Annotated in this window: 84 protein-coding genes and 3 tRNA genes (1 of these 87 running past the window's edge); 41 read left to right on the forward strand and 46 right to left on the reverse strand. The window is 66.2% G+C overall.

What is annotated here, in order from left to right; genetic code table 11:
- The 4 genes from ACFQZZ_RS02525 to ACFQZZ_RS02540 all read right to left on the reverse strand — a co-directional run.
- The coding region (locus tag ACFQZZ_RS02525) for a type I polyketide synthase (RefSeq protein ID WP_378673283.1) at positions 1–2,453 on the reverse strand (2,453 nt) is incomplete at its 3' end.
- Between the two features lie 49 nt (positions 2,454–2,502).
- A complete protein-coding gene (locus ACFQZZ_RS02530) occupies positions 2,503–19,485 on the reverse strand; it encodes a type I polyketide synthase (RefSeq protein ID WP_378674009.1) in 16,983 nt (5,660 codons plus the stop codon).
- A 121-nt stretch (positions 19,486–19,606) separates the two neighbouring features.
- Positions 19,607–19,957, reverse strand: a complete 351-nt coding sequence (locus ACFQZZ_RS02535; RefSeq protein WP_378673285.1) for a hypothetical protein — start codon at positions 19,955–19,957, stop codon at positions 19,607–19,609.
- Between the two features lie 814 nt (positions 19,958–20,771).
- Positions 20,772–20,854: transfer RNA gene (locus ACFQZZ_RS02540), tRNA-Leu, on the reverse strand.
- A 225-nt stretch (positions 20,855–21,079) separates the two neighbouring features.
- Between ACFQZZ_RS02540 and ACFQZZ_RS02545 the strand changes: the two genes are divergently transcribed.
- From ACFQZZ_RS02545 to ACFQZZ_RS02580, 8 genes are all read left to right on the forward strand, one after another.
- Positions 21,080–22,504, forward strand: a complete 1,425-nt coding sequence (locus ACFQZZ_RS02545) for an FhaA domain-containing protein (protein WP_378673288.1) — start codon at positions 21,080–21,082, stop codon at positions 22,502–22,504.
- A gap of 201 nt (positions 22,505–22,705) precedes the next feature.
- Positions 22,706–23,173, forward strand: a complete 468-nt coding sequence (locus ACFQZZ_RS02550; RefSeq protein WP_364904974.1) for an FHA domain-containing protein — start codon at positions 22,706–22,708, stop codon at positions 23,171–23,173.
- Positions 23,170–24,672, forward strand: coding sequence for a PP2C family protein-serine/threonine phosphatase (locus tag ACFQZZ_RS02555; protein WP_378673293.1), 1,503 nt, complete (start codon positions 23,170–23,172; stop codon positions 24,670–24,672). The genes ACFQZZ_RS02550 and ACFQZZ_RS02555 overlap by 4 nt, the downstream gene beginning before the upstream one ends.
- On the forward strand, positions 24,672–26,162 hold the full coding sequence (locus ACFQZZ_RS02560; protein WP_378673296.1) for an FtsW/RodA/SpoVE family cell cycle protein: 1,491 nt from the start codon (positions 24,672–24,674) through the stop codon (positions 26,160–26,162). The genes ACFQZZ_RS02555 and ACFQZZ_RS02560 overlap by 1 nt, the downstream gene beginning before the upstream one ends.
- On the forward strand, positions 26,159–27,625 hold the full coding sequence (locus ACFQZZ_RS02565; protein ID WP_378673299.1) for a peptidoglycan D,D-transpeptidase FtsI family protein: 1,467 nt from the start codon (positions 26,159–26,161) through the stop codon (positions 27,623–27,625). Before ACFQZZ_RS02560 ends, ACFQZZ_RS02565 begins: the two co-directional genes overlap by 4 nt.
- Positions 27,626–27,662: 37 nt before the next feature.
- Positions 27,663–29,201, forward strand: coding sequence for a protein kinase (locus tag ACFQZZ_RS02570; protein WP_378673302.1), 1,539 nt, complete (start codon positions 27,663–27,665; stop codon positions 29,199–29,201).
- A complete protein-coding gene (gene pknB / locus ACFQZZ_RS02575; protein WP_378673305.1) occupies positions 29,198–31,105 on the forward strand; it encodes a Stk1 family PASTA domain-containing Ser/Thr kinase in 1,908 nt (635 codons plus the stop codon). The genes ACFQZZ_RS02570 and pknB overlap by 4 nt, the downstream gene beginning before the upstream one ends.
- Positions 31,106–31,229: 124 nt before the next feature.
- The gene (locus ACFQZZ_RS02580) at positions 31,230–31,649 is read left to right on the forward strand and encodes a CBS domain-containing protein (protein WP_378673308.1); all 420 of its coding nucleotides are present in this window, start codon (positions 31,230–31,232) and stop codon (positions 31,647–31,649) included.
- A 10-nt stretch (positions 31,650–31,659) separates the two neighbouring features.
- Here ACFQZZ_RS02580 and ACFQZZ_RS02585 read toward each other — a convergent pair whose 3' ends face one another.
- From ACFQZZ_RS02585 to ACFQZZ_RS02595, 3 genes are read right to left on the reverse strand one after another with little or no spacing between them, the layout of a single operon-like run.
- Positions 31,660–32,088 (reverse strand): deaminase, encoded by a 429-nt coding sequence (locus ACFQZZ_RS02585; RefSeq protein WP_378673311.1) that lies wholly within the window; start codon positions 32,086–32,088, stop codon positions 31,660–31,662.
- A 35-nt stretch (positions 32,089–32,123) separates the two neighbouring features.
- On the reverse strand, positions 32,124–32,822 hold the full coding sequence (locus ACFQZZ_RS02590; protein ID WP_378673314.1) for a RibD family protein: 699 nt from the start codon (positions 32,820–32,822) through the stop codon (positions 32,124–32,126).
- Positions 32,819–33,463, reverse strand: a complete 645-nt coding sequence (locus tag ACFQZZ_RS02595; protein WP_378673317.1) for an aminodeoxychorismate/anthranilate synthase component II — start codon at positions 33,461–33,463, stop codon at positions 32,819–32,821. Before ACFQZZ_RS02595 ends, ACFQZZ_RS02590 begins: the two co-directional genes overlap by 4 nt.
- A 203-nt stretch (positions 33,464–33,666) precedes the next feature.
- Between ACFQZZ_RS02595 and crgA the strand changes: the two genes are divergently transcribed.
- Both crgA and ACFQZZ_RS02605 read left to right on the forward strand, forming a co-directional pair.
- Positions 33,667–33,933, forward strand: a complete 267-nt coding sequence (gene crgA / locus ACFQZZ_RS02600) for a cell division protein CrgA (RefSeq protein ID WP_378673320.1) — start codon at positions 33,667–33,669, stop codon at positions 33,931–33,933.
- A 99-nt stretch (positions 33,934–34,032) separates the two neighbouring features.
- On the forward strand, positions 34,033–34,506 hold the full coding sequence (locus ACFQZZ_RS02605; RefSeq protein ID WP_378674012.1) for a PH domain-containing protein: 474 nt from the start codon (positions 34,033–34,035) through the stop codon (positions 34,504–34,506).
- 62 nt (positions 34,507–34,568) lie between these two features.
- Here the strand turns inward: ACFQZZ_RS02605 and ACFQZZ_RS02610 are convergent, their stop codons facing one another.
- Entirely contained in the window at positions 34,569–35,441 is an 873-nt protein-coding gene (locus tag ACFQZZ_RS02610; RefSeq protein ID WP_378673323.1) for a rhomboid family intramembrane serine protease, read from the reverse strand.
- A gap of 4 nt (positions 35,442–35,445) precedes the next feature.
- Positions 35,446–35,973 (reverse strand): peptidylprolyl isomerase, encoded by a 528-nt coding sequence (locus ACFQZZ_RS02615; RefSeq protein ID WP_378673326.1) that lies wholly within the window; start codon positions 35,971–35,973, stop codon positions 35,446–35,448.
- Positions 35,974–36,078: 105 nt separating this feature from the next.
- Here ACFQZZ_RS02615 and ACFQZZ_RS02620 point away from each other — a divergent pair, with 105 nt between their 5' ends.
- Positions 36,079–36,291 carry a hypothetical protein gene (locus ACFQZZ_RS02620; protein ID WP_378673329.1) on the forward strand — a complete coding sequence of 71 codons (213 nt, stop codon included), beginning with the start codon at positions 36,079–36,081 and terminating at the stop codon, positions 36,289–36,291.
- A 13-nt stretch (positions 36,292–36,304) separates the two neighbouring features.
- On the opposite strand, the gene ACFQZZ_RS02625 is transcribed toward ACFQZZ_RS02620, so the two are convergent.
- The 3 genes from ACFQZZ_RS02625 to ACFQZZ_RS02635 all read right to left on the reverse strand — a co-directional run bounded on the left by ACFQZZ_RS02625 (position 36,305) and on the right by ACFQZZ_RS02635 (position 39,992).
- Complete coding sequence (locus ACFQZZ_RS02625) at positions 36,305–37,123, reverse strand: ABC transporter permease (RefSeq protein WP_378674015.1); 819 nt, start codon at positions 37,121–37,123, stop codon at positions 36,305–36,307.
- A gap of 35 nt (positions 37,124–37,158) precedes the next feature.
- Positions 37,159–38,178: an ATP-binding cassette domain-containing protein gene (locus tag ACFQZZ_RS02630; protein WP_378673332.1), complete on the reverse strand. Its 1,020-nt coding sequence runs from the start codon at positions 38,176–38,178 to the stop codon at positions 37,159–37,161.
- Between the two features lie 881 nt (positions 38,179–39,059).
- Positions 39,060–39,992: an acyl-CoA dehydrogenase family protein gene (locus tag ACFQZZ_RS02635; RefSeq protein WP_378673335.1), complete on the reverse strand. Its 933-nt coding sequence runs from the start codon at positions 39,990–39,992 to the stop codon at positions 39,060–39,062.
- Positions 39,993–40,127: 135 nt separating this feature from the next.
- Between ACFQZZ_RS02635 and ACFQZZ_RS02640 the strand changes: the two genes are divergently transcribed.
- On the forward strand, positions 40,128–40,838 hold the full coding sequence (locus tag ACFQZZ_RS02640; RefSeq protein WP_378673338.1) for a YoaK family protein: 711 nt from the start codon (positions 40,128–40,130) through the stop codon (positions 40,836–40,838).
- Between the two features lie 65 nt (positions 40,839–40,903).
- Here the strand turns inward: ACFQZZ_RS02640 and ACFQZZ_RS02645 are convergent, their stop codons facing one another.
- The 3 genes from ACFQZZ_RS02645 to ACFQZZ_RS02655 form a co-directional block, all read right to left on the reverse strand.
- Complete coding sequence (locus tag ACFQZZ_RS02645) at positions 40,904–41,119, reverse strand: hypothetical protein (protein WP_378673340.1); 216 nt, start codon at positions 41,117–41,119, stop codon at positions 40,904–40,906.
- A 239-nt stretch (positions 41,120–41,358) separates the two neighbouring features.
- A complete protein-coding gene (locus ACFQZZ_RS02650) occupies positions 41,359–41,466 on the reverse strand; it encodes a DLW-39 family protein (protein ID WP_378673343.1) in 108 nt (35 codons plus the stop codon).
- A gap of 99 nt (positions 41,467–41,565) precedes the next feature.
- Positions 41,566–42,966: a S1 family peptidase gene (locus ACFQZZ_RS02655; RefSeq protein WP_378673346.1), complete on the reverse strand. Its 1,401-nt coding sequence runs from the start codon at positions 42,964–42,966 to the stop codon at positions 41,566–41,568.
- Between the two features lie 316 nt (positions 42,967–43,282).
- Between ACFQZZ_RS02655 and ACFQZZ_RS02660 the strand changes: the two genes are divergently transcribed.
- From ACFQZZ_RS02660 to ACFQZZ_RS02675, 4 genes are all read left to right on the forward strand, one after another.
- A tRNA-Ala gene (locus ACFQZZ_RS02660) sits at positions 43,283–43,355 on the forward strand.
- Positions 43,356–43,746: 391 nt separating this feature from the next.
- Entirely contained in the window at positions 43,747–44,574 is an 828-nt protein-coding gene (locus ACFQZZ_RS02665; RefSeq protein WP_378673349.1) for an FAD binding domain-containing protein, read from the forward strand.
- A complete protein-coding gene (locus ACFQZZ_RS02670) occupies positions 44,571–47,288 on the forward strand; it encodes a molybdopterin-dependent oxidoreductase (protein WP_378673352.1) in 2,718 nt (905 codons plus the stop codon). The genes ACFQZZ_RS02665 and ACFQZZ_RS02670 overlap by 4 nt, the downstream gene beginning before the upstream one ends.
- 17 nt (positions 47,289–47,305) lie before the next feature.
- A complete protein-coding gene (locus ACFQZZ_RS02675) occupies positions 47,306–48,277 on the forward strand; it encodes an antibiotic biosynthesis monooxygenase (protein WP_378673355.1) in 972 nt (323 codons plus the stop codon).
- Between the two features lie 15 nt (positions 48,278–48,292).
- Here the strand turns inward: ACFQZZ_RS02675 and ACFQZZ_RS02680 are convergent, their stop codons facing one another.
- The 9 genes from ACFQZZ_RS02680 to dnaA all read right to left on the reverse strand — a co-directional run bounded on the left by ACFQZZ_RS02680 (position 48,293) and on the right by dnaA (position 64,649).
- Complete coding sequence (locus tag ACFQZZ_RS02680; RefSeq protein WP_378673358.1) at positions 48,293–51,466, reverse strand: multicopper oxidase domain-containing protein; 3,174 nt, start codon at positions 51,464–51,466, stop codon at positions 48,293–48,295.
- Between the two features lie 223 nt (positions 51,467–51,689).
- A tRNA-Ile gene (locus tag ACFQZZ_RS02685) sits at positions 51,690–51,763 on the reverse strand.
- A 133-nt stretch (positions 51,764–51,896) separates the two neighbouring features.
- Positions 51,897–53,042 carry a DUF3566 domain-containing protein gene (locus tag ACFQZZ_RS02690; protein ID WP_378673362.1) on the reverse strand — a complete coding sequence of 382 codons (1,146 nt, stop codon included), beginning with the start codon at positions 53,040–53,042 and terminating at the stop codon, positions 51,897–51,899.
- A 39-nt stretch (positions 53,043–53,081) separates the two neighbouring features.
- The gene (gene gyrA / locus ACFQZZ_RS02695) at positions 53,082–55,598 is read right to left on the reverse strand and encodes a DNA gyrase subunit A (protein WP_378673365.1); all 2,517 of its coding nucleotides are present in this window, start codon (positions 55,596–55,598) and stop codon (positions 53,082–53,084) included.
- A gap of 47 nt (positions 55,599–55,645) precedes the next feature.
- Positions 55,646–57,700 carry a DNA topoisomerase (ATP-hydrolyzing) subunit B gene (gene gyrB / locus ACFQZZ_RS02700; RefSeq protein WP_378673368.1) on the reverse strand — a complete coding sequence of 685 codons (2,055 nt, stop codon included), beginning with the start codon at positions 57,698–57,700 and terminating at the stop codon, positions 55,646–55,648.
- Positions 57,701–58,292: 592 nt separating this feature from the next.
- The gene (locus ACFQZZ_RS02705; protein WP_378673371.1) at positions 58,293–58,862 is read right to left on the reverse strand and encodes a DUF721 family protein; all 570 of its coding nucleotides are present in this window, start codon (positions 58,860–58,862) and stop codon (positions 58,293–58,295) included.
- Between the two features lie 327 nt (positions 58,863–59,189).
- A complete protein-coding gene (gene recF / locus ACFQZZ_RS02710) occupies positions 59,190–60,461 on the reverse strand; it encodes a DNA replication/repair protein RecF (protein WP_378673374.1) in 1,272 nt (423 codons plus the stop codon).
- A 136-nt stretch (positions 60,462–60,597) separates the two neighbouring features.
- Entirely contained in the window at positions 60,598–61,779 is a 1,182-nt protein-coding gene (gene dnaN / locus ACFQZZ_RS02715) for a DNA polymerase III subunit beta (protein ID WP_378673377.1), read from the reverse strand.
- An 845-nt stretch (positions 61,780–62,624) separates the two neighbouring features.
- On the reverse strand, positions 62,625–64,649 hold the full coding sequence (dnaA, locus tag ACFQZZ_RS02720) for a chromosomal replication initiator protein DnaA (protein WP_378673379.1): 2,025 nt from the start codon (positions 64,647–64,649) through the stop codon (positions 62,625–62,627).
- A 588-nt stretch (positions 64,650–65,237) separates the two neighbouring features.
- On the opposite strand from dnaA, the gene rpmH reads away from it, so the two are divergent.
- From rpmH to ACFQZZ_RS02765, 9 genes are all read left to right on the forward strand, one after another.
- On the forward strand, positions 65,238–65,381 hold the full coding sequence (gene rpmH, locus ACFQZZ_RS02725; protein ID WP_209885332.1) for a 50S ribosomal protein L34: 144 nt from the start codon (positions 65,238–65,240) through the stop codon (positions 65,379–65,381).
- A gap of 21 nt (positions 65,382–65,402) precedes the next feature.
- Entirely contained in the window at positions 65,403–65,840 is a 438-nt protein-coding gene (gene rnpA, locus ACFQZZ_RS02730; RefSeq protein ID WP_378673382.1) for a ribonuclease P protein component, read from the forward strand.
- A 41-nt stretch (positions 65,841–65,881) separates the two neighbouring features.
- Positions 65,882–66,184, forward strand: a complete 303-nt coding sequence (yidD, locus tag ACFQZZ_RS02735; RefSeq protein WP_378674018.1) for a membrane protein insertion efficiency factor YidD — start codon at positions 65,882–65,884, stop codon at positions 66,182–66,184.
- Positions 66,185–66,188: 4 nt separating this feature from the next.
- Positions 66,189–67,280, forward strand: a complete 1,092-nt coding sequence (gene yidC / locus ACFQZZ_RS02740; protein ID WP_378673385.1) for a membrane protein insertase YidC — start codon at positions 66,189–66,191, stop codon at positions 67,278–67,280.
- A 128-nt stretch (positions 67,281–67,408) separates the two neighbouring features.
- Entirely contained in the window at positions 67,409–67,939 is a 531-nt protein-coding gene (locus ACFQZZ_RS02745; protein ID WP_378674021.1) for a protein jag, read from the forward strand.
- 132 nt (positions 67,940–68,071) lie between these two features.
- Positions 68,072–68,800, forward strand: coding sequence for a 16S rRNA (guanine(527)-N(7))-methyltransferase RsmG (gene rsmG / locus ACFQZZ_RS02750; protein ID WP_378674024.1), 729 nt, complete (start codon positions 68,072–68,074; stop codon positions 68,798–68,800).
- 643 nt (positions 68,801–69,443) lie between these two features.
- A complete protein-coding gene (locus ACFQZZ_RS02755; RefSeq protein WP_378674027.1) occupies positions 69,444–70,397 on the forward strand; it encodes a ParA family protein in 954 nt (317 codons plus the stop codon).
- Positions 70,398–70,454: 57 nt separating this feature from the next.
- The gene (locus ACFQZZ_RS02760; protein ID WP_378673388.1) at positions 70,455–71,468 is read left to right on the forward strand and encodes a ParB/RepB/Spo0J family partition protein; all 1,014 of its coding nucleotides are present in this window, start codon (positions 70,455–70,457) and stop codon (positions 71,466–71,468) included.
- A 252-nt stretch (positions 71,469–71,720) separates the two neighbouring features.
- Positions 71,721–72,452: a GNAT family N-acetyltransferase gene (locus ACFQZZ_RS02765; RefSeq protein ID WP_378674030.1), complete on the forward strand. Its 732-nt coding sequence runs from the start codon at positions 71,721–71,723 to the stop codon at positions 72,450–72,452.
- Positions 72,453–72,569: 117 nt separating this feature from the next.
- On the opposite strand, the gene ACFQZZ_RS02770 is transcribed toward ACFQZZ_RS02765, so the two are convergent.
- From ACFQZZ_RS02770 to ACFQZZ_RS02795, 6 genes are all read right to left on the reverse strand, one after another.
- Positions 72,570–73,766 (reverse strand): N-acetylmuramoyl-L-alanine amidase, encoded by a 1,197-nt coding sequence (locus ACFQZZ_RS02770; RefSeq protein ID WP_378673391.1) that lies wholly within the window; start codon positions 73,764–73,766, stop codon positions 72,570–72,572.
- Positions 73,767–73,944: 178 nt separating this feature from the next.
- A complete protein-coding gene (gene trxA / locus ACFQZZ_RS02775; RefSeq protein ID WP_378673394.1) occupies positions 73,945–74,277 on the reverse strand; it encodes a thioredoxin in 333 nt (110 codons plus the stop codon).
- Positions 74,278–74,311: 34 nt separating this feature from the next.
- Entirely contained in the window at positions 74,312–75,298 is a 987-nt protein-coding gene (gene trxB / locus ACFQZZ_RS02780; protein WP_378673397.1) for a thioredoxin-disulfide reductase, read from the reverse strand.
- A gap of 96 nt (positions 75,299–75,394) precedes the next feature.
- Entirely contained in the window at positions 75,395–76,204 is an 810-nt protein-coding gene (locus ACFQZZ_RS02785) for a hypothetical protein (protein ID WP_378673400.1), read from the reverse strand.
- A gap of 137 nt (positions 76,205–76,341) precedes the next feature.
- Positions 76,342–76,902 (reverse strand): RNA polymerase sigma factor SigM, encoded by a 561-nt coding sequence (gene sigM / locus ACFQZZ_RS02790; RefSeq protein ID WP_378673403.1) that lies wholly within the window; start codon positions 76,900–76,902, stop codon positions 76,342–76,344.
- 345 nt (positions 76,903–77,247) lie between these two features.
- Positions 77,248–80,988, reverse strand: coding sequence for a murein biosynthesis integral membrane protein MurJ (locus ACFQZZ_RS02795; RefSeq protein WP_378673406.1), 3,741 nt, complete (start codon positions 80,986–80,988; stop codon positions 77,248–77,250).
- Between the two features lie 23 nt (positions 80,989–81,011).
- On the opposite strand from ACFQZZ_RS02795, the gene ACFQZZ_RS02800 reads away from it, so the two are divergent.
- A complete protein-coding gene (locus tag ACFQZZ_RS02800; RefSeq protein ID WP_378673409.1) occupies positions 81,012–81,323 on the forward strand; it encodes a hypothetical protein in 312 nt (103 codons plus the stop codon).
- 386 nt (positions 81,324–81,709) lie between these two features.
- Here the strand turns inward: ACFQZZ_RS02800 and ACFQZZ_RS02805 are convergent, their stop codons facing one another.
- Both ACFQZZ_RS02805 and ACFQZZ_RS02810 read right to left on the reverse strand, forming a co-directional pair.
- The gene (locus ACFQZZ_RS02805) at positions 81,710–84,403 is read right to left on the reverse strand and encodes a hypothetical protein (RefSeq protein WP_378673412.1); all 2,694 of its coding nucleotides are present in this window, start codon (positions 84,401–84,403) and stop codon (positions 81,710–81,712) included.
- Positions 84,400–84,936, reverse strand: coding sequence for an NUDIX hydrolase (locus ACFQZZ_RS02810; protein ID WP_378673415.1), 537 nt, complete (start codon positions 84,934–84,936; stop codon positions 84,400–84,402). The genes ACFQZZ_RS02805 and ACFQZZ_RS02810 overlap by 4 nt, the downstream gene beginning before the upstream one ends.
- A 548-nt stretch (positions 84,937–85,484) precedes the next feature.
- Here ACFQZZ_RS02810 and ACFQZZ_RS02815 point away from each other — a divergent pair.
- Complete coding sequence (locus tag ACFQZZ_RS02815) at positions 85,485–86,897, forward strand: CCA tRNA nucleotidyltransferase (RefSeq protein WP_378674033.1); 1,413 nt, start codon at positions 85,485–85,487, stop codon at positions 86,895–86,897.
- A gap of 9 nt (positions 86,898–86,906) precedes the next feature.
- Here ACFQZZ_RS02815 and ACFQZZ_RS02820 read toward each other — a convergent pair whose 3' ends face one another.
- Positions 86,907–87,722: a hypothetical protein gene (locus ACFQZZ_RS02820; RefSeq protein ID WP_378673418.1), complete on the reverse strand. Its 816-nt coding sequence runs from the start codon at positions 87,720–87,722 to the stop codon at positions 86,907–86,909.
- A 196-nt stretch (positions 87,723–87,918) separates the two neighbouring features.
- Here ACFQZZ_RS02820 and ACFQZZ_RS02825 point away from each other — a divergent pair, with 196 nt between their 5' ends.
- Genes ACFQZZ_RS02825 through ACFQZZ_RS02835 form a run of 3 tightly spaced genes read left to right on the forward strand, consistent with a single transcriptional unit; the run spans position 87,919 to position 90,279 of the window.
- Positions 87,919–88,674 carry a LamB/YcsF family protein gene (locus ACFQZZ_RS02825; protein WP_378673420.1) on the forward strand — a complete coding sequence of 252 codons (756 nt, stop codon included), beginning with the start codon at positions 87,919–87,921 and terminating at the stop codon, positions 88,672–88,674.
- A gap of 13 nt (positions 88,675–88,687) precedes the next feature.
- The gene (locus ACFQZZ_RS02830) at positions 88,688–89,413 is read left to right on the forward strand and encodes an allophanate hydrolase subunit 1 (RefSeq protein ID WP_378673423.1); all 726 of its coding nucleotides are present in this window, start codon (positions 88,688–88,690) and stop codon (positions 89,411–89,413) included.
- Positions 89,414–89,421: 8 nt separating this feature from the next.
- Positions 89,422–90,279, forward strand: a complete 858-nt coding sequence (locus ACFQZZ_RS02835; protein ID WP_378673426.1) for a biotin-dependent carboxyltransferase family protein — start codon at positions 89,422–89,424, stop codon at positions 90,277–90,279.
- Between the two features lie 56 nt (positions 90,280–90,335).
- Here the strand turns inward: ACFQZZ_RS02835 and ACFQZZ_RS02840 are convergent, their stop codons facing one another.
- Positions 90,336–91,901: a DUF4185 domain-containing protein gene (locus tag ACFQZZ_RS02840; protein WP_378674036.1), complete on the reverse strand. Its 1,566-nt coding sequence runs from the start codon at positions 91,899–91,901 to the stop codon at positions 90,336–90,338.
- A gap of 249 nt (positions 91,902–92,150) precedes the next feature.
- On the opposite strand from ACFQZZ_RS02840, the gene ACFQZZ_RS02845 reads away from it, so the two are divergent.
- Positions 92,151–92,699, forward strand: coding sequence for a hypothetical protein (locus ACFQZZ_RS02845; RefSeq protein WP_378673428.1), 549 nt, complete (start codon positions 92,151–92,153; stop codon positions 92,697–92,699).
- Here the strand turns inward: ACFQZZ_RS02845 and ACFQZZ_RS02850 are convergent.
- On the reverse strand, positions 92,689–94,041 hold the full coding sequence (locus tag ACFQZZ_RS02850; RefSeq protein WP_378673430.1) for an MFS transporter: 1,353 nt from the start codon (positions 94,039–94,041) through the stop codon (positions 92,689–92,691). The genes ACFQZZ_RS02845 and ACFQZZ_RS02850 overlap by 11 nt on opposite strands.
- A 29-nt stretch (positions 94,042–94,070) precedes the next feature.
- Positions 94,071–94,532, reverse strand: a complete 462-nt coding sequence (locus tag ACFQZZ_RS02855; protein WP_378673433.1) for an NUDIX hydrolase — start codon at positions 94,530–94,532, stop codon at positions 94,071–94,073.
- Between the two features lie 260 nt (positions 94,533–94,792).
- Between ACFQZZ_RS02855 and ACFQZZ_RS02860 the strand changes: the two genes are divergently transcribed.
- Both ACFQZZ_RS02860 and ACFQZZ_RS02865 read left to right on the forward strand, forming a co-directional pair.
- On the forward strand, positions 94,793–95,584 hold the full coding sequence (locus ACFQZZ_RS02860; protein WP_378673436.1) for a pirin family protein: 792 nt from the start codon (positions 94,793–94,795) through the stop codon (positions 95,582–95,584).
- A 93-nt stretch (positions 95,585–95,677) separates the two neighbouring features.
- The gene (locus ACFQZZ_RS02865; RefSeq protein WP_378673439.1) at positions 95,678–96,184 is read left to right on the forward strand and encodes a DUF4190 domain-containing protein; all 507 of its coding nucleotides are present in this window, start codon (positions 95,678–95,680) and stop codon (positions 96,182–96,184) included.
- Positions 96,185–96,187: 3 nt separating this feature from the next.
- On the opposite strand, the gene ACFQZZ_RS02870 is transcribed toward ACFQZZ_RS02865, so the two are convergent.
- Positions 96,188–96,691 (reverse strand): hypothetical protein, encoded by a 504-nt coding sequence (locus ACFQZZ_RS02870; RefSeq protein WP_378673442.1) that lies wholly within the window; start codon positions 96,689–96,691, stop codon positions 96,188–96,190.
- A gap of 147 nt (positions 96,692–96,838) precedes the next feature.
- Between ACFQZZ_RS02870 and ACFQZZ_RS02875 the strand changes: the two genes are divergently transcribed.
- From ACFQZZ_RS02875 to ACFQZZ_RS02885, 3 genes are all read left to right on the forward strand, one after another.
- The gene (locus ACFQZZ_RS02875; protein ID WP_378673444.1) at positions 96,839–97,690 is read left to right on the forward strand and encodes a Scr1 family TA system antitoxin-like transcriptional regulator; all 852 of its coding nucleotides are present in this window, start codon (positions 96,839–96,841) and stop codon (positions 97,688–97,690) included.
- A 10-nt stretch (positions 97,691–97,700) separates the two neighbouring features.
- On the forward strand, positions 97,701–98,078 hold the full coding sequence (locus tag ACFQZZ_RS02880) for a DUF397 domain-containing protein (protein WP_378673447.1): 378 nt from the start codon (positions 97,701–97,703) through the stop codon (positions 98,076–98,078).
- Positions 98,079–98,151: 73 nt separating this feature from the next.
- Positions 98,152–100,185: a M13 family metallopeptidase gene (locus ACFQZZ_RS02885; protein ID WP_378673450.1), complete on the forward strand. Its 2,034-nt coding sequence runs from the start codon at positions 98,152–98,154 to the stop codon at positions 100,183–100,185.
- A gap of 66 nt (positions 100,186–100,251) precedes the next feature.
- Here ACFQZZ_RS02885 and ACFQZZ_RS02890 read toward each other — a convergent pair whose 3' ends face one another.
- From ACFQZZ_RS02890 to ACFQZZ_RS02925, 8 genes are all read right to left on the reverse strand, one after another.
- Complete coding sequence (locus ACFQZZ_RS02890) at positions 100,252–101,328, reverse strand: ABC transporter ATP-binding protein (RefSeq protein ID WP_378673453.1); 1,077 nt, start codon at positions 101,326–101,328, stop codon at positions 100,252–100,254.
- A 35-nt stretch (positions 101,329–101,363) separates the two neighbouring features.
- Complete coding sequence (locus tag ACFQZZ_RS02895) at positions 101,364–102,692, reverse strand: ABC transporter substrate-binding protein (RefSeq protein WP_378673456.1); 1,329 nt, start codon at positions 102,690–102,692, stop codon at positions 101,364–101,366.
- A 19-nt stretch (positions 102,693–102,711) separates the two neighbouring features.
- Complete coding sequence (locus ACFQZZ_RS02900; protein WP_378674039.1) at positions 102,712–103,503, reverse strand: carbohydrate ABC transporter permease; 792 nt, start codon at positions 103,501–103,503, stop codon at positions 102,712–102,714.
- A 71-nt stretch (positions 103,504–103,574) separates the two neighbouring features.
- Positions 103,575–104,504: a carbohydrate ABC transporter permease gene (locus ACFQZZ_RS02905; RefSeq protein ID WP_378673458.1), complete on the reverse strand. Its 930-nt coding sequence runs from the start codon at positions 104,502–104,504 to the stop codon at positions 103,575–103,577.
- 194 nt (positions 104,505–104,698) lie between these two features.
- Positions 104,699–105,601 (reverse strand): Ig-like domain-containing protein, encoded by a 903-nt coding sequence (locus ACFQZZ_RS02910; RefSeq protein WP_378674042.1) that lies wholly within the window; start codon positions 105,599–105,601, stop codon positions 104,699–104,701.
- A 381-nt stretch (positions 105,602–105,982) separates the two neighbouring features.
- Positions 105,983–107,380, reverse strand: coding sequence for a cytochrome P450 (locus tag ACFQZZ_RS02915; protein ID WP_378673461.1), 1,398 nt, complete (start codon positions 107,378–107,380; stop codon positions 105,983–105,985).
- Positions 107,381–107,425: 45 nt separating this feature from the next.
- Positions 107,426–108,655 (reverse strand): serine hydrolase domain-containing protein, encoded by a 1,230-nt coding sequence (locus ACFQZZ_RS02920; protein ID WP_378674045.1) that lies wholly within the window; start codon positions 108,653–108,655, stop codon positions 107,426–107,428.
- 112 nt (positions 108,656–108,767) lie between these two features.
- Entirely contained in the window at positions 108,768–109,304 is a 537-nt protein-coding gene (locus ACFQZZ_RS02925) for a DUF6764 family protein (RefSeq protein WP_378673463.1), read from the reverse strand.
- 362 nt (positions 109,305–109,666) lie between these two features.
- Between ACFQZZ_RS02925 and ACFQZZ_RS02930 the strand changes: the two genes are divergently transcribed.
- Positions 109,667–110,188, forward strand: coding sequence for a hypothetical protein (locus ACFQZZ_RS02930; RefSeq protein ID WP_378673466.1), 522 nt, complete (start codon positions 109,667–109,669; stop codon positions 110,186–110,188).
- 58 nt (positions 110,189–110,246) lie between these two features.
- Positions 110,247–111,704, forward strand: coding sequence for an MFS transporter (locus ACFQZZ_RS02935; RefSeq protein ID WP_378673469.1), 1,458 nt, complete (start codon positions 110,247–110,249; stop codon positions 111,702–111,704).
- Between the two features lie 41 nt (positions 111,705–111,745).
- On the opposite strand, the gene ACFQZZ_RS02940 is transcribed toward ACFQZZ_RS02935, so the two are convergent.
- Positions 111,746–112,420 carry a serine protease gene (locus ACFQZZ_RS02940; protein ID WP_378673472.1) on the reverse strand — a complete coding sequence of 225 codons (675 nt, stop codon included), beginning with the start codon at positions 112,418–112,420 and terminating at the stop codon, positions 111,746–111,748.
- Positions 112,421–112,979: 559 nt separating this feature from the next.
- Here ACFQZZ_RS02940 and ACFQZZ_RS02945 point away from each other — a divergent pair.
- The 3 genes in view from ACFQZZ_RS02945 to ACFQZZ_RS02955 are tightly spaced (at most 6 nt apart) and all read left to right on the forward strand, a layout consistent with a single transcriptional unit that may run on beyond the window.
- Positions 112,980–113,798, forward strand: a complete 819-nt coding sequence (locus ACFQZZ_RS02945; RefSeq protein ID WP_378673475.1) for an MlaE family ABC transporter permease — start codon at positions 112,980–112,982, stop codon at positions 113,796–113,798.
- A gap of 4 nt (positions 113,799–113,802) precedes the next feature.
- Positions 113,803–114,666: an MlaE family ABC transporter permease gene (locus tag ACFQZZ_RS02950; protein ID WP_378673477.1), complete on the forward strand. Its 864-nt coding sequence runs from the start codon at positions 113,803–113,805 to the stop codon at positions 114,664–114,666.
- A 6-nt stretch (positions 114,667–114,672) separates the two neighbouring features.
- On the forward strand, positions 114,673–115,343 hold the start of the coding sequence (locus tag ACFQZZ_RS02955) for an MlaD family protein (RefSeq protein ID WP_378673480.1). 844 nt of this gene lie beyond the right edge of the window; 671 of the gene's 1,515 nt are visible here — the first part of the coding sequence; its start codon is at positions 114,673–114,675; its stop codon lies beyond the right edge, outside the window.

The following is a 115,343-nucleotide window of genomic DNA, read 5'->3' on the forward strand; positions in this document are numbered from 1 at the left end:
CCGAGCACAGCCACCCGATCGGCCAGACCGATCGCCCCCGCCGTCAGCTCGACGCCCATCGTCAGCACCGGATGCGGGCTCACCTCGATAAACCCATTCACCCCCGCGCGCTGCAACACCTCGATCGAGTCCGCGAAGCGCACGGGCTCACGCAGCGACCGATACCAATACCCCGCATCCAGCGCCTCGGTGTCGATGTAATCGGCGAACACAGTCGAGAAGAACGGCACCGAACCCGACACCGGCACAACCGCATCCAACTCCGCCAAAACCCGATCCCGGATCGACTCCACCGCACGCGAATGCGACGCATAATCCACCGGAATCCGCTTCGCCCACACACCATCGGCGGCACACGCCGCCAAAAACTCCGCCACCGCCGACGACTCCCCCGACACCACCGTCTGACCCGGGCCATTCACCGCCGCCACCGACAACCGGTCCCCGAAACCCGTCAACCGCTCCGCGACCGCCTCAGCAGCCAAACCCACCGACACCATCCCACCAGCACCCGCGAGTTCCTCAGCCACAACCTGAGAACGAAGCGCCACCACCCGCGCACCATCCGACAACGACAGCCCACCCGCCACCACCGCAGCCGCAATCTCACCCTGCGAATGCCCAACCACCACAGCAGGTTCCACCCCACTCGCACGCCACACTCGCGCCAACGACACCATCACCGCGAACAACACCGGCTGAACCACATCGACCCGCTCCAGCGACGCCGCACCCGCCTCCCCACGAAGCACCGCAGTCAACGACCAGTCGACGAAAGGAGCAAGAGCCACCTCACACTCAGCGATCGCATCAGCGAAAACGCCGCCCGCAGCCAGCAACTCAGCAGCCATCCCAGGCCACTGACTCCCCTGACCCGGAAACACGAACGCCACCTTGCGTGGCGTCGCGCGACCCGAAACCACCGCGGACTCCGCGAGCTCAGCGGACTCGGATCCTGGCTCGGCCAACGCCGCAAGCCCGGCTTTCATGCCGACGAGATCATGTCCGACCACCGCACTGCGCCACTCCAGCTGCGCGCGCGATCGCAACAAGGAATACGCCACGTCGGCGGCATCCGCCTCCGGGTGCTCGTCCAACCAGTCCCGCAGCCGAGCAGCCTGCCCCCGCAACGCATCCCGGCTCCGGGCCGAGAGCACCCACGACAGGATGTCCGTGCCACGAGCAGCCGCGGCGTCGACCGTCGCAACCGCGGGGGCCTCCTCCAGGACCACATGCGCATTGGTGCCGCCCATGCCGAACGCGGACACCGCAGCTCTGCGGACCTCCGCCGACGGCCAGTCCTGCGCACCGGTCACGACCCGCAACCGCGCGGCGTCGAGCGAAATCCTCGGGTTCGGAGCGTGGAAGTTCAAACTCGGGACGAGTTCCCGATGCCGCAGGCACAGCACGGTTTTGATCAGGCCAGCGATCCCGGCGGCACCCTCGAGATGCCCGATATTCGTTTTGACCGAACCCACGGCAAGGGGCCCGTCCTCGGGCCGTGCCACGCCGTAGGTGTCGCCGAGCGCGGCGGCCTCCACCGGATCGCCTGCCGGAGTGCCGGTGCCGTGCAATTCGACATACTGCACCGACGAGCCGACTACGCCGGCCGCGGCGAGGGCCGCCCGGATGACCGATGCCTGCGACGCGGCGCTCGGCGCGCTCAACACCTGGCGCTCGTTGCCGTTGTTGACCGAACTGCCGCGGATCACGGCGTGGATCCGGTCGCCGTCGGCGACCGCTCGCCAGAGCGGCTTGAGCACGACGATGCCGCCGCCTTCACCGCGGACGATTCCGTCGGCACTCTCGTCGAAGGTGCGGCACTTGCCCGACGCCGAGCGGGCACCGAATTGATCGATGCGTTCGCCGCTCAATGGCGAGAGGATGAGGTTCAGCCCGCCGGCAAGCGCCACGTCGCATTCGCCGTTGCGCAGCGATTCGCATGCCAGATGCACCGCGACCAGTGACGACGACTGCCCGCTGTCGACGACCAGGCTCGGGCCGGTGAAACCGTACTGATTGGAGATTCGGTTGGCGACAACGCCACGGCCGACGGCCCACAGCGAATGCCTGCCGACGCCGGGCTTGCCTTGCGCGGCCGCCAATTCGGCGAAATCCGTTCCGGTGGAGCCGAGGAACACCCCGGCCCGCGCACCGGCCGAGTCGCGGTAGCCCGCGTCTTCCAACGCCTCCCAGCTGAGCTCGAGACCGAGCAGCTGCTGTGGGTCGATCGACCGCGCTTCGTTCGGCGGCACACCGAAGAAGTCGGCATCGTATTCCGATGCCGAATCGAGGAACCCGGCTGTCTCGTCGATTCCGGGACGGTCGGCGGGAGCGGATCCGACGGCATCGCGGCCCTCGCGCAGCAATCGCCAGAACTTCTCCAGGTCGGCAGCGCCCGGCAGCCTGCACGACATTCCGACGATAGCGATGTCATTCGCTCGTTCGACCATGGGAATTCCTCATCTTCACGCTTGGTACTTCAAACAGCCACGTCAGTGGTTATTGCGAATCGCGATTGCCCGTCGTCTCCGGCCGGATTCGCTTCGGCTCGGCCGCTCCGAGTTCCTCCAGCCAGCGCCGTATCTCGTCCGCGGCGGCGGACGAGGCCGCGCCGATGATCGAGAAGTGGTCCGCGTCGATCTCGGCCGTCTTGCCCGTGTGCATCCACGCGGGCACCGGTTCGGCGAGATCCAGCCCGGGCAGCGGCCGCGCGGCACGCAGGTCGAACGTCGGCGCCGCGATCGACACGGGTCGCCGTTTGTCGAACAGCTGCGCGTACTTCGCCATGGCGACGAGGCCGTGATCACCGATCTCGGTAACCTCGTCGCCGAGATCGAGCACAGAGCCGATCGCACTCACCAGTACCTGGTGATTCTGTTCCGCGGCGTCGGGCGAATAGGTGTCGAGCATGATCACCGCCGCCGGCCCGCGCCCGGTCCGCTCGAGGCGATGCGCCAGCGCATGGGCGATCGCGCCGCCTGCCGAGTACCCGACGAGGACGGTCGACTTCGGGCTGCCCGCACCCACAACGGCCGCCGCCAGGTAATCCAGCAGCACGTCCCACGATTCGGGCAGCGGTTCCCCTGGTTGGGTTCCGGGAAGGCGCAGCGCGCCGATGGTGTGCTCGGCGCCGAGTTCGCGCGCCAACCTGCCGAACTGCTGCGGTCCGGTGCCGACAATGAACGAAGGAACACAGATCAGCGAGAGCCGAGACGTGCCTCTGCTCAGCGGTATCGGCGTTGGCTGGACCAGCAACTCCGTGCCGCTCGGGAATGTGTCGACGAGCTTGGCGCCCTCCAACAGCATCGGTATCGCGGCATCGACCTTGCCGCGCCGATGTGCGGCAACAACCAGCTCGGTGAGCCCGCCGCGGGTCCCGGTTTCCCTCGACAGCACCGTGGGTGTGTCCACCCTCGAGGTGGCCGCTACGGGTGTGCCCACCCTCGGTGCGTTCATCGCGGGTGTGTCCACGGTGGCCGGCACGATCTCGGGGATCCGCACGCACAGATAGTCGGCAAGCGCCCGAGCGGTGGGATGGTCGAAGACAAGCGTGGAAGGCAAGGCCAAGCCGGTGGCCTTGGCGAGCCGATTGCGGAACTCGACGCCCGCCAGCGAGTCGAAACCCAGCTCCGTGAACGGAGCCCCCGGATCGATCGACTCGACGGAGGCGTGCCCCAACACCGCTGCCGCCTGCTCGCGCACCACCTCCAGTACCACCTCGTCGCGCTCGGCGGCCGACGCCGAGGCAAGCCGCCGCAGTGGCGACCCGCTGTCTCCGCGCGACCGCGCAGGCGCCGACACCAGCGAGCTCAGCACCTTCGGCAGCGACCCGGTCTCGGCCTGCTCGGCCAATACCGCCGTATCGAACTCGGTAGCCACCACCAGCGCCGCATTCGCGGCGATTGCGGCATCGAACAACGCAAGCCCCGCGGTATCGCCGAGCGCGCGAAGACCCAATCGCCGCAACCGCGCCAACCCGCCCGCACTCAGGTCGCCCGTCATTCCGGTACCCGCGTTCCACGGACCCCATGCCACCGATACGCCAGGCAGGTCCGCCGCCCGCCGCAACCGAACCACCGCATCCGCGACGGCGTTCGCCGCCGCGTAATTGCCTTGACCCGGCGAACCGGCCACACCGGCAATCGACGAAAACACCACGAACGCCGACAAATCCGAATCGCGCGTCAATTCGTGCAACAACCACGCACCGTCCACTTTCGGACGGAACACCCGATCCACCTGCTCAGCGGTCAAGGTCTCCACGGTGCCGTCGTCCACCACACCCGCCGCGTGGATGACGCCGCTCAACGGGAACTCCGACGGGATGTCCGCAAGCACCGCCTCGACCGCACCCCGATCCGCGACATCGCACGCCGCCACGTCCACCTCGGCACCCAGCGCGGACAACTCGGCTACCAGCTCCTGCACGCCCTCGGCATCGCGACCACGCCGCGATACCAGCAACAGCCTGCGCACCCCGTGCTCCGCTGCCACATGCCGCGCCACGAGCGCACCCAACCCGCTGGTACCCCCGGTCACCAACACCGTCCCCGCGCCGAACGACACATCTGCCGCACCCGTCGACGTCGATGCACGGCGCAACCGCGGCGCCAGCAATCGACCATCTCGCACCGCCACCTGCGGCTCACCCGAGGCGACGACTGCCGACACCACCCCGGCGTCGATCTCACCGTCGCGATCGAGCAGCACGATCCGATCCGGATGCTCCGCCTGCACGCTGCGCAACAAGCCCGCGACGGCCGCGGAGACCGGATCAGGTGACTCACCCGGCAGGACGAGCGCATTCCGGGTCACCAGGACCAGCCGCGTCCGGGCGAGCCGCGAGTCCGACAGCCATGACCCCAACAGACCAAGGACCTCCCCGACGGTCCGCCGGCTTGCCGCCGCCACATTCCCGAGGTCCGATTCGTCCGCGCCGACCACCCCGACGATCAATTCCGCGACCTGATCGGCGGCCGCCAGTTCGCGCAGTTGCGCGAACCGACGATCGATGCCTGCCACACTCGCGCCGCCGAGCACCGCCATCGACCCCACAGGCCCGGCAGACCCCGACGACATCGACACCAACTCCACGTCGTACAGCGACGGCAACACACCGCCGGATCGTGCGCGTTCCACCGTGCGCCGCTCGACGGGATGCACCACGATGGAGTCCGCGCTCAGCACCGGTTCGCCGGCCTCATCCACCACATCCATCCGAATCCGGTGACTGCCGATCAGCACCGCGCGCAGCCGGACCGGGCCAGAACCCGTCCTCGACATCCGCACGCCGCCGAACGACACCGGCAATGGAACCCGACCCGCGGGGATGTCCGCTATGACGAAGTCGACGCCGGGGTGCAGGCACGCGTCGAACAACGCCGGATGGATCCCGAACCCCGACGCCTGCCCGGCCGTGGCATCGTCCAACGACACCTCGGCGAACACCTCCTCCCCGCGCCGCCACACCGCGCGCACACCACGGAACACCGGGCCGTACTCCATTCCCAGACCCGCGATCCGCCGATACAGCGCGTGCTCATCGAGTCGCAACGCACCCACGGGCGGCCACACCGGCTCGTCCCATCGCGGCGCGGCGTCTCGAGCGGGATCAGTCGCTGTCGAGAGAGGACCAGCCAGCACACCGCGGGCATGCGGCACCCAAGCGTCGACGTCGTCGATCCGCTCGGCCCTGGAATAGATCGTGAAGCGTCGCCGCCCATCCGGTTCTGCCTCGCCGACACCGACCTGCAGATCGACAGCGTGATCCCCGAGAGCCAGCGGAATGTCCAGCAGTAGTTCTTCGACAACCCGCACGTCGAGCCGCGCACCGATCGCCGACACCAACTCCAGGTAGGTCGTCGCGGGCACCACCACCGCACCGAACACCACGTGATCGGCGACCCACGGATGACCGGCGGCCGATAGCCTGCCGGTGAACAACCACTCGTCCTTGCCTGCCACCGACACCGCATCCATCAGGATCGGATGCTCGACACTGCCTGCCACCACCGGACGGGCCGCATCCAGCCAATACCGCTGATGCTGAAACGCGTACGTCGGCAAGGAAACTCGACCCACCGAGCTCCCCGCGAACAGCAACCGCCAGTCCACCCCGAGCCCGGCGACGTGCACCTGCGCAAGGCACGTCACGAACCGAGCCGCCTCATCGACCCCGCGCCGACCCGCGGCGGACACCAGCCAGCCGGCCGCGGTATCGCCGTCGTCGCCGAGACATTGGCGGGTCATGGCGGTCAGCACGGCGTCAGGTCCGATTTCGAGGAATCGGCGCACGCCGGTCTCGACGAGCGATCCGACTCCTGGTGCGAAACGGACCGCCGCGCGTACCTGCCCGACCCAGTATTCGGGATCGGTGAAAGCGTCGCCCACCACACCGGTCACGTTCGACACGATCGGCAGCAGCGGCTGTCGGTACGTCACTCCCTCGGCGACGGCACGGAATTCGGCCAGCATGGGGTCCATCCGTGCCGAGTGGAATGCATGGCTCACGCGCAGTCGGGTCGTCTTGCGGCCCTGCTCCGACAACGTCCGCTCCACCTCGTCGACAGCATCGGCGTCGCCGGAGATCACCACCGAGTCCGGACCGTTCACCGCCGCGACCGAGGCCCGATCCCCATAGCCGGTCAGCACCGCCACCGCCTCGGCTTCCGACACGGCGACCGCCAGCATCGCGCCGCCCTCGGGCAACGCCCCCATCAACCGACCTCGCGCCGCGACCAACGCACACGCATCCGACAGCGACCACACCCCCGCCACATATGCGGCGACAAGCTCACCGATCGAGTGCCCGATCAACACATCCGGAGTAACACCGAACGACTCCACCAACCGGAACAACGCCACCTCGAACGCGAACAACGCAGGCTGCGTCCACTCCGTCCGATCCAGCAGATCCGCGCCCGCGTCACCGAAGACGATGTCCTTCAACGAGATACCCGGCAACGAGGACGCCAGCAACCTGTCGAACTCTGCACACAGCTCATCGAACGTCGAAGCGAACACCGGGAACGCCGCATACAACCCGGCGCCCATACCGACCCGCTGCGCCCCCTGCCCGGTGAACAGGAACGCCGTCCGACCACCGACCGGCACACCGGATTCCACCGACGACGAGACCGAGCCCGACGCCAAATCCGCCAACCCCGCCAGCAACTGCTCCCGATCGCGGCCGACAATCGCGCCGCGCCAGTCCAATTGCGCACGTGTATCGATCAAGGACTGCCCGACACTGCGCGCATCGGCATCAGGATGGTCGACCAGCCAGGCCCGCAGTCGGTCCGCTTGAGCCCGCAAGCCTGCCTCGGATTTCGCCGAAACCAGCCACGCCACCACGCCTTCCGCCGAAGACGCGGCATCACCGGTCGGCGCACCCGCGTCCCGCGTGAGCGCAGGTGCTTCCTCCACGATTACGTGGGCGTTGGTTCCACTGATCCCGAACGAGGACACCCCCGCCCGACGCACCCGTTCACCCGCGAGCCACGGCTCCGCCTCGGTCAGCACCCGCACCGACCCCGCCGACCAATCCACATGCGGCGACGGCGCATCCACATGCAACGTCTTCGGCAGCATCTCGTTGCGCAGCGCCTGCACGATCTTGATCACGCCGCCGACACCGGAAGCCGCGACCGCGTGCCCGATGTTCGACTTCAACGACCCGATCCGCAACGGCTCCGCACGATCCTGCCCGTACGCGGAAATCAGTGCTTGCGCCTCGATCGGATCGCCCAACGGCGTCCCCGTCCCATGGGCCTCCACCGCGTCCACATCAGAGGGCTCCAGCCCAGCCGCCGCCAACGCCGCTGCGATCACCCGCTCCTGCGACGGACCATTCGGCGCGGTCAAACCATTCGACGCACCGTCCTGATTCACCGCCGAACCCCGAACAACGGCAAGCACGTTGTGACCGAGCCGCCGCGCATCCGACAACCGCTCGATGACGAGCACACCGACGCCCTCGGACCACCCGACACCGTCCGCGCCCGCGGAGAACGACTTGCATCGCCCATCGGCGGCCAGGCCCCGCTGGCGCGCGAAGTCGACGAACAGTTCCGGGGTGCCCGAGATCGAGACACCGCCTGCCAGCATCAGCGACGACTCGCCCTGCCGCAGCGCCTGGCACGCCAGGTGCAGCGCTACCAGCGACGACGAGCACGCCGTGTCCACCGTCATGGCAGGGCCTTGCAAACCGAACGCGTAAGCAACCCGACCGGAGATCACGCTGTCCGAATTCCCGGTCATCCGGAAACCTTCGTATTCGCCGATCACCCGCTCGACATAGCCGGACGGGGTGGCACCGACGTACACGCCGGTATCGCTGCCGCGCAGCGACGCCGGATCGATACCCGCGTCTTCCAACGCCTCCCAGGCGGCCTCCAATATCAGCCGCTGCTGCGGATCCATTGCCCTCGCCTCGCGTGGACTGATACCGAAGAAGCCGGCGTCGAAAGCGCCTGCCTCGGTCAGGAATCCGCCCTCCCTGGCGTAAGTGGTTCCTGGCTTGTCCGGGTCCGAGTGGAACAGCCGGTCGAGGTCCCAGCCCCGGTCCGAGGGGAAAGACGTGATCGCGTCGGTACCGGACGCCACCAGATCCCACAGCTGGTAAGGAGATTCGACACCGCCGGGATAACGGCAACTCATACCGACGATGGCGATCGGCTCGTCGGTCCGCACTCGACGCACGGTTCTCGTCTTCCGTTGTGCGGCCACGGGCACGTCCCCGACCCGGGACACGATGAATGTCGCCACCGCCCGAGCGGTGGGATAGTCGAAGACGAGGGTGGAGGGCAGCGCCAACCCCGTGGCCTTGGCCAGCCGATTACGGAACTCCACACCGGCCAACGAGTCGAAACCCAGTTCCGTGAACGGAACATCCGCGTCGATCAGGTCCCCGGACTCGTGTCCGAGACTGGCGGCGACGTGGTCCCGGACGACGGCGAGCACGACGCCCGCGCGATCGGATTCGGGTGTGGAAGCCAGTCGCTGCGCCAACGACCCCGCGCTCACGACGCGCCGCGGCGAGACGGTGACCAGGGCACTGAGCATTCTGGGCAGCGACCCCGAGGCCGCGTGCGCGGTGAGCGCCGCCACGTCGAGACGCGCGCCGACGATCGTCGGAAGACCAGCTGCCACGGCGGCATCGAGCAGTGCCATCCCGTAGTCATCGTCGAGAGGGACCAGGCCCTCTCGCCGTACGCGCGCCAAGTCGGCTTCGGTGAGGGTGCTCGTCATACCGCTGGTGCCACGCCAGGGACCCCACGCGATGGACGTCGCGGGCAGACCGTCGCGATGCCGGTGCTGAGCAAGCGCATCGAGGAAGGTATTCGCCGCGGCATAGTTGGCCTGGCCCGGACTGCCGATGGTCCCCGCGATCGAGGAGTAGAGCACGAACATCGACAGCCCCAGATTCCTGGTGGCCTCGTGCAGATTCCACGCGGCGTCGACCTTGGGCCGCAACACCGTCGCCAGCCGCTGTGCGGTCATGTCGGCGAGCAGGCCGTCGGCCAATACGCCCGCCGCGTGCACGACGCCGGTCAACGGGTGCTCCGTCGGGATGTCTGCCAACAGCTCGTCGAGTGCCGCCCGGTCGGCCACGTCGCAGGCGACCACGTCCAGCTCTGCGCCGAGCGCGGTCAATTCGGCCGCGAGATCGGCGACACCGGGCGCGGCCGGGCCGCGCCTACCTGCCAGCACCAGCCTCCGCACACCGTGCTCCACGACGAGATGTCGCGCCGTCACCGCACCCAATCCGCCGGTGCCGCCGGTGATCAGCACCGTGCCGTCCGGTCGCAGCGGCGACGCGTTGGCGAGTGCGTTCTTGCCAGTGTCCGGACCGCCGCGGCTCAACCGCGGCGCGTGCGGGATGCCATCGCGCAGTGCCACTTGAGTTTCGTCCGCGATAACCAGGGCCGCGGCGACACCGTCGCGGTAGTCCTCCCAGCGGTCCACATCGACGATCGCGATACGGTCGGGGTTCTCGTTCTGACCGCTGCGCAGCAGACCCCACGCGGCCGCGCCGACGAGATCCACCGGTTCACCGATGTCCGTGGCGACCGCATGGCTGGTCACCACGACGATCCGTTCATGCCGCGCGAGCAGCTCGGCCATCCGTGCCGCCACCTCGACAAGTCGACCGTGCACCGAACCGGGCACGTCCGCATCCACAGGCACGTCCGCGAGTCGAAGCACGGCTACCGACCTACCGTCGATCGTCACCGTCTCGCCGTCGTCGGTGCTCACCCAGTGCTCGTCGGTGACGAGGTCGCCCGGCTTCGGCGCGGGCAACGGGACCCAGCGGAGCTGGTGGACGCCGCCTGCCCCGGCAGCACCGGACACGCCGAGCGTGCCGATCGGGATCGGACGCATGGTGAACGCCTCGACCTCGAGAACCGGAACCCCACGAGAGTCGGTGAGCGTCGCCGTGACTCGCTGATTCTCGTCTCCGGGAGAACTCGACTCGGCCGCGGTCAACCGGACCCGTACCGAGCTGGCTCCGACGGCGTGCATGTCCACGTTCTCCCACGAATAGGGCACGCGGATCTGTCCGGCAGCGGGCGGCTCGATCAACCCGGAAAAGGCGACCGCGTGTAGTGCCGCATCCAAGAGCGCCGGATGCAGCCCGAACCGGCCCGCCGACGAGTGCTCCTGCTCCGGCAGATTCGCCTCCGCGAAAACCTCGTCACCGCGCCGCCACAGCGCGGTCAATCCCTGGAAGATCGGCCCGTGCCCGTAACCGCGCGCGGCCAAGTCGACATAGACATCGCCGATCTCCACCGGCACCGCTCCGACCGGCGGCCAACTCTCCGTCATCGTCGGCTCGAACCGGGACGACGGCGACTGCGCGACAAGAGTTCCCGTCGCATGGTGAACCCACTCGGCGCGCTCCGCTTCGCCGTCACGCGGGCGTGAATACACCGACATGACTCGTGCGCCCGCATCATCGGGTCCGGCCACCATCACCCGCAGCTCGACGGCGCCCGTCGGCGACACGGCCAGCGGCGCGGTCACCACCAGGTCGGCCACGCGCGGGCTGTCGGTCATCGCCCCGACATGCAACGCCAAATCCACGTACGCCGTGGCGGGCAGCAGCACCGTCCCGCCGATCACGTGATCGGCCAACCACGGGTGACTGGACAACGACAACAGACCTGTCAGCACCACCCCCTCGGAGTCCGGCAGCCAGACCGCCGCACTCAACAGCGGATGCTGCACGCCGTCCAGACCCGAGGTCCGGACATCTCCCGCGGCCACCGCATCCAGCCAATAACGCCGACGCTGGAATGCGTATGTCGGCAACGGAACCCGCGCCGGGGCCCGGCCCGCGAGCAACGGCTCCCAGTCCACCTCGATGCCGGCGTTGTGGGCGTGCGCGAGGAACGTCACGAACTGCGTCACCTCGTCGACGCCGCGCCGTCCCGCGGCCGCGACCAGCGACTTCGATTCGACATCCGCGGGCAGGCACTGGCTGGTCATCGCCGCGAGCACGGCGTCGGGGCCCAATTCCAGGAACCGCCGGACACCCATGTCTACCAAGGCGTCGACGCCGTTGGCGTACCGAACGGTGTCGCGCACATGACCGACCCAATACAAGGGATCGGTGAAAGCCTCGCCGCCGACGACGCCGAACACGTTCGACATCACCGGCAACAGTGCACGGCCGTAGGTCACCCCGGCGGCGACGTCCTCGAATTCCGGCAGCATCGGTTCCATCAATGCCGAATGGAAGGCGTGGCTGACCCGCAGCCGTGAGGTCTTGAACCCGTCCGCGGCGAGCTGCGGCTCCAGTTCGGCAATGGCGTCCTCGGCACCGGAAATCACGATCGAGGACGGCCCGTTCACCGCCGCGATCGACAGCCGACCACGGAACCCGGCAATGGCCGCGGCCGCCCGCTCTTCGGTGATCGCGGCGGCCAGCATCGCGCCGCCGCCGGGCAGCCCGCCCATCAGCCGTCCGCGCGCCGCGACAAGCGCACATGCGTCGGCAGCCGACCACATACCGGCGGCGTACGCGGCGACCAGCTCGCCGATCGAATGCCCGATGAGCACATCCGGGGTGATCCCGAACGACTCGACGAGCCGGAACAGTGCCGCCTCGTAGGCGAACAGCGCAGGCTGCGTGTACTCCGTCCGATCCAGCAGATCCGCGCCCGCGTCACCGAAGACGATGTCCTTCAACGAGATACCCGGCAACGAGGACGCCAGCAACCTGTCGAACTCTGCACACAGCTCATCGAACGTCGAAGCGAACACCGGGAACGCCGCATACAACCCGGCGCCCATACCGACCCGCTGGGCCCCCTGCCCGGTGAACAGGAACGCGATCTTGCCGCCGACCGGCATACCATCGGCCACACCCGGTGCAGTCGAACCCGCAGCCAGCTCGGCAAGACCGGCCAGCATCGCGTCCCGGTCTCCCGCGACGGCAGCCCCGCGTCGATCGAATCGGGCTCGCGTCGTCAGCAGCGAATGGGCCACGTCCACCAGGTCGGCTTCGGGATGTGCCGACAGCCACTCGTGCAGTCGAGCGGCCTGTGCCCGCAGTCCCGCCTCGGATTTCGCCGACACCAGCAACGGCACCGTTGCCGAAGCAACGGGGGAAGTGATCGCCGCGACCGGCTCCGTCGTGCGCTGCGCGGGTGCTTCCTCGAGAATGATGTGCGCGTTGGTCCCGCTGATCCCGAACGCGGACACTCCCGCCCGACGCACTCGCTCCACCGACGCAGGCCATGACCGCTCCTCGGTCAGCAACCGCACCGACCCCGCCGACCAATCCACATGCGGCGACAGCGCATCCACATGCAACGTCTTCGGCAACATCTCGTGCCGCAACGCCTGCACGATCTTGATGACCCCACCCGCACCCGCGGCCGCCTGCGCATGACCGATATTCGACTTCAACGACCCGACCCACAATGGCTCGGCACGTCCCTGCCCGTACATGGACATCAAGGCCTGCGCCTCGATCGGATCACCCAACGGTGTCCCCGTCCCATGCGCCTCCACGACATCCACATCGGAGGGATCGAGTCCGGCCGCCGCCAACGCCGAGGCGATCACCCGCTCCTGCGACGGACCATTCGGCGCGGTCAAACCATTCGACGCGCCATCCTGATTGACCGCCGAACCTCGAACGACAGCAAGCACGTTGTGACCGAGCCGCCGCGCATCCGACAGCCGCTCCAACACCAACACACCAACACCCTCGGCCCACCCCACACCGTCCGCCGCCGCGGAAAACGCTTTGCACCGACCATCACGCGACAGACCACGCTGCCGCGAAAACTCGACGAACATGAACGGCGTCGACATCACCTGGGCGCCACTGGCCAGTACCAGCGAGGTCTCCCCCTGGCGCAGTGCCTGGCAGGCCAGGTGAATCGCCACCAGCGACGACGAACACGCCGTATCCACCGTCACCGCCGGGCCCTCCAACCCCAACGTGTAGGCCACCCGCCCCGAGAGCACACTGCTCGTCGAACCGGTGCCGACATACCCCTCGGCGACCGAGCCCGCCGCCTTGGCGATCTCCTCGTAGTCCTGATACGAGACGCCGGTGACAACTCCGGTGTCGCTGCCACGCAACGACACCGGATCAATACCGGCGTCCTCCAGCGCCTCCCACGACGCCTCGAGCAACAACCGCTGCTGCGGATCCATCGCCGCCGCCTCACGCGGACCGATCCCGAAAAACCCCGCGTCGAAATCCGCGATACCGGACAGGAATCCGCCGTGGCGCAGGTAGGACGTGCCCGAGTGATCGGGGTCGGGATCGAACAGTCGATCGAGATCCCAGCCGCGATCGGTCGGGAAGTCGCCTATCGCGTCCGTTCCGGCCGCCACCAGATCCCACAAACCCTCCGGCGAGGTGATGCCGCCCGGATACCGGCAGCTCATCCCCACGATCGCGATCGGCTCATCGGTACGGACCCGACGCGGCACCCGCGCGACGGCGCGGCCGGCGTCCGCCTCCTCCAGATCGCCGAGTTGGGAGCGCACGAACACCGCCACCGCCGCCGCGGTGGGGTGGTCGAACACCAGCGTCGAGGGCAGTTGCACTCCGGTGGCTTTGGCAAGTCGATTGCGAAACTCCACTCCGGCAAGGGAATCGAAGCCGAGCTCGGTGAACGGCGCGGCCGGATCGATGGCATCGCCGGAAATGTGGCCGAGCGCGCCGGCGACCTGCTCACGAACGACGTCGAGCACGATCGCCGCACGCTCTTGGGCCGGGGCGGCGGCCAGCCGCCGCGCCAACGTCCCGCCGGTGTCCGCGGCCCGCCGCACGGGCACCGTGACGATCGAATGCAGCATCCGGGGCAGCGACCCCTCGCGTGCCTGCACCGCCAACGCCTCGGTGTCGAACTCGGTCGCGACCACCACCGGTGCTGCCGCGACGACCGCACGATCGAACAGCGCCAAGCCATCCGCCGTCTCCAGCGGACGCACTCCGAGGCGGCTCATCCGAGCCATCGCCGCGCTCCCGAGACCGCTGGTCATGCCGATGCTCTGGTTCCACGATCCCCACGCGATCGACACCGCGGGCAAGCCCGCAGCCCTGCGCCGCCACGCCAGCGCGTCGAGGAACGCGTTCGCCGCGGCATAGTTGCCCTGTCCCGGGGTTCCCACCACCCCCGCGACCGACGAGAACAGCACGAATGCCGAAAGATCGTGGTCGCTTGTCAATTCGTGCAGATGCCACGCGGCGTCCGCCTTCGAGGCAAGCACTCGGTCCAGCTGCTCGGTGGCCAGAGTCTCGATGGTGCCGTCGTCGAGCACGCCCGCCGAATGGATTACCGCACTCGGGGCGAACTCCCCGGGCAACTCCGCAAGCAGGGTCGCCACCGCCGCACGATCGCTCACGTCGCAGGCCGCCACCCGCACCTGCGCGCCGGATGCCGTCAACTCGCTCACCAACTCGGCCACACCATCGGCACGCTCACCTCGCCGCGACACCAACACCAGCCGCCGCGCACCGTGCGCGTCGACGACGTGGCGCGCCAGTTCGGCGCCGAGTCCGCTGGTGCCACCGGTGATCAACACCGCACCCGAGCCGAAGGCCGTCCCGTCGGCCACGGCCGATCCCACCTGTCGCCGCAACCGAGGCACCCGCAGCCCGCCGCCGCGCACGGCCAGCTGTGGTTCGTCCGAACCCACTGCCGCAGCGACCACATCGGCCGTCAGGTTCTCCTCGACACCCGCGTCGACGAGAACGAACCGTCCCGGATGCTCGACCTGCGCACTGCGCACCAGGCCCGACACCGCCGCGGCCGCCGCATCCGGCGACTCGCCCGACTCGCCAACGGCTCCCCTGGTCAGCACCACCAGTCGCGAATCGATAAATCGCTCCTCGGCCTGCCACGCCTGCAGCAGTTCCAGCGCCGACCGCACCCATCTATGCGTCCGTGCTGTCATATCGCCGCTGGCGACTGCTTGCAGGTCGCCCGAAACAACACCGCTGGCGACTGCTTGCAGGTCGCCCGAAACAACACCGCTGGCGACTGCTTGCAGGTCGCTCGAAACCACACTCCCGCTCGAATCGTCCCAGGCAGGCGACCAGACGACGATCTCTGGAATCGTCTCGTCATCGAGTAGCTCAGCGAGCCCCGCACTCCGACGATCGACGCCCGCAACGCTCACGCCGCCGAGCACCGCGACCGAGGTCACCGCCCCGGTAGACCCCGACGACACCGGCACCCACTCGACATCCGACAGCGACGCACGCCGGCCGGTCCCACTGTTGAGCACCTTGGCATCCACGGGGCGGGCGACGAGCGAATCGAGGCTCAGCACCGGCGCCCCGGTGTCGTCGACGGCGACGACCCGTATCCGCCCTGCTCCCAACCGCATAAGTCGAACCCGGACGGCGGTCACCCCGGCGCGGTACAACCGTGTCCCGGCGAAAGAGAACGGCAACGGCAGCCGACCCGAGGGCATGTCCTGCGCCAGCCCCGCGATCGCCGCGTGGAATGCGGCGTCCAACAGCGCGGGATGAATCCCGAACGTCATTGCCTGATCAGCGGATTCGGCCGCGAGAGACACCTCGGCGAGCAGATCGTCGCCGTCGCGCCAGACCGACGTGACTCCCTGGAACGCGGGGCCGTAGCCGAGCCCCAAGTCCGCCAAGCGGTCGTAGAGCTCATCGCTCGGCACCGACTCGGCACCGGCGGGCGGCCACTGTCCGTCCGATCCGTGCCATCCCGACTCGACCCACGCGGGAACGCTCTCCGCGGCCGGAGTCAGCACGCCGTTGGCATGCGACACCCATTCGCCCGCATCGGCATTCTCGTCGGCAACGGCACGCGAGTGGATCACGAACCGGCGTCGGCCCGCGCCGTCGGCGGGTTCGACACCGAGCTGAATATCGATCGCGGTGTCGCCCTCGAGCAGCAGCGGCGCTTCCAGCAACAGCTCCTCGACGAATTCGGCGCCGATCCTGGTGCCCGCGGTCAGTGCCAGTTCAACGAAGCCGGTCCCTGGCAACAACACCGAGCCGAACACCGCATGATCGGCGAGCCACGGGTGGGTCCGCACCGACACCCGCCCGGTGAACAGCCATTCGTCCTTGCCCGCCAATGACACGACGCCGGTCAAGATCGGATGATCCGACGACCCAGCCGACGCGTTAGCGACCAGGGGCTCCAACCAGTACCTCTGACGCTGGAACGCGTACGTGGGCAACGACACCCGGTGCACAGACCGGCCCGCGAACATCGGTCGCCAGTCCACCTCGACACCTGCGCAATGGGCTAGCCCCAGCATCGTCACGCACTGCGTCACCTCGTCGACGGAACGTCGGGACGCGGCGAGCACTACCGCGTCCGCCTCGATATCCGGGTGTTCGGCCAAGCACTGGCGAGTCATGGATGTCAACACCGCATCCGGGCCGACCTCGACGAACCGCCGCACCCCTGCTTCGACGAGAGCATCGACGCCGGGCGCGAATCGCACACAACCGCGCACCTGCTCGACCCAGTACCCCGGATCGGTCACCTCGACCCCGGCCACCGCACCGGCGACATTCGACACCATCGCAATAGTTGGCGCTCGATACGTCAGACCAGCGGCTACCGCGCGGAATTCGGCAAGCATGGGCTCCATCCGCGCCGAATGGAACGCGTGGCTGACCCGCAGCCGCGATGTCTTGACCCCCTCCTCGGACAACCTGCGCTCCGCCGCGTCGACGGCGTCCGCATCACCGGAAAGCACCACCGACGAAGGGCCGTTCACCGCCGCGACCGACAGCCGATCCGCGTAGTCCGCCACGATGTCGAGGGCCTGCTGCTCGGTCACGGCTGCCGCGAGCATCGCGCCGCCCTCCGGCAGCGCACCCATCAAACGACCACGCGCCGCCACCAACGCACACGCATCCGACAGCGACCACACCCCCGCCACATAGGCAGCCGCCAATTCGCCGATCGAATGGCCGATCAACACATCGGGGGTAATTCCGAACGACTCGACAAGCCGGAACAGCGCCACCTCGAACGCGAACAACGCAGGCTGCGTCCACTCCGTCCGATCCAGCACGCCCTCGGGATCAGCGAACATCACCTCGCGTAAAAACAGCGCGGAGCTCGTTGAGGGGTGGTGGTCGGGCGACGGGTCGGCCCCGCCGAGGTGCCGATCGAACTCGGCGCACACCTCGTCCAACACCACCGCGAACACCGGGAACACCGCATACAGCTCCGCCCCCATCCCCACACGCTGCGCACCCTGACCCGTGAACGCGAACGCCGTCCGACCCCCGAGCGCCACACCGGACGACACCGAACCCGACGCCAAGTCCGCCAACCCCGCGACCAACTGCTCCCGATCGCGACCGACCACCACGCCGCGCCAGTCCCATTGCGCCCTGGTGTCGATCAGCGACGACGCCACACTCCATATGTCCGCATCCGGATGGTCGAGCAGCCGCTGCCGTAACCGATTCGCCTGGCCGCGCAGCGCTTCGCCGGACTTGGCCGACACCAGCAACGGCACCACATCCGCGTCGTTTCCAGCGACCTGCGAGCAGTCGCCAGCGGTCGCAACGGCATCGGATTCGGCCGGCGCTGCCGGGGGAACCGAGTCACCGGCGGCAGTCCCAACGGCCGCCGAGCCGACGGACGCAGGTGCTTCCTCCACGATCACATGCGCATTCGTGCCGCTGATGCCGAACGAAGACACACCTGCCCGACGCACCCGCTCGCCCGCGGGCCACGGCTCCGCCTCGGTCAGCACCCGCACCGACCCCGCCGACCAATCCACATGCGGCGACAGTTCATCAACATGCAACGTCTTCGGCAGCACCTCGTTCCGAAGGGCCTGCACGATCTTGATGACCCCGGCGGCGCCCGCGGCAGCCTGCGAATGCCCGATGTTCGACTTCAACGATCCGATCCGGATCGGATCCGCACGATCCTGCCCGTACGCCGCGATCAGCGCCTGCGCCTCGATCGGATCGCCCAACGACGTGCCCGTCCCGTGCGCCTCCACCGCATCCACATCAGCTGGAGCCAATCCGGCAGCGGCCAGTGCCGCCGCGATCACCCGCTCCTGCGACGGACCATTCGGCGCGGTCAAACCATTCGACGCGCCATCCTGATTGACCGCCGAACCTCGAACGACAGCAAGCACGTTGTGACCGAGCCGCCGAGCATCCGACAGCCGCTCCAAAACCAGCACACCAACACCCTCGGCCCACCCCACACCGTCGGCGGACGCCGAGAACGACTTGCACCGACCATCACGCGACAGACCACGCTGCCGCGAAAACTCGATGAACAAATATGGTGTCGACATCACGGTCACACCACCCGCCAACACGAGTGAGGTCTCCCCGCGCCGCAGCGCCTGGCAGGCCAGATGGATCGCGACAAGCGACGACGAACACGCCGTATCCACCGTCACCGCCGGGCCCTCCAACCCCAACGTGTACGCCACCCGCCCCGACACCACACTGCCCGCCGAGCCGAGCCCGGCGTACCCCTCGGCGACCGGACCCGCGGCCCTCGCCGTGTGTTCATAGTCCTCGTACATCACCCCGGCGATCACGCCGGTGTCGCTGCCCCGCAACGACAACGGATCAATACCGGCGTCCTCCAGCGCCTCCCACGACGCCTCCAGCAACAACCGCTGCTGCGGATCCATCGCCGCCGCCTCACGCGGACCGATCCCGAAAAACCCCGCGTCGAAATCGCCGACACCGCGCAGGAAGCCGCCCTCCCGCGTGTACACCTTCCCGAATCGGTCGGGGTCGGGATCGAACAATCCCGCGACATCCCAACCCCGATCCACCGGAAACTCGCCGACGGCATCCGAACCGGACGCGACCAGATCCCACAGCTGTCCAGGCGACTCGACGCCACCCGGGTAGCGGCAGCTCATGCCGACGATCGCAATCGGCTCGTCGATGCGGTCCCGCAGCTGTGTCAGATCGTCGCGAGTCGTCAGGAGCTCGACGGTGACCTTCTTCAGATACTCCAACATGCGGTCGGACGAATCACCGGTGCTTGTGTCCACGTTTCACATCCAGGGTATTTCAGGGTTGACAAAGAAGCCCGGCGGCAAAGAAGCGACGCGGGCTTGGTGAGCTATCGATATCGTTCGGTCAGGTGTCGGTGACGAGGCGGCGACTCGACGAGTCGGCCAGTGGTCGCCCGTTCTCCGCGTTTTGTCCGGCCGGCTCGGCTACCGCGGGCGCGCGGTGGATCGGCAGACTGCCGGCCAGCGATCGGGGTCCGGCCGGCTCAGGTGCGGAAATCTCCAACAATCGCAACGGCTCTCGGCCGAACTCGGTGACGCGGGGCGACAGATCGGCGCGCGGACCTTGCTGCACGTCCTTCGCTGTGGTTCCCGAGACGTAGGCGGCCAACGCGATTTCCCGGGTCGACGCCGCCTTCCGCCGACGGGCAACTATCAGACTCTGGACTCCGCCGATAGCTAACGAGCCATAGTCCATGTGAACGTTCCTTTCACCGTGGTGAAAGGCATGCCGGCAACGTCATGCGAATTACCTGGCTCAACACCTGCAGCCAGTACTGCGCCCGTCCAGAGGACGAAATCAGTGCTCATCAAAATCTCTCTCCGCCAAGCAAACAGCGGGACATTCGTCCAGTTGCCTGCTGAGAGTTAGCCTGCCAGCCGAATCGGTTCCTCGCAACCGATGTGCCGCCCTTCGTTGTACCGCCCTTCGGTGGCACGTCGATCCAGGATGAGACCGACCACTGACACATCATGAATCGGCGAGGGAGACGGCCGGTGACACCGGTCGAGGTGGCTGAGAAGTTGATTGGCATTCAGGGCGTGCATGATCAGCGGGTTCGACTACCACGATGATGGTCATGTCAACGATCGTCAGCCATGGATTGCGTTGTGTAACCACGCTTCTCGCCCTCCGGATGTCAGACGGTCCGCTACGTCGCGTTCACGTCGAGGTCCGCGCGCGGTGCGGAAGGAATTCGCCGGATGTTCGCGATCGGGATGCCCCAACAAGATCGCGGCGACGATCGACGGGCAAGTACATCGATATGGCCTTGATCGAGGGCACCGATCCGGCGACGGTTCTCAGCGAGTGGGACCGCTGGACCCCGTCCACGAGAGCCCCCGGCCGAGACCTCCTCGAATCCCGGGCTGGACTCAGTTCCACACGCGAAGTACACGAGGGCATGAGATGACCCGCGCCGGCGGTGCATGGACGTTCCCAGCATTGGGACGAGCGCGCATACGAAAAAACACGGAGGCCCGGTCCTATCGGACCGGGCCTCCGTGTTCAGTGGGCGAAGGGGGACTTGAACCCCCACGTCCCGAAGGACACTGGCACCTGAAGCCAGCGCGTCTGCCATTCCGCCACTCGCCCGAGCGACTGGGAGACAGTATCACGCAGATATGCGGGACACGAAATCGGCTCGAGGCGGCGTTTGGGCGCAGGCCAGGCCACCACGGGAACCTGCTGGACTTTCCAGGAGTTACAGGTGTGGACGATCGTGGATATCATGCAATGAACGTGGTCGACACACGACACGCCATGCCTGCGTGTCGTTGTTATCAATCAGAACAAGACGCTCACCGAAGGGAGGCCGAGATGGGCATCGTTTCACGGTTCGAGCGTCGTCTGCAGGGCGCCGTCGATGACGTGTTCGCCAGGGCGTTCGGCGGCAGCGTTGTGCCGCAGGAGGTAGAGGCGGCGCTGCAACGCGAAGCCGCCGATCACGTCCAGGATCTGGGCGGCGGCCACCAGCTGGCAGCCAACAATTACGTGATCACCATCAACTCGTCCGATCACGAGCAACTCGTCGCGGATCACGACCTCACGACCCGCGCGTTCGCCAAACACCTGCAGGACTACATCCGCGAGCAAGGCTGGCAGACCTACGGCGAAGTACACGTGGCGTTCGAGGCATCACCTACGCTGCACACCGGACAGTTCAGGGCGAGCGGCCGGGTCGATCCCGACGTCGGTCGTCGAGCCACACCAGCTCGAGGCCCTGAGCCCACGCCACAACGACCTGCAAACCCGCAACCAGGAGCTGGCCCCATGACGCAGAACTCAGGCTACGACCCAAGCCGTGAGCCCGCGGAGTCCGATCCACGCAACCGCGGGTACGCACCACCGCCCGCCGGGCGGGGCGGTCCCCAAAACGGTGCGTACCGCGAGGACTACGGCCGTGGTGGCGCGCCGTATCCGGGCGGCTCCGACTATCAGGCGCCGGACTCCCAGCAGGGGTACAGCGACTACCAGAACGGCTACGACTACCAACAGGGTGGTCAGGCCGGCTATGGCCAACAGGGCCAGCCGGGTTACCAGGAGCCGGGTTACGGGCAGCCGGGCTACGCCGCCGACCGCGGTGGCTACGGCCAGCAGGGTGGCGGTTACGCCGAACCCGACTACGGCCAGCAGGGCTACCAGGAGCCGGGTTACGGGCAGCCCGGATACGGCCAGCAAAGCTACGGCGAGCCCGGATACGGGCAGCCGGGCTACGGTCAGCCAGGATACGGCGAACAGGGCTACGCCGAGCCGGGTTATGGGCAGCAGCAGGGCTATGGCCAGCAGCCGGCCTACGGCGAACAGGGTTACGCCGAACCCGGGTACGCGGAGCCGGGTTACGCCGCTCCCGACGAGCAGGGCGGCTACGGCCAGGCCTACTCGCAACAGCCCGGCTACGCCGCGCAACCCGGCTATGCGGCGCCCGCCTACGGCGGTGGCGCACAGGCCGGTTCCGGCTACTCGGCAACTCTTCAGCTCGACGACGGCAGCGGGCGCACCTACCAGCTGCGCGAGGGCAGCAACATCATCGGCCGCGGCCAGGACGCCCATTTCCGGCTGCCCGACACCGGTGTCTCGCGCAGGCACATCGAGGTCCGCTGGGACGGCGCGACCGCGATGCTTTCGGATCTGGGATCCACCAACGGCACGCTCGTCAACGGTTCCCCCGTGCAGGATTGGCAGCTCGCCGACGGAGATGTCATCCGCGCCGGGCATTCCGAGATCCTGATCCGTATCGTCTGATCCTGTAAGTTCGCGATGCAGGTCACGACATGGCCATCAGGGATTCTGCGGTCGTATCGTGATCGGAATCGGCTGACGGCCCTATGATGCTGCCAACACACGCGCGGCACCAGAACCGGGGCCGGCAAGACCAGCAAGCCGGTGGGGGCGCTCCAGCACCTACGGCACCGACGTACACGGTCGAACAGGAGGTGGAACGCCGTGCAGGGATTGATCCTGCAATTGACCCGTGCGGGGTTCCTGCTGCTGCTATGGCTGTTCGTGTGGGCGGTACTGCGGACCTTGCGCAGCGACATCTACGCGGCATCCGGCATAAGGATCCAGCCCAGGGCCGCACGCGGCTCCGCGGTGCTGCCATCCTTCAGCCGAGGCCAGAAGGGCGCCAAATATCTTGTGGTGACTCAAGGTTCACTCGCCGGCACCCGCATCTCGCTCAGCACCCAGCCGGTGCTGATCGGGCGGGCGGACGATTCCACGCTGGTACTCACCGATGATTACGCCTCGACCAGACACGCACGGTTATCCCCGCGCGGCGACGACTGGTACGTCGAAGACCTCGGCTCGACGAACGGCACCTACCTCGACCGCGCGAAAGTCACCACCGCAGTCCGAGTTCCGCTCGGTACTCCCGTCCGTGTCGGCAAAACAGTGATCGAGCTGCGATCGTGACACTTGTTCTCCGCTACGCAGCGCGTAGCGACCGCGGTCTTGTCCGAGGCAACAACGAGGACTCCGTCTATGCGGGAGCACGCCTGCTCGCACTCGCCGACGGCATGGGTGGCCATGCCGCGGGCGAGGTGGCCTCCCAGTTGATGATCGCCGCACTGGCGCATCTCGACGACGACGAGCCCGGCGACGACCTGCTCGGCAAGCTCGACGCGGCGACCCATGAGGGCAATGCCGCGATCGCCGACCACGTCGAGGAAGAGCCCGAACTCGATGGCATGGGCACAACGCTCACCGCAATCCTGTTCGCGGGCAAGAAACTCGGCCTCGTCCACATCGGCGACTCCCGCGCCTACCTACTGCGCGGCGGCGAACTGACCCAGATCACCAGGGACGATACGTTCGTCCAGTCACTGGTCGACGAGGGCCGGATCACCCCCGAGCAGGCGCACACTCACCCGCAGCGCTCATTGATCATGCGTGCCCTCACCGGCAACGAGATCGAGCCGACGCTGATCATGCGCGAGGCCCGCGCCGGTGATCGCTATCTGCTGTGCTCCGACGGTCTTTCGGATGTGGTCAGCGACGAGACGATCGCCAACACCATGCGTGAGGGCACCCAGGACGAATGTGCCGACAGGCTCATCGAACTCGCCTTGCGCAGCGGCGGACCGGACAACGTCACCGTCGTTGTCGCCGACGTCATCGATCTCGACTATGGGCAGAGCCATCCCATCGTGGCCGGCGCCGCCTCTGGTCAGGACGAGGACACCCCGCCACCGAACACCGCAGCGGGTCGTGCGGCCGCCATGCGTCCGCCGCGCGCGGCGCCACGGCGGGCCGCGGCGACACCGGAGCCGCCGGCCAAGGGCAAATCGCACAAGATGCGCTGGATCCTGCTCGCGGTCGCCCTGGTGGTGGCCGTCTTCGTCGGACTGCTGGTCGGCTACAAGATGATCCGCAGCAACTACTACGTTGCTGCGGATAACGGCCAAGTCGTGATCCTGCGCGGGCTGCCCGGTTCGATACTCGGGTATTCGATCCATGAGGTCGATCTCGTCGGCTGCGTCAAGCCCTCCGGTGAGCTCACTCTGGAGCAGCCGGGCCGGGATCTGCCCACGGGCTGCCGGGTGCTGAAGGCGACCGATCTCAAATCCACCGGGCGAACCCAGGTGGTTCGGGGACTACCGCCGACCTCGCTGGACAAGGCCAAGGATCAGATGAAGGTCCTCGCGCAGGATGAGCTGCTGCCGCCCTGCCCGGTTCGCGAGCAGGCGCCGCAGCCAGGAGTCGTGCCGCCGGTGGCGGCGTCGCCGACCGGCAACCCGGTACCGGCCACGACCGAGAACCCCCCGCCGCCGCCTGCGGGAACCGAACCGAATCCGGGTGAGACCAGGGGTACCGACGTCAAGACGCCGACCAAGTCGGAGCCGACGGCGCCGACGTCGACCACGGCGCCGAACCCCCAGATCGCGGGGGAGACCTGCCGGGTGACGGACTGATGTCCGCTCCGGCACCGCCGTCCGCTGGGGCTTTTCCCAGTCCCCCCGGCGGCTTCGCGCCCGCGCCGCCGCCGTCCACCCGCCGCAACGCCGAATTGCTGTTGCTGGCCGGGGCAGTCGTCATCACGACCGCATCCCTTTTTCTGGTCGAGGCCAGTCAGGAGCAGTCGGTCACCTGGGATATCGCCAAATACGGACTGGCGTTCTTCGCGCTGTTCGCGATCGCACATCTCGCCGTGCGCCGCTTCGCGCCGTTCGCCGACCCACTACTACTACCGATCGTCGCCCTACTCAACGGCCTCGGGTTGGTACTGATCCATCGGCTCGATCTCGCCGACGCACAGACCGCCGAATACAACTCCTCGGCTATCCCCTCTCCCGACGCCAACCAGCAGATCATGTGGACCGGCTTGGGGATGGTGGTGTTCATCGCGCTGTTGATCGTGCTGCGCGACTACCGCACGCTGGCTCGTTACAGCTACACCCTAGGCCTGTTGGGCCTTGTCGCGCTGGCGATTCCGGCATTGCTGCCCGCAGCATATTCGGAGACCAACGGCGCCAAGATCTGGATCAGGCTGCCCGGATTCAGTGTCCAGCCAGGGGAATTCGCGAAGATCCTGCTCATCGTCTTCTTCGCCTCGGTGCTGGTCGCCAAGCGCGATCTGTTCACCGCGGCCGGGCGGCACTTCCTCGGTATGGAGTTCCCGCGCGGCCGCGACCTCGGACCGATCCTGGTGGTCTGGATCGTCTGCATCGGCGTGCTGGTGTTCGAAAAGGATCTCGGCACTTCGTTGTTGATCTTCAGCACCGTGCTGGTGATGCTCTACATCGCCACCGAACGCGTTGGCTGGCTGATCATCGGCGGCGGCCTGCTCACGGTGGGATTCTTCTTCGCCTACCAGGCGTTCGGCCACGTGCGGGTGCGCACGCAGACCTGGCTGCATCCGTTCGAGGACTACAACAACACCGGCTACCAGATCTCGCAGTCGCTGTTCGGGCTGGCGACCGGCGGGCTGGCGGGCACCGGCCTCGGCAGCGGGCGGCCCTCGCAGGTGCCCTTCGCCAAGACCGACTTCATCATCACCACCATCGGTGAGGAACTCGGTCTGATCGGGCTTGCCGCCGTGCTGCTGCTGTTCCTGGTGTTCATCGTGCGCGGCCTGCGCACCGCACTCGCCGTGCGCGACAGCTTCGGCAAGCTGCTTGCGGCCGGCCTGTCGTTCACCATCGCGATCCAGCTGTTCGTTGTCGTCGGCGGCGTCACCAAACTCATTCCGCTGACCGGCCTCACCACCCCGTTCATGTCCTACGGTGGTTCGTCGCTGCTGGCCAACTATGCGCTGCTCGCCTTGCTGATCAAGGTTTCCGACGCCGCCCGCGCCCCAGCACCGATCCGTAAGAAGGAGCCTGGGCCGATCGCGGACGCGCCGACGGAACTGCTGCGCAAGTCGTCCGAAGCGGGCCGATCGGAAGCGAGGCCCGAGGAATGAACACACCCCTACGGCGGGTCGCGGTGGCGGTGATGTTGATGATCGTCGCGCTGCTGGCCAATGCCACCTACGTGCAGGTGATCAAAGCCGACGACTACCGAAGCGACCCGCGCAACTCGCGCGTGCTGCTCGACGAGTACGCGCGCCAACGCGGGCAGATCTCGGCGCGTGGCACGGTGCTCGCCAATTCGGTCGCCACCGATGACCGCTACAAGTACCTGCGCACCTACCCGGTAGACCCCGAGGCGTACTCGCCGGTTACCGGCTTCTACTCGATGCAGTACGGCAGCAACGGCCTGGAGCGCGCCGAGGACTCGGTGCTCAACGGTTCCGACAGTCAACTGTTCGGGAGCCGCCTGGTCGACATGATCTCCGGTCGCGATCCGCGCGGCGGCAACGTTCTCACCACGCTGAACCCGACGATGCAGCAGGTCGCATACGAGCAGCTGACCAGCAAGGGCTACACCGGTTCCGTGGTGGCAATCGAGCCGAGCACCGGGAAAGTTCTCACGATGGTCTCCACACCCAGCTACGATCCCAACCTGCTGTCCGGGCACGACGGTGCCAGCGGCACCAAGGAATGGGAGATGCTGAGCACCGACCCACGTCAGCCGATGCTCAATCGCGCTGTCTCGCAGACCTATCCGCCGGGATCCACCTTCAAGGTGGTCGTCACCGCGGCCGCGCTGGCCAACGGCACGGCGCGGCCGGAGGATCAATTCACCGCGGCCCCTAACATCACCCTGCCTGGCACCACCACCACGCTGGAGAATTACAACGGCTCCACCTGTGGCGGCGGCCCGACCGCGTCGCTGTACGACGCGTTCCGGTTGTCCTGCAACACCGCGTTCGTCGAACTCGGACTCAAGGTCGGCGCCGCCAATCTCAAGGACGAGGCGGCCGCCTTCGGTATCGGCGCACACCGCGGCATCCCGATTCCGGTCGCCGAGAGCACCGTCGGGACCATCTCGGACAACGCGGCACTCGGCCAGAGCAGCATCGGGCAGCGCGACGTCGCGCTGACGCCATTGGACAACGCGGTCATCGCGGCCACCATCGCCAACGGTGGCGTCCGGATGGAGCCGCAGCTGATCGAACAGCTGCAGGGACCGGATCTGAGTGAGCTGTCCAAGCCCAAGCCCGTCTCGGTGGGCCAAGCCGTCAGCGCCCAGGTAGCGTCGACGCTGACCAACCTGATGGTGGCCTCAGAGCAGAACACCGCCGGAGGCGGCCAGTCCCGGTACCAGATCGCTTCCAAGACCGGCACGGCCGAACACGGCAGCAATCCGCGCAGCACACCACCGCACGCCTGGTACATCGCGTTCGCTCCGGCGCAGAACCCGAAAATCGCTATCGCGGTGATCGTGGAGAACGGCGGAGATCGGGCGCTGGCCGCGACCGGTGGCTCGGTGGCCGCACCCGTCGCGCGTGCGGTGCTGGACGCCGGGCTACGAGGCAGCTGAAGGATATGAACGTGCGAGTGAATGTACGGGGGCCCCGATGCTGAACAACGGCGCGATGATCGCCGACCGGTACCGACTGCAACGCCTGATTGCCACAGGCGGAATGGGTCAGGTCTGGGAGGCGCTCGACACGCGCTTGGATCGCAGGGTGGCCGTCAAGGTCCTCAAGTCGGAGTTCTCCGCCGACCCCACCTTTCGGCACCGGTTCCGCACCGAGGCGAAGACCACCGCCCAGCTGAATCATCCTGGAATCGCCGGAATCTACGACTACGGCGAAACCTTGGACCCGAGTGGCGGCGAGACCGCCTACCTGGTGATGGAACTGGTCCAGGGCGAACCGCTCAACACGGTGCTGAACCGGCTCGGCAGGCTGTCGGTGGTCCAGGGTCTGGACATGCTGGAGCAGACCGGCCGCGCGCTCGAGGTCGCGCACCAGGCCGGCGTCGTGCACCGCGACGTGAAGCCGGGCAACATCCTGGTGACGCCGACCGGTCAGGTGAAGATCACCGACTTCGGCATCGCCAAGGCGGTGGACGCCTCCCCGGTGACCAAGACCGGCATGGTGATGGGCACGGCGCAGTACATCGCGCCGGAGCAGGCGGTCGGCGAGGACGCCACCGCCGCCAGCGACGTGTACGCCCTCGGTGTCGTCGGCTACGAAGTACTGGCCGGGCAGCGGCCATTCACCGGCGACGGCGCGATCACCGTCGCGATGAAGCATGTGCGCGAGGCCCCGCCGCCGATGCCGGCGGATCTGCCCGCCAACGTGCGCGAACTCATCGAGATCACGATGGCCAAGGAACCCGGCCGCCGCTATGCGCGCGGCGGCGAGTTCGCCGACGCTGTCGCCGCGGTCCGCGCCGGACGCAGGCCACCGCCGCCGAGCGGCGCCGGATCAGGCGCTGGACCGCTCACCACGGGTGCGACCAGGGTGCTGCCTCCGGGCCCGACGGTGATGCTGCCGTCCGGTCAACACGGCTACGACAACGGTCCGACAGTTCGGTATTCCACCCCGGCCCAGCCCATGGGCGTGGCGGGCGCGGCGGCGGCCGCACCCGTGACCGTCCTGAGCTCGACGACCTCCGGCCCCGTTGCGCCGCCGCCCGGTAACGGCCAGCGGTTCACCACCACGCAGAAGTGGCTCGGCGGACTCGGTGGCGGCGCGCTGCTGCTCGGCGGCGCCGCCATCTACCTGTTGTTCGGTGGCGACACCAATCCGGACAGTGTGAAGCCCGTGACAACGACGGTGGTATCGACGACCGTGCCGCTCCCGCCGCCGCTACCGATCGCCACCACCACGACGCCGAAGCCGGCTCCCCCGCCGCCGACGCAGCCGCCGACCACCGTGCCGCCGACGACGACGGAACCGCCGACCACCACCCCGGAACCGCCGACGACGACACCCGCACCGAGCACGACGGCGCCGAGCACGACGAAACCAGCGAAGACAACAGCGCCTACCACCACCAGTAAGTCGCGGTTCCCCACGCTCGACCTACCATTTCCGGATAGTCCCGGTGCCCGAGGCCCCTCGGTCACCCCCGGCGCAGCCCCTCTTCCGCAAGGACAGCCATGACGACCCCGAAGAACCTCTCCTCGCGCTACGAGCTGGGCGAGATCATCGGGTTCGGCGGCATGTCCGAGGTGCACAAGGCCCGCGATCTACGGCTGAGCCGTGACGTGGCGATCAAGGTGCTCCGCGCGGACCTGGCCAGGGATCCCACGTTCTATCTGCGCTTCAAGCGGGAAGCGCAGAACGCGGCCGCGCTGAATCATCCGGCGATCGTCGCGGTGTACGACACCGGTGAGGCCGAGGTGGACGGCGGCCCGCTGCCGTACATCGTAATGGAGTACGTCGACGGCGACACGCTGCGCGATATCGTGCGCGGCAAGGGTCCGATGCCACCGCGCCGGGCCATGGAGGTCGTCGCCGACGTCTGCGCCGCACTGGATTTCAGCCACAAGGCCGGAATCGTGCACCGGGACATGAAACCGGCCAACATCATGATCAACCGTGCCGGTGCGGTGAAGGTGATGGACTTCGGCATCGCCCGCGCGATCGCCGACGCCGCCAACCCGATGACCCAGACCGCGGCGGTCATCGGTACCGCGCAATACCTTTCGCCCGAGCAGGCGCGCGGTGAGACCGTCGACGCCCGTTCCGACGTCTACTCCGTCGGCTGTGTGCTGTTCGAGATCCTCACCGGCGAACCGCCTTTCACCGGAGACTCGCCGGTCGCGGTGGCCTACCAGCATGTGCGGGAGGATCCACGGCTGCCGTCCCATGTGCATTCCGGGGTGCCCCGCGAGCTGGACTCCGTTGTGCTCAAGGCGATGAGCAAGAACCCGGCCAACCGGTACCAGACCGCCGCCGAGATGCGCGGTGACCTGATCCGGGTGCTCGGTGGGCAGAAGCCGAGTGCGCCGATGGTGATGACCGACGAGGACCGCACCACGATCCTCGGCGCCAACGAACCGGCGCCGCGCAGCTTCCGCACCGTCGAGCGCAACGACGACACCGCGGAGCAGGAAACGGCGGATCCGGTGAACCCGCGCCGCAATATCTACATCGCGGTCGGCGCCGCGGCCGCGGTCGCGGTGGCGTTCGCCCTGTTCTGGGTACTGATCGGGCCGGGAAGCAAGCCGGATCAGATCGCGGTGCCAGATCTTTCGAACAAGTCGCAGCAGCAGGCCCAGGAGACGCTGCAGAAGCTCGGCTTCACGGTGGCCGTCCAGCAGAAGCCGGACAACAAGGTCGCCACCGGCAATGTCATCGCCACGCAGCCGCTCGGCGGTTCCCGGGTGGACGAGGGCAGCACCATCACCGTTCAGGTCTCCACCGGCCCGGCGCAGGTGCAGGTGCCGATGCTGTACAAACTGACCCAGCAGCAGGCCGAGCAGGAGCTGAATTCCAAAGGCCTGCGGATGGATCCGAACGTGATCCGCAAGCCCTCCAGCGCCGAGGAAGCCGACAAGGTGACCGCGCAGGAGCCGTCGGCGGGATCGCGCGTCGACGTGGACCGGGCCATCATCGTCACCATCGGCACCGGCCCCGAGCAGATCCGGGTGCCGAACGTCATCGGCCAGGACATCAGCGTGGCGCAGCCGAATCTGGTGGACTCCTCGGGCTTCAAGATCGTCATCCAGGACACACCGTCCTCGAAGCCCAAGGGCGAGGTGATCTCGACCAGCCCAGCCGGTGGCACCACCGCCGACAAGGGTTCCACGGTGATCGTGCAGATCTCCACCGGTGACCAGATCAGCATGCCGGCCCTGGTCGGCCTGACCCCCGCCGCAGCGCTGGACCGGCTGCGGCAGGCCGGTTGGACGGGGACGGTGAGCCAGATCAATCAGTCCACCCAGGGCACCTTCGACACGGGCAGTGTGGGCCGGATCCTCGGCCAGCAGCCCGCCGCGGGTTCCTCGATCGCGAAGAACGGCACCGTCTCGATCAGCACCGGAGTCCTCGGACCGCCCTGATAAACGAGCTCGCCCGGATAACTCGAAAACACAGACCGGTCGGTGTTGTCCGGGCGAGAATAGAGCTACTTCATCCCATCAGCTGCGCCATCCACCAGCACGCTGCATACGAGGAGGTAGCCCCATGACCACAGCCAGGGACATCATGAAGCCCGGGGCCCAGTGGATTTCCAAAAATGAGACTGTCGGCAAGGCCGCCAGGGTAATGGCCGAACTCGGCGTCGGGTCCCTGGTCATCGCGGATGAGAACGAACGGATGTGCGGGATCATCACCGACCGCGACATCGTGGTGAAGTGCATCGCCCAGGGCAAGCCGCCGGCCACCACTCGCGCCGAGGACCTGTGCGAATCGACGCCCCGCTGGGTCGACGCCAACGCCGATATCGACGAGGTGCTCGACGAAATGGAGAGCCACCGGATCAAGCGGATGCCGGTGATCGACAGCAAACGCCTCGTCGGCATGATCAGCGAGGCCGACCTGGCCAGGCACCTCGATGACAACCAGCTCGGCGAGTTCGTGACAGCGGTCTACGGCAGGCCATAACGCCGCCGCACTACCGCAGATCCAGGTGCTGATTCATCGACCTGGCCGCCTCGGCCAGGTCGGGTAATTCGAGCACCTCGACGCCGTGCTGCCGCAGTTTCTCCACACCGACACAGTTGGTGACGAAGGTCGTCGGTTCCCGCCAGGCGATGACGACTCGCGGGATCCCGGCCGCCAGAATTCTGTCGGTGCACGGCAGCCGCGTCGGGGTGCCCCGCTGCGAACACGGTTCCAGCGTGCTGTACATCGTTGCCCTGGCCAGCCGGGGATCGTCCGCGTCGAGCTTGTCGAGCGCCGACTCCTCGGCGTGCACCTTCTCGTCGGTCTCCCGGGAGTACCCGGTCGAGATCTCCGCGCCGTCGACCACGATGACCGCACCGACCGAGAAAGCCGTTTCGCTCGGCGGGCACATTCTCGCCAGTTCGATTGCCCTGTGCATGAATCGGCGATCGTGCGCGTCAGCAGCCTTCGCCATCACCGGTTCGGAGTGGTGTCGGTGGCCGCCTTGGGGAGGTAGATCAGCAGGGCGATGTCGCCGATTCGGGTCATGTCGGCCAGCTGCATGCGACGCCGCGGGGCGCCGGGGTAGGCGGCGGGGTTGAGAAAGCGGGGTGCGGCCTTGTCGCCGACGAGAATCGGCGCGATGGCCATGTGCAGCTCGTCCGCGAGGTCGGCGGCGAGGAATTCGGTATGGATTCGGGTGCCGCCCTCCACCATGAGGCGGGCGATACCGCGCCGACCGAGATCATCGAGCAGGGCGCCCAGGTCGATATCGGTGCCGAGGGTGCAGACCTCGGCGAGACCGCGCAACCGGTCGCCGAGCCGCGCCGCACCGGCTTCGGTGGTGTAGACCAGCTTGTCCCCGCCGTGGTGCCAGAACTTCAGATCGGGGTCGAGGTTCCCGCTCGCCGAGACCGTGATCTTCAGCGGGTACTCCGGCTTGCCCCCTGCGGCAATCCTCTCGGCCCGCCGATCCGGGTTGTTGACCAGCAGGCGTGGATTGTCACGGCGCAGTGTTTCGGCGCCGATCAGGATCGCGTCGGATTCCGCTCGGACCTGATCGACCCGATCGAAGTCGGCCTCGTCCGACAGTCGCAATCGCTCTGGGCCCGCGTCATCGATGTAGCCATCGATGCTGACCGCGACCGACAGCAGGACGTATGGACGCGTCACTGGGTCACCAGAGCCGCGACCTCTGCCTCGAGCATCTCCACCAGCCCCTCGGCCGGGCGTCGGCCACAGACCTCCAGCCAGTTCGCCAGCATCCGATGCCCGCCCTGGGTCAGCACCGACTCAGGGTGGAACTGCACGCCGTGGATCGGCAGCGTGCGGTGCCGCATGGCCATCACGATGCCGCTCTCGGTGCGACCGATCACCTCGATGTCGTCGGGCAACGTCTCCTCCAGGACGGTGAGCGAGTGGTACCGCGTGGCGGTGAACGGGTCGGGCAGTCCGGCCAACACGCCCGCATCGATATGGAATACCGAACTGGTCTTGCCGTGCAGCAGCTCCGGCGCGCGGGTGACGGTGGCGCCGAATGCCTCGCCGATCGCCTGATGGCCGAGGCACACCCCGAGCAACGGTGTGAGCTGCCGCGCGCAGGCGTGCACCAGGTCGATACTGGCACCCGCGCGATCCGGAGTGCCGGGGCCCGGGCTGATCAGAATGCCGTCGTATTCGGCCGCGACGGCGTCCACATCGGCCAGCTGCGCGTCGTCGTTGCGCCAGACAATGGCCTCGGCGCCGAGCTGGCCGAGGTACTGCACCAGGTTGAAGACGAAGCTGTCGTAATTGTCGACGACCAATACACGCATGAGATCGAGATTACGTGGCCGTATGGCACGGCGTCGCATCCATTACCAGTTGGGATAGCCTAGAGGCACACCGGAGGGGACCGAGCCTCGCCCGGACCGGTCCCGGCTGATCCCGGATCGGATGCCGCGGTGAGTGGTGCTCGACACAACTCGACCGACGTTGTCCCGCCGGTACCGACCCGCACGCCGAACACGAGGACGTCATGCCCAAGTCGAAGGTCCGTAAGAAGACCGACTATACGATCAATCCCGCCGGCCGGACGCCGGTGAAGGTGAAGGCCGTCGGGCCGTCCCCGGTCTGGTACGTCGCCATCATGCTCGGGTTCATGCTCGCCGGGCTGGTGTGGCTACTCGTCTACTACCTGGCCAACGACAAGATCGGCTGGATGGCCGATCTCGGTGCCTGGAACTTCCTGATCGGCTTCGGCCTCATGGTCGTCGGTTTGATCATGACCATGCGGTGGCGCTGAGCTTTCGAGCGCACGGCGCGCAGATTACAGACGTGTCATTCATTCACACCTGTGGATGACCCTGTGGACAACTCGAGGAACGATTGGGGAAAGCGGCTCGTGAATCCCGAAAGTCCACAGTCCAGGACTCCCGACCCGCGCATCGCCTGGACCACGCCTACGCCTGCCCTGATCGCGGTCACGGTGGGCGGCGTGATCTTGGCCGGCGCCGCCATCCTTGCCGATGAGGCGCCGAGCCGGCTGCTCATCGGGCTGGCCGCGGCTGGACTGCTGGTCCTTGCCGGGCTCGGATTCCGCCAGCGCCCCCGGCTCTCGGTCATACCGGGTCACGAACCGCGCCTTGTGGTGCGCAGCCTGGTCGGCCCGACCGAGTACACCCGCGATCAGATCGTGCGCGCCCGCGTGGTCGGCTACCGCCGCCTCGGGCGCAAGACGCCCATGCTGGAGATCGACGTCCGGCACAACGGCGACGAGCGGCTGCTGATCTTCGGCCGTTGGGATCTCGGCGCCAGCCCCGATGACGTCTTCGACACGCTGCTCGTGCACGGGTTGGCATCGCTGCCCGCCGACTAGCTGCTGCCGGTCCCGGCTGACGAGGTCGGGACGTTTCACGTGAAGCAGGACAGCGGAACCCGTCAGGCGGCGAGCGATACCGCTACGGCGCCGGTCACCGAGAGCGCGACGACAGCGAGCGCGGCGATGGCGACCCAGCCGATAAGGCCCGCGGTCTCTTGGGTTTTCGCGCGCAGCCACGCCGGCAGGAACAGGATGCCGAGAGTCGCCAGCGTGCCCGCCGTCAGACCGCCGAGGTGGCCCCACATGGAGATACCGGGCAACGAGAAGCTGATGAATATGTTGATGCCGATCAGGATCAACATCTGATTGGGGTTCTGCCGCAACCGAATCAGGATCACCGTGATCGCGCCGAACAGGCCGTATACCGCCCCGGACGCACCCGCGGTGGCGCTGTTCTGTGCCAAGACCATCACGGCAGCGGAACCACCGAGCAGCGAGACCAGGTAGACCGCGAGATAGCGCAGCCGTCCGAGCACCAGCTCGGCATCCCGGCCGACCACATACAGCGCGAACATGTTGAGCATCAAATGGATCGGGCCGTAGTGCAGGAACCCTGACCCGATCACCCGTACCCAATCGCCGTCGGCAACGAGATGCGGAACAAGTACCCAGCGCCGGAACAGCTGCGACCCGTTGTAGTTGTCCACCAGGCTGCGCGACTGGGCCGCGGTGATCGCGAACACGAGCACGTTCACCGCGATCAGCGCATAGGTGACGTACGGGGTCGGCTTCTGTGCGACTTGCGCACCCGCGACGGTGCGCACCGGGCGGACATCGCGCTGCTCCTGCCGCAGGCAGTCGACACAGTGCTGGCCGACGGCGGCAGGCCGCAGACATTCGGGGCATGCGGGCCGCCCGCAACGGGTGCAGGCCAGGCCCGTCGGGCGATCGGGGTGGCGGACACAGGTCGGTGCGGGCGGCTGAGCGTTCATCGGACTATTCGATCGTGATCTTCGAGATGACGACAGGTTCCTTCGGGCGGTCGTTGCGATCTGTCGGTGTGGTGGCGATGGAATCGACGACCTTGCGCGAATCCGGATCGACGACCTCGCCGAAGATCGTGTGCTTGCGGTTCAGGTGCGACTGCGGACCAACGGTGATGAAGAACTGCGAGCCGTTGGTGGCCGGTCCTGCGTTGGCCATCGCCAACAGGTAGCCGCGGTCGAAGCGCAGTTCCGGGTGGAATTCGTCGCCGAACTCGTAACCGGGTCCGCCGCGACCAGTGCCGGTCGGGTCGCCGCCCTGGATCATGAATCCGTCCATCACCCGGTGGAAGACCGCGCCGTCGTAGAACGGTCCTGAGGTTCCACCGCTCGCGTTCTCCGTCGTGTAGGCGGCAGTGCCGTCGGCAAGGCCGACGAAATTCCGCACCGTCTTCGGAGCGTGGTTACCGAAGAGCGAGATCTTGATGTCACCGTGGTTGGTGTGCAGCGTCGCAACGGCGGTCTGATTCGGTGAGGTCACGCCGCCCATCGTGCCACGCGCGACCGGCTTCGGCGGGAACCGGGCCGAGCAGGTCCCTCAGCTGCGGCTACTGCGCGAATGGCGGGTCTGTGCCAGAGTGGTCGAATGACCTTGGGGCGCCTTCACGTATCTGCACGTACTCGTAACCGGCTCATTGCCGCGACCCTCGTCGCGCTGGCGGGTGGCGTGGCCTGGCTGGTGCGCAGCAAGCGACCGCAGGCCCCGGAGCCCGCCCCGGCACCGCCTCGGATCGGATACTCCCGCAACGGTTCCGCGCCGACCCCGTTGGCGGGAGCCGGCGCGGAAAACGGTCGCTGATCTCGTCTTTCGGTCAGCGGCTCACGGTCCGCTTGTACTGACGCAGGGACAGCGGGATGAACACCAGCAGGATGATCACCACCCATGCCAGCGTCGTCACCACCGGATGCTGCATCGACCAGGCGTCCGATTGCGGCGCCATCGGGCTGGTGTTGCCGAACAGCTCGCGCGTTGCCTGGGTGACCGCGGACACCGGATTCCATTCGGCGAACACCCGCAGCACCGTCGGCAGGTTCTCCAGCGGCACAAATGTGTTGGCGAGGAATGTCAGCGGGAAGATCACCATGAAGCTCGCGTTGTTGAACACCTCGGGCGCCCGCACCAGCAGTCCGACGACGGCCATGATCCATGACACCGCGTAGGCGAACAGCAGCAACAGCACATACGCCAGCACCGCGTCGAGGAACGAACCCCGGATCCGCCAGCCGACGACATAACCGGTCAGCGACATCACCACCAGGCTGACCACGTTGATCACCACATCGCTGAGGGTCCGGCCGACCAACACGGCAGAGGGCGCCATCGGCAGCGAACGGAACCGGTCGATGATGCCCTTCTGCATATCCTCGGCGAGTCCCAGACCGGTGAAGGTTGCGCCGAACACCACGCTCTGCGCGAAGATGCCCGCGATCAAGAACTCTCGATAGCCGCCCGACATGCCGGGCACCTCGATCGCCGACCCGAAGATGTAAGCGAACAGCAGCACGAACATGATCGGCGACAGCGTCGAGAAGATCAGCACATCGGGTACGCGCTTGATCTTGATGACGTTGCGTTTGGCGATGGTCAAGCTGTCACTGAACACGATCGACAGCCGCTCACCGATAGGCATCGAGATCCGGTTGTCGAGTGCCGTGGTCGCCGCGGTCATCGGGTCTTTCCTTCCGTTACTTCCAGCCGGTCCCCACCCTTGGCCGCCACAACGCGACCGTCACCATTGGTCAGCTCTTCGGCCTCGTGCCCGGTGAGGGTCAGGAATACGTCGTCGAGCGAGGGACGCCGCAGGCCGACATCGTGAATCTGCACGTTGTGCTCGGACAGCAGGCCGATGGCGTCGACGAGTGCCTGCGACCCGTCGCTGACCGGAACGGTGATCCGGCGCAGGCCGGGCTCGAGATGGATCTCACCGTCGGCCAGCCCCTGCAGTGCCTGCTGCGCGGTCGCGAGGTTGTCGGCGTGATCGACGGTGAGTTCGATGCGGTCGCCGCCGACCAGGGTCTTGAGCTCGTCCGCGGTACCGCGGGCGATGACCTTGCCGTGGTCGATCACCGCGATGGCATCGGCCAAGCGGTCGGCCTCCTCCATGTACTGCGTGGTGAGCAGCAACGTGGTTCCGCCTGCGACCAACTCCTCGATGACGTCCCAGAGGTCAAGGCGCGCACGCGGATCCAGGCCAGTCGTCGGTTCGTCGAGGAACAGCACCGGCGGATTTGCCACCAGCGCACCGGCCAGGTCGAGCCTGCGCCGCATGCCGCCCGAATAACCCTTGACGGGCCGATCGGCGGCGTCGGTGAGCCGGAATCGATCGAGCAGTTCGCGAGCGCGCTCCTTACTGCGCTGCACACCCATGTGATAGAGACGTCCCACCATTTCCAGATTTTCGAAGCCGGTGAGATATTCGTCGACAGCGGCGTACTGGCCGGAGGTCCCGATTCGCGATCGCAGGGCCTGTGGATTGCGCAGCACATCTATTCCGGCAACGGTCGCGTGGCCTGCGTCCGGTATCAGCAGAGTGGTGAGCACCCGAACCGTGGTGGTCTTACCCGCGCCATTGGGGCCGAGCAGTGCGGTGACGGTGCCCTCTGGCACTGATAGGTCGAGTCCATCGAGGGCGACCAGCTGGCCGTATCGTTTGACCAGACCCTCGGCGACTATTGCGTCGGGCATGACTCTCCTGACGTTCGTGAGTTCTCGATGTCGGATTTCTGATGACGGCGGCCTTCGAAGCCGAGTCGATTTCGCTGAACCGGTGACTGACCGATACTCGAGTCAGTATTGCCGTGCGCACCGACAATTTCATCCGATTTGCGGGGAGCTCCGTCGAACCCACTCGGGTCGGACAAAAGAAAGAGGCCGCATCCCGGTCCAGGCGGTGCTCGGGGGTGCCGGATCGGGATGCGACCGGTTCGATCATCCCGCCGGTATGCCCGCCCGATCGCGCGTAGCCGACTACCCGATTCGGCCGCACGCGGTACTCGTTTCGGTGCGCACTCGCCGACGCGGTGAGAGCCAACCGGGTCGGTCGGTCACCGTGTTCGGCTAGTTCCCCGCGATTCCAGGGGGCTTCGATTCGCACGAACACATGTTCGCATCTGGGTATGACAGATTTCGCAGTCACCGGCGCCCGCTCGACCTATTTACCGCCCTGGCGCGACACGCGACAAAACCGGCGCAGCCACCGCCATAGACCGAGCACAATGCGCGATACCCAACAAACAGAGACCGGTCGGAATGTTTTTTGGACGGCCCGGATCAGCGCCAGCAGTAGCCGTGTAATTTCCTGTACAACAACAGTTTTGGCAAACAATAAGCCAACATCTACCGGGCGCCGATCCGCACCCCAGAACCAGCTCTGCGACCATCACGCCACGGGCAAGTAAGCCGACCCCAAAAATCTTCGAAAGTGGCGATCCCCACGCACACACAATCGCGGATCATCGCGTAGGATCATTCTCGTCGGCCCCTCCCCCCCGGGCCGACCTTACGCGGGCCTCGGCTAACTCCCCCCCTTCGCCGAGGCCCGCTCCCCATTTCTGGACCAGATCAGGTCACTCGGCCGCGGCGTCCGAATCGGTCGCCAGCGAACGCCAGGCAGCCGTCAGCCGCTGCGCCCGTACCCTTCCGGCCGTCGCAAGCAGCGGGCGATCGCGCTCCCAGCGCTGCTTGACGACCGGGTCCGCGCCAGCCCACAGTGGGTCCAGCTCTACCAACAACTGGTCGAGCAGTTCGAACGCGCCGCCGAGCGCGATATGGACGCCTGGCGAACTCGGTCGATCGATATCGAGGCCGCGCACGGTCGCCACCGCGGCGAGCAGTCGCTGCACCACCGACCGCGGCCATGCGGAATCCCGGCTCACGCGTATCAGCCAGCCGAGCGCCGCGGCGAGTACATGAATGTCCTCGATAGTCCGGAACGGTTTGAGATAGTCCAGGTAGCCGTCCCCCGGCAACATCCGCGCCGTGGCATCCGTGAATGTCACTGTGGCGTGCGGAATCTCGGGGGCGAACGGGATGGCGGGCAGATTGGTCACCCGCACCCCTGGCCCGCCCGCATCGACGAGCACCGCGTGCAGCCGATTGCGGCCATCCGGAGATTCGCCCGAACTGGCGATCACCAGCAGCCGCTGCGCCATGATGCCGAGCGTCGTGAAAGACTTGGTGCCGTGCACCGACCAGCGGCCATCGGTCTCGATGAGCGTGGTGCGGATGGCGGACGGATGCGCGCCGCCTGCCTCGGTCGCCGACACCGCGACCAGTTCATCGGCCGGTAGGTCGGCGATCAGAGTCCGCAATGCTTCCTGGTAACCGGACAGGAACGCGAAACCGAGCCGGTCCGCGCCGAATCCGCCCGCGATCGCCACATCCACCGGTTCGGCGAACCGCTGCGCGACAGCTCGATGCCTCGACCATGCCTCCGCCACGGTATCGAGGGGCACCGGATCAACGGCTTCGGTCAGCAGGTAGTCGAGCACTGAATCCACGTCTGCACCGTACCCGCGGCCGGAACGCTGTCAGGACGGCCACATCCCGGCAAACCAGCGGCGGTGCATAAGCCTATTCACAGGAGCAGCGGGTATCACTGAGGGTCGCCAACCGCTTCGAAAGGAGCCCGACCTGTGCTGAAACCGGACACAGATCGTAGAGAGGCGCTCTACGACAGCGAGGCCAGGCTGTCGTGGGTGCTCGCCGCGCTGGCCGGTCTGATCGGCGCCGCGGCTTTCATGCACACCGCCGGCTACTTCGTCACCTTCATGACGGGCAATACCGAGCGCGCGGTCCTCGGTTACTTCCACGACGAACCCGACATGGCTATCGCGGCGGCCCTGCTGCTGGTGTCGTTCTTGTCCGGCGTGGTTGTCGCCTCCTGGTGCCGCAGGCGGTACTGGTCCGGTCATCCGCACGGCCCGACCCTGCTCACCACCGCCAGCCTCGCCGCGGCCTCGATCGCCGATATCGTCATCTTCCGGGCCGTCGAAACCGACAAGATCGACTTCGTGCCGGTCCTGTTCGTCTCCTTCGGTGTCGGCGCGCTGAACACCTCGTTCGTCAAGGACGGCGAGGTATCGATCCCGCTCAGCTATGTCACCGGAACCCTCGTCAAATTGGCGCAGGGCATCGAACGCCACATGAGCGGCGGCAACTACGCCGACTGGCTCGGATACTTCCTGCTCTATCTGGCCTTCGCCCTCGGCGGGCTATTGGGCGGGCTGTTGAGCCTCATGGTCGCAGGCTGGGCGATGTTGATCACCGCAACCGCCGTCTGCCTCTTGGTCACCTGCTACACCTACTTGCACCTGGACCGCCACGGCCCGCCGACCGAAACCTGATCACCCGAAAAAACGTTGCCCCACTCATCCTGACAGTGGGGCAACGTCTATCGGCACAACCGAGCTCAGGGCAGTGGCTTGACGCCGCCCGATCCGGTCCCGATCAGCTTGCCCAAACCATTGAGCAGGTTGGACGACCCGGCGCCGAACCCGTCGAGATATCCGTTCGAAGGCGCGTCGATGGCGGCGCCCTGCGGTGCTTCCGCCGCCGCCATACCCGAGCCCGCGAGAACGATTCCGGCGGCCGCGAGGGCAACACCGAGCGCACGAATCTTGCTCATATTTTCTTCCTCAAAACTAATTCCGCCGGCACCGTATGCAACCGACCGGCACTGTCTATCAGACCAAATTTGCAGCCGGCGGCCCCCGATAAAACACCGCGCAAACAGCTGGTTAAAGACAGTTCACCGCACCGACTCTCAACAAGTGCGGGCCCTTCACCCACCACCATCGGTTAGTCGGAATACGCCGGCTCACCGGCGCCGCAACCCGCCTATACGGCGATCGGCCAACTCGGGAGTCAGCGAGTGGTTACCTCGTGCCACAGGTCGGCGTCATCGCGCTTGCGCAACTTGGTGATTCCGATGAGAACCGCGACCACGACACCGACCGTCAAGAGAAGTTTCATGGTTCTCAGCGTACTGCGACGGTTGGAATTGGGCCGAGGAGACATTGCCGCTGAACGTGGCGACATAGTGCTGGTCGGGCCGCGCGGGCTCGGCGCGGATCAGCTGGTGCGGATGGTCAAACCCGGGTTGTCCATCAGTACCGTGCTGATCGGCTGGCCGAGGAGCACGGGGAGGTGGCCGCAGTTGCCGTCGAGTGGCGTCTGATGGGTGACGATGGCGCTATTGATGCCGACCGCCTTCGTGCCGGCGAATATCGGTCCACCGCTGTCTCCGCGCTGGGCGCACAAGTTCACATAGAACATATTCTCGACCGGGATACCCTGCTCATCGTGGCCGGGTGCGCCGCGCAACAGACTCCGCTGGCCGACCGCGATCACTGTCCCACAGGAGTATCCGGACTTGAAACCGGATTTGCAGACGCTGTCTCCGACAATCGGTTCCGCCGTTCCGTCGATTCGCAGCACTTCCCGCTCCGCGTCAACGCCGAGCCATCGTCCGCCGCTGCTGCCCGTCGGCAGCTCGGCATCGCTGTCTGTGCCTGCGGCTTGCGCGTCCGGTGCGGGTGCGGTCGATACCAGGTTGTTCTGGAATCGCGCCGCGACAGGCTCGTTGATGCGCAGAATCGAGTAGTCGTGCGGGCTGAAACTGGAATCGCCGAAGTAACCGAGCTCGACGCCGTGTTCCGAGTCGTGAATGTCGAATATCCGCTGCGGCTGCGGCGTCTTCGAGGCCGGATCGACGAGGGTGTTCGGGTCGCAGTGCCCGGCGGTGACGTTCACCGTGTGACCTTCGGCGTCGGTGCCGTTGAAGCCGAACGAGCACATGTACGTCTTGCCCGCGAGCTCGATGCCGTAGGGCTGACCGCCGATGAAGTCCGCGGCGGGTTCGGCATCCGCGATCGCCATGCCGCCGACAGGCGCGTCATCGGGCCGGGCTTCCGGCATCACCGCGAGCAATGTCCGGACCTGCCCCGCCTCGACGGGCAACTGCAGGTCCTTCGCCAGCCGAACCGCGAGGCTGTTGGTCACCACATCGATGCCGTAGCCGATGACCGCATCGGTGACCGAGCTGGACTGACCCGCCAGCCAGCGCTCGAACGCGACGCCGCGGCCATGCAGCGTGACCTCACTGTCGGTGACGGTTTCCACCGTGAACCCTGCCTCCTCGGCCGCAGCCCGAGCGTCCGAGGCATTCACATCATCGGTGAGCGAGACAACCGGGCGGTCGCCGTCCATCCGAATCCCGGCGAAGGCAGCCCGGTGCGCGATACGGGCCGTTGTCGCGAACGCGGCCAGCCGCTGCGCGGTTTCGGCGCGTCGGAGATATTCGTACGCATCGATTCCCAAGTCGCGCCGCACAGCCTCGACCATCCCCTGTGGCAACGGGACGTCCTCGACCTCCGGGGTGGCCGAAGCCGGGTGCGTCGTCGATCCGGCCACTGCCAACGCGACCCAGCAGCAGCCGAGCGCCGCCCGTCGCGCTCGGGTACCCAACCGCATCGAGCTGCCTCCTGACGAAAAGCGACCATGGTTTCCGCCTGCAGCCGATGATGCTATGTCACATCAGTCACAAAATAGACCCAGCGGTTTCTTTGCGTGTCGACGCTCCGGCATCCGCTAACTCTGTCTCGACACGGTCGGCCGACTGCGAGCCTGCCCGCCGATAAGTGGCCTGACCAGTGCATATATTAGTCGCGGCCGCTGGATCGCTTGGCGAACCCGCGCCGCGGCGGAGGGCTGTTTTGACGCTACGAACGGTTGACAGGTAACGTTTCGAGCGCGCATTCATGGAATGCGTGCCGCGGTGAGCGGTGAAGGGGCCTTAGCTCAATTGGCAGAGCACTGCCTTTGCAAGGCAGGGGTTAGGGGTTCGATTCCCCTAGGCTCCACAAACGCGCGTCAGAGCTACTCTGGGCTGCCGAGTCCTGCGGCAGCTTGCGCCACTGCCCGACGGCGACACGACGCCACCGTCGGCCACCACAGGTATCTGACAAAACCCCTGGTCACAGCCTGCGCTACCCGAACATCACCGGGTTCGAGAGGCATGTCTGGGCAGTTCGGTGCATTTCGCGACTCGAGCTAGCGGCTTTCTGATGACGCCGCCGAACACGCAGGTCAACGAGGTCGAGCGCGAAGTCGAACACGGCACTGCGATGTCAAAAGTCAGGTACGTTGACGCAAAGCGAATTCGTGACCGGCGACGCCCCCTACAGGGCGAATTCGCGTCGCGATCGAGCTCGCGGAGCGGCGGCACGGCACCTTCTCCGAAGGAGCAGCGCTTTGGATCTCAACACGATCACCGACATCGTTCGGCGCCCCCCGGACCGACCGGGTGCAGTCTGGCGCAATGGCGACGCGTGGCTGGCCGGGGGAACGTGGCTGTTCTCCACCGAGCAGCCGGATCTGCGCCGGCTCGTCGACCTCACCACGCTCGGGTGGGACAGCTTGGTGCCGAGCGATGCCGGCCTGGAGATCGGCGCAACGTGCACAATCCGTGAGCTGAACGCCTTCGCACCGCCGAGCGACTGGCGCGCCGGCTCGCTATTCGCCACCAGTTGCGAGGCGTTCCTGTCGTCGTTCAAGATCTGGAACGCGGCGACGGTCGGCGGCAATATCTGCATGTCGCTGCCCGCAGGCCCGATGATCACAATGACGGTCGCGCTCGAAGCCACCTACACGCTGTGGGCCGCGGATGGGTCCGAACGCATCGTTGATGCGGCCGATTTCATCACGGGCGACCACCGCAACGTCCTCGCCGAGGGCGAGATCCTGCGACGCATCGACATCCCGGTCAGCGCGCTTCGCAAGCGGCACACGCACCGACGGTTCACCCTGACGCACCTGGGCCGCTCGACACTGTTCATGATCGCCACTCAGTCGCCGGGCACCGCCGACCTGCTGCTCACCATCACGGCCGGCACCACGCGTCCCGTGCGCATGGCGTTCGACACCATGCCCGACGCCGAGACGCTGCGGCAGCGCATCGAGGCGATACCCGAAGACCTGTGGTTCAGCGACCCGAACGGCACGCCCGACCACCGTCACCACCTGGCCGGACACTTCGCCGAGGAGATCCGAATCGAGTTCGCCGAAGAAGGCCGGGCATGACGTACACCGTGAACGGAAACACCTTCGAAGACGAGCCGAAGCCAGGTCAATGCCTGCGCACGTTCGTGCGCTCGCTCGGCTGCCACGGCGTCAAGAAGGGTTGCGACGCAGGCGATTGCGGCGCATGCACGGTGTGGCTCGACGGCAACCCGGTGCACAGCTGCGTCACGCCCGCGTTCCGCGCCGACGGGCGCGAAGTCACGACGATCGAAGGCCTCGGCTCGTCCGAGGACCTGCACCCGATGCAGCGGCAGTTCCGCGACGCCCCCGGCTTCCAGTGCGGCTTCTGCACCGCAGGCATGATCATGACCGCGGTGTCGCTCACCAACGCCCAGAAGGTAGACCTACCTCGCGCGCTGAAAGGCAACCTCTGCCGTTGCACCGGCTACCGGTCGATCGAAGATGCGGTAAACGGCGTCGCTGAGATCGAGGTCGCCCGGCCGGGTCGGGCCGTCGGAACGAGCGTCGGCGCTCCCGCCGCCACCGAGGTGGTGACGGGCCGCGCCGAGTTCACAATGGACACCGCGATCGACGGCATGCTGCACCTCAAAGTGCTGCGCTCACCGCACGCCCATGCCCGCATCGTGTCCATCGATAAGACCGCGGCGCTCGCGGTCCCCGGCGTGCATCGCGTGTACACCTGGGAGGATGTGCCGCGGAAGCGCTTCACGACCGCGATACACACCGATCACCTCGTCGATCCCAACGACACCTTCATCCTCGACAACACGGTGCGCTTCGTCGGTCAACGGGTGGTCGCGGTGCTGGCCGATACCGTCGGAGCCGCAGAAGAGGGCTGCCGCAGTGTGACTGTCGAATACGAGGTGCTGCCCGCGGTCTTCGACCCGGAAGCGGCGATGGCCGACGGCGCTCCCCAGCTGCATGGCTCAGAGGACCCGTTCGTTCGAGATCCCGAGCACAACATCCTGCTCGAGATCCACGGGCACGTCGGTGACGTCGAGGCGGGGTTCGCCGAGGCCGATGTGATCCACGAGGGCACGTACTTTTCGCCGCGTGTGCAGCACGCCCATCTCGAGACGCACGGATCGATCGCATGGATGGACGACGGTCGTCTGCATCTGCGCACCAGCTCGCAGTCCCCATCGATCGCCAAGGGCAAGATCGCCTATCTCTTCGACCTTCGTCCCGATCAGCTGCGCGTGTTCAGCAAGCGTGTCGGCGGCGGGTTCGGCGGCAAGCAAGAGGTTATTTCCGAAGATCTGGTCGCCCTCGCAGCATTGGACACCGGGCGGCCGGTCTGTCTCGAGTTCACCCGCGAGGAGGAGTTCACGACGGCGTCACCACGGCACCCGATGAAGCTGACGATCAAGCTCGGCGCACGGGCCGACGGCACGCTCACCGCGTTCCAGGTCCGCAATGTGTCGAACACCGGCGCCTATGGCAACCACGGCGGCGAGACGCTGTTCGCGGGTGGGGCCGCCATCGCGATCTACCGTTGCCCCAACAAGAAGGTCGACGCCTACTCGGTCTATACAAACACCGTGCCCAGCGGCGCGCTGCGCGGCTACGGCATGACCCAGCCGGCATTCGCGGTGGAGTCCGCCATGAACGAGCTGGCGATCGCGCTCGCCATGGATCCGTTCGAGCTGCGGCGGCGCAACATCGTGCGTCCCGGTGATGCCCTGGTGGCGTTCGACGACGGCCCCGACGACGTGACGTTCAGCGAGGACGGCCTTACGCAATGCATCGATCTCGTCGACGCCGCCCTCCAGCGCAACGCCGCCGAGCCGCCACCGGGAGCCGGGTGGCTCGTCGGCACCGGCGCCGCCAGCTCGCTGCACGAGACCGCGCCCCCGACCGACCACCTCTCCGAGGCATGGCTGACCCTCGGCGATGACGGCGTCTACGAGCTCGCCATCGGCACCGTCGAGTTCGGCGAGGGAACGTCGACCGCGCATGTGCAGATCGCGGCCAACCAACTCGGCACCACACCGTCGCGGGTACGCATCGTGCAGTCCGACACCGACCGAACCGGCTTCGATACGGGGGCGTTCGCCAGCGCCGGTCTCTTCGTAGCCGGAAACGCGGTATTGCGGGCGTCCAACGCCTTGCGCGATCGCATCCTGGCGGTGGCCGCCTCGCATACGCGGGTCGACGTCGCTTCGTGCTCGATGGACGACGACGGGATCGTCTGCGGCGACAGCCGCTTGTCGCTGGTGGAGCTGGTCGAGGTGGCGCGCCGACGTGGTATCCGGTTGACGGAGGCGCGCAAGGCCTTCGGGTCGCCGCGCAGCGTTGTGTTCAACAGCCACGGCTTCCGTATCGCCGTCCACCAGGTGACCGGTGAGATCCGCATCCTCTACAGCGTGCATGCCGCCGACGCCGGAGTCGTCATCAACCCGGTGCAGGTGCGCGGCCAGATCGAGGGCGGCGTCGCGCAGGGCATCGGCTTCGCGCTGACCGAGAACTTCCACGTCGACGAGAACGGCGGCATGGTCAACCCGAACCTGCGCAACTACCGCATCCCGACCTATGCCGATATTCCCCGGACCGAGGTGCTCACGGTCGACTCGACGGATTCTGTCGGTCCACTGCATTCGAAGGGCATCGCGGAATGCTGCATCAACCCGGTGGCGCCCGCACTGGCGAACGCGCTCGAGAACGCGACGGGGGTCCGCTACCGAGCGCTGCCATTCACACCGGAGCGTATCTACCGCCGACTAGGCGAGAACACCGGTTCCGTCGAGGGCTGAGCCGGGAGGAGAGAGCGATGGCAGCCGGAAAGCTCACCGAGGACGCCGCGACAGTCATCATCGGCCAGAAGGTGTGCGCCGGTTTCGAGCGGGACTTCGAGACCTGGCAGGAGAACACGAACGCGGCGGCCTCCGGCTACGCCGGATTCCTCGGCGCCCAGATCAGCGCCCCGACCGCCGTGCAGGCCGACTGGGTCGTGGTCTACCGCTTCGACACCGTCGCCCACCTGCAGGCCTGGCTGAACAGCGCCACCCGTCAGGACCTTCTCGACAAGGGCAGGCAATACTTCGACGGCCCCGCCACCCAACAGGTCATCAGCGGCGGCACGCGGCCCCCTGATCCTCTCGTCACGGTCGTCGTCACCCACCGCGTAAGTCGCGACAGCGTCGCCGATTTCCTTGCCTGGCAGACTCATCTGACGCAGGAGGAGGCCAAATTCGAAGGCTTCCGCGGCAGCGAACTCTTCCGTCCCATCGAAGGCGTTCAGGACGAGTGGACCGCGCTCTACCGCTTCGACACCGCCGCGAACCTGGCCACGTGGCTCACCTCGGACCGACGCCGGGAACTCCTCGCCGAGGGCGAAAAGTTCAGCGATTTCGAGTTGCGCACCATCGACAACTCGTTCGGCAATTGGTTCGCCTTCGACGAGAACGGCAACGGGGCTGCCGCTCCGTCTGACACCAAGACATCCATCGCGGTCTGGGTCGGTCTCTATCCGACCGTTGTGCTGCTCACCCTCGCGCTGTCCCCCTTGAAAATGCCGCTGTGGCTGGGGCTGCTCATCGGCAACCTGCTGTCCAGCTTCACCATGAGTTTCTTCACGATGCCGTATTACGTGAACCGGCTGCTGAAGCGGTGGCTGCGTCCGCCCCCGGACGCGCCGGCGGCGAAGACGAATCTCGCGGGCATCGCCGTCGTCACCGCTCTCATGCTGGCCTGGGTCGTCATCTTCTACGTGGTGACCACCCAGCTCTGGACACTCCCCTGACCGGTCCGGTACCCGCTACCGGCCGGCGAGCGGCGGCGCCCCGGTCGATATGGCAGTCGGGGTAACCGTGTTCAACAGCGTCGGTGTCAGGGTTGTGGCGTCCGGGCCGGCTCGACCAAGTCCGTACTTTCTGACCTCGGTCCCATTCACCGCGACTCCACTGACGAGCAGATCGGCGCCGGAGGTCGTGCTGGTGGTCGCCACCCGAACCCCAGCGCCGACGCCGAAGGGGGCGAATGACGTTATCTCTCGGAAGGAGACCGTGTCCGAATGATGGTTCGGGCTCTCGGTATACATCGCCGGCCCGCCGTCGAGCCGCGACCCGCTCGACCAAACCCGCACCATGCCGTCGCCGCCGAGCATGCCCGTGACGATGCTCTTCGCCCCGCCCTCGGCGCCGCCTACCCATCCTGTCGAGAGCGAGACCCCGCCAAGGTAGTTCTCGTCGAAGGCCAGGAAATCCGAGGTCATCTCCGGCTCACCCGGATGATCCTGCGGATGGGCCGTGCCCTTCGCCGCCGCGGCGGCGGTTGGCGTGTAGAGGTCGTATCGGAAGGTCTTCACCCGCGGCGGGTCGCCGGGGCCCGGGGCCGTCACAATGCTGGCCCGGCCCGAGGAGGTGTCGACCATCCCGGTGGCGACAGTGACCCCCGCCTTCGATCCGGGATACGGCGTGAAGCTCGAGAACAGCTCGGGCACCTGGCCCTGCTCACCGGGCAGCGTCGAGGAGAATACCTTCACTTCCGATTCGATGCCCGGACCCGAGCTCACGATGATGTTGTCGGCCAACGCATTGCCATCGATATCGACGCCGGCGACATCGACGCCGCCACGGAACTCACGCCCGAAGGGGCTGAACCGAGTCAGTTCGGCGCTGAACGGTGCGTCGCCGACGCCGTTGTACGCGACGACCTCGGGGCCGACGCCCTCACCGGTCCCGGAGACCAGGTCGAGCACCCCGTCGCCGTTGACATCCGCCATGGCAACGGTCGGCGTGCCCTCGAACGAGGCGAACGGCGTGACGGTCGCGACCAACTTGTCGCCATTGCCGTCATAGACCTGCACGGTCGCGGGCTTACCCGGCGACCCTTGAATCGCCACCGCGTACGTCGATACCTCGGGGATTACATTGACGATCGCCATCAGGCCGTTGTCCTCGTGGTTGAGGCGATGGCAGTGGATCACGAAGGTGCCGGTGTACTCCGTGAACTTCGACCGCAACGTCACCGAAGCCGGTACCAGCGCGTTCTCGTTCTCGTCGGTGACGGGAGCGGGGACATTGACATTGTCCTCACCCCACATCTGTACTCCGATACGGGAATTCGCCACCGGATCGACGATTTCCATCACCTGGAAGTCGTTCACATGGATGTGCATCGGGTGCTCGTCGTTGTTCAGGTTCGTGATCAACCACTCCTCGACCGAGTCGAGTCGCGGCTGGAGCAATGGGATGTTCGGGAAGGTGTTGCCGTCGAACTCGTAGGTGAAGGCCTTGGGATCGCTGTTGCTTGCCTTGTCGTTGCCGAAGCCGCCCGAGACCGTCAGCGTGCGTTGCACGTCGGGCGTGGTGACCGATGTGTCGACGAAGGAGGTGTAGGCGTCGAGCTTCTGGCCGGGCACGAACAGCGTGGTCCGCCCTTCGCCGCTGTCGGGCCGCACCTGGAGGAGCTTCTGTGTGGGGAAGGTGAAGAAGCCGTCCTCGTAGCTGATGACCGAGGGGTCGACGCGGACTGTGCCCAGTACGGCGGGCGGGTGGTCGGTGCCGTTGTTCGTATAGAGCACGCCGGGCTCCGTGATGGGCCTGGCGCCTGGTAGAGGTGGCATCTCGAGTACAAGATCGCCGGTCCTCGGCATCGTCACGGCGATCGCGTAGCGCGATGCCGGCGGGATTACGAGACGGGTGCCGTCACCGTCGACCGGCACCTGGACCTCGGTGAAGGGGAGGCCGTCTTGACCGACGATGGCGAACTTCGGATGGTTTCCGGTCGCCGTCTCGGTCAGCCTGACGGGCATATAGGCGAAGTCACTGATGTTCGCCAAGACCCAGATCTCGGTCTGCCCCGGCTTCAGCTTCAGTGCGGGCTGGAACTGCCCGTTGATCGTGAACTGCACGTCGCGCTGGTTGTCCGGTAGCGCGAGGTCCGCGGGAATCGCGATGGGCGACACGGACTTCGGATCGCTGGTGAAGCTCTGCAGGTTACTCGGCACGAACTGGTTCTGACCACGGTGATTGGCCGGCGAAAGTGGTCCGCTGTACCAGTTGGTGACATACCTCGAGCCCTTCGTCGTCGACGCGAAGTTCACCGGGGCCAGGCTCGGCCGGTACGTGCCGTCGGCGAGCTGCGATCCCTCCGGAGGCCGCAGCGTGCTCACGTACTGCGGCCAATTCGGGTCGTTCAACTGGTGACCGCTGCCCTTGCGGTCGAAAACGAAGTTGTACTGCAGCGCCATGTCGCGGATCGGGATGTTGTTCCGCGTCACCAGCGGCAGGTTGCCGTCGGGTCGTCCGATCTCCAGTAGACCCGCGAGCCCCTTGTAGGTCTGCTGAGCCGAGAGCGTGTGGCGATGGCTGTGGTACCAGTACATGCCGTTCGACATATCCTGCGGCACTGCAAAGTCATAGACGTTGCCCTTGCCCGCAGGTATGTCGAGCAGGACATTATCGGCGTTGCCGCCGGGACTCACGTGAAGCCCATGGGTGTGCAGGTTGAGCGGCGACGATGCGAGGGCAGGCGGGTAGATCGGAACGTCTCCACCCGCGGGGGTGAAAGCGGGGTCGTAGTAGTCCGCGAGCGTCAGGCCCTGCAGATCGTTGTCGTAGTGCACGATCAAGCGCTCGCCCGGATCGACACGCAGTGTCGGCGCCGGGTATTGGTTGTCACCCTTGGTCGAGCCATCCGAGGCGGTGCCTTTGATTACCTCGTAGCCGAAGACCAGGAAGTTCGAGACCGGCGTCGAGACCGTGTCGAGGGCGATAGTGCCCTGATGGGCCGACAGCCGCACTTCGAGAACGCCGTCCTTGCTTGTGAGCTTGACCGGCTCCCGGTACGCGACCGGGGCGGCGTCGGGACCGGCGTTGCCACCGCCCGACGTCCTCGACCCATCGGTCCCGCACGCGGCGAGCAGCAGTATGACGGACGCGGCGACAGCTGCGACTAGAACAATCGGCTTCCTGCGATGGGTGACCATAGGTTCCCGTTCCACAACGGCGGATGAGCGGCTGCGCTACGAAGCATCGATCGACGACAGACTACCCAGGAAATGGCCTGGTACCGCAATAAATCCGAGTGAGTGGCCAGGGCGTCCGTAGTGCAATAGCCGGGCTCGGTGGGGTTTTCAATGGCGGCCATCTACACCGTCGACACGCGGACGGGGGCAGCACCGAATGACCAGGAATTGGTCGAGGTGGGAGTGGGCCTAGGAGGACTTGAACCTCCGACCTCTTCGTTATCAGCGAAGCGCTCTAACCGCCTGAGCTATAGGCCCTCAACCGGTCCGGATTCCCCGCCGAAGCTGTTAACCGAACCGAGGCACGAGATTACCCTACCGGTCTGCTGAAGACCAAAACGGCCGGTAGCGGCCCTGTGCAGGGTCGCTACCGGCCGACTGGAAACCGTCCCTAGTCGGGGTCGGCCAGGGTTATCTGGATGCCGCCGACGAGGTCGCAGCACTGGTTGTAGATGAAGGTGCCGACGGTCGCGAGTGCGGTGACGAGCACCACGTTGATCAGACCGATGACACCGGCGTAGCCGAAGACCGTGCCCGCGTCGATCCCCACCGAACCGCTGTCGTGCGACACCATATCGTTGACGGTGTTGTTGAGCCGCTCCCACACACCCATACCCTCGAGCACGATGTAGAGCAGACCGACGGCGAGCATCCACACGAAGAACATCGCCACGCTGATCACCAGCGAGATCTTCAGCGTGGACCAGGGGTCGATCCTGCGGATCTGCACGGTCGCCCGCAGCGGCTCGCCCGAGGCGACGGCCGCGGCCACCGCGACAGGCACTGCGGGCGAGATGGGCGGCTGCGGACCCGTTGTCTCCATCGGCGGCAACGGGTGTCGGATCTCGGAGAGGTCCGGCATGTCCTTGATCAGCTCCGGCCGCGCGATGCTGCGCGTCGGTCCGTCGATGCCGACCGACTTCACCATGGCCGCTTCCTTGCGGGCCGCCTTGGCCGCGAGGTCGGTGGTGGTGCGTGCGTTGGTCGCACTACCACCGAGTCCGCCGCCGCCGCTGCCGCCGCCGAGACCACCCGACCCGGTGCTCGGGCGACCGGTTACCGGCGCCTGACCCGGGCGGTACAGGTTGGACTGCGGCTCCCGTTGCGGCAACTGCCCCCAACCATCCTGCTGGTAGGGCGACTGGCCCCCGCCGTTGCCGAGGGCCTGGTCACCACCGCTCTGCTGCTTGGGCTCTTGGGAGTTGTTCACCCGCACCGTCGACTGGTCGAACGCTGCGGGGGCGGGCCGCTCGCCGGAGTTCTGCTCCGGCGCCGACTGCTGCTGTGGCGGCTGCTGCTGTGGCGACCCCTGCTGCGGGGTCCCTTGCTGCGGACCCCCCTGCTGAGGCGCGAAATCGCCCTGCTGGTTGGACATTTCATGCGGCTGGGCACCACCCTGCGGGCCACCCTGCTGCCCGTTCTCGGCCGAAGCGACCGGCCGAGGGATCGGCCGAGGCGGAATCGGTGACGGTGCGATCCGTTCGGTCACGCCGTTCGTCTGGTGCCGCTCGTCATTCGGCTGATTCGGAGTGGTCAATGGGAATCCTTAGATCCGTTCGTTGCCGCCGCTGTGGGGTTACTGTTCGGGAGAACCGGTGGTGTCGTCGTCGCCGTCGACCAATTCGGGCTCGTCGGCATTGCGCGCGATAGCAAGCAACGTATCGCCATCGCCGAGGTTCATCAATCGCACGCCCTTGGTCTGTCGTCCAGCCTTGCGAACCTGCTTCGCCGCCGTCCGGATAACGCCGCCTCCAGACGTGATCGCATACAACTCATCCTCGTCGTCGACGATGAGCGCACCGACCAGGGTGCCACGCTTGATGTCGTACTGGATAGTCAATACACCTTTACCACCGCGACCCTGCGCCGTGTACTCCTCGATGGCGGTGCGCTTGGCGTAACCACCGGAGGTCGCGACCAGCAGATAGGTCCCCTCGCGAACCACGTTGAGCGACAACAGCTCATCGTCGGCGTTGAACCGCATGCCCTGTACACCCGACGTTGCGCGGCCCATCGGACGCAGCGCCTCGTCGGTGGCCGAGAAGCGGATCGACTGGCCCTGTGCCGAAACCAGCAGCAGGTCGTCCTCCGCCGAACACAGCACGGCGCCGACCAGTTCGTCCTCGTCACGCAGGTTCACCGCGACGATGCCGCCGCTGCGGTTGGAATCGAAGTCCGAGAGCTTGGACTTCTTCACGAGGCCATTCCTGGTGGCCAGCACCAGATATGGGGCGTCCTCGTAGCCCTTGATCTGGATGATCTGGGCGATCTTCTCGTCCGGCTGGAACGCGAGCAGGTTGGCAACGTGCTGACCGCGCGCGGTCCGGCTTGCTTCGGGCAGCTCGTAGGCCTTGGCCCGGTAGACCCGGCCCTTGTTCGTGAAGAACAGCAGCCAGTCGTGCGTCGAGCTGATGAAGAAGTGCTTGACGATGTCGTCCTGCTTGAGCCCCGCGCCCTGCACGCCCTTACCGCCGCGCTTCTGGCTGCGGTACAGGTCGGTCTTGGTGCGCTTGGCGTAGCCGGTCTCGGTGACCGTGACGACCACGTCCTCGCGGGCGATCAGGTCCTCGTCAGCCATGTCGCCGTCATTGGCCACGATCTTGGTGCGCCGCTCGTCGCCGTACTTCTCGACGATCTCGGCCAGCTCGTCGCGCACGATCGCGCGCTGCCGCTCCGGCTTTTCGAGAATGTCCTTGAGGTCGGCGATTTCGGCCTCGATCTTGGCCAACTCGTCGACGATCTTCTGCCGTTCCAAGGCAGACAGCCTGCGCAGCTGCATGTCGAGGATGGCGGTGGCCTGGATCTCGTCGATATCGAGCAGCTGCATCAGGCCGGTGCGCGCGGTGTCGGTGTTGGCCGAGCGCCGGATCAGCGCGATGACCTCGTCGAGCGCGTCAAGAGCCTTGACCAGCCCGCGCAGGATGTGAGCCCGCTCCTCGGCCTTGCGCAACAGGTAGCGGGTGCGCCGGATGATGACTTCCAACTGGTGCTCGACGTAGTACCGGATCATCTGATCCAGGCGCAGTGTGCGCGGCACGCCGTCGACGATCGAGAGCATGTTGGCGCCGAAGCTGGTCTGCAGCTGGGTGTGCTTGTAGAGGTTGTTCAGCACCACCTTGGCCACGGCGTCGCGCTTGATGGTGACCACGATCCGCATACCCGCGCGGTCGGAGGACTCGTCGTGGATATCGGAGATGCCCGCGATCTTGCCGTCCTTCACCTGCTCCGCGATGGAGTTGACGAAGTTGTCGGTGTTGACCTGGTACGGCAGCTCGGTGATGACGATCGTGGTGCGCCCACGGTTGTCCTCTTCGATCTCGACCACGCCGCGCATACGAATCGAACCGCGGCCGGTGGTGTAGGCGTCGTGGATACCCTGACCACCGACGATGAGGCCGTAGGTCGGGAAGTCCGGGCCCTTGACCCGCTCCATGCAGGCCGCGAGGGTGGACTCCTCGTCGGCTTCGAAGTTGTCCAGCGCCCAGTAGATCGCGTCGGCCAGCTCGTTCAGATTGTGCGGCGGGATGTTGGTCGCCATGCCGACCGCGATGCCGTTGCTGCCGTTCATCAGCAGTGCGGGCACCCGAGCGGGCAGCACGGTCGGCTCCTGCGAGCGACCGTCGTAGTTCGGTGTGAAATCGACCGTCTCGTGGTCGATTTCGCGCAGCATCTCCATCGCGAGCGGGGTCAGGCGGCATTCGGTGTAGCGCATGGCGGCCGCGCCGTCGTTGCCGCGAGAACCGAAGTTGCCCTGGCCGTCGACCATCGGGTAGCGCAGCGACCACGGCTGCGCCATCCGCACCAGGGTGTCGTAGATCGAGGCGTCGCCGTGCGGGTGATAGTTACCCATGGTCTCGGCGACCGGGCGGGCGGACTTCACGTACCCGCGGTCAGGCCGGTAACCGTTGTCGTACATCGCGTAAAGCACCCGGCGGTGCACCGGCTTGAGGCCGTCGCGGACGTCGGGCAGCGCACGGCCGACGATCACGCTCATCGCGTAATCGATGTAGCTGTTCTGCATCTCGTTCTGGATATCGACCGGCTCGATCCGGTCACCCGCCCCGCCGTTGGGTGGCAGCGTGGTTTCAGTCATCTAAAAAGTCTCCTTTGGCACCGGACGTGGAATGGGCGTCACGTCGGTTACACGTCGAGGAAGCGAACGTCCTTGGCATTGCGGGTGATGAAGCTGCGACGCGCCTCGACGTCCTCACCCATCAGGATGGAGAACAGCTCGTCGGCCGCGGCGGCATCGTCCAGGGTGACCTGACGCAACACCCGCACCGAGGGATCCATGGTGGTCTCCCAGAGTTCCTTGGCGTTCATCTCGCCGAGACCCTTGTAGCGCTGGACGCCGTCGTCTTTGTTGATCTTCTTGCCCGCGGCGAGACCGGCCTCCATCAGACCATCGCGCTCCCGGTCGGAGTAGGCGAACTCCGGATCGGACCGCTGCCACTTCAGCTTGTACAGCGGCGGCTGCGCGAGATACACGTGCCCGTGCTCGACCAGCGGGCGCATGAAGCGGAACAGCAGCGTCAGCAGCAGCGTCGAGATGTGCTGACCGTCGACGTCGGCGTCGGCCATCAGCACGATCTTGTGGTATCGCAGCTTGGCGATATCGAACTCGTCGTGGATACCGGTGCCGAAGGCGGTGATGATCGACTGGACCTCGTTGTTCTTGAGGACGCGGTCGATGCGAGCCTTCTCGACGTTGATGATCTTGCCGCGCAGCGGCAGGATCGCCTGGTACATCGAGTCGCGGCCGGACTTGGCCGAGCCACCGGCGGAGTCACCCTCCACGATGTAGATCTCGGACTTGCTCGGATCCTTGGACCGGCAATCGGCCAGCTTGCCGGGCAGACCACCCAGATCGGTGGCGCTCTTGCGGCGCACCAACTCTCGGGCCTTACGCGCGGCGACGCGGGCCTGTGCCGAGGAGACCGCCTTGTTCACGATGGTCTTCGCGTCGGCCGGATTGGCTTCGAACCAGTGCGCGAGGTGCTCGTTGCACGTCCGCTGCACGAATGACTTGACCTCGGTATTGCCGAGCTTGGTCTTGGTCTGGCCCTCGAACTGCGGCTCGCTGACCTTCACGCTGACGATCGCGGCAAGACCCTCGCGGATGTCGTCGCCGGTGAGACTGCCGTCCTTCTCCTTGATCAGCTTCTTGTCTTTGGCGTACTTGTTGACCACCGTGGTGAGCGCCGCGCGGAAGCCCTCTTCGTGGGTGCCGCCCTCATGGGTGTTGATGGTGTTGGCGAAGGTGTGCACCGACTCCGAGTAACCGGAGTTCCACTGCATGGCCACCTCGAGCTCGTGCCCGGTGCCCTTGCCGGTGAACCCGACGACAGAGTTGTGGATGGCCTGCTTGGTCCGGTTGATGTGCCGAACGAAGTCCTCCAGCCCACCCGGGTAGTGGTAGGTCCGCGTCTTCACCTTGTGCTCGACCGGCGCGGCGGGCGCGTTCGGGTCGGCATGCTTGGGCGCCTCGGCGGTCTCGCTCACCACCTCGTCGATGACATCGGTGTCGCTGACGCGCTCATCGATGAGGACGATGGTGAGGCCCTTGTTCAGGAACGCCATCTCCTGCAGGCGGCGCGCGACCGTCTCGAAGTTGTAGGTGGTGGTCTCGAAGATCTCGGAATCGGCCCAGAAGCGGATGGTCGTTCCGGTCTTCTTGGACGTTTCGCCCCGCACCAGTTTGCCCGGCTCGGAGGCCTTGTAGGTCTGGCTCCAGTGATAGCCGTCGCGGTCGATCTCGGCCTCCAGCCGGGATGACAGCGCGTTCACCACGGAGATACCGACACCGTGCAGACCACCGGACACCGCGTAGGAGTCGGAGTCGAACTTGCCGCCCGCGTGCAGCTGGGTCATGACGACCTCGATGGTCGGCACACCTTGCGCGTGCATCGCCACCGGGATACCACGGCCGTCGTCGACGACCTCGACGCCGCCGTCGGCGAGCAGGGTGACCTGAACCTTGCTCGCGTATCCGGCCATCGCCTCATCGACGGAGTTGTCGACGACTTCCCAGATCAGGTGGTGCAGGCCGCGCTCGCCGGTGGAGCCGATGTACATGCCTGGGCGTTTGCGGACCGCCTCGAGGCCTTCCAGCACCGTGATGGAGGAGGCACCGTAATCCTGCTTGCCCGATGTCGCGTTGGTCGAGCCCGATTCATTGGAGTCGTTGGCAGCCACTGGTCGGTAGCTCTCCTTACTTGCTGATCCTCGGCGCAGCGGTCGGATAGCACACGTGGGGCCCGAGTCTTGTCTGCTCGAGATTTACGGGTCCACGCGCGGGCTGTGCCGAACGCGCCGAAGGTATCGCCGCTAGTTACGTCACCATCCTACTGGTAGACCCAAGCCACAGCGCACCTACGACACCCCTGACGGCTCCGTGGATGCGAGAAATCGAACGACGACGGGTCCGTTCCGCCTTCCGAGGGTTTCAATCCATCTCGGCTGCCCTGAGAGTTGCCACACGCGCCCTGGCTTCGCCACCGGTTGCCAACCGTTCGTTCGGGACGCGAATTCGGTTGCCGCGCGACGGCTGCAACCAGGACGGTTCGGGGCAGCGACGAGTCATTCCACCTAGTCGCGCCGATCGTCGGGCGGACCGGGTGCCATCGGGCCGGGACCGCCGCTCCGGTGCCGAGTCCGAGCGGCGGATGCAGCCAGGCGACCCGGCCTGATGCCCGCGGACTCGGTCGCGGGCACTCGGGGATGAAATCCGTTGCCACGTGGCAGATCCCGATGAGCGGTTTCACGTGGAACGACCCGACCGGGGTTGTTATCCGTACGTGTCCCGGGGACCGCGGCCCTTGATATGCCGTTCCCCTTTACGCCAACTCGGCGCCGCCGGACCGGAGATGCGCACCGAGGTGACCACGCCCTGGCCGACCGCGGCATTGATCTTCGCCAAGATCTGCCCCTGCAGCATGCGCAGTTGCGTCGCCCATGCGGTCGATTCGGCGGCGATGCTGAGCACGCCGTCCTTCAGCGTCACCGGCGTGGCATGGGACGCGATGTCCTCACCGACCACGCCGGACCAGCGGCCGAGAACCATGCCCTCGGCGACTTTCGTCGACCAGCCACGGTTCTTCGCGATCGACCCGGTCAGCCGCGACAGCAGCTGCGGGTCACGCTCGTCCGGGCGCGCGCCCGACCATCCGGTCCGCCGCCTGCCCCCGGCCCGCAGGTTCCGGCGCGGCGACGCGCGTCCCTGCCCGACCGACTTGCCGCTGGCCTTGGCGGCCGCGCGGGCCTCCTCCAGTGCCCGCCGTGCCAGATCTATGCCACGTAGCTCCGGCTCCGCACCGGGCTGCGGTGCGGAGGCGCCCTGCTCAGGCTGATCGCTCATCGACCCGCTCCGTTCGCACGCACTTGCTTTGTCCCCAGCTTTGTCCACTCTGTCCCCAGCCGATGGCTTGCTAGTGCACGGCAAGGTATTCCACGACCGAACGCCCCGATAAAGGTGTCGGTCACCACATTCCACGCCCATCTCGGCGTTTTTTTGTTGTCGAGCATCGGCCGATGGCGCAACGGGTCGGATTCCACCGGTCCGCGAAGCGACTTGACCGGGCCGAATTATCCACAAGTGCTGGCAGTCCGGCCGGCATGTCCGCGTCGACGGCAGCACCTCCGACGCATGGTCACTGTACGGGAGCGCACCGACAGACACCGGGCCCTAGGTGCCGGTCGCGGACGCGCTGCCCGGACCGTTTCCGAGGTCGTCGGCAACACCCGCAGGCTCGACCGGCGGCGGCTCGGCAGCGGGTTCGATGATCCGTGAGATCCGACCGTCCGGCCCGCCGCTGGTTTCCACACGCAGCGGAACCGCTGCCAGTTCCGCGGGCACGTCCTCCGGCACGGCGGCGGTGATCAACACCTGCTCGGCGGTCGCGGCCACCTCCGCAAGTGCGGTGCGCCTGCGGCGGTCGAGCTCGGCGAAGACATCGTCGAGCAGCAACACCGGCTCTGCTCCGGTGGCACGCAGCAGTTCGAATGCACCCAGCCGCAGCGCGAGGGCGAACGACCACGATTCGCCGTGGCTGGCGAATCCCTTGGCAGGCGCGGTACCGAGCATCAGATCGAGGTCGTCACGGTGCGGACCGACCAGGCAGACGCCGCGCTCCAACTCCTTCGGTCGCGCCGCCGCGAGTTCCCGCACCATGATCGCCGCCAACTCCTCGGTGTCCGCAGGCATCGGCGCACGTGCCGGATCCAGGAATTCCGGCGGCAGCGTGGCACTGCGGTAACCGATTGCGGCGGGCCGCGATTCGGGGGCGATCGACGCATACGACTGCGCGAGATAGGGATACAGGTCGTGCACCAGCCGCAAGCGCTGGGCGAGCAGCTCCGAGGCGTGCGTCGCCAAATGCCCGTCCCAGACGTCGAGAGTGGTCAGCTCGGTGTTCGAACCGGACCCGGATCCCCGCGATCGTCCTTGTCGCCCCGCGGTTTTCAACAGTGCCGAACGCTGCCGAAGCACTCGGTCGTAGTCGGCGCGGACCGCGGCGAGCCGAGGGAGCCTGGCTGTACACAACTCATCCATGAACCGTCTGCGCTCGCCGGGATCGCCGCGGACAAGCGCGAGATCCTCCGGCGCGAACAGCACCGTCTGGAGAATGCCGAGAATTTCGCGCGGTCTGCGCACCGGCGACCGGTTGATTTGGGCGCGGTTTGCCGTGCCCTGATTCAGCTCCAAGTCGATCCGAAGCTCGCGGCCCGCGTTCACGACGGTCGTGCCGATCCTGGCACGCTCGGTGCCGAGTCGGATCAGTGGCGCGTCGGCGGCGACCCGATGCGACCCGAGCGTGGCCAGGTAGCCGATTGCCTCGAGCAGGTTCGTCTTGCCGTTGCCGTTCGATCCGAGGAAAACCGTTCGGCCTGGGGATAATTCGAGTTCCGCATGCTCCCAGGAGCGGAAATCACGCAGCGACAGCGCCCTGATGAACATCCGCCTACCTTGACTCGGGCATCATCGTCGCTGGTAGAAGCCCCGGGGTTGATTGAGGTCGCGCAAGCGCCGAATAAGTTGGCGCCCCATCACATTCTGTGGAAGAACTGTGGATAGATTGATCATGCACAGACGCTCAGCCTGGAAGCCGAACCGGCATCAGCAGGTAGATGTACACACTCTCCAGCGCGGCGAAGGCGCCCGAGTCGAGCACTTCCGGCTCTTCGTCACTGGCAGGCAGCAGCACCGCGGGACGGCTCGGTGTGGTGAATCCGAAGGTGACCCGGTCGGAGTGCAGCGCGGACAGCCCGTCGATGAGGTAGCCGGGATTGAATGCGATGGTGAGCGACTCACCACGGAAGTCGGCCTCCAGCCACTCTTCGGCGCGCCCGGCGTCGTCACCGCCCGCGGACAGCAGCAGACCCTCGCTGGAGAACTCCAGGCGCACCTGAGCGCCACGCTCGGCGACAAGGGCGACACGCTTGATGGCATCGGTCAGCGTCGCCACCTGGAGAGTCGCGATCGAGGTGTGTTCCTTCGGCAGCAGCTGACGGAACTTGGGGAACTCGGCATCCAAGAGCCGGGTCGTGGTCCGGCGGCCTGCGTTCACGATGCCGAGCAGACCGTCCGAGCCCGATCCGGAACCGGTGCCGAGCGACAGTTGGACCGGGGCGTCCGAGGGGCCGAGCGTCTTCGCGGCTTCCGAAAGCGTCCTTGCCGGGATGAGCACCGAGGTCTCGATATCGGTGCGGGCAGGCTGCCATTCGATGTGCCGGACCGCGAGCCGGAACCGGTCGGTGGCCGCGAGCACGACCTTGGGTCCCTCGATCTCGACCCGGATGCCGGTGAGCATCGGCAGGGTGTCGTCGCGGCCCGCGGCGACAGCGACCTGGCCGACCGCCTCGGCGAAGACCTCGACGCTCAATTCGCCGGTCTGCTGGGGCACCTCGGGAAGCTGGGGATAGTCCTCGACGGGCATGGTCGGCAGCGAGAACTTCGCGCTGCCACACGCGATCAGCACCCGGGTGCCGTCGAGCGATACATCGACGGGCTTGTTGGACAGCGCCTTGGTGATGTCTGCCAGCAGGCGGCCCGAGACGAGCACCTGGCCGGGGCCCGCGACCTCGGCCGCGACCCGCATCTGTGCGGACACCTCGTAGTCGAAGCCGGAGACGGTCAGCCCGCCCTCATCGGCAACGAGCAGTACACCGCCGAGCACCGGAACGGGAGGCCGGGACGGGAGGCTACGAGCCACCCACGCAACGGATTCGGCGAAGTCTTCTCGAGCGACCCGAAACTTCATGCCTGCAAGCTCCATCGCCCGATCTGTCCTCTCCCGGTTCTGTGATCTATCTCGGCTCGTCAGTTCTCGAACGGGGTGCTGAATCGGCCGCCTTGAAAAGTGTGGCACAGGTGACCGACACCAAACCGTACTCGCGTGCGGCACCTGAACCTAGTCCGACCCTCCGAGCCGATCAACCGAGTACTCGCCGTACTCGGCGTGGGACCGCGCGAACTCATCGATGTTCGATGCGGGTCGGTGGTGTCTGTGGATCAGTCACCCGTCTCGTCCTTGCCGGTCTTTCGGCGAGTGGCACGGAGGCAACGCTCACCAACGGACTTTCCACACACCCTGTTTTGAAGAGAGTTCTCTAAGAAGAAGAACTGAAGTAGTAGTAGGCACTGTGGAATCTGTGGACTGGGGCCGGTATTCGCAGGTCCGGGGGTGTGGTGCCGTGGGGATGGCTATCGGGTGACTCGAGGATGAACGGGAGGGGTCTGTGGAGGGTCCGAAGTTGTTCAGGATCCATCCTCGAGTGCTCCTCGAGTTGTTCCACCAGATTCACCCAGTTGTTCACACATGTGCACCGATTCGTGGACAACTCGAGGATTCCTCGAGGACTCCACATGGAATCCTCGAGGAATCCACAAGCCGCTGACCGAGCACTGCGCTGGTCAGGATGCTTGGGGAGCGATCGCTGTGGAGACTGTTGAATCCACCCCTGTTAGTCCCGGCGCCGGCCCCGCTCCCCCAGCCTGTGCACGAACCGGTGCACAACTAGGAGATTCCTCGAGGACTCCACAGGGATTCCTCGAGGAATCCACAACCCACAAAAAAGCACCGCCCCAGTTCAGGGGCGGTGCAGGGGGTGTTAGTACCGGTCAGCGTGAGCGCTGTTTAATCCGGGCTGTTAGTTCTTGCACCTGGTCGTAGACCCGGCGTCGCTCGGTCATCTCCTTGCGCACTTTCTTGTCGGCGTACATGACCGTGGTGTGGTCGCGGCCGAAGGCCTGACCGATCTTCGGAAGCGAGAGATCGGTGAGCTCACGGCAGAGGTACATCGCGATCTGCCTGGCCTGTGCGAGCGGCCGCGCCTTGCCTGGCCCGGTCAGCTCCTCGAGCGTGGTGTTGAAGTACTCGGCGGTGACGGCCATGATCGTCGCGGCATTGATCTCCAGGGTCGCGGTGTCGGGCATCAGATCACGTAGCACGACCTCGGCCAGCGGAAGATTCAGCGGCTGACCGTTCAGCGAGGCGAACGCGGTCACCCGGATCAGCGCGCCCTCCAGCTCGCGGATGTTGCGTTCGACCCGGCCCGCGATCAACTCGAGCACATCGTGCGGCACGTCGAGCCGGTCCATCCGCGCTTTCTTGCGCAGGATCGCGATGCGCGTCTCCAACTCGGGCGGCTGCACGTCGGTGATAAGACCCCACTCGAATCGCGTCCGCAGCCGCTCCTCCAGGGTGGCAAGCTGCTTGGGCGGCCGATCCGAGGAGACAACGATCTGCTTGTTGGCGTTGTGCAGGGTGTTGAAGGTATGGAAGAACTCTTCCTGGATGCCTTCCTTGCCCTCGATGAACTGGATGTCGTCGACAAGCAGAATGTCGGTCTCGCGGTAGCGGCGCTTGAAGGCGACCTTGCGGTCGTCGCGCAGGCTGTTGATGAAGTCGTTGGTGAACTCTTCGGTCGAGACGTACTTCACCCGCATGCCGGGGAACAGCCGCTGGGCGTAGTGGCCGGCCGCGTGCAGCAGGTGGGTCTTGCCAAGGCCTGAAGCACCCCAGACGAATAGTGGGTTGTAAGCCCTGGCCGGCGCTTCGGCGATGGCCACCGCCGCGGCGTGCGCGAAGCGGTTGGACGCGCCGATCACGAACGTCTCGAAGGTGTACTTCGCATTCAGGCTCGCCGAGGAGTTCGACTGCGCCGGGGTCTCCTGGGTCTTGGTGAAGTAGGTCGGCCAGGAGTTGCGGACGTTGACGACGGGCTCGTCGTCGTGATCACGTGAGTTGTCGGAGATCGGCTCACGGACCGATTCGTGCGCGGCGGCGATCGCGGGATCCTCGTTCGGGCCGCCCTCACGCATCGGCGCCCTGGCCGGACCACGCATCGGCGCAGGTCCCGGCTCCGGGGTGAACAAGGACTCCTGCCCAGGTGGAATGGAGTCGCGACGCGGCGGCATCCCGGGTTCGCGCCGCGGCGCGGGCATCACCTCCGGCGTCGGCGCGCCGGTACCTTCTCTGCGAGTGCCCTGGCTCGGATAATCGCCGCGGGTCGGGTACTCATCGGTGTGGTAATCGCCATTGGGGGTGTACTCGGCAGCGGGCACGTACTCCTGGGACGGCACGTACTCGGGTTCGTAGTCGGTTCCGGGGTAATCCGACGTCGGCGCATAGTCATTGGCGGCCGGTGCGTAGTCGTTCGACTGGGGGGCGTAGTCATTGGACGCGGCCTGGTAGTCGTTCGGGCTTGCATAGCGCGGCGCTTGATAGTCACTGCGGCCGGGATAGTCGGCCGACGGATATCCGGCGGGGCCGCGACCGGCGTCCCTGCTTCGCTCGGGCCTGCTGGTCATCCTGGCGTGGCGTGCCGAATTGCCGGGGCGCTCGGAGGGCTGGTTGGTCGGTGCCGCGATCCGGACGCCGAGTCCTTCCACCTGGGGGCCGAGGCGCCGGGCCAGCGAGCGCAGGATGGGTTCGCGCAGATCGCGTTCGATGGCTTCCTGAGCCAGCGACGAGGGCACCGAGAGCAAGGCGAATCCCTGGGCCACCGTCAGTGGCTTGACCAGTTTCAGCCAGGCCTGCTGCGCGCGGGTCACCGGTGGGATGGCACCATCGGGTGAGCCGGTAGTGAGCTCGGCAACAACCTCGGGCCATACCGTGGCCAACACGTTCTGCTCGTCGTCCATGCAGTTTCCTCCCCGGAAGTAGGCGATAGGAGCAGACGGCCGGGGTACGCGGGCAGCTACCGGACAAGGTAGATTTTGATGATCCCGCGTACGTCCGTTAGGTTCGGACGCTGCCCGGATTCCCCCGTCCCGGGCGGCGACGTGGCACCGTCGGCCCTACGAATATGCCACTCCAGGGGTCTTTCCACACAATTATCCACAGATGTGGAGAACTCTGGGGAAATGTGAAACGTGCTCGCATTCGTCCGCGACACGGCCTGGACCTGCGGTTCTGTAGCAATCTTCTGGCTACACGCGCTAGGTGCCGAGGTGGTCCCCGGCTAGGGGTGTGGACGAACTCACGGTAACCGCATGAATGCGTAGCCCGCCGGGGTGGGCCGAGTTTGACCCGCTCCTGGCCGATCAGTACCCTCGTACAGTCACCCCTTGGTGCGGTGGCGGTCCTGTGCTGACCGCGGTTGGTCGAGCCAGACCTGTGCGCCAGGACCGACGCGCGCCGATGATGACCAGACTGCGATTCATCGCGAAATACGTAATACCCATACTTCGGGTGCCGACTGGCGCCCACTTACTCGAGGAGTGTTGACCGTGGCCAAGGGCAAGCGGACGTTCCAGCCGAACAACCGTCGTCGGGCGCGTGTTCACGGCTTCCGTCTTCGGATGCGGACCCGTGCGGGTCGCGCCATCGTTTCCGCGCGTCGCGGCAAGGGCCGCAAAACCCTCACTGCCTGATCTTCGCTTTCGGACGCTCGGGTGTTGCCTGAGCCGTATCGGTTGCATCATCGTGCCGACTTCTCCCGGACGGTGCGCCGCGGCCAGCGAATCGGGAGGCGAGATCTGGTCGTACACGCGCTTGTGCACGGGTATGACGGAATCATGGGCGCGAGTGGACGACAGGACGATCCGGCAACAGCCGGATCGTTGGTTCGCATTGGCGGACCACGGTTCGGATTGATTGTCAGCAAGGCGGTGGGCTCCGCGGTGGTTCGACACCGGGTGGCCCGCCGCCTGCGTCATATGTGTGCCAAGGTAACCGCCGATCTACCCGCCGAGGCCGACATCGTGATCCGCGCGCTACCCGGTGCGGCCGAGGCCGACTCGGACGAGTTGCTTCACCAGTTGCGCGGCGCGCTGCGCAAGCTCGGCATCGCCCACGAGTCCAATGGCGCAGCCCCCGGCGGCCGGTCGTGAGCGCGACCGTCGCTCGGCTGCCCGCCAATGCACTGATCTTTATGATCGAGCTGTACCGCACCTACGTCTCCCCCACTCGCATGCCGGTGTGCCGTTTCACCCCGACCTGTAGCGAGTACGCCGTCACCGCGCTGCGCACTCGCGGACTGTTCGTCGGCCTCGTATTGACGGTCGTGCGATTGGCCAAATGTGCGCCCTGGCACCCTGGTGGGTGGGACCCCGTTCCGGAACGCGGAAAACGCGCAGCGAACGAGGCAGCCGCCGACCCTGCGACGCCGGCGCCAGATGCTTGTAAAGGATCACCGCGCGCGGTGATCGGCGACACGAACGACGGGAGTGCATAGAGCCGTGCTCGACTTCATTTATTATCCGGTGTCCTGGATCCTCTGGTTCTGGCATCGGGTCTTCGGGTTCGCGTTCGGCGCGGACAACGGACTCACCTGGGCCCTCGCCGTGGTGTTCCTGGTGTTCACGCTGCGAGTGCTGCTCTACAAGCCATTCGTGAAGCAGGTCCGCACGACCAAGCAGATGCAGGAGCTGCAGCCCCAGATCAAGGAGCTGCAGAAGAAGTACAAGAACGATCGCCAGAAGATGGCGACCGAGATGCAGAAGCTGCAGAAGGACCACGGCTTCAATCCATTGATGGGCTGCCTGCCGATTCTGGCGCAGGTGCCGGTGTTCCTCGGCCTGTTCCATGTACTGCGCTCCTTCAACCGGACCGGCCACGGCATCGGGCAGCTCGGCATGTCGGCCTACGACAACGCGCACACGTCGAACTACGTCTTCAATGCCGCCGATGTCCAGTCGTTCCTGAGCGCCCGTATCTTCGGCGCCCCCATCTCCGCCTTCATCACCAGCCCGGCCAGTGAACTGCAGGCATTCGCCGAATACGGCGGTGTGCCGAGCAAGGTCAGCATCGCGGCCGTAGCCATCCCGCTGATGGTAATCGCCGGTCTGGCAACGCATTTCAACGCGCGCGCGTCGGTGGCGCGGCAGAGCGCCGAAGCCGCGGCGAACCCGCAGGCCGCGATGATGAACAAGCTAGCGCTGTGGGTGTTCCCGCTCGGCGTGCTTGTCGGTGGTCCGTTCCTGCCGATCGCCATCCTGCTCTACTGGGTGTCCAACAACATCTGGACCTACGGGCAGCAGCACCTCGTCTTCGGCCGGATGGAAAAGGAAGAAGAAGAGAAGAAGCAGGCGAAGCTGGAGCAGCGTGCGCAGAATGCGCCGAAGCCTGGCGCCAAGCCGGTCAGCACGAAGAAGAAGCAGGCATCGGTCGACGCCGCACCCGTGGATGCCGAGGTCGACTCGACCGACGCTCCCGCGTCGACGAACGGCACCGCAAAGCCTGCCGCGGGCAAGACATCCGGACAGCGCAGGCCGGGCGGCCAGCGGCGGCCGGGCACCCGAGGCCGGGCGAATCAGAAGCGTCGACGCTGAACGCATTGATCAACCCCTGATCGCGTTTCCGTCCGGCGTCCAGCGCCGGGTCCGCGCGATAAGCAGATGAAGGAAATCAAATGACTGTTGAGACCGACGGAGGGGACGCCACAGTGGCGACGACGACGATGGTGGACACCACGACGGGTCGTGAACCGGAGACCGGGGCGGACCCCGGCGATGTCGCGAGCGACGCCGAAGAAGCTCTGATCGAAGAGGGCGAAATCGCCGGCGACTATCTCGAGCAGTTGCTCGATGTGCTTGATTTCGACGGTGACATCGACCTCGACGTCGAGGGCGATCGTGCCATCGTCAGTATCGACGGCGGCCGGGATCTCTCGAAGCTGGTCGGCCGCAACGGTGAGGTGCTCGACGCGCTGCAGGAGCTGACTCGGTTGGCCGTGCAGCAGACGACCGGCGTGCGCAGCAGGCTGATGCTCGATGTGGCCGGCTGGCGGGCCAAGCGTCGCTCCGAGCTGAGCGCGCTGGGTACCGCTGCCGCGCAGCGGGTGCTCGAGTCGGGTGCGCCGGAGCCGTTGGCTCCGATGACTCCGTTCGAGCGAAAGATCGTGCACGACGCGGTGGCCGCGGTCGACGGCGTGAGCAGCGAGAGCGAAGGCGTCGAGCCGAATCGGCACGTGGTCGTAGTACCTTCCTGAACCACCTTCCGGGACGCCAAGTTTGGTGACCGGATGCGCAATGGTTGGATAGGGCCTCTGGTCTTCGGACCGGGGGCCCTTATTCATGTGTTCATGTCCGGCCTGCTGCCTGATCGACTCGAGCTCGGAAGGATGTTTCACGTGGAACGAGATCTCAGTGAAGCCACTGCGTTGCCAGCCGAGCTGGAACCACCCGCGATCGCCGCGACGGTATTCGGCGATCGCCTCGAGCTCGCGCGCCGCTACTGTGGCGCGCTGGCCACCGCAGGAGTGGAGCGTGGCTTGATCGGTCCCCGCGAGGTGCCCCGGCTCTGGGATCGGCACATCCTCAACTGCGCAGTGCTGGGTGAACTGATCGCCGAGGGCGCGACGGTGGTCGACATCGGCAGCGGCGCGGGCCTACCGGGTATCCCGTTGGCGATCGCGCGACCGGACCTGCGGATCACCTTGGTAGAGCCATTGCTCCGTCGCACCATCTTCCTCAGTGAGTTCATCGAGTCGGCAGGACTCGATGTCACCGTGGTGCGTGGCCGGGCCGAACAGTCGGGCGTGATGAAGGAAGCGGGCGGCGCGGATGTCGTTACCTCGCGTGCGGTCGCACCACTGGCGAAGCTGGCGCAGTGGTCACTCCCCCTGCTCCGTGATCACGGGCGGATGCTGGCACTGAAGGGAGTAAGTGCTGCCGAGGAACTCGAGCGCGACGGTGCGGCCTTGGCGCGCGCGGGTGCGGGCAACGCGACCGTCCTCGAGTGTGGGGCAGGAATCGTTTCGACTCCCACCTTGGTGATCAGTGCAGAGCGTCTGCCGCGGACCGAGCGAGCGCCGCGCCGCGCGGCCCGGCAAGCCCGGAAGGCGAAGTAGCGGGAACAGGGGCGGGCCTATGTTTCATGTGAAACCTGGTCCACGAGTGGTCGATCGAAGTTCGACATCGCGATCGATGGCGACATCGCGACGCCCCTGGCATAGCCGCTCCCCTGACTGGACAGTGGATTCTCCACGTGACAGTTCGTGCCGCGAGTCGGTGTATTCGTTGCCAACGATGCGGTGCCAACCGCGGATGTCCGCGGCCAACCGAGCATACGGAGATAGCGCTTCGTCGGGTGGCTCCGAAGTGCTGATTCGGCACCAAGTTTCATGTGAAACATCACTTCGAGTGCGCGAAACATGGTCCGTGCGATGAAGAATCGCCGCTGATTTGCGTGCTCTTTGTGCGTTGCCGCGATTCAGCTTTCTAATCACGCTCGGGGCTGGCAAGCTAGGGACCGTCGGGCGTGAGCGTTGGTGCCACGGAGGGATGTCGGTGTCACAGCGGTGAGAGCTCCGCTCGGTCGATCGGGCGCCGCGGTTCCGCTTGAGCATCATGTTCGATCCGACACAGCTATTGATGACACGGCGCCGACGCTCGTCGGGAGCTCGTGATCTGAGGTTCTCGCGTTAGGAGCTGTCTATGTCGAGCGGTGGTCCGGCGAATGTTTCACGGGAAACTACGTCGCGCGTGCCGGGAATGCTGGACTCCAGCAATCTCGATGCGGAGGCCTTCGGAAGCACACCGTTCGGGCACATCTCCGCTAGTGAGACCCCGATCGCGGCCGAAGCGCAACGCGCCAGTCAGATATTGCATCCAGGAAAGGTGACAGTGCCGAAACCGCACGAGCAACGCATCATCACCATTGCCAATCAAAAAGGCGGCGTCGGTAAGACGACGACAGCGGTCAATCTCGCGGCCGCCCTGGCACACCAAGGGATGACAGTTCTCGTGATCGACCTCGATCCGCAGGGCAACGCAAGTACTGCCCTCGGCGTCGATCATCACTCGGGCGTCCCGTCGAGTTACGAATTGCTGATCGGCGAGATCTCGGTGAAGGACGCGATCCAGCAGAGCCCGCACAGTCCGCGCCTGCTCTGCATTCCGGCCACCATTGATCTGGCCGGTGCCGAGATCGAACTGGTGTCGATGGTGGCTCGTGAGGGTCGACTCAAGGCCGCGATCCAGGAGGCCAACATCGCGGGCTACGACATCGACTATGTGATGATCGACTGCCCCCCTTCTCTCGGTCTGCTCACCGTCAATGCGATGGTCGCGGCCAAGGAGGTGCTGATCCCGATCCAGTGCGAGTACTACGCGCTGGAGGGTGTCGGTCAGCTGCTCCGCAACATCGGTCTTGTGCAGGCACATCTCAATCCCGAATTGCACGTCTCCACCGTGGTTCTCACGATGTACGACGGCCGGACCAAGCTGGCCGACCAGGTCGCGGAGGAAGTGCGTGGACACTTCGGTGACGTGGTGCTGCGGTCGGTGATTCCCCGCAGCGTGAAGGTCTCCGAAGCTCCGGGCTACGGAATGACGGTGCTCGATTATGATCCAGGCTCCCGGGGCGCGATGAGCTATCTCGATGCTGGTCGTGAGATGGCAGCGCGTTCGGTGCCCCGGCGCGGGGCAGCAGAAGGCGCACAGTGACCCGAAGCGGTCGATTGGACTGGCGTGGTGGCGAACAGAGAAGGGATCGGTAGACCGATGACTCAGGCGAAGAAGGGTGGGCTCGGGCGCGGTCTTGCCGCGTTGATCCCCACAGGGCCGGCGGCCACACCGGGTCTCGGTAGTGCCGCGGCGAATGTGGTCATCGGTCTCGATCCGATCGGGCCGCAGCCCGCCTCCGCGTTCCTGCATCGGGTACCTGATCCGACCGAGGAGGAGCTCTCCTCCCCCGGCGGCGCGATCTATCGCGAGATCGCCCCGGAGCAGATCGAGCCGAATCCAAAGCAGCCGCGACACGTCTTCGAGGAGGAGGCGCTCGCCGAGCTGGTGCACTCCATCCGAGAGTTCGGTCTGATGCAGCCGATCGTGGTGCGTCGGGTCGAGCCCGCAGTGGACCGGTATCAGATCGTCATGGGCGAGCGGCGTTGGCGGGCCTGCCAAGAGGCCGGTCTGGCTACGATTCCGGCGATCGTCCGTGAGACCGCTGACGAATCAATGCTGCGCGACGCGCTGTTGGAGAACATCCATCGAGTGCAGCTCAATCCGCTCGAAGAGGCAGCGGCCTATCAGCAGCTGCTCGAAGAGTTCGATGTCACCCACGAGGAACTGGCATCGCGAATCGGCCGCTCCCGACCGGTCGTGACGAACATGATCCGGCTACTGAAGCTGCCGATCCCCGTGCAGCGGCGCGTGGCGGCTGGTGTGCTGTCCGCGGGACACGCTCGGGCACTGCTCGGTCTCGAGGCCGGGGCGGATGCCCAAGAGGTGCTCGCCGCGCGGATCGTCGCAGAGGGGCTGTCGGTCCGGGCTACCGAGGAAGCCGTCACCCTGGCGAACCGGGATCCGGACGCCCCGGCGCCGTCCGCTCCCCGGCGCAAGCCGATCCATATGCCGGGTCTGCAGGATGTCGCCGAGCGGCTGTCGGAATCTTTCGATACTCGGGTCACTGTGAGTCTCGGCAAGCGCAAAGGCAAGATCGTCGTCGAGTTCGGCTCGGTCGAAGATCTCGAGCGCATTGTCGGGATGATGGAACAACAACAGCTCGGCATGTGACGGAAGTGGCGAAAATAGCCCCGTGTTTCCGATAAGTACGGGCCTGGCGCCGAAACGTCACAGTGACGGCGCGGAAAATAGAGGAATGCGGCGCCGCCGTGACCCTCGATGGGACCGGCGCAAGGCTCCTGACCAATAGCACAGTGACGTGGAGTGAGGCGGGATCTCGTTGATCGCTTATTCTTGCTGGCGAGCAAGTACTGATGCGGCGTGAGCGTGGATGAATCGGACAGCTGGAGGCTGAGTAGAGCGGTGTCGACCAGCGTCACAGCACTTACCCTCGGCGGACTGGACAAACTCCCCACACATGCCCGGCGTTGTGTGTTCTGGGAGATCGATCCCGCGGTGGCCGAGAACTCCCGGGAGTTCAGCGATCCGGTTTTCGAGAAGGAAGCCTGGCTCTCGACGGTCATGTTGGAATGGGGTTCGTGCGGCCAGGTAGCGAACGTGAATGGCAACGTGGCGGGTTGTGCGTTGTATTCGCCACCGAGCGCTGTGCCGCGAGCTGCTCTCTTCCCAACGTCACCGGTAAGCCCGGACGCGGTCCTGCTGACCACGCTGAGCGCCGAATTCCCCTATCCGGATGCCGACATAGCCCACCGGCTCATATCGGCGGTGGTGGCCGATCTGGTGCGCCGCGGCGTTCGGGCGTTGGAGGCCTTCGGCATCCGCACCGATCCCCCGACTAAGGCGATGTCCGACCGGTCGATGGGGTCGATGACCTTGATGGAGCGGATCGGCTCACCGGTCCGGGATTCGGGCTCGGCCAGCGCGGCCACCAAGTGCTCGCCCGAAACGTGCATGATCGACGCGGATTTCCTGGAGGACGTCGGTTTCGAGGTGGTTGCGCAGCATCACCGGTTCCCGCGGCTGCGCCTGGAACTCAACTCCGACCACGGCTGGAAGGAAGACGTGGAACGTGCCCTTGATCAACTGCTCGCCGCGGCATCGCTGACTGTCCCCTTCCGGGTCGGCGCGCCCTAGCTGCGGACGGCACAGACGGCTACGCCCCCGCCGACAAAAGTCGGCGGGGGCGTACTTGTCCGGAGTTATCGATCCGACGTAATCGGCTGGTTCTCAGCGTGATCGGAATCGGCTCTATTACATGCGGTCGGCTGCGGCCAGTTCTTCGGCCAGCAATTCGGCGAAAGTGTATGTGCCCGTTGGCTGGTCGTCTTGGCCGAGCAGGTACAGCCGCTTTACCGAAATCAGGATGGCCTCGGCGATCACGTCGCGCATCCTCGGGTTGGTGAGCACCGTAGCGTCGTATTCGTTGGTGAGGTAACCGATATCGACCTGCACCGTCGGCATCTTGGTCAGGCGCAGCAGATCCCAGGTTCTGGCGTGAAGTCGGCAGTCCTGCAACGATGTTCGCGCGACGACCTCACGCTGGATGAAGCCGGCCAGCACCTGTCCGATCATCGACACCGAGCCGTGCGAGTTGCCGAAGTGGAAGCTCGCCACTCCGTTCGCCGCCGGGCTCGGGTTGGTCGCGCAGCGCAGCGAGATCATCAGGTCGGCGTCGAAGGCGTTGGAGGTTTCGGCCCGTTCGGCGTCGGAGGGGTTGGCGCCCCACGGCCGTGACAAGAAGGTCTCCATGCCGGTGGCGGCCATCCGACCCTCCAACCGACTGGCCAGATCCCACAGGATCTCCGACTCGTAGACGTCGCCGTACTCGGTGGGCACCGGGTGGCCTTTGTCCTGGCCTCCGAGGCCGGGATCGATGACGATGCGCTTGCCGGTCAGTTGTGGTCCGGCCCGGTGCACCACCTCTTCCTCGGCGATGCGGTGTGGATTGCCACCGGTGACGCGCGCACCGAGCAGCTCCAGCGACCGCAACGTGTCGGGACCGCAGATGCCGTCGGCGGCCAGCCCGATTTCCCGCTGGAACGCGGTCAGGCCTTCGTGAGTGTGCGGGCCGAAGTAGCCGTCGACCCGATGCACATAGAAACCGAGGTCCTGCAGCCTGCGCTGCAGGGTTGCCACATCGTCACCGTAGAGCGGTGCGGACAGCTGATAGATCAGGGTGCGGGCGCCGAGGCGATAGGACGCCTCTTTGAGGGCTCGATAGGTAGCCGGGCCGACAATGCCGTCCACCAGCAGGCCGCGGTGCTGTTGGAAGGCCCGAACCGCCGAATCCAGCTGGCGGTCGAAGGAGGCGTCGGTGTCCTTCCAGTACTCGCGCGCGTCGGCCTTATCGGTGCCTGCGGCGTGAGTGTGCAGAAACCCGAGACTTGCCAGGGTGCTCCGAACCTCGGCGACGGCTGGACCGGTATCGCCGTGACGAAGTCGGTGCATGCGTGAGAGCCCTTTCCTTCCGTCAACCCGGGTACCCACTCATGCGACGGCGTACACCCTCGCACGACCGGAGTCGGTCGATTGTCTCAGACCCGGACGGGAATTCGACAATTCCCAAGTCCAGGCATCCTACGGCGCGTCGTTGGATAACGGCGGCCTTTGGGGACTCGATTCGGCGTCAGATGATGCCGTCGAGTTCGCGCAACAGGGCGGCTTTGCCCTTGGCTCCCACGATCTGCTTGACCGGCTTACCACCGGAAAACAGCATCATAGTTGGGAGCGAAAGGATCTGATAATCGCGGGCGGTGCCCGGGTTGGCGTCCACGTCCAGCTTGGCGACGGTCAGCTTGTCCGCGTGTGCGCCCGCGATCTCCTCCAGCACCGGGGCGACCATCTTGCACGGACCGCACCAATCGGCCCAGAAGTCCACGAGTACGGGCTTCTCGCTGAGCAGCACGTCATCGGCGAAGGACGCGTCGGTGACGGTGACCGTATTGGCACTCTTGGACATGGGTTATCTCCTTGCGATGGAAAAGATTGTGAGATCAGTTGGCGGGCACGGCAACTGGGCTGCCGGCATGGTCCAGGGTGTTGGACGTGATGTCGCCCTGGTCGGCGAGCCAGCGCTCGGCGTCGATCGCCGCGCGGCAGCCGGTGCCCGCCGCAGTGATCGCCTGGCGGTAGGTGTGGTCGACCAGGTCGCCCGCGGCGAAGACGCCGGGCGCCTCGGTGGCGGTCGAGGGGTGCTGCACCAGGACATAGCCTTCGTCGTCGAGTTCCACCTGGCCCTGGACGAGTTCGCTGCGCGGGTCGTGGCCGATCGCCACGAACAGACCCGTCGCGGCCAACTCCGAGGTCTCACCGGTGCGGGTGTCGCGCAGCGTCAGACTCGTCACACTGGTGTCGCCGTTGACCTCGGCGACCTCGGCGTTGAGCAAGAACTTGATCTTGTCGTTGGCCTTGGCACGCTCGAGCATGATGCGTGAGGCACGGAACTCTTCACGGCGGTGCACGATCGTCACGCTGGCGGCGAACTTGGTCAGGAACGTGGCCTCCTCCATCGCGGAGTCGCCACCGCCGACCACGACGATGTCCTGGCCCTTGAAGAAGAAGCCATCGCAGGTGGCGCAGGCGCTGACGCCGCGGCCGAGCAGCTTCTGCTCACCGGGCACGTTGAGGTAGCGCGCCGCCGAACCCATGGCGAGGATCACGGCGTAGGCCCGGTGCGTCTCGTCGCCGACGGTCACGGTCTTGATCCGCCCGCTCAGGTCGATCGCGTCTACGTCCTCGGTGCGGATGTCCGCGCCGAACCGCTTGGCCTGCTCGCGCATCTCCTCCATGAGGTCCGGGCCCATGATGCCGTCACGGAAGCCAGGGAAGTTCTCGACCTCGGTGGTCGTCATCAGTGCGCCGCCGAACTGGGTGCCCTCGAACACGAGCGGCTGGAGCTCGGCTCGGGCGGCGTAGACAGCGGCCGTGTAGCCGGCGGGTCCGGAGCCGACGATGATCAAGTCGCGAACTGGCGTGCTCATGGGGCCCTTCCGGGGGAGAAATCAGGGACGTGTCGGTCAACAACAGCCTAAACGTTGTTGTTCCCGGGTCAGGGTGTGGCCGACGCCTCGACCACGTCACCCGATGTCGGTGACGGCCAGTTGTTGCGGTTCGCCGGTGGTGCAACCGATCCCGACGACCAGCGCGGTGATCTTGTGCGGGCGCGGGCCGGTGAGCAAGATCAGCACCGCGGCCTTGCCGTGGAGGGTGGCGTTGGTCGAGCCGAGAACAGTGCGGTCGAGGCCGTTGGCCTGCACGCAGCGGTTCAGGGCCGCCTGGCTGCCGAGCGGGCCGGTGACATCGTTGCGGCCGAGCACACTGAGCGCGGCGGTGGCGTTCAGGTCGTCACCGAGTTCGACATTGCCGGTGGGGGGTTGCGCGGTCGGGGCGACCTCGCGGCCGCCGAACGTCGACACGGCCACGGCGGCGCAGGCGACGATCGCTACGGCGGCCGCCGTAGCGGCCAGCCAGCGGAGCCTGCGACCGCGTCGCTCGTCGAGCGAGACCGGCGCGGCGATGTCGTGCGGCCGCGCCTCCGGCTCGGAAACCGCTGCGGTGTCGGCGGATTCGGGTATCGCGGTGAACGGGATCTGATGGATGGTCGCCACCCGTTCGGTGGGTTCTTCGCTCAGGTCGAGCCCGTCGACGAACTGCTCGAGCCGAGCCGCAACGTCGGCGGGCATCGTATGGATGCTCTTGTCGTCGCGGCCGAGCATACGCAGCTGTGCGCTGACTTCGTCGAGCGAATCCAGATACCGCAGCGCTTCCGGGTCGTGACGGACCACGGGCCACAATTGCTCTCCGAGCTCCGGCGCGACATTGTCGGCATGTAGATCGGCGAGCAACTCGGCCGAGAAGGGAGGCTGCGGAACGGATCGGGTCGCCATCGCACCTCCGGTTCTCTCATCTGACGTCATTTTTGTCCGACATCGTGCTTTATCTGACATTGCGTGGGTCCCACCGCCAATACGGGGACTGCATGTACATCGCCTAGTGGTTCGTCACTATTAATGACGCATCCCACCTACTTCCGGTTCCCCGGATCCCGCAGAAATTCCAGGCGTTCTTGTAGACGCTGCCTGGCACGTGCACACCGGCTCTTGATCGTGCCCTCCGGAACGCCCAGCATCGCTGCCGCTTCCGCCACGCTATACCCCTCGAGGTCGATCGCGACGAGCGCCGTCCGCTGGTCCGGCGGCAGCGAGAACAGGGCACGGTCGATAACGAGGGACATCTCCAGTTCGGCCATATCGTCGCGCTCATCGCGCGGTTCAGGCATGGTTTCGGGCGATAGCGAGATCGCGCGGCGGGTCTTGTTGCGCCGGATCCGGTCCAGGCAGGCGTTGACCACGATCGCATGCAGCCAGCTGCGCACCTCCGCCTCGGCGCGGAACGACGCGGCAGTGCGGTGCGCGGAGAGCAGTGCGTCCTGCAGACAGTCGGCTGCGTCCTCGCGCGTGTAGGAGGTGCGAAGGGCGGTCTGCCAGAGGTGATCGTTGTGCCTGCGCAGCAACTCCGCGAAAGCATGCCGCTGACCGCGGACATGGGCGTGGAGCAGTTCGATGTCGGTCAGCTCGTCAGGCATGAACGAGCCTGCGTGATACGCGACCGGCCGCGATGTCCCCCCATGGGACTCGTCGTTCAGTTCGGACAAAAAGGCCAACCCCTTGGACAGCGCTCGCGGTGGCAAACGGACACGGGCGACCGTCACCGAGAATTTCGCAGCAGCCAGGATCGAAACACCAGAACCCGGTAGCTCCCCTGCTTAGAGCGCGGAACAGATCATATCGTCAGGCACGATTCGGCAGCAACCAGACCGATCGGGACGCGGATGACGGCGACAAGTCTGATGGCGACAAGGCCGGAACGCCGACCTGCGGCGGCACGGTGGCAGACACGTGCGGCGGGCGTCAGCGAAGGTGCGCGGCGGCTAGGGCGCGGCGTCGAAACGAATCTCGGCGATCGAGGTCTGGAACCGGCCACCGGAGTTCCCCAGTCCGGTGATCCAGACGAGCACATAGCGGGTGGATTGGTCGGTGCGCACGGGAATCTCGGTGTCGCCGTCCGCCAATCGCGCGGAGCCGATCAGTTGAGTCTGGTCGAGGGTGGGCGACGCGGTCGGCGAGGTACGGATTTCGACCGTGGTGCCCGGGCTCGGCGACGTGATCGATACAGTCGTCAGCTTCGCCGGGCTCGGCAGCGTGGCCATCAGCCCGACCCCCTTCTTGAGGGCCGGGAACTGCTGGAAATACTGATCGGAGCGCCAGAGGGTGGCGGGATCGTGATCGAGCACATCCTGCACGCTGCCCACGCCGTCCGGGGTGCCCTCCGGGGAGAACACCGACACATGGGTGACCGGGAGCGGCACGCCGCCCGCCGGGGTCGGCGTAGACCCCGGAGCCGGGGCGGGTGCGGCTGAACTATTCGTGGTGAGGCCGATATTGCGTTGCTCGTTGAGCGGCGCGTCGGACGCACCGGGCGCGAAGACACTGACCATCCACCACAGCACGATGCCGACGACAAGCGCGGCCAGGATGCCGAGCCCGACCATGATCCACATCATTCGCTGCGAACGCTCCCGTTCCGCCGCGAGCAGTTCGGGATCGGCTAGCGACTCGTCGACTCTGGTCGGCGGGCGCTGACCGAGTCGGAGTACCGGGATGAAGTCGGTCTTCTGATCGACCACCGACGCCTGTTCGAGCACGTGCTGCACCGTCGCGGCGGTACGGACACCCTTGTTCGATTCCAGCGAGCGCACGGCGACCGCGGAGATCTCGAACGGCACTTCGGGTCGGATCTGCCTCGGCTCGACGGGAGTGCCGTCGGGGCCGAAATCGGCCAACCGCAGTCCGCCGATCGTCGCGGCGGTGCCGGTGATGCCGCCGGACCGGATCGGCCAGCGCGCCGTGATCAGCGCGTAGAGCATCGCGCCGAGACCACGCACATCGGACTGCGCGTCGGAATCGGCCAGGGTGCCTGGGAAGGCGAGCACCGCATCGCCGGACGCGCTGATCCGAATCCGATCCGGATGATCGATCGAAAGCGATCCGCCGCCGCGATGGGCCAATTCGGCGGCCGAGGCAAGGGCACGGACCGCCCTGGCCGCGCCGATCGGCGACGGCACGGTCTCGGCCATCTCACGTAGTGACCGGCCCGGTGTCCACTCGGCCACCACGATGCCGCCGGAACTGCCGCGGACCACATCGAGAACACGTGCGAGACCGGGTGAGTTGATCCGGCCGAGCCGCAGCGTGCGCGACAGAATCGCCTGCGGGCCGTCGTGGCCGGAATTCTCGCTCGCCTTCTGATCGGCGTCGACGAACGTCAGCGCGACCTCGCGGTCGAGCTTGATGTCGAGGGCCTGCCAGAACTTGAGCCCACGCGAACCGCCGTGGCCTGCCAGCAGCCGGTAGCGGCCGCCCGCGACCGAGGCGCCGGGAATCAGCTTGGGGCCGCGCGGAATTCGACGACCACCCGGATCGCCACCCATAGGTGGCAATTGGGGCGGGATCGGAATCATGCCGGTGTCGTACATCGGATCACGTTCCGGAGCGTGTAGCTTGCCCTCGCCCGGTGCCGGTCCCGAATCGCGATCCGGAGGACCGGTGTCGGTCTCCTGATTCGCGTATGCGGGATCCGACGCATCCCCGGCATTCGGCGGGACGTCAGTGGAGAGCCCGCCTGCCGTGGCCGCAGAAGAATCGGCGGCCGGGACGCCGCCGCCCACTGCCGCGTCGTCGCTCACCCTCGGTCCTCCTTCGCCCTTATATGTCGAGGTTCCGGCGAATTCGCCACTTGTGCTTCTCTGCCGAACAGGGTACGGGAACTCACCCTTGCCGGTGATGTCAACGGCATCGCCTCTGATCACGGGCAGCACCATGGTCTGGGCATCCATGTACGGGTCGAATTGTGGGTAGGCATATGGGTCGGGCCTGCGGAACACCTGCGTCGCGTAGACATCCTCGACCGGGCTGTCCAGATCGAGGTCGGGGGCAGGCGGCGTGAGACCGAGCCGGCGCGAGATGGCGACGGTGATTCCGACAATTTCCGGAATACCGGCGAGTCGCATCAGCCCGAACGCCACTGTGAACATCACGATCGCCGACACCGCGACGCGGATCAGCGAGCCGATCCCGCCCGACAGGCGATCCAGCCCGAGCACCTTGTCCACGATCAGCATGACCGCGCCGCCCGCGACCGAAGCCAGCACGACGCGGGTCACCGTCCGACTGACATTGACCATGCGCAGATCGCCGAGACTGCGGTGCAACAGATAGCCACCGATCACGGCGCCCGCTGTGAAGCCGAGGCCGGTGGCGACACCGAGCACGATGACAACCTCGTCGCTGCTGCTCGCGACGAACGGCGCCAGGGCCGAGAACAGGATCTTCACGCCGGTGATGCCGAGGATGATCCAGGTCGGCGTCCACGCCTGCTCCCTCGCGTAGAACACGCGCAGGTGAATCAACACCAGCGAGTACGGAATCAGGGCGAAGGCAGACCAGCTGACCGCGTGGCCGAGGCGGGAGGCATCTTCGGCGAACCGCGCATAGCCGAACAGCCCCTCGCCCACCTGCGGGCCCGCCAGCGTAAGGAAGGTGACCACGGGGATCAGGGCGATCATCGTCAGCCTGGTCGCGACCGAGAGGTCGTCCACGACTGCCGGTGTGTCGTTGGCGGCGGCGTTGCGGCTCAAGCGCGGCATGATCGCGGTGAGCAGCGTGACGCCGAGAATGCCATAGGGCAGTTGCAGCAGCAGCCAGGCCTGCGAGTAGATCGCCGGACCCGCTTCATCGGCTTGCGAGGAGATGTTGTTGGCGAAAATCAGGCCGACCTGGCTGATCAGGACGTACAGGATGATCGCGCCGCCCATGGTGCCGAACTGCTTGAGCCTGGCGTCGATGCCCCATAGCGGCCGCAGGTCGATGCCTTCTCTGCGGATCGCGGGCAGCAGGCTCACCGCCTGGGTGATGACGCCGAGCGTGACGCCGCAGCCGAGTACGAGCAGTTTCGGATCGCTCATGCGCACCGGGTTCAGGGTGATCTCCCCCGGCGTCAGTGCATAGAGGCCGAGGGCGCCGAGCACGACGAGGTTGTTCAGCACCGGCGCCCACGCGCCCGGTTTGAATACCTGGCGGGTGTTCAGGATCGCGGTGAACAGCGCCGACATGCCGTAGAACAGGATCGCTGGCAGCAGCAGGAAGGTCAGTGCCGTGGTCAGCGCGGTGTTGACCTTGCCGTCGGAGGACACGAAGACATGCGTCGCCAGGATCGGTGCCGCGGCGGTGGCAAGCAGCGCGGCGGCGGCGAGCACCGTGAACGCCGCGGTCACCAGTCGCCGGACGAAGGCAGTGCCGCCGTCGGCATCCTCCTGCTCGGCACGCACCAGTGTCGGGACAACCATGGCGGTGAGCACCGCGCCGAGCACCAGCTCGGTGATCATGTTCGGGATCAGGCTGGCGGAGGTGAACGAGCTGGCGATGGCCGGGCCGAGCACGGTAAGCAACAGCAATTGCTTGCCGAATCCGGTGATTCGACTGACCAGCGTGGCGAACGCGATCGAACCGGAGTCGCGCAGCAGGCGCGAATTCGCGCTCTGTTTCGGTTCCGGGGCATCCGTGGCGGATCTGGTCTGGGCTGCCATCTCGCGGGTGGTCGGGCGCTTGTCCATCGCGCCACGCGGGGCAGGGGCCGGTGGTCGATGCCGCTGTTGCGGCGGGTACGGCTGCGGCCGCGCCGGTGGTGGAGGTGGTGGCGGCGGCGCGAAACGCTCGGGCGGCACGCGGCCGGGCCGGTCCGGTCCGGGGCGTCCCTGGTTCGGCGGCAGCGGGCGGGCCTGCCCGGGACCGGGTGGCGGCGGCACCGGGTACTGGCGTTGGCCCGGATGCGGGCGCGGTGCGGGACGTTGCGGTGGCGCCGGCTGTCGCGGAATGGGTCCGGAAGGTGGTGGCGGTGGTGGTGGCACCATCCGCTGACCTTGTCGCGGTGGCGGGGCGGGATGGCTGATCCGTGGCATCGGCCTGCCCGGGTCACCGTAAGGATCGCCGGGGTTCATATCCGAATCCTCGTCCTGCGGCTGCTGCAGTCGACGCTCCCAAGGCGCCGCTGGAGCGCGGCGGGCCGGTGGCCCGTCGTGTCTATCGCCAGGTCGATGTTGATGAGCGGATAGTTCATCGTCGCCCATCATGCCTCCTGTACCCGCCGGAAAAGCCGCATCCCGGCGGTTCGGTGAGCAGCGTTTCGACTGTTTCGCTCACCGTGACTCCCCAGTTCTACCGATCTCCCCCGGCCGATCGGCCTCGCCGAGGGCGCTACGTGATTCTCCACCACTGTGCCATCGTGCACTGCGGGACAGCTAATCGATGCAGGTGAGGGCGCTATGCGCGCGTCGCTCACGGTGCCTCCTGCTGCTCCTGTTGCCGTAGTACTCGTTGCCGCGCACGCCGGTATCTATTCACTCGGCGCCGGGTTCCTGGATCGAAACCCTCGTCGGCCGGATCCGGCTGTCCGCGGAACCGACGCCACAACCGACGCCCGGCCAACAGAAACAGCAGTATTCCGGCACACGCCGTAATTATTGCCAAGGCCTGACCGTAGGCGTTCGAACGCACCGAAACTGAAGTGGGATTGCCGAGCGGGATTCCGTCGGGCGTGGTAAGGAAGATTGGAATGACCAGGTTGCGGCTGTCGCTCACCTCGGTCGGGATCTGGAACGAGCGAGTTCCGGTGGGCGGCAGCACCTGCTCGCCGATATCGGTGATTTTCGTCTCCGCGGGTGCCTCGATCCGGAACTTGACGCGGATCGCGACCGGTAGCTCATTGCGGGCGACCAGTAGCAACGGGCTCTGCTCGGAGGCCAGGGTGTACACCCCACCGGGTGGCAGTACGGTCACCGATCGGTACAGGTTGTCGAGCGTCCGCGTGGTCTGATCGAGCCGCCGCTGGGCGAAGGTGTCCGGCTGTGCGGCATCCCCGGTCCGTCGATCGGACAGGGTCAGCGCCCGCAGCAAATCGTCGCGCAGCGGGGTCAGGAACTGGCCCGGCGTCGGCTCGGCCTCCGGCAACTCGACCAGCGAGCGCATGAGCTCGCTGATCCGGTGCCCTTGCTCGCGCACGGGCAGCACGAAGCGTTCGGGTACCGCGTCTGCCGCGGCTTGGGGCAGGTAGTCCAGCTCGTAAGGCTGGCCGTCGGGCGGTTCGGCCAACAGCTCGTGGAACGCGCGGGGAGTGGCGAGGTTGTTGCGCACCAGCAACTCCACCTGGCGCAGTAGCGCCGTGGCCTCGTCCCGGCTGGCCCCCCACTGCTGTGGCGGCACAAGCAGCATCGAGCGCGGCCGGTTCGGCTCGGGGTTCAGCGCGGTCCAGGAAATGGCGCCGAGCGCGTCCTGCAGCCGGGCCATCCGCGAGTCGTTGGTGACGTCGTAGCGCACCTTCGCGGGGGTGAACGATGGCGTCGGTGGATTCGAACCGACCGCGGCGAGCGCGGTCGCGGACCAGATATCGAACGTCGCGGCGTGCAGCGCCGGATCGGTCGCGGGCCCCGCGGGCGGGGCCGGGATAGCGCCGTTGGGCGGTAGCGCGCCGTTGGACTGCGTCTGGCCGTTGGTCGGCGCCGCGGTCGTGGTCGGTATCGCGCCGGTGGGCGGCTCGGCCGCACCGGTCTTATCGGCGCCGACCTGCGCCGCGGTGATCTCCGGCAACCGGACTATGTCGGGCGCGGCGGCATCCGGAATCGGCACGTTCGAGATGGTCGAATTCGAGGTCGGCTGACTGCCGGTGGTGGTGCGCCCCGCACCAGTGGTCGCGGGCGACGATTCGGACGAATCGTGCGAGCCCGCGGAGCCGACGGTGACAGCGGCGGTGTCGGCCAGTACCGCGGTTCCGAAACCGTGGCCGCGCAACAACATTCCTGCGCTCGTGTCGATGCTGCCGGAATCGGGCAGGCTCACGCCGCGCACCGACCTGGTGGACAGGAGCGAGTCGATAATGTCGGCGGGTGCGTTCAGCGCCCTGGCCGACAGCTCGGGATCGTTCACCGCGGCCAGCGCCGTGACATCGACCTGGGCGAAGGGCAAGGCCACCGTGCACACCGACGCGGCGAGCGCGCGCAACCGGTCCAGCCAGGTCTGCGCCTGGTCCGCGCCGGTGCCCGTCCTGGTCGCGCCGTCGGGATCGGACGGACTTGCCAGCACTCGATAACCCTTGGTCATTGCCTGCACGGTGACGAGCAGATCCGGATCGACCGCGACGCACACAGCCGTGGCCAGGGTCCGATCCCGGCCGATATTCGTGCCGATCGCCGATTCCAGCGCGCCGAGCAACTGATCGAGGCGACCGCCCTTGCCGAGTGAGGCGGCCAACTCGTCGTCGGTGAGCTCCGCCTTCCCATTGACCGAACCCGGGTGGCCCGCGACCAGTCGAGGTCGGTCGGCCAGCGGCCACAGCAGCGTCGTCGCCATCGGAGCATCAGTCGCGGCAGCCACCGCCTGTGCCGCACTGCCGTCGGACTCCGCATTCGCCGCGGGCGGAACACCGAGCACCGGCAGTAGGAATCGGGCGTCGTCGAGCCTGGCCTGACTGCCGTAGGCCGGTTCACCGTTCACATTCAGCAACAACGGATAGACGCCGGGCGTGGTGATATCCAGCGAGGATGTCGTATCACGACCGCCGGGGCGCAGCGCGATGCTCAAGGTGAACTGCTTGCGCTGACCCGGGCTCAAACGCTCGACGACATCCTCGAACGGGCCGGTCACGTCGTAATTGACCTGATCGAGGCGCAGCGCGGAACGCAGCAGACTCGGCGAGGCAACCGCGGCGGCACGCTGAATGCGCACGACGATGTCGTCGACAACGCGGTCACCGATATTGGTGATGGTGCCCGACACCGTCAGCATGGGATCGCTGAGCGTGGTCACCGCGGTCGGCGTCACCGAATCCAGTGACAGCTTCAAGAATTTCGGCGTCGTCGACCCGTTCGACCCGGTCGGTTGTGCGGCCGCCTGCTGCGCGAGCAACATCGGTGCCACCGTCGCCGAGCTGAGAATGGTCAGGACCGCCACGATGATCCGGAACAGTCCACGCGTCATCGCTTGCCGGTCTCCATCCGGTCGATCATCCGATTCGCCACCTCGGCCAGGCGCCGTTCGTCGGCGTAGGCCAGTCGAGAATCCAACTCGCTCAACGGAACCCAGGCCACCTGGGTGACCTCGACGTCGGCGTCGGAAAGCTCACCGCCGACCGATCGCAGCAGATAATGATGCACGGTTTTGTGTACCCGACGACCCTCTGTGACGAACCAGTAATCGATACTGCCCAGTTCGGCGACCACTATTCCGTTGATTCCGGTCTCCTCGGCAACCTCACGGATCGCCGTCTGCTCGGAGGTCTCACCCTCTTCGATATGCCCTTTGGGTAACGACCACAGCAGTCTGCCGCGGCGATCGGTGCGCCCGATCAGTGCCGCACTCCGCTTGTCGCGCGGACCATCCAGCCCGTCGACGACCAACCCACCCGCCGAGGTTTCCCGGACCGTACGCATGCGAGGTTTCGCCGCGTTGGCGGCCGAACCGCGGCGCCGAGGCTGGCGGCGTCGACTGTTCGCACGATCGGCCGGAGACACCCAGCAATCCTACTGGGTTGGATTTGCAGTGCCTGCGGCACTGCGTGTTCGCTGTGCTTGTTCGGCAGCGCCTGGCGGCGCTGCGTGTTCGCGGCCCCCTTGGGCTCGCTTCCGAGCGGCCGAGACTCGCGCCTTCGGCGCATGCGCTTCGGCCACTCGGAAGCGAGCCGGGCCGCGAACTCTAGTGCTCGATCTCGCTTCGCTCGGAAGGCGATGTCGTGGCGAGGGGGTGCGTCAGTCGCGACGCTCGCGACTTTGTTGAATGCGGGTCCGTCTCGCGCGCCGGTCGTGAACGTCTTTCGTCTCGCGCGCCGGTCGTGAATGTCGCTCGTAAGGACTCGCTCCGTGGTCGGCGCGTCGGTGGCAGGCGGTTCGGCCTTGGTTGGCAGTAATCGCCAGGGTCTGGTGTTGCTATGCGGGAGGCCTTATATATCCGGGGGGTGCTGCGTGGGTTGCGCTGGAATATCGGTTGCGGGGGCTCGGTAAGCTGCTGATTCGTGGTTTCGCCCCAGTCTGAGGATGCAGCAGCGCAGGATCGACGTACCCGATTGCTGGCTGCGGCCGCGGTCACGCTCGGGAGGTTGTCCGATGTGCTGACGCCCCTCGGCGAGTTGTTCGCGGCGCGCGGGCATGAGCTGTACCTGGTGGGGGGCAGTGTGCGGGACGCGGTGCTCGGACGGTTGGGGACCGACCTGGATTTCACCACCGATGCGCGGCCGGAGCAGGTGCAGGAGATGCTGCGTGGCTGGGCCGATCACCTGTGGGATACCGGTGGTCTCGCGTTCGGGACGGTGAGTGGGTCCAAGGCCGACCAGCAGCTCGAGATCACGACCTTCCGCAGTGATTCCTATGATCGGGTCTCCCGCAATCCGGAGGTGACCTTCGGCGACTCGCTCGAGGGCGACCTGGTGCGCAGGGACTTCACTGTCAACGCGATGGCCGTGCGGATCGGGGCCGACGGGTCGATGGAGTTCGTCGATCCCCTCGGTGGGATGGACGCACTGCTCGAAGGCATGCTGGATACCCCTGCGGCGCCCGAGGATTCGTTCAGCGACGACCCGTTGCGCATGCTGCGCGCCGCCCGCTTCGTCGCGCAGCTCGGCTTCGAGCTGCATCCGCGGGTGCGGACCGCGATCACCGCGATGGCACCCGAGCTCGACCGGATCACCGCCGAGCGCGTCCGCACCGAACTGGACAAGCTGATCGGCGCCGCGCATCCGATCGATGGCATCAACGTCATGTGCGAGACCGGATTGGCCCAGCGGGTGCTGCCGGAGGTGCCGGAGATGAAGCTGGAGATCGACGAGCATCATCAGCACAAGGATGTGTATTGGCATTCGCTGACCGTGCTGGAGCAGGCCATCGATCAGGAAGATGGCGATCCCGATCTGGTGCTGCGCTGGGCTGCGCTGCTGCACGACATCGGTAAGCCGGACACCAAGCGCAACGAGCCGGGCGGCGGCGTCAGCTTCCACCACCACGAGGTTGTCGGCGCGAAAATGGTACGCAAGCGGATGCGGGCGCTGAAGTACCCCAAGCAGTTCACCGAGGACGTGGCCCGGCTGGTGTTCCTGCACTTGCGTTTCCACGGTTACGGCAAGGGCCAGTGGACGGATTCGGCGGTGCGCCGGTATGTCACCGACGCGGGCGATCTGCTGCCCCGGCTGCACAAGTTGGTCCGCGCCGACTGCACCACCCGCAACAAGCGCAGGGCCGCTGCGTTGCGCGCCACCTACGACGAGCTGGAATCGCGGATCGCGAAGCTGCAGGAGCAGGAGGATCTGGAACGGGTCCGCCCGGATCTGGACGGCAACGCCATCATGGAATTGCTCGGTCTGTCCGCGGGGCCGGATGTCGGCAAGGCATGGCGCTACTTGAAAGAACTGCGTCTGGACCGAGGACCGCTCACTCGCGACGAAGCCGAGGCCGCGCTGCTGGAATGGTGGAAGACGCAGGTCTGATTCGCCGGGTCAGAAGACGATCAGCGTGGTGCCGGTGACGATCGCCGAGCGGATCTGCGCCAGGTCGAACGATCCAACTATCGCGGGCAGCTCGACCCGGAACCGGATCAGGTCGCCCTCGCGGCGTGCGTGCACGATGCGCGCCGCGTTCGGCAGGCCGTCGAGCAGCACCTCGGGCGCGGTCAACATCTTCCGCGGTATCCGGATGCCGAGCCAGTTCGCCCTGCGGATTTCCACGGTGAGCAGGTTGTCGCGCACCTCGGCGTCCACCAGCGCGGTGATCAGCCTGCGCCGGTGCTTTGCCTTGATCAGCCCGCTTTCGTCGACCTGCAATTCCCAGTCGAGCGGTCGGGTATTCAGCCACCCGACCAATGCCGCGGTGGTGACGGTGCCATCGAGGTCGAGCTGTTGGGTCCGTACCTTCGTCGGCACACCCGGAATCAGGCGAACACCGTGCGCGATCACGGTCACGGATTCGATCGGGTGATCGTCCCAGCGCATCCTGGACAACACCGTCTTGGTCTGGAAGTGCGCGCCTCGGCGACGGACCTTCAGCACCTGCAGGGTGGCGTGCAGGTCGTGTCCGAGCAATGTGGCGCTGACCTCTTGGCCGCCGAACCGGCTGAGAATGCCCTCGCTGAGCACGGTCATCAGCACATCCGGCATCAGCGCCGTGACCGCGCCCGCGCTCAGGTCGGCCACCGGATCCACCCAGGCGGTGGTGAAGGAGATCCATTGCTCGAGCAAGGACTGGTCGAACAGGCGCTTGCCGAGATCGACGGCCCGCAATGGTGACCATGACGTCGGATCGAAGTACGTGGCCATGATTGCACCGAGGGTACTTGGCCTCGGGGAACACGCCCATGCGAGCGGGTCCGGCCACGCCGTTCGCCCCGATAGCCACCACATTCCCGGCATCGGTCATCCTCGTGGGACACAGCCCCGCCGCCCGAACGTGGCACGCTGAAGTGTGATGCGGGTCTTAGGTGGTCGGACCGGCACGGATACCGGAAGGAGGCACATGTCGCTCGATCTGAACAGCGATCTCGGCGAGGGATTCGGCGCGTGGACGATGGGCGATGACCCGGCGATGCTGGATATCGTCACCAGCGCCAACATCGCCTGCGGCTTCCATGCCGGTGATCCGTCGATCATGCGCCGGACCTGTGCGCTTGCCGTCGAGAAGGGCGTCCGGATCGGCGCGCACGTCGGGTATCGCGATCTCGCCGGATTCGGGCGGCGCGCGATCGCGATGGAACCGGCCGAGTTGCGCGATGAGGTGCTCTATCAAATCGGCAGCCTCGATGCCTTCGCGCGGGCCGCGGGTGACCGGGTCCGCTACGTGAAACCGCATGGCGCGCTCTATCACTCGGCATCGAAGGAGCGCAGACTTGCCGACGCGGTGCTGGCCGCGATGGCGGAATATGATCCCGAGCTGGCGCTGCTCGGACCCGCTGGGACTCATCTCGAGCGCGCCGCCGAGGAGGCCGAGATACGTTTTGTCGGTGAGGGATTCGCCGATCGCGCGTACACGCCTACTGGCGCCCTCGCCGCGCGCGGCGTGCCCGGCGCGGTGCTGCAACCGAACGAGGCTGTCGCCCAGGCGGTATCGATTGCCTTGTCGGGAACCGCGCGGACGGTGGACGGATCCGGTCAGGTGCCGGTTTCCGCGGCGAGTATCTGTGTGCACGGCGATTCGCCTGCGGCGGTGGAGATGACCGTACGTATCCGAGCTGCCTTGGACGACGTCGGCGTGCTGGTGGGCCCATTCTGCTGAGGCTGGTGCCGTGATGAATTCCCCTCGGAGCGACGCCTCTTCCGGTGCGGTGGATCTGGACCCGGATCGGTTGATCCGTGCCGCGGGCGACCGCGCCCTGCTGATCACCCCGATCGGGCATGCCGCTGTGGCAGAACTCGTAGCGGTACTGCGGCGCCGCCCGATTCCCGGCATCCAAGATGTACTGCCCGCGGCGGAAACAATTCTGGTGACCCTGCTTTCGGTACCGGACGCGGAGCCGGTCCGCAGGAAACTGCGCACATTGATAGCGTCGACGTATCGACCTGGGCGCGAGCGGGATTCGCGCGTTGTTTCCCGTGGAACACTGCCGGATGCCGGAGTCCAGGACGACGCGGTGCTGATCCCGGTCCGGTACGACGGCGCCGACCTCGACGAGGTCGCGCGGTTGCTCGACCTGAGCACCGCCGAGGTCATCGCCGCGCACACCGGAACGGTGTGGCGCTGTGCGTTCGTCGGATTCGCCCCTGGTTTCGGTTATCTCGAGTCGCCGGACGGGCGGTTGACGGTTCCGCGGCGGGACGAGTCGCGCACCGCGATCCCCGCCGGTGCGGTCGCACTGGCCGGTGGATACACCGCCGTCTACCCGCGCAGCACCCCGGGCGGCTGGCAGCTCATCGGCAGCACCGACCTGGAGATGTGGGATGTCGACCGAGAGCCGCCTGCGATTATTCGTGCGGGAGCAGCGGTCCGATTCGTGAACGCGGGCAAGCGCCGGTGAGCCGGCCGATGATTGTTGTCGAGCAGGTAGGACCCTTGGCCACCATCCAGGACTTGGGGCGGCCGGGATGGTTCGATTCCGGTGTCGGGCCGGCCGGTGCGGCCGACCGGGCATCGTTGCGACTGGCCAATCGATTGGTCGGAAATCCCGAGGAGTACGCCGGAATCGAAGTACTGCTCGGTGGATTGGCGTTGCGGGCCGACAGACACTGCACCGTAGCGGTGACCGGTGCGCCCGCTCCCGCGACAGTCGAGGGCACTCCCGTCGGCCACGCGAGCGTGCTGGAACTCGCTGCCGGGCAAACATTTCGGCTCGGGCTGGCGAGCACCGGTCTGCGTAGTTATGTCGCGGTGCGGGGCGGGATTGAGGTGCCTCCGGTGCTCGGTTCACGTAGCCGCGACACGCTGTCCGGGATCGGACCGCCGCCGCTGCGTTCCGGTGATCGGCTGCCGATCGGACCCGCGCCGCACACACTGCCGAATGTCGAGTTCGCTCCGGTAGCCGACCTATCCACCGAAATTCTGACGATACGAGCCCTGCTCGGCCCGCGCGACGACTGGTTTGTCGATGCCGGAGCACTTTTCGACGGCGAGTGGGTCGTTTCGACCGATACCGACCGGATCGGCGCTCGACTCGATCGCCGCGCCGGTCCCCCGCTGCGACGCGGCGTCTCGCGCGAATTACCCACCGAGGGCATGGTGCTCGGATCGATTCAGGTGCCACCGAGCGGTCAACCGGTGGTATTCCTCGCCGACCATCCGATCACCGGTGGCTATCCGGTGGTCGCGGTGATCGTGGATGCCGACATCGACGCCGTCGCTCAGGCTCGTCCCGGACAGGCGCTGCGGTTCCGTCGCGCCCGCTGAATCCCGGCTCCGACCGCGGACGGTGAAACCATTGGTCGGGCACGAGTCTGCCGATGTCAGTGCGGCGGACTCAGTTGGGCATGCATGAGATACACGTTGTAGCTGTCCCACGCCGAAATGGTGAAGTAGAGATCCGTGTCGGTCGACCACGGGTGGATGAAGCCGCCGTAGGACTTCGGGTAATCGGAGGTCGAGACCAACGACACCGCATCGGTCCAGGCGCCCTGGGGCGCCGCCGCCGTGCGCATCACGATGGCGCCTCTGGCCGAATCCAGGTAGACCATCTGCCATTGCTGCGATGCCTGGTCGAAGCGCACAGACAATTCGCTGGCCATGCCGAGAACCAGTGGGGTGGCCAGGTTTTCGGCGGCCGGCGCCCATGTCCCGCCGACCCAGTACTGGTAGGCCGACTTGTTCAGCAACTCGGCGCTCGGCACCCTGGCCAGCCCGATCACGCCGACGCGGCCGTTGGGGGTACCGAACATGTAGACGTAGTCACCGTGCGGCACCATGGCCGCCACTTGGAAGCGGTCGATGCCGAAGAGGTTGTCCCACTTGGCATGCTGATCCTTGGTCCAGGTGCGCCCGTTGTCATCGGAAAAGGCGAGGCCGCCGTAGTTGGTCGACCACAGTCCGGGGATCCGGCTCCACCTGTTCACCGACATGTAGCTCATGTACTGGCGATTTCCGATCGCGAACCCGGAGGTCGGGATGGTGGTCGTCTCCCAGTTCTTGATTTTGCGGCTGCCGAGCAGTTCGACGGCGTGGCAGCGGCTGTCCTGCACCATCGTGTCGATGGTCAGGCCGTCGGACAGGTCGCGGTCGGTGCTGTAGCCGAGCACATTGCTGCGCCAATCCTGGTCTTCGCCACCGGCGCCGCCACCGCCCCAGCCGGTGCCGAAGGTATCGCCGAACAGCACGGCGACCTCGCCCGGCTTCGTCTCCCACATCAGACCGAGATCGGTGCCGTCGACCTGCCAGCGCATATCGGTGCGGTTCTCCGAACCGTGCCCGGTCAGCTGCCCGACCAGGCGCACCGAGTCCACCCGCGGCGGGGCGACCGCGGCCGCGAGCGGGCCTGGTTCGGCCGGGTGCACCACCAGCGGCGGCGCTGGCTGCGGCGGTTCGCCCTCACCACCGGGGACCGGGATCGGAATGGGCTCGATCTCGGGCTTGATCTCGATGCGCGGCAACGTGATCGGCCCGCCCGACCCGGAGCCGCTGCCGGAGCCCGAACCCGAACTCGAGCCGGTCTGCGGAGCCGGGCCCGGGTACGGTTCGGGATCGGTGTCGCTGGTGGGCTCAGGTGGCTCGGGCGAGTCGCGAATGTCCGGGCACGGATTGTCGCACGGGTCCGCGGGCAGCGGTTCGGGATCGATTCTGGTGTTGTCCTGCGGCGGATCGGGCACCGGGACGGGCATGAGCTGCGGTACCGGCACCGGGATATCGATCTGTGGCGGCACCAACGGTGGCGGTGGCGCGTTCGGGTCAGGCTCGCGATTCAATGGGTCGAAGCCGGTCTCGCCGCAGCTGTTCACCGGTGGCGGCGCCCACGGATGCGGCGCCGCCTGAGCGGCGGGCGCGGGCACCATGAGCAGTCCGGCGAGCAGCACGCCCAACATTGCGGGGGCGCACGGCGAGGTGATGCCGAATCGGGATGTCACAGTGGTTCTGTCGTCACGTCGCGGAGGCGGGTGGGAACGCTCGCGACCTGTTCGGCAGAAATCCCATGTGTTGTTGCCTCCCTGTCGAATCGGGTCGCCGAAAGATCAACGTACCGGACCTTTGTGCCCGAATGCGGGATGGTGAAGGAATTGAATCGATGTGGCACCGAGGGGAACCGAAAGGGGGCCGGTCGCGTCCAAAAAGACATGAACGAGATCGAGTACGTATTCGGAACGGGCGACGGAACGGTCCATGTCTGGTCGACACCGGCGGATTTGGAGCTGGCAGGCCCGGGCGTTGCCGATGCTCTGCAATTGGATTTCGACGGTGACGGACTAGCCGATGACGCGCTGTGGGATTCGCACGGCACCGGAATCGCCGATGTGGCGGCGCTGGATCTGGACGACGACGGCGTTCTCGATCATTTCTATACCGACCCCTCCGGCCTCGGCACCTGGGATCATCTGGTCACCGGCGCCGAGTCCGATGCGGGCAGTGAACAGCTCGACTGGATCGTGCGCACCGGTCCCGTGCCGGAACTCGGGGTGGCGCCGGAACACGCTGTTGCCCACGGACTCGGCGCCGAGCCATCGGACTCCGGGGCACCGCTCGACTTTCCGGCGGCGTGGTCGGACCGGCCGGCGCCTCTCGATCAGGTCGGCGCGTTGCACGACCAGCGCGCCTCAACGGGCGACCACGCGACCGATCAGATGAATTTCGACGACGGTCGGATCGGCGAGTCGTTCAGCCGGTAATCGGCCTGCGCCGTGAATTGAGTGTGATGGCCGCTATTCCGCCGCAATATATTCCGGCGCCCACCAGCACTACGGCAAGCGAGCGCCCGTCGGCGGGGATCACCAGCGCGGTGATCGCGATCGCCAGCACGAACGCAATGTTGAAAACCGTATCCTGCAGCGCGAATACTTGACCGCGTCGTGTGTCGTCGATATCGATCTGCATGGTCGCGTCGCCGGTCAGTTTGATCGTCTGCCCCGCCAATCCGAACAGGAATGCACCGACGAGCAGCAATTGTTGCGCACGGTGTGCGCCCGCCCCGGCCTCGGTGACCGCGGTGGGCGTGACGAATGCCAACTGGACGAACGTCGCGGTCAGCAGTCCGGCGATCACGGTCCGTGGCCGCCCGAGCCGAGGTATCAGCAATGGTGCGACGATCGCCGCGACCAGCATGCCCGCCGCGGCAGCGCCGATGGCGAGCCCGAACCGCGTCAGCCCGCTGTTCATGGTGCTGCCGTCGACCGGGGCCTGGCGCAGCACCAGCACCATGATCAGGGTGTTGGTGCCGAATACGATCCGGTGTGCGCCGATACCGAGCATCGCGGTGGTGACATGCACCGACCCCCACACCGCCGCCGCCCCATGACGCAGGCCGGTGGCGATCGCCCGCACCGCGCTTTCGTTGGTCCTCGACCCCGGATCCGGGCCGAGCACTCCGGTGCCGAACCCGGCCGCAAGGACCGCACCGACCACCGACCCGATGCCACTGAGCGCCACCGCGAGTGCCGAGGCGGCATCACCGGCACCGATCAGGCCGATGATCGATACCGATGCGGCGGCTCCGATGCCCGCACAGGCCGACGCCACCGTGGCGAGCACCGAGTTCGCGGGCACCAGCCAGTGCTGGTCGAGCACCCGTGGCAGCGCCGCGGACACACCCGACAGCACGAATCGACTGATCCCGACCACCGCCAGCGCAAGCAGCAGCAACGGTTTCGCGCCAGCACCAGTCAACAGCCCGACGGTGACCGCGCCGATCAGGATCGCCCGCAGCACATTGGCCACCAGCAAAACCGCGCGCCGATCCCAGCGGTCGAGCAGCGCTCCGGCATACGGGCCGATCAGCGAGTACGGCAATAGCAGCACCGCGAAGGCCGCCGCGATCGCGAGTGGATCGGTTTCCCGCTCGGGGTTGAACAGAATGGCCCCGGACAGCGCCGCCTGAAACATGCCGTCGCCGAATTGCCCGGTGAAACGCACCATCGCCAACCGCAACACGCCGGGGCTCGCACTCAGTGCGCTCCGCAGCGATACGTGCCCCTCGTCCGCGGGTACCGGGCTATCGGAGCGACGAGTAGACACGCCGAGAGGCTACTGGGTTGGTATCGAAGTCAGGAAATGTCGACGAGCATGCTGACCGTCTCGCGCATGTCGGGTGCCATCGGCAGGTCGTCGAGGGCCGCGGCGTCGATCCATGCGAAGGCGTCGTGCTCGCCGGGTGCCAGTGCCACCTCGCCCGGCTCCACCTCCACTACGAAGCTGTACTTACGCACCCTGGCTTTGGTTCTGGTGGCGTAGTCGAACCCGCCGAGGAAGTCGGTGATGCTGAGCACTCGCAGGCCGGTCTCCTCGAACAGCTCCCGCGCCACGCATTCGGCGAAGGTTTCCCCGGATTCGACACCGCCGCCGGGTAGTTCGTACATGCCGCCGCGGTAGTCGTCCGGGACCCGGCGCACCACCAGGAGTTTGCGGTCGCGGAACACGGCGACGCCGACGACAAAATCGGAGATGTCGTCGCGGCGCGCCTCCTCGCGCAGGTGCCGTTCGATGTCGGCGAGCGCTGCGGATCGCATCTGGTCGTCACCTCCGGTTCCGTTGTGGCACATCATGTTATGAACGCCGCACCCGGGTGAATGGACTCCCGGGTTCGGGCTGGAGCCGGTCGACCCAAAGGGGCGACCTACCGGTTGGTTCTGCTCACCTGCCGTTCACTCGCTGGTCGCTCGCGTAAAATGCCGAGTGCAGGACAATTTACTAGGAATTCGGAGTACCGCGACTGAAGTGCTCCTACCCTGAAAGGTGATCGGTGCACGGTCCCGAGAGGAGGACCACGATGTCCACACTCACGACACCACACATCGATGTCCATCGTGGCGGGGACCGTATGAAAACGCGCGTGTCCTGGCTGGATTCGAAGCACTCGTTCTCCTTCGGCGAGCACTACGATCCCGACAACACCCACCACGGCCTGCTGCTCGTCAATAACGAGGACATTGTTTCCCCCGGTCAGGGCTTCGACACCCATCCGCATCGGGACATGGAAATAGTCACGTGGGTGCTCGGCGGCAGCTTGGTGCACCAGGATTCGCTCGGCCACAGTGGCATCATCTATCCAGGCCTCGCGCAGCGAATGAGCGCCGGCACCGGAATCCTGCACTCGGAGAAGAACGACTCCTGGCGCCTGGACGGCAACAGCGCCGAACACGACGAGCCTGTGCATTTCGTGCAGATGTGGGTGGTGCCGGATGAGCCGGGACTCGCGCCGGGCTATCAGCAGCTGGAGATCGACGATGAACTGGCCGGCGGCGGCCTGGTGACGGTGGCCTCCGGGCTGTCGCGCTACCGCGACAAAACCGCCATCGCGATCGCGAGCAGCCATTCCGCGCTGCATGTGGCCAGAATGGCAGGCGCCGAGCCGGAGGAAACCGAGCAGACGATCGACCTACCCGACGCGCCGTACCTGCATGTGTTCGTCGCGCGCGGCGAGGTCGAAATGGAAGGCGTCGGCCCACTCTACGAGGGCGATGCGGTGCGCCTGACCAGGTCCGGTGGCCAACGTGTCATCGCGCGCAGGCCCTCTGAGGTGCTGGTCTGGGAGATGCATGCGCGCCTCGGCGCTCAATAGCGCGCGAGCGGCATTAACATCCCTGAGTAGGGAGCGCGATCAGTAGGGGACTGCCGTGTGTGCGCACGCTCCCGCCGGACTGAGAGGAAGTCCATGTCGCAATATCCACCGCCTGGCCAGTATCCACCGCCTGGCCAGTATCCACCACCAGGTCAGTACCCGCCGCCGGGTCCGTACCAGGGGCCGCCCAACTATTGGCAAGAGTCGCCCAAGGGCAAGGGCCTGGCGATCACCGCGCTGGTGCTCGGCATCATTGCCATCCTGACCTGTTGGACCCTCGTCGGCGGCTATCTCTTCGGCACCTTCGCGGTCATCTTCGGCCTGATCGCATTCGTGAAGGCGCGTTCGGGCACCGCCGGCGGCACCGGCATGGCCGTCACCGGTCTGATCCTCGGCGTGCTCTCGTTGGCCGCCGCGATTCTGCTGTCGATTGTCGGCTGGAGCTTCTTCGTCAACTCCGGCGGCAAGGACTTCTTCGACTGCGTGAACAAGGCGGGCAACGATCAAGCCAAGGTAGACCAGTGCACGCGGGACTGGAATCAGACGCTGGAGAACAAGTACAGCGTGACCATCACGCCCCCGCCCGCACCGACCCGCTGACAGTCAGCGCGCCGCACAGGCCCGGGTCGCGGCGACCACCTCGGCGAGTTCGGGGCGAAAGTCGTGCTCGGGCGGTGCGATCCAGGTTCGGTAACCGGTGTGTTCGTCCGTGGGTGAGGGCAGCACGATGTGGCTGCCCGGCAGCGCGACCGAGGCGCAGACTCGGAACAGGTCGGCAAAAAGGGCCATGTCCAGGTACGAGTTGTCGGTGGGGCCGGTCAGGAAGGTCCAGCGGCCCGAGCGCGGGTGCGCGATGATCGGGCCGCTTCGGCTGTCGAGGCGTTCACGTACCGGCTTGCCGAGCACCGCGGGCATAACTACCGCACCGACCGCACCGACCTCCAGCATGATGCGCCCGAGCGCGGGATCGACAACACCGTAGAGTCCGTTGTCCTTGCGGTAGCCGCGGCAGCGAGCGATAGCGTCCTGGATCGCCGCGAAGTCCTGCGCGGCCGTCGGCTGGACGTCGGTCTGTCCGAACACCCTGTGGCTACCTGATGTGCTCATGTCGAACCTCGCCTCGATGCTGTGTGGATCGAAATGAAGTGGATCGAAATGAATCGTGGAGCGGCCGCTGAAATCGACCCTAGACCTGCACAACATGCTTGACAATAGTCACACGCCGGTGAGTTGACCGGCGTACCATCGCCTGTCATGGCACCCGTCTCGCCGACCGTTGCCCGCTGGGAACTGGTGCTCCGCCTGCGCGAACTGCGCGAACAGCGGGGCTTCGATTCGGCCACCTTTGCCAAGCGCGTCGGTTTCACGCCGGCCAATTGGTCGCACGTGGAGAAGGGCAGACGGGTATTGACCACCAACACCATCGGCCCGGTGCTGGAACTGCTCGAGGTCGACGCCGAGGAACGCGAGGAATTGCTCGCCCTGCTCGAGGCCAGCAAGCAGCGTGGTTGGTGGGCGAAATCCGCCGCGCTGATCGGGCCGGAGTTGCAGCGGCTCTACGGCATGGAGTCCGGCGCGCAGAGCATCCGCAGCTACGACAGCCTGGTCGTGCCCGGCCTGTTGCAGACCGAGGACTACGCCCGCGCGCTCATCAGCGCCGACGTGATGATCCGGCCGGTGCAGGTCGAGCAGCTGGTTGCCATCCGAATGCGGCGCCAGGAGCGGTTGCGTGGCGACAACCGGATCGAGCTGACCGCCGTGATCGGCGAGGGCACCTTACTGCAGCAGACCGGCGGACCGAAGGTGCTCTACGGTCAGCTCGAGCATCTGGCCGAGCTCATCGACGAACTCGACAGCATCGAGGTGCGGGTCATCCCGTTCGCCGCCACCGCGGGCGCGGTGCTCGGCGGCTCGAGTTTCCATCTGATCGACTTCGCGGGCGAGCAGCTGCCCACCTTCGGCTGGGCGGAGAGCGCGGTATTCGGCGGCGCCGTCGACGACCCCGAACAGGTGCGCGATCTGAGCTTCGCGTACGTGCGGGCGTTGGAGCAATCATTGAACCGTGACGAGTCATTAGCCCTGATCAGCCGGTATACCCGAGTGTAAAATTCTGCCCATGGCCACCACCGCTACCCCCCGGTCGGTTTTCACTGACTGGTTCACATCGACTCGATCGAACAACGGCAATCAATGCGTCGAGGTCCGGTTCGATGGTGATGCGGTCCTCATCCGTGACAGCAAATACCGCCGCAACCCGGCCAACCGCCCCGCTGAAGAGCCCATCATCACCGTCACCGCAGACGACTGGACCTCGTTCCTCGACACCCTCATCCGCGGGCGAACTCATAGCGATTTGACCGTGCTCACCACCGCCGACGGACACACCACGCTCCGCCGCGGCGATACCACTCTCACCTACACCCCCGAAGAGTGGGACGCCTTCCTCGTAGGCGTTCGCGACGGCGAATTCAACCGCATCATCCTGCCCGCCTGATCACTCCCCCGGCCGCGCCGCGGCCGGGGCAACCCCTCGGCACCCGATCGCGCGGATCGGCATACTGGAGATCGTGACTTCCGAGCTGACCAGTCCTTCCGGTATCGATCTGTCCTACCTCGACGCTGCCGTGCGGGTGCAGGACGACCTGTTCGCGCACGTCAACGGCGCTTGGCTCGACACACACCAAATACCCGCGGACCGTGCGGTCGACGGCGCCTTCCGGACGCTGTACGACCAGGCGGAACTGGACGTGCAGACGATCATCCAGCACGCGGCGGCATCGGAACCCCAGCCGGGCAGCGATGCTCGCAAGATCGGTGACCTGTACTCGAGCTTCATGGACACCGAGGCCGTGACGGCCGTCGGACTCGCACCGATCGCCATCGAGCTCGCGGCGATCAGGGAGGTCGCCGACCAATCCGTGCGTCGAGGCAGTGCGTTCGCCGCGCTGCTCGGCCGACTGCAGCGCACCGGCGTCGGCGGCGCGCTCGGCATCTACGTCGACACCGACGACAAGGACTCCAACCGGTATCTGGTGCATGCCTCCCAGTCCGGGATCGGTCTGCCCGACGAGTCCTACTACCGGCAGGACGAATACGCCGAAATCCGCACCGAATACATCGCCCACATCGGCCGCATGTTCGCCCTGGCCGCCGCCGATCCGCAGCTCGCGGGTCTGCTGCCGGACGATCTGGACACCGTCGGCCAACGCGTGTTCGAGCTGGAGCGCAAGCTCGCGGCCGGGCACTGGGATGTGGTGCGTCGTCGGGACGCCGAACTCGGCTACAACCTGACCACCTTCGACGAGCTGACTTCCGAATATCCCGAATTCGATTGGACCGCATGGACTTCGGCTCTCGCCGAAGGCGTCACCGCGGCCGGCTCCGAGCTCTTCGCGGAAGTGATCGTGCGCCAGCCGGACTATGTGCGCACCTTCGCGCAGACCTGGGCCGCCGAGTCGACGGCAGACTGGCAGGCCTGGGCCGCGTGGCGGGTGATCCGCTCGCGCGCGGCGTATCTCACCGACGCGGTGGTCGAGGAGAGCTTCGACTTCTACGGCCGCACCCTCACCGGCGCGCAGGAGAATCGGGAACGCTGGAAGCGGGGCGTTTCGCTGGTGCAGGACCTGCTCGGCGAGGCTGTCGGCAAACTGTATGTGGCTGAGCACTTTCCGCCGGAGGCCAAGGCGCGGATGGTGGAGCTGGTCGCAAACCTGCGGGAAGCCTACCGGCGCAATATCACCGAGCTGGACTGGATGGGGCCCGAGACCAGGGCGGCCGCGCTGACCAAGCTGGAGAAGTTCACGCCGAAGATCGGTTACCCGGACAAGTGGCGCGACTACTCCGAGGTCGTCATCGATCCCGCCGATCTGGTCGGCAACTACCGGCGCGGCTACGCCGCCGACCATGACCGCGACATGAACAAGCTCGGCGGCCCCGTCGATCGTGACGAATGGTTCATGACCCCGCAGACGGTGAACGCCTACTACAACCCGGGCATGAACGAAATCGTCTTCCCCGCAGCCATTCTGCGGCCGCCGTTCTTCGACATGCACGCCGATGACGCCGCCAATTACGGCGGTATCGGCGCCGTGATCGGCCACGAGATCGGCCACGGATTCGACGACCAGGGCGCCAAGTACGACGGCGACGGCAACATGATCGACTGGTGGACCGACGCCGACCGCACCGAATTCGGCAAGCGGACAAAGGCGTTGATCGATCAATACAACGTGCTCTCACCCAAGGAACTGCCGGACGAGCACACCGTGAACGGCGAGTTCACCATCGGCGAGAACATCGGCGACCTCGGCGGCCTGTCCATTGCGCTCGCGGCCTACAAGATCTCGCTGGAGGGTGGCGGCGCACCCGAGATCGACGGTCTCACCGGCCTGCAGCGTGTCTTCTTCGGCTGGGCCCAGGTGTGGCGCACCAAGGCCCGCACCGAAGAAGCGATCCGCCGCCTCGCCGTCGACCCGCACTCGCCGCCCGAATTCCGCTGCAATGCCGTGGTGCGCAATATCGACAGCTTCCACGAAGCCTTCGACGTCAAGCCCGGCGACAGCCTGTACCTGGAACCGGCCGAGCGCGTCCGGATCTGGTAGCGACTGCGCGGCGAACCGCATTACCCCGCATCCCGGGTCGCGCCCGGGATGCGGGGACAGCTCGGCTCAGCGCAGGCGCAGCTCGGTGGCGCCGTCGAAGAAGAAGATTTCGTCGAGCTTGGGGCGCAGCCGCAGGTGATCGCCCAGGGCGACCTGGAAGCGGCGGTCGACACGGGCAACCACCTTGCCGGAGCGGCTGTTCCACTCTTCGGTGATGCCGTGGCTGTAGATGAAGGACTCGGCCCCGAGTTCTTCGAGTAGTTCGGCGGCCACGGCGAGGCTGTCGGGTTCGGTGGTGACTTCCCAGGATTCCGGGCGCACGCCGACGACAACACGGTCGGTCTGCACACTGTGTGGCAAAGGAATTCGCAGGTCACCGAGGATCGCCGCATTGTCGCGCACCGGCGCGTCGAGCAGGTTCATGCCGGGCGAGCCGATGAAGCCCGCGACGAAGGTGTTCACCGGGTTGTCGTAGAGCTCGCGTGGCGCGGCGATCTGCTGCAGCTTGCCATCACGCAGCACCGCGACCCGGTCCCCCATCGTCATGGCCTCGACCTGATCGTGGGTGACGTACACCGTGGTGGTGCCGAGCCGCTTTTGCAGGGCGGCGATCTGAGATCGGGTGCTCACCCGCAGCTTCGCGTCCAGGTTGGACAGCGGCTCATCCATGCAGAACACCTGCGGGCGACGGACGATGGCGCGGCCCATGGCGACTCGCTGACGCTGGCCGCCGGACAGTTTCGCGGGCTTGCGGTCCAGCAGCGGTTCCAGCTCCAGCATCTTGGCCGCTTCCTGGACCCGAACCATGGTGTCGGCCTTACTCATTCCCACATTGCGCAGGGCAAAGCCCATATTCTGTGCGACGGTCATATTCGGGTAGAGCGCGTAGCTCTGGAACACCATCGCCACATCGCGGGCTCGCGGTGGCAAGCCGGTGACGTCCTTGCCGCCGATCAGGATTCGGCCGGCCTCGACCGACTCCAGACCGGCAAGCATGCGCAGGCTGGTCGACTTGCCGCAGCCGGAAGGACCGACCAGGACGATGAATTCCCCGTCTGCGATGTCGATGTCGAGGCTATCGACAGCAGGCGTCGGCGCACCGGGATACAGATGCGTCACCCCGTCGAAGTGCACTGTTGCCATGCTGTCGATCTCCTTGTCTGATGGGCAGTGCCGAATTACTTGGGCAGCTTCGGTGTGATCTGCCGGTCGATAATGGCCTGTAGCTGACTGGCGACATTGGCGAAAGCCGTTGCCGGGTCGGCGTTCTGCAAACCGATCTGCTCCAGTCCGGTGCCGATGATCTGGTCGCCGCCCGGCACGAACACCCGCGCGTAGTCCTGTGACTTGGTCAGCGGCAGCTGCTCGATGGCGACCTTCGCGTTCGGATTCTTCGCCAGGAAGTCCACCTCGCTCGGATCGGTGACGGCCGACTTGCGCACCGGCATATATCCGGTGCCCTGCGAGAAGTACGCCGTGTTCGCGGCATTGGTGATGAACTCGATGAACCTGAGCGCGTTCACCTTTCGCTGATCGGGAATCCGTGCCGGAATGGCAAGGCCGGCACCACCGGTGGTGACGCCGGGTCCGTTCGGGTGCGGCAGGAACGCGGTGCCGAATTCGAGCTTGCCCTCGGCGTTCTTCTTGATGCCCTTCAGGTCGCCCGTGGAGGCGATGGTGGAGGCGATCACGCCGGTGCCGAAGTCGACGGCGATCTGCGGCTTGATACCCGCGTACTTCTTGGTGTGGATCATATCGCGCAGGAACTGACCCGCCGCAATGGTTTTGGGGTCGGTGAACTTCAGCGTCCACTGATCGGAGTAGGCGCCACCGAAGGTCCAGTTCGGGCCCTGGAAGGTCCAGGCCAGGTAGTTCTTCGCGTCACCCCAGCCGTGCGCGAGCTTGCCATCGCCGACCACAGCCTGGATTCGTGGGCCCCACTCGTCGAATTCCTGCCAGCTCTGCGGACCCCGGTCCGGCAGGCCTGCCTTCGCCCACACGTCCTTGTTGTAATAGAACAGCGGAGTAGAGCGGGCGTAGGGCAATGCGTAGTGCTTGCCGTTGAACACATAGTCGGCGGCCAGCGAATCGACGTAGTCGTCGAGTTGCACACCGGCGTCGCCGAAGTGCCCGTCCAGCGGCTCGATGGTGCCGTTGAGGGCGTAGTTGAACCACCACACATCCGACAGCACAACGACATCCGGCAGGTCACCGCCGGAGAGCGCCGCGTTGAACTTCTGCGACACCTCCTCGTAGTTCTTGCCCGCGTCGACCAGGTTGACCTTCAGGTCCGGGTACTTGGCCTGGAAGCGGTTGATCAGCTCGGTCTCGAGTTCCTTCGAGGTGCCGGGGTGGTTCGACCAGAAGGTAATGGTGTTGGCGTCGCCGGACTGCTTGCCGCCACCGCCGCTGCCCGCACATGCGGTGAGTGCCGCGCCCGCGGCGACCGCGCCGGCCAGACCGATGAATCCGCGCCGCGACAACGCGGGGAATTGTGATGTGGACACGTGGTTTCTCCTGTATCGGTTAACCCTTGACCGCACCAGAGGTGAGGCCTTTGATCATGTGGCGCTGAAGCAGCAGGAACACCAGCAGGATCGGCAGCATGGTGAGCAGCGTGCCCGCCATCACCGGTCCCCAGTTGGTGACGCTCGGATTCTCGGTGTTCTGCAGCAGGGTGAGGCCGACCGGCAAGGTGGCGACCGTGGTGTCGTCGGCCATCAAGAACGGCCAGAGGTATTCGTTCCACTCGTTGACCAGCGTGACAACGGCGAAGGCGACCATGGTCGGCCCGGACATCGGCAATACCACCCTGGTGAGCAGTCGCCACCAGTTGGCGCCGTCCATCCTGGCCGCCTCGATCACCTCCGAGGGCAGTGAGAGAAAGTGGTTGCGCATCAGGAAGGTGCCGAAGGCAACGCCGCAGAGCGGAACAATGATGCCCTGGAACGTATTTCGCCAACCCAGCTGTGCGATCAATGCGTAGTTGGAGATCACGGTGATCTGGTTGGGCACCATCAGCGCGGCGATGATGACGAGGAACACCACGTTCTTGCCGGGGAAGCGCAGGAACACCAGGCCGTAGGCGCTGAAGATGCCGAGCACGAACTTCACCGCGGCGATGACGCCGGTGACGATCAGCGAATTGCGCAGGAACGTCCAGAACGGCAGCGCGGTGGTGGCTTCCTCGTAGTTCTCCGGATGCCAGCTGTGCGGCCAGTACACCGCGGGCTGGGTGTAGATGTCCGGGCGCGCCTTGAACGAGGTGATGATGATCCAGAACAGCGGCACGCCGACGATGATCAGCACGCACAGCATGGCGGCGTAGCCGAGCAGCTTCACGAGCAACTGCCGCTTCTGGTACGAAGATGTGGTCGGGCCAACGTGTTTCACTGCTCGCCTCGATCCATGATCCGCACCTGGATCAGCGTGATGGTCAGCAACACCAGGAACATGATGGTGGCCACGGTCGCGCCGTAACCGGCACGGAAGTTTCGGAAGGATTCCTCGTAGACCTGGTAGACCATCGTCGTGGTCCCGGTGCCGAGCGGTCCGCCCCGGGTCATCACGTTGATGATGTCGAAGACCTGCAGTGAGTTCAGCAGCACCGTGATGGACAGGAAGAACGTGGTCGGGCGCAGCTGTGGCAGTAGCACTTTGGTGAAGGTGGTCCACCGGCTTGCGCCGTCCATCTCGGCCGCCTCCATCAGATCGGCCCGAGTGCCTTGCAGCGCGGCCAGATAGATGACGAAGGTGTAGCCGAGGTTCTTCCAGATGTAGGTCACCGTCACCATGAACATCGCCCAGTGCGGGTCCTGGTAGAAGTCGGGCACCTTGTCGACGCCGATGCGGTGCAACACATCCTGGACCAGGCCGAAGCTGGGATCGAAGATGAACTGGAACGCAACACCGATGGCGGCACCGGAGATGACGAACGGCGCGAAGATGGCCGAGCGGACCACGTTGCGGCCGAAGAGCTTACGGTCGAGCAGCAGTGCGAGCGCCAGGCCGAGCACCATGCTGCCGATGACGGCGGCGAGGGTGAAAACCACCGTGTTGGTGACGATCTGCCAGGAATCCGACCGGCCCCACCACTCGCGGTAGTTCTCCAACCCGATGTAGGTCACGAAGGGGTCGGAGATGTTCCAGTCGGTGAACGACAGCCGGATGTTGTCCAGCAGTGGTCGATAGACGAAAAGCGTCAGCAGCGCGAGATTCGGTACCAGCAGCACCACGAAGAGTGCGTAGTCCTGCCACGGCCGACCCCGTAGGCCGCGACCTCGGGGTTGCGGAAGTACTCGCTCGGGGCTGGTTCGCACAGCGCGCACTCTACGGAAATGAGCAAACGGCCGGTTAACATCACCCGCCGACCCGCTGAACTTTCCAAACACCGACCAAGTGAAGCAAAGACCGGACATTCCGGTCGTCAACTTCGGGTTATTAGATCGTTTTGTTCGGCTGAGGCCCGCCCGCGAACGGGCAGGCCTCAGCTACGACAACGTGTGGCGATGGGTCAGGCGTTCCAGTCGCCGAAGCCGTCGCGGGCGTTCAGCGTTCCGCCCTTGGTGTTCTGCACGATGACCGGGTCGCCCTTCTTGGTGTTCTCGAGGAACCACTTGGCGTTCTCGGTGCTCACGTTCAGGCAGCCGTGGCTGGCGTTCGAAACGCCCTGCTGCGCAACCGACCACGGGGCGGCGTGTACGAAGATGCCGCTGTTGGAGATCCGCGTCGCGTACTCCACCTCCAGCTTGTAGCCCTCGGGGTCGGTGATCGGGACACCGTAGGTGGACGAATCCATCGTCATCTTGCGCAGCTGCTCGCCGACGTAGTACGTGCCGTTCGGGGTCTCGTACTTGGTCTTGCCCATCGACGTCGGCATCTCCTGCACGACCTCGCCGTTGAGGGTGATCGTGATGGTGTGCGTGGTGTCATCGGCGACGCTGACCAGCGCGTCACCGATGCGGAAGGCGCTGCGGGTTTCGCCTGCCTGCACGGTCACGTCGGTGTTGGCGGGCCAGAAGTCGTTCGGCCGCCACCGCACCTGCTTGTCGCTGAACCAGTTGAAGTGGCCGGGCGCCGGGTTCGACGAGGTGACCTTGATGGCCTTCTCCGCGGTGGCGTGATCGGTGATCGGGTCCTTGAAGTTGATGATGATCGGCTGCGCGACGCCGACCGTCTCGCCGTCGGCGATGTTGATCGACGGCGGCGCGAAGTTCGGCTTCGTCGTCGGATCGGTGGCGGCGGTGGAGGACGAGCCGGAACCGCCGGGCAGTGGTGCGGCTTGAGCGGGCGCGACCAGCGCGGCACCAGCCATCGCGATCGCCGCGGACAACAGGACGCCCTGCCGGATCCGCCGGGCTAGCTGCGCTCCCCGGTGTGTAGATGGCAACGACCTGGTGTGCAAAGCGACATGCATAGGTTTCTCGTCCATTCCATTTCTCGTCCGCGCGTAGCGAACGAGATCTTTCATAGGCGCGGAGCCTCTCGAGGCACCCCACGAATGTGTTGCGGAGCCAAAGACACGGCACCGCGGATGTAGCGCGGAACCCATGACGCGGCCCCGCAGGCATTTGACGCACTCGCCCCTGACGTCCATTTCTACCGTCGAGCGCGGCTCGAAGCCACCCGCGTTTCACACTGATTCAATCCGACCACTAAGTGTGTTGTGCGCCACATATGTCGTTGGCGGTCACTGACTTTCGCAAAAGCTGCCGGTCACACCGGCGAGTCTCGATGCGGGCGCGCAGCCGACCATCCAGACGGTTGTAGGTGACACCAAACCGGTTCGTGACGTAACTCACGCCACGACATCGAAGGGGATCGACCTTTGCGGACCGGTCGCGATGTTGTGTGGCACCGACAGCGGCGCGCGCCCACGCGCGTACCGCGGCGCCAGCCGCAGCCGGACCCGGCCGAGGATTGTCGCCAGCACGATCCGCAGTTCGTAGTCGGCAAGCGATGCTCCGACACAGCGTCGGTGACCGCCGCCGAACGGTGCGAACTCGAACGGTCCGTACCGGCGCTCGAGGAACCGCTCGGGCCGGAATTGCTCGGGCTCCGACCACACCCGAGGATCGGAATGCAACAGCGGTACGGCGACGCCCATCGTGTCGCCCGCCGCGAGCGGGACCCCGAGCAGCGTGAACGGCGCGGTGACCCGGCGCAGCACGATCGGCACCACCGGATGCAGGCGCAGCGTCTCCTGGCACACCGCGTCGAGGTAGGGCAGGGCTGCCAGTTCCAGCGGCGGCGCTTCGGGGCCTGCGGCCTGTAATTCCGCACGCAGCCGCCCCAAGGCCTCGGGTTCTCGGTGCAAATGGAACAGCGCCCACACCAGCGTGGTCGCGGTGGTCTCGTGCCCCGCAACCAGCAGGGTGCGCAGCTGTTCACACAGATCGGCATCGGAGATCGCGGTGCCGTCGTCGTAACGGGTCGTCAGCAGCATCCCGAGGATGTCGGCCGATGCGCGGTTCGCATCGTTGTTCCGCCTGGCGATATCGGCCAGGATCAGCGCGTCGAGCCGGTCGCGCGCCGCGACGAACCGATCCCACGGCGCATGCCCGAACAGTCCACGACGCAACACCGGCAGCAGCATCAGCGGCCCGGAGAACGCGGTGAGGAATTCGGCGACCGCGGCGGTGTAGGCGGCTCGCTGCTCGTGGCTGTCCACCCCGAAGACGGCCTCCAGGATGACTCGCAGGGTGATCGACCTCGCCGCCGCCTGCGCGTCGATGCGCGTGCCCGGCCGCCATGCGCGGCCGGATCCTGCTGTGCCACCGGACATTTCGTCCAGCGCCGAATCGCGGATCAGCTCCCCGTAGGCACGGATGCGAGCGCCGTGGAATGCGGGCGCGAGCAGTGCCCGGTCCTGCCGATGCCGCTCGCCCGCGGCGAGGATGAGCGACGCGGTGCCGACCAGCGGTTCGATCGGATTCGGTCGCGGCGGTTCGAGCAGCGCCATCGGCGCGCGAAACATCTCCCGCGCGCCTTCGGGTGTTCCGGTGAACAGCACCGAACCGAAACCGGGAAAGCGCACGTAGAACGGATCACCCTCGTGCGCGCGGCGCCAGCGGAAGTACCGCTCGAAATCAATGCCTGCCGCCAGTGCGTGCGCGACAACCAGCCTGGGCGTCCGCGGTGATCGCGCGACACTCGGCGCTGCTTGCTCGCCGCGCCGCGGTTTACCGACGTCCATATTTATAGGTACGAACTCATCGGTCCCGAGGTTCGACTTGTCATGTCATCCCGCCGCCGGGTCGAGCGGATCAGCGGCGACCTCCGTGGCCGGTTGATGTTTGCGCACTGTAGTGCTGGCCAGAGCCGCGAGTCGCGCGAGCCGGGCGTCGCCGAGCGCGGTCACGGCATTGCCGAGCCGGTTGGTGACGAAGGCGATCGACATGCCGAGCATCGGATCGGCATACGCACCGGACCCGCCGATGCCGTAGTGGCCGAAGGCGTTTCGCGGCTGCTGCTTGGACATCAGCACCGGCCGGTGATAGCCGAGGGTGAAGCGCAGCGGGAACCCGAGCACATAGTCGCGGCTCTCGGAGGGCTGCACCTGATTGATGGTTTCGATCGTCTCCGGCTTCATGAACTGCACGGTTTCGATCCCCTGTGCGCCGCGGTCCACCTCGACCCGCCCGCCGTTGGCGAGCGCACCGTACATCCTGGCCAGGGCCCGCGCCGAGAACACGCCGTTCCAGCCCGGCATCACCGCATCGTGCACCCGCGGGTCGCGGACCAGCTCGTCGAAGCTCTCCGGCATGCCCGCCTCGGCAAGCCCGCGGATGGGGCGCACCCAGGACAGCACAGACGACGCGGTGTTCCAACGGATTCCTGGTGGGCTCAGGTGCGGGAAGATCTTGGCGATCCGGTAACGCTCGGATTCCGGTACCCGGAACCAGAATTCGTCGATGCCGAGCGGCACCGCGATCTCCCGGCGCAGCACGTCGGTGAACGGGTCACCGGTCACCCGTTGCACGATCTCGGCCACCAGCCACCCGAACGTGATCGCGTGATACCCCGAGGAGCGGATGCGCCGCGGGTCCGCCGGACTATCGGCGAGAGCCCGCACCACCGCGTCGTAGTCGAGGATGCCCTCGCGGCCCGGCACCAGGCCGCGCACCCGGTGCAATCCGGCCCGATGCGACAGCACATCGCGCACCGTGATGTCGCCCTTGCCGTGGGCGGCGAACTCCGGCCAGTACTCGGCCACCGGTGCCTCGTAATCGATCAGACCGCGTTCGGCCAGCCGGTGCAGCACGGTGGAGGCCACGCCCTTGCCGGTGGAGAACGTGAGTGCCACGTTCCTGCCGTTCCAGCGGCGATCCTTGGCCGCCCACCCAGCCCAGATATCGACCACGGGTCGGCCATCGAGGTAGATCGCCAGTGCGCCGCCGCCGCGGCCGGTCTGGGTGAACATGCCGAAGAAATGGTCGGCCAGCCGGATGAACCTCGGGTCGACGATCATTTCCCGGGGCGCGGCCAGTCGCTTGCCGGATGGTTGGAAGGCAGAGACCACGGGTGCACCTCCTGACCGCTGGGACGGCCGAAGCGGGCACGAACTCAGCGGCCGGTAGCTCTCAGCCTAACGCGACAGGTGCGGTTTGCCAGCGACCGAATGGAGTAGCAAGGCAGGTGGCGCCGGTCGCCGAACTCCAGGCGAACGCGGCGGATCCGAGGCAGACCACGGCGCTGTCCGCGGATTCGACCCCGGCCCGCGACCCATCCAAGGCAATCGACACCGCGAGGATCTGACCACCGGCGCCGCGTTCGCCCGCGTCGGAAATCGAGGTCAGTGCCAGCGCATCCGTTCCGATTCCGATCGCGATCGGAATCCCGCCCACCCCTTCGCTTGCACCGATGCCACCGGCGGCGCCGATGCCGAATGCGGTTGCCCCGACGGTTGCCTTCGCGTAGCCGACACCGTCGTAACCCGCGGCGCGTGCCCGCCCGAAGGTGTCGCTCGCGGCCCGGCACGCGGATCGCCCATCGATGACCGTGATATCGCTTCCTTGGTCCGCCGCGCAATGCACGTCGGTTGCTGAGGCCACTGCCGGCAGCAGTAAGGAGGTGCCCATCGCGGCGGTCGTGCAGACGATTGCGCTGATCAGCTTCACGGACAACTCCTTTCACATTGGAATTCCCACCATACTCAGATCGGTTGCTGGGAATACGATTCCGCTGGTGGACCGCTGCGGGGACGTAATACCGCCCGCACCGACCAGGCGCCGCGCCGTCTTCGACTCGACGCGCGCGCCGCGCATGGTGTATGCATGGCGTGGTATTTCAAGCTCTGCATTGTCAACTTCGGATTCTGACGGGGGTGTGAGTTCGGAGCGTTACAGCTCGGGAGGACTGTTACGTGTCTGGTCGAAACTCAGGCCGCCTTGCGGTTGCCGCGGTCGCGGCGGTTGCCGCTGCTGCCGCGATCTTTGTGGCGGGATGTAGTTCCACTATCAGTGGTTCCGCGCAGCCTGCGATGAACAATGGAACGGTCGATGCGATATCGACAACAAGCACACCGAAAACCTCGAAGCCGACGACCGGCAGGCCGACCTCGGGCAAGCCGACGCCGACCTCGGCCGACCGCGGCGGCGACACCGACTTCCAGGCCAACGTCGGTGACTGTGTGACCTTGGGTGGCACGGTGTCCGACGCCACCATCTCCAAGGCTTCCTGTGGCAGCCGGGCATCGAACTACAAGGTGGTCGGCAAGGCGCCGACCAACACCCAGTGCGTCAGCGACCGCGACAACTACTACGCGGAAACCCTGAACGGCATCGAGCAGGGCGCGCTGTGCCTGGATATCGACTGGGTCGTCGGCGGCTGCATGGATGTCGGCGGGGAGGATCCCAAGCGCATCGACTGCACCGAGCGGGGCACCCAGCGGGTGAAGGTGACAAACATCCAGCAGAACGCCGACGATGCGGGCGTCTGCACCAGCGGTACCGGATTCACCTACCCGACCCGGCATTTCGTGGTCTGCGTCCAGGAACTCTGAGGCCGACGGGGCTTCCCATTCGCGGCTACCGGCGGCTACTGGCCGCTAGGTTGTGTGGGTGAGCACCCCGGAGCTTCCCCGCTTACGTTCGGCCAAGGGCCGCTGGATACTGCTGGCTACCATTCTCGGGTCGTCGGTGGCCTCGCTCGATGCCACCGTCGTCAATATCGCGCTGCCACGCATCGGCGAATCGCTCGGCACCGATGTCGCCGGCTTGCAGTGGACGCTGAACGGCTACACGCTCACGCTGGCGTCGTTCATCCTGCTCGGCGGATCGCTGGGTGACCGCCTCGGCCGCCGCAGGGTCTTCGTCTGGGGCACTATCGGTTTCGCCATCGCTTCGGCGCTGTGCGGGGCCGCGATGAATATCGAGATGCTGGTTTTCGCCCGCGTTCTGCAGGGTGTGGCGGGCGCCATGCTCACACCGGGCAGCCTGGCGCTGATCTCCTCGTCCATCGATCAGCGCGATCAGGGTGCCGCGATCGGTCTGTGGTCGGGGTTCGGTGGCGTCGCGGGCGCGCTGGGGCCGTTCCTCGGCGGCTGGCTCATCGATGTGGCGGGCTGGCAATCAATCTTCTTCATCAATGTGCCGCTCGCACTGGTCGTCGTGCTCGTCGCCGTGCGGCATGTACCGGAAAGTCACGATCCGAATGCCGCCGCGCGCCTGGATATTCCGGGGGCGGTCGTGGTCGCGCTGGCCTTGGGCGCGCTGACCTTCGGGTTGATCGACTCGATGCCGCTGCTTGTCGTCGCGGGGCTGCTGTTGCTCGCGGTGTTCGTGGTGATCGAGATGCGCAGCGACCATCCGCTGGTGCCGCCTTCGCTGTTCGCCTCGCGGGTGTTCACCGCCGCCAACCTGGTCACGCTCGCGGTCTATGCCGCCCTCGGCGGGGTGTTCTTCCTATTGGTTCTGCAGTTGCAGTTGGTGGCCGGATACTCGCCGCTGATGTCTGGCGTCGCCACCGTCCCGGTCACGCTGATCATGCTGGTGCTCTCCGCGCCCGCGGGCCGGTGGGCGCAGGTGCACGGTCCGCGCACCCCGTTGACGGTCGGACCGCTGCTCGCGGGCGCGGGGCTGGTGCTGATGCTGCGTATCGGACCGGACACCACCTATGTGACCGATGTACTGCCCGGCGTGCTGCTGTTCGGCCTCGGTTTGTCGGTGCTGGTCGCCCCGCTCACCGGGGCGGTGCTCGGCGCGGTGCCCGCCAGCGAGGCCGGTATCGCCTCTGGTGTGAACAACGCCGTCGCCAGAACCGCCCAACTGCTCGCCGTCGCCGCACTGCCTGGGCTGGCCGGGATCTCCGGATCGCTCGGTGACCCGGTCGAATTCGATCGAGGGTTCGGCGTCGCGATGTGGATCTGTGTCGGACTGTTGGTGGCGGGCGCGCTGGTGGCCGCGTTGCTGTTGCGGCAGCCGCGGCACACGCCGACGCTGGACAACGTCGACTGCATGCCGCAGTGCGGGATGTCGGGTCCCGCGTTGGCGCCCGGCGTGACCGTCAACGAAAAATGAGCGGGCCTCGCGGCCCGCTCATTATTTCCGACAGCTGCGGATCAGATCGGGTTGAAGCCCGCGCCGACCCCGCCGCGTGCGTTGAGATCACCCATGATCGAGGTCATATTGGTGCCGACCTCGGGACCGAAGCAGGCGATGGCGAGATAGGCGTTCACCATGCCGACCAACGTGGTGCCGACGACGACCGGAGCACCGGAATCGCCCTCCACGACGCACATCTGGGCCCAGGTCTCCATATTCGTCCCGAAGACGTCGCCCCAGGTGATGCCGCAAGTGTTGCCGGTGGTCCGGCCTTCCTTGCAGACGATCGTCGGGAACTGCGCCGGGGCGCCGATCCCGGTGATGGTCACATTGCCGATCCGGTTCACCGGGATGATCTTGTCCGGCTCGAACTGGATGACGGCGTAGTCCAGATCGTGATTGGAATAGACGAACCGGCCGATCTGGCCTGCGCCGCGGTCGACCTCGGCGTACACCTGAGCGCCCGGGTCGCCGCAGTGCCCGGCGGTCAGGCCGACCAGCCGACCGCCGCCGTCGTAACCCACTGTGGTGACTGTGCATTCGAACTGATTGTCGATGATGATTCCCGAACCACCGCCCACGACGGGCGGGCCGGGCGCTGCGTCCGCTGTCCCTGCGCCCGTCCCGAGCAGCGCCGCACCCAGGGCTACGGCGAAGGCGGCGTTGGCCACCTTGGCGAGTTTGCTGAACATGTCCCTCCAGACGTCGGAAGTCCGCACGATATCAATCTGTCGCACCCATCGTGTCAGTATTCGGGCCCGGGCGCGTCATGTACCGCCCCATAGGCGGGGTGCCACCGCGCCCTCATTTTTCGACATTTCAGGTAGAGCGTCTCTTACTAGCGCAATAGCAATCTTCTATAAGTGGCATCATCCGCGTAGTAAGTTTGTGTTTCAGTCACAACTTCGTGACGTCATGTTCGATGCTCTGAAACGAATGTGATTTTTGATGAATATTATCCGCGTAATTCAGCTGAGATACCGAATGGGCCGGTGATCAGCGCAGGTGAACTGTAACTTGTTCTAGAAGATGGACGGTTAACTTTGGGGCGTGCACCAACGCCCGTGCCGCGACTCATAGCTTTTTCTCAACGGTGACACATACCTATGACTGCAATCACATGACGATGGTGTGTTCTGCACTACTCCGTAGTAAGGTGCGTCAAGCAAACAAGCCGTCGGGGTTTGGGTTACCGGCGTCGAGAGGGGCTAGCCAGTGCAGTTGACCAAGAGTCCACCTGCAGCGTCGCGGATGAGTGACACGGTTGATTGGGTAAAAGGTTACTGGGAAGACCACCCGAAGCGGTCACTGGAGACCGGTGGCAGGCAGATCGCCATGGGATTCGCCGCCGTTGCCGAGCTGTTCATCGCGATATTCCGGCGCCGCTTTCCGTACCGTGAGTTCATCAAGCAGTGCGCGTTCATGTCGAGCGTCGCGGCGGCGCCGACGCTGCTGGTGGCCATCCCGATCGGCGTCATCGTTTCCATCCAGGTCGGCGCGGTCGCCGGCCAGGTCGGCGCGACCTCCTTCATCGGCGCGGCCAACGGCCTCGGCATCATCCAGCAGGGCGCCCCGCTGGTCACCTCGCTGATGATCGCGGGTGCGGTCGGTTCTGCGATCTGTGCCGATCTCGGTTCGCGCACCATCCGCGAAGAGATCGACGCCATGCGGGTGATGGGGGTGGATCCGTTGCGCCGCTTGGTCGCCCCTCGCCTCGGCGCTGCCATGTTGGTCAGTGTGCTGCTTTGTGGCTTCGTCGTCTTCGTCGGATTCTTGACCGGTTACATATTCAATATTTTCGCGCAGAACGGTACGCCGGGTTCCTATGTCGGCACCTTCTCCTCGTTCGCGGTAACCATCGATCTCCTTGTGGCACTGGTGAAATCGCTGATATTCGGGTTACTCGCGGCCATCATCGCCTGCGATACCGGACTCAATACCCGTGGCGGCCCAGGCGGAGTGGCGAACTCGGTGAACTCCGCGGTGGTCAGCTCCGCGATCATGTTGTTCGGAGTGAACCTCATCATCACCCAGATCTACAACGTACTTCTCCCCCCACAGGTGGTCTGAGCCGGTGTCATCAACCTATGTACCGCCGCTGCTGCGGCCACTTCGGCAATTAAAGAAGACAGCGCAGGCTCCGGTAGATCTGGTCGCTCGCCTCGGCCACCAGGTGTTCTTCTTCCTGCGGTCGATCGGCGCGATCCCGACGGCACTCAAGCAGTATCCGAAGGAAGTGTGGCGGCTGCTCTCGGATGTCACCTGGGGCAACGGCAGTCTGGTCGTCGGCGGCGGCACCATCGGCGTCGTGCTGATCCTCAGCGCCTTCGGTGGCATGACGGTCGCCATCCAGGGCTACACCTCGCTGAATCTGCTCGGCCTCAGCCCGCTCACCGGCGCCATCTCGGCCTTCGCCACCACCCGAGAGCTGGGACCGCTGTTGGCGGCCTTGGCATTTGCCGCACAGGCAGGCTGTCGATTCACCGCGCAGCTGGGTGCGATGCGCATCTCCGAGGAGATCGACGCGCTCGACTCCATCGCCATCAAGCCGCTGCCCTACCTGGTGAGCACCCGGATGTTCGCGGCGATGGTCGCCATCGTCCCGCTCTACTGCCTCGGCCTCTCCATGGCCTACATCTCGTGCTCGCTGACCGTGCAGCTGATCGGTGGCACGTCGAGCGGCACCTTCTCGCACTACTTCTATCAGTTCCTCATACCGACGGACGTGCTCTACTCACTGGCGAAGGCCATGGTGTTCGTCGCGATCACCACATTCATCCAGTGCTACTACGGCTTCTTCGCCTCGGGTGGTCCCGAGGGTGTGGGTGTCGCAGCAGGCCGGGCGATCAAGATGTGCATCATCGTGGTGGTATTCGCGGACCTGTTCATGACGTTGGCGATCTGGGGCGTCAACCCCGGCATCCGGATTTCTGGGTAGGGCGAGATGATCATCGATCCGAGTGGGCGCGGACCCACCATGCGACAGCTGCTCATCGCGGGCGTCTGTGGTCTGGTCGTCTTCGCGCTGATCCTGGGCTTCCTGATGGCCCGCTACCGCGGCTATTTCGTGCCGAAGGTGAACGTGGTCGCCAATCTGACCACCACCGGCGACGGACTGCCGAGCCAAGCCGACGTGAAATTCCGCGGCGTGCTGGTCGGCGCCGTCAAGGACGTCAATGTTGCCGCGAAGGGCGAAGAGCAGAAGGTCCAGATCGAGCTGAAGCCGGGGTTCGCGGCCGGCATCCCGTCCAACGTGACCGCCCGCGTGGTGCCGAGCAACCTGTTCGCCGTCACCTCCGTCGAACTCGTCTTCAACGGACCCGCCGACCAATACCTGCACGAGGGTTCGCAGATCCAGGAGGACCGCAGTCAGGGCACCATCGCGCTGCAGGACACGCTGACCACGGTCCGCACCATCCTCGACAAGATCGACCCGGTGCAGTTCGGCCGCGTACTCGGCACGCTGTCGCAGGCGCTCGACGGCAGCGGCCGGATGCCTGGTTCCACCATCGAACGGCTGGATCGCTGGCTGACCTCGGTCGACGAGTCGATCCCGAATCTCGGTGTGCTGCTGAATGATTTCTCCAGCTCGTTCCAGGCGCTCAACCAGTCGGC

The sequence above is a fragment of the Nocardia sp. GCM10030253 genome (assembly GCF_042675075.1).
Lineage (GTDB): Bacteria > Actinomycetota > Actinomycetes > Mycobacteriales > Mycobacteriaceae > Nocardia.

Excerpts from the sequence above, each read along its gene's own strand:
- ACFQZZ_RS02945 (WP_378673475.1), top strand. The coding sequence starts at position 112,980 with ATGAGTGACACGGTTGATTGGGTAAAAGGTTACTGGGAAGACCACCCG.
- ACFQZZ_RS02880 (WP_378673447.1), top strand. The coding sequence starts at position 97,701 with ATGGCCACCACCGCTACCCCCCGGTCGGTTTTCACTGACTGGTTCACA.
- sigM (WP_378673403.1), bottom strand. The coding sequence starts at position 76,902 with ATGCCTGACGAGCTGACCGACATCGAACTGCTCCACGCCCATGTCCGC.
- ACFQZZ_RS02770 (WP_378673391.1), bottom strand. The coding sequence starts at position 73,766 with ATGCACCGACTTCGTCACGGCGATACCGGTCCAGCCGTCGCCGAGGTT.
- ACFQZZ_RS02745 (WP_378674021.1), top strand. The coding sequence starts at position 67,409 with ATGGTGGACACCACGACGGGTCGTGAACCGGAGACCGGGGCGGACCCC.
- ACFQZZ_RS02805 (WP_378673412.1), bottom strand. The coding sequence starts at position 84,403 with ATGACGCGTGGACTGTTCCGGATCATCGTGGCGGTCCTGACCATTCTC.
- ACFQZZ_RS02620 (WP_378673329.1), top strand. The coding sequence starts at position 36,079 with ATGACCTTGGGGCGCCTTCACGTATCTGCACGTACTCGTAACCGGCTC.
- rsmG (WP_378674024.1), top strand. The coding sequence starts at position 68,072 with ATGTTTCACGTGGAACGAGATCTCAGTGAAGCCACTGCGTTGCCAGCC.
- ACFQZZ_RS02900 (WP_378674039.1), bottom strand. The coding sequence starts at position 103,503 with ATGCTGTGCGTGCTGATCATCGTCGGCGTGCCGCTGTTCTGGATCATC.
- ACFQZZ_RS02655 (WP_378673346.1), bottom strand. The coding sequence starts at position 42,966 with ATGCGGTTGGGTACCCGAGCGCGACGGGCGGCGCTCGGCTGCTGCTGG.
- ACFQZZ_RS02915 (WP_378673461.1), bottom strand. The coding sequence starts at position 107,380 with ATGGACGTCGGTAAACCGCGGCGCGGCGAGCAAGCAGCGCCGAGTGTC.
- ACFQZZ_RS02865 (WP_378673439.1), top strand. The coding sequence starts at position 95,678 with ATGTCGCAATATCCACCGCCTGGCCAGTATCCACCGCCTGGCCAGTAT.
- yidD (WP_378674018.1), top strand. The coding sequence starts at position 65,882 with ATGATCGAGCTGTACCGCACCTACGTCTCCCCCACTCGCATGCCGGTG.
- ACFQZZ_RS02940 (WP_378673472.1), bottom strand. The coding sequence starts at position 112,420 with ATGTTCAGCAAACTCGCCAAGGTGGCCAACGCCGCCTTCGCCGTAGCC.
- ACFQZZ_RS02560 (WP_378673296.1), top strand. The coding sequence starts at position 24,672 with ATGTCCGCTCCGGCACCGCCGTCCGCTGGGGCTTTTCCCAGTCCCCCC.
- ACFQZZ_RS02670 (WP_378673352.1), top strand. The coding sequence starts at position 44,571 with ATGACGTACACCGTGAACGGAAACACCTTCGAAGACGAGCCGAAGCCA.
- ACFQZZ_RS02565 (WP_378673299.1), top strand. The coding sequence starts at position 26,159 with ATGAACACACCCCTACGGCGGGTCGCGGTGGCGGTGATGTTGATGATC.
- gyrA (WP_378673365.1), bottom strand. The coding sequence starts at position 55,598 with ATGACTGAAACCACGCTGCCACCCAACGGCGGGGCGGGTGACCGGATC.
- ACFQZZ_RS02795 (WP_378673406.1), bottom strand. The coding sequence starts at position 80,988 with ATGGACAAGCGCCCGACCACCCGCGAGATGGCAGCCCAGACCAGATCC.
- ACFQZZ_RS02570 (WP_378673302.1), top strand. The coding sequence starts at position 27,663 with ATGCTGAACAACGGCGCGATGATCGCCGACCGGTACCGACTGCAACGC.
- ACFQZZ_RS02890 (WP_378673453.1), bottom strand. The coding sequence starts at position 101,328 with ATGGCAACAGTGCACTTCGACGGGGTGACGCATCTGTATCCCGGTGCG.
- ACFQZZ_RS02845 (WP_378673428.1), top strand. The coding sequence starts at position 92,151 with ATGAACGAGATCGAGTACGTATTCGGAACGGGCGACGGAACGGTCCAT.
- ACFQZZ_RS02875 (WP_378673444.1), top strand. The coding sequence starts at position 96,839 with ATGGCACCCGTCTCGCCGACCGTTGCCCGCTGGGAACTGGTGCTCCGC.
- ACFQZZ_RS02785 (WP_378673400.1), bottom strand. The coding sequence starts at position 76,204 with ATGGCGACCCGATCCGTTCCGCAGCCTCCCTTCTCGGCCGAGTTGCTC.
- ACFQZZ_RS02650 (WP_378673343.1), bottom strand. The coding sequence starts at position 41,466 with ATGAAACTTCTCTTGACGGTCGGTGTCGTGGTCGCGGTTCTCATCGGA.
- ACFQZZ_RS02545 (WP_378673288.1), top strand. The coding sequence starts at position 21,080 with ATGGGCATCGTTTCACGGTTCGAGCGTCGTCTGCAGGGCGCCGTCGAT.
- ACFQZZ_RS02910 (WP_378674042.1), bottom strand. The coding sequence starts at position 105,601 with ATGCATGTCGCTTTGCACACCAGGTCGTTGCCATCTACACACCGGGGA.
- ACFQZZ_RS02585 (WP_378673311.1), bottom strand. The coding sequence starts at position 32,088 with ATGCACAGGGCAATCGAACTGGCGAGAATGTGCCCGCCGAGCGAAACG.
- ACFQZZ_RS02625 (WP_378674015.1), bottom strand. The coding sequence starts at position 37,123 with ATGCCTATCGGTGAGCGGCTGTCGATCGTGTTCAGTGACAGCTTGACC.
- ACFQZZ_RS02835 (WP_378673426.1), top strand. The coding sequence starts at position 89,422 with ATGATTGTTGTCGAGCAGGTAGGACCCTTGGCCACCATCCAGGACTTG.
- ACFQZZ_RS02825 (WP_378673420.1), top strand. The coding sequence starts at position 87,919 with ATGTCGCTCGATCTGAACAGCGATCTCGGCGAGGGATTCGGCGCGTGG.
- ACFQZZ_RS02760 (WP_378673388.1), top strand. The coding sequence starts at position 70,455 with ATGACTCAGGCGAAGAAGGGTGGGCTCGGGCGCGGTCTTGCCGCGTTG.
- ACFQZZ_RS02855 (WP_378673433.1), bottom strand. The coding sequence starts at position 94,532 with ATGCGATCCGCAGCGCTCGCCGACATCGAACGGCACCTGCGCGAGGAG.
- ACFQZZ_RS02920 (WP_378674045.1), bottom strand. The coding sequence starts at position 108,655 with ATGATCGTCGACCCGAGGTTCATCCGGCTGGCCGACCATTTCTTCGGC.
- ACFQZZ_RS02705 (WP_378673371.1), bottom strand. The coding sequence starts at position 58,862 with ATGAGCGATCAGCCTGAGCAGGGCGCCTCCGCACCGCAGCCCGGTGCG.
- ACFQZZ_RS02580 (WP_378673308.1), top strand. The coding sequence starts at position 31,230 with ATGACCACAGCCAGGGACATCATGAAGCCCGGGGCCCAGTGGATTTCC.
- ACFQZZ_RS02840 (WP_378674036.1), bottom strand. The coding sequence starts at position 91,901 with ATGTTGGGCGTGCTGCTCGCCGGACTGCTCATGGTGCCCGCGCCCGCC.
- ACFQZZ_RS02535 (WP_378673285.1), bottom strand. The coding sequence starts at position 19,957 with ATGGACTATGGCTCGTTAGCTATCGGCGGAGTCCAGAGTCTGATAGTT.
- ACFQZZ_RS02630 (WP_378673332.1), bottom strand. The coding sequence starts at position 38,178 with ATGCCCGACGCAATAGTCGCCGAGGGTCTGGTCAAACGATACGGCCAG.
- ACFQZZ_RS02645 (WP_378673340.1), bottom strand. The coding sequence starts at position 41,119 with ATGAGCAAGATTCGTGCGCTCGGTGTTGCCCTCGCGGCCGCCGGAATC.
- ACFQZZ_RS02830 (WP_378673423.1), top strand. The coding sequence starts at position 88,688 with ATGAATTCCCCTCGGAGCGACGCCTCTTCCGGTGCGGTGGATCTGGAC.
- ACFQZZ_RS02610 (WP_378673323.1), bottom strand. The coding sequence starts at position 35,441 with ATGAACGCTCAGCCGCCCGCACCGACCTGTGTCCGCCACCCCGATCGC.
- ACFQZZ_RS02870 (WP_378673442.1), bottom strand. The coding sequence starts at position 96,691 with ATGAGCACATCAGGTAGCCACAGGGTGTTCGGACAGACCGACGTCCAG.
- ACFQZZ_RS02680 (WP_378673358.1), bottom strand. The coding sequence starts at position 51,466 with ATGGTCACCCATCGCAGGAAGCCGATTGTTCTAGTCGCAGCTGTCGCC.
- ACFQZZ_RS02930 (WP_378673466.1), top strand. The coding sequence starts at position 109,667 with ATGAACAATGGAACGGTCGATGCGATATCGACAACAAGCACACCGAAA.
- ACFQZZ_RS02860 (WP_378673436.1), top strand. The coding sequence starts at position 94,793 with ATGTCCACACTCACGACACCACACATCGATGTCCATCGTGGCGGGGAC.
- ACFQZZ_RS02675 (WP_378673355.1), top strand. The coding sequence starts at position 47,306 with ATGGCAGCCGGAAAGCTCACCGAGGACGCCGCGACAGTCATCATCGGC.
- pknB (WP_378673305.1), top strand. The coding sequence starts at position 29,198 with ATGACGACCCCGAAGAACCTCTCCTCGCGCTACGAGCTGGGCGAGATC.
- recF (WP_378673374.1), bottom strand. The coding sequence starts at position 60,461 with ATGTTCATCAGGGCGCTGTCGCTGCGTGATTTCCGCTCCTGGGAGCAT.
- ACFQZZ_RS02820 (WP_378673418.1), bottom strand. The coding sequence starts at position 87,722 with ATGGCCACGTACTTCGATCCGACGTCATGGTCACCATTGCGGGCCGTC.
- dnaA (WP_378673379.1), bottom strand. The coding sequence starts at position 64,649 with ATGGACGACGAGCAGAACGTGTTGGCCACGGTATGGCCCGAGGTTGTT.
- trxA (WP_378673394.1), bottom strand. The coding sequence starts at position 74,277 with ATGTCCAAGAGTGCCAATACGGTCACCGTCACCGACGCGTCCTTCGCC.
- trxB (WP_378673397.1), bottom strand. The coding sequence starts at position 75,298 with ATGAGCACGCCAGTTCGCGACTTGATCATCGTCGGCTCCGGACCCGCC.
- ACFQZZ_RS02530 (WP_378674009.1), bottom strand. The coding sequence starts at position 19,485 with ATGTTGGAGTATCTGAAGAAGGTCACCGTCGAGCTCCTGACGACTCGC.
- dnaN (WP_378673377.1), bottom strand. The coding sequence starts at position 61,779 with ATGGAGCTTGCAGGCATGAAGTTTCGGGTCGCTCGAGAAGACTTCGCC.
- ACFQZZ_RS02595 (WP_378673317.1), bottom strand. The coding sequence starts at position 33,463 with ATGCGTGTATTGGTCGTCGACAATTACGACAGCTTCGTCTTCAACCTG.
- crgA (WP_378673320.1), top strand. The coding sequence starts at position 33,667 with ATGCCCAAGTCGAAGGTCCGTAAGAAGACCGACTATACGATCAATCCC.
- ACFQZZ_RS02755 (WP_378674027.1), top strand. The coding sequence starts at position 69,444 with ATGCTGGACTCCAGCAATCTCGATGCGGAGGCCTTCGGAAGCACACCG.